Genomic DNA, 115,343 nt, shown 5'->3' with positions numbered 1-115,343 from the left:
CGGTATCGCACTATTTCTTCTGACTTCTTTAAACCTGTTTTCAATGTTGTTGGGCAGACGTTTTTTACTCGATTATGGTCGACGTTATGCGCAAAATAAAGGAAAACTGGATGGTATAGAGGCAAATGGCTTTCAAATTATCGAAACCCTGAAAGTCGCGGCGCTGGAATCCCATTTTTTTAACCGTTGGCTTGCGCACTATACCGAATACCTGACCACCGAGCAGCGTCTGCACTGGATAGGCGCATTGCTTGGCCTTATTCCCAGCCTGCTTGGTTTCTGGGCGAATATGGTGATTATTTGCTATGGCGCTTATCTGGTGATGTCAGGTGTTATTACCATTGGCTCAGTAGTAGCGATTCAGGCGCTGCTCAGCAGTTTTCTGCAACCGCTGAATAGTTTGATAGGCTTTTACCATCAGCTCAACCAGATTAAAGGAGACATTGTCAGACTGGATGATGTCGTGAATACCCCCTCGGACGCGCATTTTGACAGTGGCCAAACTCGTCAGGTAGCCCCTCCCATTCCTGAGGACAAACGAATTCTGCAGGTTACAAATCTGGGTTTCAGCTTTTCTCCGCTTGATCCCCCTGTTCTATACGACGTGTCTCTGGAGCTTAGACAAGGAGAGCGCGTTGCGGTGGTCGGTCAAAGCGGGAGTGGTAAATCGACGCTGGCTAAATTGATTACAGGAGTGTACCAGCCTACTGAAGGCAGCATCCACCTAAACGGCTGTCCTATTACTGAATTAAGCCGATTGTCAATCAGCAAACTGCTGGCCCAGGTTGATCAGAACATATTATTCCTTCCCGGCACTTTGCGTGACAATTTAAGTTTTTGGGATAAGTCGCTTAAAGATGAACAACTATATGAGGCATTGAAAGCAGTTGAAATGGATGAAATTATCCGAGCGCGAGGCGGGCTGGACATTCTTATTAATGAGTCGGGAAATAACTTTAGCGGCGGCCAGCGCCAGCGTCTGGAAATTGCAAGGGCCATTCTCAGACAGGCTCCCTTGTTGATTCTCGATGAAGCGACTTCGGCGATGGATACTGTTCTTGAACGACAGATTTATGACAATTTATGGGCAATGAATACCAGTTTACTCATTATTGCTCACCGTCTGAGTGCCATTCGCGATTGTGATCGAATTTATGTGCTGGACCAGGGGCAATTGACTCAAACCGGAACCCATGAGGAGTTAGTCGGACAGGCTGGCTTGTATCAGGAACTAATCAACCAGGAGATGTAATGAATCAGGACGAGGATCTGCCTCTTTCCAGTTTGCATTTACTGGAAGATATTTATAACGAAAAAGAAACTCCGTTCCATAGTGATAATACATTGGAAAGCTATTTCGCGGTTTGCTCTCTGATCACCAGACATTTGGGCATGGAAATCCACAAGCCGGTTCTCCAGTCGATTGAACATCCCGATCCGGTGGATTATCTGAACTCAGTGGCAACAGCCAATAGCCTGCGTATAAGAAAAATCCGCTTAAAGCGCCACTGGTGGCATAATGATCTTGGGCCAATGGCCGTGTTTTACAAAAAGAAACTCTGCGCATTAATCCCGCAGGGAACCGGGTATCAGCTGATCGATTGCCAGACAGGGAAACAATTCAGGATAACGCCATCAAATCAGCAGGACGTTAAGACCGACGCCTATATATTCTATCCAACCCTGCCCCAGGAAAGCGTACCGCTGAAAGATATTCTGAAGTTCACCTTCAAGGTGTTAAAGAAAGATCAGGCCAAGGTTATTATTTATCAGATTTTAATCAGCCTATCGCTTCTCGTGGTTCCTATTATGACCGGAGTTATTTTCGATGACATTATTCCTTTCGCCAATCTTTCGCTTTTAGGGCAAGCACTTGTTTTACTGCTTCTGACCAATGTTATCACCCAATTATTATATCTCTTACAGGTTGAATCGATTATTCGCCTGCAGATTAAATCCAAGCACCGGCTGCAAGTGGCCATTATGGACAGGCTTTTACGGTTGCCGCTTAGCTTCTTTAATCAATACACCGCAGGCGAGCTAAGCTTTAGGTCGGGAATTATTAATGAAGTCCAGGAAATTTTAAGCGCAAACATTTTGCGCAGCATGCTGGATGGTCTGATGTCACTGGTCAATTTCTTTTTAATGTTTTATATCAACTCCATGCTGTCACTGGCGGCTGTTTCCATCGTGCTGGTTATAACCATTAGCAGCTTAATCTTCAACCGGATTATTTTGCGCCAGGAACGAAAAGTGATTGAAGCGGAATCCACTCTGAGCGGTATTTTGCTTAGTATTATCAATGCGATTATCAAGCTTCGCATTGCGCACAAGGAGGATGCGGCTTTTGCCAGCTGGAACAAGTGTTACAGCGATAAAATGCGAGAGGAAAATAAAACCCATATATACCAGAACCGGCTTGATGTTTTTAATATTTTTCTCACCGGAATGAGCACATTAACCATCTATAGTCTGGTTATATGGCAAAATGCCGGCATCAGTTTCGGGCAGTTTATTGTATTTAACGCCGCATTCGTACAATTTTTCTCAGCCTTTGTTTCTTTAAGCAATGTGGTCAGTGAAAGTCTTGAAATTATCCCTTTGTTCAAGATGGCCAAACCTATTTTTGCGACTGAAACTGAAAAGGAGGAAAACAAATCGCCAGTTGATTTGGACGGGCACATTGTTTTGAAAGATGTTGTGTTCCGTTATCCCGACCATGAGGAGCCAATATTTGTCGATTTTAATCTGGAAGTACAGCCAGGCTCTTTTACAGCGATTGTCGGCCCTTCCGGCTCAGGAAAATCGACTCTGTTTCGCTTGTTGCTTGGTCTGGAAAAAATTGAATCCGGTGAGATCAAATTCAGCGGAATCGATCTGAAAAATATACATCTGCGAAACTTACGTTCACAGATGGGTGTGGTCATGCAGGTTACCCGTCTAATTCCGGGTACTATTTTTGAAAACTTTGCCGGTAATAACGATTCGCTGACTCGTCGTGAAGCCTGGGATATTGCCCGGGCAACAGGGCTTGAAGAACTGATTCAGGATTTGCCAATGGGCATGGATACCTTAATCAATGATGGCATCCAAACCTTTTCCGGCGGCGAGGTGCAGCGTATTAACCTGGCTCGCGCTATTAGTGCCAATCCTAAAATCCTGCTTCTCGATGAAGCAACCAGCGCTCTGGATAATAAGGTCCAGAAACAAATCAATGAGACCCTAGAAGCAATGAATCTGACCCGCATCGTCATTGCGCACCGTTTCAGCACCATCGTCAATGCCGATATCATTCACGTCATCCGAAATGGCCGCTGCATTGAATCAGGAAATTATGAGGAGCTCATGCGTCAGCAAGGCTTCTTTTATCAGATGGCAAAACATCAGCTCTAAACATGGCATACCTTCATTAAGCACAGAATGTCCTCTGGTTCAAAAGATGATTTATTAAGATGCTAAAATTAATAATAGGCTTAGTAAATCTGGAGGTTCATCATGAAAAAGGAAGTCAAGAGCGGTAACAAAAATACAAACGATTATTCAGCCTCCTATAATCAGTTCAAAGAATTTAAAGGCCAGGCTTATACTGGCATGAAAATTGGCCGCAGTCATAGCTGGAATTATGATCAGGGGCAATGGAAAGAGCGCAAACTAACACCTGATAAATGGGAAATACATTACGCGGTAACCAAAAGGCGAAAAGGGAAGGCGCCAGAAGGATCAGGGGTTCCGGTAGGAACCAAATACCACTGGTACATTCTCGCTGATCAAATCGTTGAAAAATTAAATGCTAATGACTATTCGACAGAAATGGTGGGAATTAAATTTAAAATTGCCCATCAGCGAGCAGATAAGGAAGCGTGGAATATTTCAGAAATTACGCAAAAAAAACATTTGGTCAATTACTTGTACGAGGTAATTTATACCCTGGAAGCAGAAATAGAAGCACTGAAGAAACGAAAAACCAAAATCAAATCCACGGGCAAAATGACCTCCTTTTCAGCTGAGCAACTCATTGCGCAAAATGAGCCGCTTAATGAAAAAAAGAAGAGCAAGGATGCTAAGCAACACTAGCCTTGACAGGCAAACTATCAAGGCCAGGTTAAGTTATTTCATTTTTTTAATACGTTGTGCTTCGATAACCAGCAATTTGAAATAATCATAAGACATATAAAAGTTGCCTTTGTCGCCAATTCTATCGCTCCATGAATTTCGTAGTTTTAATAAACCACGATGACTTACTTTTTTATCATCAACAGACACCGCATTATCATCATAACCAATGATAACCATCTCATGGCCGCCAAACTCGGGATTGTTTTTTAGATCGTCGGCAATATCCTGCGAAATAACCCAGGTATCAAATTTCTGCTTATAGGTACCGACAGCACCCATCACTCCCTTGTCGAAATCAAGTAATAAAACACCAAAGGTCACTCGGTCACCTGCGTTTAATGCCTGCTTCACCTCTGTCAGGGTACGGTTTGCATCCATATTACCTGTAAAAGCATCATATACATCGAGAACGGGAGACCAGGTTATCTTGCTGCTGTCTAATGGTTCACTCAAGGGATGGAAACTCTCAAGAGACATTGCCGTACCAATATTGGGATTGTTGGTAGGATAATCAGTTAAACCACCACAGCCATAGCGTTTTTGCTTGTCTTTATTAATAAAACCAAAACTATCTATCTGTCCTAAAAGAAAGCGTCCCCAGGTACCTTCCCAGCCGCTCGTGGCATAGCCGTTATCGGCTAAATAAGCACCTAACTCAAGCTGGCAGAGCTGGCTAATGTAATCCCCTTTGCCAAGGGCTGCATCAAGAGCTGCTGTCGTCGCAAAGGTTACACAACTTCCATGACTTCCCTGATTTAATACCGGTGTATTATTCATTCCGAGATCTACAGCTGATTGCGCAGTAGATGCTGTAAGAGCGAATTGCTTGCTGTGCGTTTGTAAATTTTGAACTTGCTGGCTTAAATAGTCCCGTCCCTGCTCTGATAGTTCAATTTTCATCAGACTGATTTCTTGCGGCGGCGCGACATTTACACTGCGGGCATTGCTGCTGGCTGGAATTTCTTTCGTAATACTTCCTACTATCGAAACATTTTGAGCAGCTAATTGACTACTCAATAATAATGAAGCGGCAGCGGCTGACGCATATTTCATATTTATTCTCCAGTGTATTCATAAAATGAACGGCGAAACGATTCTATCATGTGAATCAAATTTAATCACCATGTTCAATTTAAACATTTAAGAACGTCATCAGTTAATTCATTATCCCGGGGATTCAAACAGGAATGGATTTCCAGGAGGTAAGTTATTATCGGAATCTCTGGAAAAAACTTTAGTAGTCCGCCCTAAATTGAATCACAGTTGACGCAATATAAGGGCTTGGGGAGTAATGGAACGGCCAACCGACTTAAGGAAAGGTCTTGATGCATTTGTTTATCATTATGAGGCAGATTATTGGGTTTTCCCGCATATCCAGCCCAAACTGGCAATGACTATGCACGTGGCGTGACCGAGTAGTAGCTACGAGCTATTTGTTACAACTTTCTACATAAAAGTATGCCTTGCCCAATTGGTACCACTAAAGCATCAACTCTTTTATCTTCCAGTGCACGATCAATCATTGGTTGAAGATCCAATTGATGAGAAATCACATTATCTGCCATTAAGATGCCACCAGACACTGAGGTGGGAATAACGATATCATAACAGTCGACATAAAGTTCTTTTTCTGTATCAAGAAAGCACAAAGATAGATCCTTATAATTTGGCAAATAATCAAATACATTGCCTTGCACTAGTTCGACATATTGCTCCACCTGGGCTGAAGCGAATGTTTCCTTTGCCAATGTGATTTTTTGTTGATCTAATTCAAACGTTGTTATTTTAGTTTCTAAATGTTTGCATGCTAACGCTAACCATAAGGTTGAATATCCAGCGCTTGTACCTATCTCTATCCATTGCCCCTTAGACGAACTCGTTGCTGCAAGTAAACTAATGAATCGCCCAGTTTCAGGAGGGATTTGGCGTAATTTATCAAAATGCTTGATATCGATTTGACCAGACATTTCTTCACGATTTCTATTTTCCAAATCGTTCATTCGTTCTACGATTGCAGCTGATATATTGTGAAACATTTAAACTCCTCGCTTCGATTTATTAATAAACGCTTTTAGCGACAGATACTTACCATAACCCAAATGGGTTGCAATAATTTTACGAATGGGAACACCTAATTGATAAAGGTGTAATATTTTTTCTTTATCTTTGTCATACATGGAGGCTTGTATTACTCCTTTTGGTTTACCCAGCTTGATACCTTTTGCAACTCGAGCGCGTAACCCTTCTTTTGTACGCTCTGAAATGAAATCTCTTTCTAGCTCCGCAAGCATTGAAAAGATAGTAATAAGTACCTTATTAGCCATATTGTTTTTAGCAGTGGGATTTAAATCCAGATTTTGCTTAATCAGGATTAATCTTGCTTGTTTGTCTTGAGTGATCGTTTCTATGGTATTTAGAGTTTCTTTAATTGAACGGCCAAGCCTTGATAATTCAGAAGCAATAACCACATCATCGGCTGATAATTTATCCAGCAATTCATCGATTCGGCGCATAGCAGTTGGCTTGCGCGAGGACATTTCCAATTCAATCCATTCGTCAACCATGAGCTTTTGTTCAATGCAATAACGGCTGATACTGTTTTTCTGACTTTCGACACTCTGATCCTGAGTACTCACCCGAACATATCCATAAATCATGCTGATATCACCTATTTTTTACTGGTTTTTGTATTAAGGTATTTTTCATGCTTAACACCATTATATTATTCATCGTTTATAATGCACCTTAATGATATAATTTCTCGCTTAATAAAACGAGCATTAAAAGAATCAAATTTGATGTGTTGGAGGTGCCTTTTTGGCAAAGCTTGAAATATTGACTCCGGCAGAACAAATTATTTTTAATGCCCCGCCAAAATTTTCCCCGGATGAGCAAAATAACTATTTTTGTTTACCACCGGAGTTAGCGGTCTGGCTGAAAAGCGTGGAAAGCATCACTAATAAAGTGGATTTATTTTATTATTTGGGTTTGTCTGAGAGGCGCGCGATTCTACCAGCCAAGACAGTTTTATGAATCTGATCTCAAGGCCATATGCAAACAATATGGCTAAAAGGAGCAGGCGGCACTCTATTCCAGTGAAGGTAAATTTAAGGTATCCCTTCATAAAGTTCTTCTGTATTTTTACACGGCCGATGCTTTAAAAGCGGTTGTTATCAGTTTGAAACCAGCCTATCGCTATCTGTCACTGGAAAATTATTTTACACCCAAAAGAACATTGGCAGGCTAACAAAAACCGGCTACTGGAAGAAGCAGAGCTGCTCGATTTTGCTGACATTTCGTCTACCTTACGACTTTATTGAATTGCTTGAAAAAATTGAAATCCTTTGCCATCAAGAACACGTTGAGCAAATATTTTTGATACCATAATTACAGGCATCATACAGCAAATTAAAATAGCGGTTAGCCAATTAGCTGGCGAAAGTAAAACACAAGCGTTGGAATTATTACATCGCGCGAATTTGGCTGATTATAAAAAGCAGGATTTAGCAATCAGATCAAAGCCATTTTTGCCGAGATTCAAGCCATCCCTAATCGCTCAGCAAAACTCCATCAAAAAGCAAAAGACTTATTTAATAAAGACAAAAGCTATTCGTCATAGCCATTAAGGGCATGAGTGAAGGACAAACCGTGCCTTCGCGATGGTTGGTTGCTTGCGCCATTGATTTATTGCTTGATGAACGCAAGAGCTTGGTCGAATCAATGCTATCTAGCGATGATTTTTTCATGTTATGGGTTAAGTCCTTATTCAATCAAAACCATGGGCAGGATTGGCTTGGTGACAAAATAAAGGGAGTAAAACATCATCCAGATATAAAAACCAAACTGTTTAAAATTAGCAGCACGAATCGGTAACAACGACGCATTTCAATTTGACAAAAATGCCCCATTGGAGCATAATAAAATCATGAGAAAAAGAATAACAGTGGTGGAATTTCCAGCGTTTCTTGCTCAAATCAATGATTCGATAGTTCAGATGATCGGGACGAATTTATTGAGTATATCGCTGAAAATCCTGAAGCAGGCGCAATTATTCCTGGAACAGGTGGAGTTAGAAAAGTTCGTTGGAAAAGCAAAAACAAAGCAAAGAGTGGCGGGGTTAGGTAATTTATTATTTTTATAATGAGCACGCACCAATTTTTTTACTCACTGCGTACGGGAAAGGGGTTAAGGACAATTTAACGTCAGAGCAAAAGAAACAAATTGCAGTGCTTGCACAAATTTTGAAGGCTGAGTGCAAGCAAGCTAGGAGATAATTATGGCAAATCGAGATATCGGTAATGAAATCATTGAAGGCATGCATAACGCCATCGACTATGTTCGCGGCCATACCGGTGCAGCAAAAGTGCATAAAGTAGAAATTCCGGCAACCATTGATGTGCGGGCCATACGTGAAAAACTAAACCTGTCACGCCAGCAGTTCGCTGATAGCTATGGATTTAGCTCGCGGACATTACAGCACTGGGAACAAGGCGATCGCTCGCCCCATGGCGCTGCAAAAGTGTTGTTATTACTATTACAGCGCGAACCGGCAACTATTGCAAAAATTCTACAAGACAATAATTAGTGTAAGATAAAATGCATCTTTTATAAGGTTGAGTTAATCCATGCAGCTCTTATTTAAATAATACTTATCGCTTTGGCTTCCGATTCGAGCCTTAGAAATTTCTTCATGTCGCAATTTTCATTGGTGCAGTCAAGGGTGTTTAACGCTCATCAAGAAAAAATTGATAAATTTCCAATTTAACTGAAAATTTAGATGCCCAAATGTGTTTTAGACAGTAAAGAAGGATTTTAAATTGATATTAAAAAGTATCCTACTTTTGCCAGCAACAATTTCAGATATTCAAGATATATTGGAGTTAATGAAACGTTCTAAATCTCATTTTCATCCAGATAAAGAAGATTATGTTAATGATTTTGTTAACATTTGGGGGCCTCGGGCATACTATGTTGAAGATCATATATTAATGAAAGCACTCCTTTGTAATCGGTTTATTGGAGTCATTGGGATGAGAGGACCGACAATAAAAAGAGAACACGCAGAACTTGATCTCTTGTTTCTTGACAATCAATTTATAGGAAAGGGGTATGGGCGTTTATTATGGAATGAAGTGATAAACATTTCCAAAAATCAAGGCTGGGGTGTATTTCGTTTTATTTCTGACAATATTCCCCAAATTAGGGGGTTCTATAAATGCATGGGAGCAAAACAGGTTGGCGAAATGAGTCTCGTTACTGGAAATTTTCCAATTATGGAGTTCTGCATTTAAAGTCATTTAGTGAAAACATGTGGTATATAAATTTAACAATATGTTAACTAAATGCCTAGAGGCGGAACTATTTATTGATGATAAGACCACTTTAGGTCTTGAATTGATAGCGATATTATATGAAACGCCCATTAACAACAACTACATTCTTGAAATGGGAACTAATGTTGACCGAAAACAGGGGCTAAGTACACACTAGGCCATCAATGAAGTGAGAAGCTGCGTTTGTGTCAAGCTGACGCAGGGAGTGCCAAATTAAGACCTTGAGATAACTGAAAAAGAGTGATGGGGTGAGCAATTATGAAAGCACTTACCTTAAAATGAATATTGACGACAAATCAAGCATGATGATGAAATTATCGATCTGGGTTGAATTCAATCATATTGCGAATGGATAAAACAAAAAGAAAGAATATGGCGTAACAAGGAAATTATCAAAATGAATCTATTTAACAAATCTTTAAAAAAGATAACTATATTCAAATTTCGTAACCTAAAAACTAAAACTAAGAAGTTAAACAACTCAGCAAAGGTTTCACTTTTATTTTACTCATTTTTTAGCATAACTTGCCTTTACTATGCATTATTTGATGATCCACTTCATTCCCCTGCTCTATCTGTATAAGGCTTGTTGTAATTCCTCCTGTAGTCTAATGGTTGATGGACTGAGGCAGTAGAAAGGCCATGAATTAACAGTTCAAAACCTATTGGCAAAATTCTTATATAGAACGAATTAACCGGACTTAGGGTTTTACTGTGAGTAGATGGCTCCTCTATAAGTCTGATAAGTAGGTTAACCAGGCGTTTATAATGTACAAAGAACTAACTCTATCGCTTGTGCTCATTAAATAGAATGGTGCAAAATATACGCCCATATTATTTAAATAGAGTCAATAATGTTAAATCAGTTTCATAAGTTTATTAATTCACTTGCAGTGGCAGAGGTTAATCCTAATGTTATCCTATTTAAAACTAATTTTATTAAATTATTAAGTTTAGTTTCTCAACACGGACATCAAGCAAACGCAGCTGAAAAAGTGCCTTTATTGGCTGAAATTTTTACCACGCAAAGACAAATTTCTATGGTTTTTAATGAACACGTTGTAAAAAGCTATATACAGAGTTTTGCTGGTAATCGAGCTGATAATCCCAGGGTTCATGAATTATTAGCCACTCTCATGGTAGGTTATGAAAACATCCAAAAACCAACTATGTTTAAACTTTATATGACACGTTTACATGATTGTGTAACAGCTATAGAGGCTAATGTTGGCAATAAAGAGGCCTTAAGTGAAAAGGAAGTTTTGGATTTTTTTGAAGCCCCTTTAAGGTCAACTCCTGCTGCTCCAACTACACCGAAAGCAAATGGTTTTTTTAAACCCGCTGGTAGTGAGCAAATGAGTGTGACTGAATTAAAACATTATGCAGGACCTGCTTCAGATAATGGCAATATCTTCAATGAAAGCCTCGTTGATTCCTATCATCCTCGTATTGCTAATACGGTCCGTTCTTATCGAGATAGCTGTGCTGCACAAGTAAAGGCAGGAAAATTAGTTTCTCATTTAATCATAATGATTACAAACACTCAGGGCCTTATAAATGACATTAAATTAATTGATATTAGGAATGAAAGTGATAAAACGACCCAAGTAGCGATTACTTTGCATTATAGTGTTTATAACGCCATAAAAAACAATGAAATCAGCTCTATTACTGACATTAAAAAACAAGTTATCAAAGATTACGCTAAATTAATAGAAAGTGATAAATCATTAGAGCTCTCCACTGATAAACTACTTTCTACAATGGATGAAATAAGTGGTAAATTTAGCCATTTATTTGCTCACCAGTCACAATCAACATTTAACCGTTAATTCGAGTTATATTGCTATGCATTATAACAGCAAGCGTCTTCATTCATTCTTAGGATATGTTTCTCCCAATCAGTATGAAAAACAAGCTAAATTGCTGTTACAAAAAATAGCTTAACTGGGTTGTAACGTTTTACTTGACCACGTCACGTATATAAACAATCAATCAGTTTGATTAATTAAAAATCCTAGTCTGATTATACGATTAATCAGGCCTTATGAAAGTTGTTATATATATTTTTGTTATTCTGGTTGTTGCATAGAAGGAAAAAATGATTGTTCCTTTTGCTCAGTCATTAATGCACTTTTACGATTAGAATGGATAGGCGAACCAAGTGAGCTATTAGTTAAAATTCTAATCGGGCTCAGCATTACTGAATCGCCTTTAACCTGAGAGTTGCTATTGGTTTGATCGACTTTAAGTGCGTTAACCATTGCAGATGCCTCAATCAATTTGTTTTGATGGATAAGTGCGCCTAGTTCAATAATTGCATCCATTGATGCCTTTGGATTTTCTGTTAAATATTGCCCAATGAACGTCATCACCTCTTTTTTAGATAAACAGCTTTCGTTCCATTGATAATGCATGACTAAAAGGTTTTTAATAAAATAGGTTATTTCCTGATTAGGAAGCTTTACCTCAATGAAGTCATCACTATCAAAATCACTTGTGGCTTGGGTAGGCGTTAAAATTTGACTATACAACAGTCGATTTAACATGACTGCTTCACTTGCCTCGCTCCCCAGATAATAATTAGAAAATACATGGGCTCTTAGACGAATCGTCGCGACATTGTTTTTCAGTAAGCTGCCTAATTGGGCAACAATTGCTGGAGAAAAGGTTTTGAAAAAAGGGCTTTCACTTGATAAAAATGGCTTAAACTCTGCGTTGCCGAGCTTTAGTTGATTTAAATAGCAAGTAATCGAGTGGGGGTTATAATATTCTTTACCTGCAACATAATAGCCACCATACCACAAAGCAAGCTGCTGCCAGTCTTCTTTTGAAAGGGTTAAATTATGAAAGGTGAAAAGCGTTTTCACTTCCTCCTGACTAAAACCAAAAATACCCTGAAACTTTCTATCAAAAATACTGCATAAGCTAAAATTATTAAAGTTAGTTGGTACTTGCTTATCGCCAGGTCGCGTTTGCCCAATTAAAAATGCCTGGCATACGTAAGCGGTATTTTTTAAGCATGCAGTCAACAGTCCTTCAATAAGCGAATTAATTGCTTGGTAAAAACCACCATAGTGAGCAATTCGGGTTGGTTTATCATAGTCATCAATGATTAAAATTGGTTGTAAACCAAAGCGCTCGCGGAGTGTAACACTAAGCCGCTGAACTTCTCTTGGTAATCTGTTACTAGCCAAGTCTTTGGGCGGCTCTAGCTCAAAGTTTTGATATAAGTTTCTAACAGAAGCAATCAGGAAGTCTTTTATTTCCTTTTCAGTACTGCCATAGCCAAGTTTTGAAAAATCGAGCCAAAGCACTGGGTATTTACCTTGAAATTTGCCGTAAGGCCCTTGCTGACTAATGGCTAAGTCCTTAAATAATTTACTTTGATGCGGCTCATGATTTAATAAAAAAGAACGGAGCATTGAGAGATTTGTTGATTTTCCCCACCCTTCTCCGCAAATAAGGATGGTAATCCCAGCGCCATCTATCCAGCGAAGAAACCGTGATTTATCAATAAAAGGTTGTCCTTTTTCTAGAAGCGTTTCAAATGCGTTATCAGTCATTGCGTCCATATCATGATGTTCAACTATCATCGAAGAAAAATCCTTTTTATTTCATCTTAAGCAGCAATAATTCAGAAGTCGAAAGGTAACAAGAAAAAACAATCCTCAAGACATTTTTGGTTGACGTGTCAAGCAATTTAAGACACACCAGTTAAGCAACTTTTTTACAACCCATCCTTCATACTCCATTTCAAAGAGTTATGCTCGAATCTGGTGTATGGAAAAATAAATTAGGTGGCGTATCCTGTTGAAGAAAGTTCCGCAAGAACAAAATCAACAAAAGGAAATACGCCATGAAGGATTGTAATCTGAAAGAGGTATCTACACCAGCATATAGTCCTGAAAGAAACGGTATGGCCGCAGGCTCAGGAACGTGCGGCTAAAGAACAGGCCGAGCGCCAAGCTCAGGAACGCGCGGCTAAAGAACAGGCCGAGCGCCAAGCTCAGGAACGTGCGGCTAAAGAACAGGCCGAGCGCCAAGCTGAGGAACGCGCGGCTAAAGAACAGGCCGAGCGCCAAGCTCAGGAACGTGCGGCTAAAGAACAGGCCGAGCGCGAAGCTCAGCAACGAGCGACTGAAGAGCGTGCCAAACAGGAAGCTGAACGACGTCAACAAGCCGATCGAGCTCGACTGGCAGCCGAACGGCGTCAAATGGAAGAACGTACTCGTCGGGAAGCCGAACAACGGCAGGAGCAAGAGCGGGCTCGTCAGGAAGCTGAGGCGCAGGAGCGTGCTCGCCAGGAAAAGGAAGCTGAACGACGTCAACAGGCCGAGCGGGCGCGTCTGGCAGTTGAACGGCGTCAGGCGGAAGAAAATGCCCGACTGGAGGCTGAACGTGCTCGTGAACTGGAAGCGCAGCAAGAACGGGAAGCTGAGTCTGAAGCACAAGTTGTGACTATTCATCCATTAATGAATTCAGATGAAGAACAGCATAAAGAACAGCCAATCGATTCAGGCAAACCCTCTTCTGCATTGGACTTGCTCATAAAAGCAGCCAAAACATACCACGATGACCGTAAGGGTAAAGGAAAAACCCTGCATCGGATTTCATGGGGTCAGTATACAGAAGAAGATAAACTAGGCGCTGCAAACCATTTTATTGATGCAATATGCAATAAAGATGGCTTCATCACCGCCAAGGATCGTGGAGCGCTCAAGAATGGCCGTTTATATACAACACTTAACAAGGTATTTGAGGATAATCGCCAGGCAATAAGCCGTGAGTTAAATCAGGATCTGCAGTCTTTCGATGACTTGTTAAATACTTTGAACAAACGTGAACCGATTGAAACACTTAAGCGTATCCTGAATACCTACAAAGCAGATCGAGCTACGAAGCCAGACTACTACCATAGAACGTTTTTCTCTCAGTACAGTGGACCTCAAAAAATAGCTAGCGTTAAGAATTTTTTGGAGACCATAACACGAGGAGATAATTTATCCCCTGATGATCTTGCAATCATCAAACAAGGCAGCCTGGGTCGAAGTCTTAAGGAATTTATTAAAGAATCAGGTGGCGCACTTAGTGAGTTTTTGCAGACTAAAAAGCCAATCAATACCATAGACGATCTGGTCAGCGCTTTTTATCCTCCCCCACAACAAGAGAATGTTCTGTAGACGGACTTATTCTAACCCTCTGTGTGCGCGGCTGTTATCCCCGCGAATACGGGGGCTTAAATAGAAAAGCTATTGTCTTTGCGAACAGAGTGAAGCAATCCAGATCGAAGCTTGAACAAAGTGATGAGATTGCTTCGCTAGCGCTCGCAAAGACGGTTTTGTGCACCTATCTTCATTTATGAAACAATACAAACTACTTAACCTGAAACAATTGAACTCAACCCAAGATCTAAGTATCATCTTGAATTTTTCAGGAGCCAATCATGTCTGATCACTCAGTAAAACCTGAAGATATTCTTGCTGATGGTGTGGATTATACAGTAATCAAAGGCGTACCTGTTCGCAAGGGAACCGTTGCTGCTTTTATTGCAAATATCCAAATCATAGAAGATCCGGACAGCAGCGATTTAGCTCGGCAAAATGCTTGGAAAACCATGAAAAACCTGGCCCCAACCCTTGTTGCAACAGGCCTGACCGACCATGTGCTTTTTAAAAATCCCAATGTTGAAAGAATGCTTCAGGAAATTATTTCCTCAAAGAAATAGTCCTAAATAATTAAAGAGAAAAATAACACTTGCCTTCTCTCAATTTTTCTTATAAAAATCTCTTTCTTGTGCTATTTTTTTTAAAAAAAAGTAGACAATGTACGGCACTATTGTACAATTCGTTAATTTTTTAACATTCGAGAGACCATACAGTCAGTGACTAATGAGATTAAAAATCAAAGTGCGCCAATTAACGATGGCGGTTACAAACGCGGTTTGAAAGATCGCCATGTTCAATTGATTGCCCTCGGCGGCATTATCGGCTCTGGTTATTTTCTAGGTACTGGCGCGGTAGTCAATCAGGTAGGTCCCTCAGTATTCATCGCCTATATTTTAGGCGGTTTAATTATCTATTTAACCATGCTATGTATGGGTGAACTTGCTGTTGCCATCCCTATTTCAGGTTCATTCATCACCTACACCGCCGATTTTATTTCTCCTTCAGTCGCTTGTGGCGTCGGATGGTCCTACTGGATTAGCTGGGTAGCCTATATTCCCGCGGAATGTATAGCCGGCGGGATTATTATGCAGCACTTTACTGGTGTGAACGGCTATATTTGGGCGGTATGTTTCGGTCTTATTATTACCTATGTAAATATTGCCAAGGTTGGAACCTTTGGTGAAATTGAATTCTGGCTTGCCCTCATTAAAATACTGGCTTTAATGGGATTCGTAATTCTCGCATTGCTAATCTTTTTCGGCATCATACATGGCCCACAGCCTGCAGGTATTATAGGCGGCAGATTTATTTTTGATGAGGGAGGATTGTTTCCCAATGGAGGAATGGCCCTTCTTACCGCTATGGTACTTTTGCTGGTTAACTATCAGGGTTCTGAAATTATTGGTCTGGCCGCTGGTGAATCAGTCAATCCTGCCCGTATGATTCCACGCGCCATCCGCAATGTGACCTTTCGTATTTTATTCATTTATATTATTCCAGTGTTCTGTCTGGTATTAATTTTTCCCTGGCAGAAAGCAGGCTTGAGCAACTCGGTATTTGCCGATGCACTCAATTTCTATGGCTTACGCTGGGCAGGTGCAGCCACCAGTTTTGTTACATTAACCGCTACGCTTTCCTGCTCTAATTCTGGTGTCTATGGTATTGTACGGTCATTAAACGCCCTGGCCAGAAATGGCATGGCTCCTCATCGGCTTAGTAAACTTAACCGCAATGCCGTACCACAAAACGCAGGCATTGTAACGCTTGCGGCCATTTGGCTTTTATTAGCAGCCGGTTACTTTTTTGGTCAATCGATGCTGTATATCGCATTATTGCTGGTATCCGGATTTACAGGCGCTCTGGCATGGATTTCACTGTGCTGGGCACAAATTAACTTTAGACGCCGCTTATATCAGGCAGGTTACACCACAGCAGATTTAGGTTATAAAACGCCCGGCTCCCCTTATACAGGCATTGTAGCCATCGTGCTAATGCTTGCCTGTCTAATCTTTCTATTACTGAATCAGGATCCTACCTACAAAATTGCCTTCGCTATGGGTTTTGTCAGCTTTGTAGTGCCGATTATAATTTATAAATTGGGCGGTTTTTATAAGAAGCGGCATATCGCCATGTCAGTTAATAATCACCTGCAGTTTAAAGATATTTTTCCAGACAGGCAGTGAAGGCTTGCATTACTTTCCTGCCAGGTGCAGCCTGTCGTTCTGATCCCTCGGACAAGCCGAGGGACGTAGAAGCCAAGAACAGACTGTATTGATACCAATGAGAAGTCGCGGTACCTGGCGGTTAGGGGATATTGAGCGAAGCAAATCTCATTAAGCTACTCTTATCATTAGTGGAATAACCTCACTTAAACCTCCAGCTTTATTTTTTATTTGTACACAAGAGAGAATATCTTCGGTTAATTCTTTCGGAATATTGGCCTCAAGCTTATTGTCAATGACTCTAATCCAGGGTGGGTTGGATATACCGTAGCACTTATTGCTAAGAAATATCTCATAGGGGATTGAACTATAGTCCGGATAAATTGTTTTTTCGTCAACAAAATCAAAGTGATATTCTTGCCCAGCATAAGCTAGCGGTAAGGCAAATGCCGAGTCCTTCAGTCTTGGCTGATACACTGGATTGGCTGATATTGTCAGAGGAATGCTCATTGAGTCTGAACTGCCTCCTTCTCTGTTGGCAGCGCGAATGGTCAGGTGAAATACTTCTCCCATGGCATCAAAAGGAATCTCGCCTTCAAGTCCTGTCTGAGATCCTGAGCTGTAATGGATCCAGGGAGCCGCAGGCTCCACCTTATCAAGATAGACTTTGATGTCCGTATTTTCAGTAGCGCTTGCCAGTGCATCTTGTATGTTAAACGAGAAATAATCACCGGCTGCGGCACTAAGAGCAAGCGGTTTCAATACAGGTTTCTTTGCGGGATCAATTGCCCTTTCAATAACAAAGGATTTAGGCAATGAATCCCCTCCAGCATTAGAACTGGCTATCAAAGTGAAGCTCCATGAAGTTTCCTCATTGTCAGGAACAATCCCCTGAAGCCGTAAACCGTCCTCGGCCACCAGCAACCAATCAGGATTGGAATAACGGGAATCAAATCGAAATCTGATTTGGTTATTGGAAAAAAAACTGGAATTGGCAGTTAGCAAAGCGGATAGATTCAGTTGATACATTTGTAATGCATGTGCAGAAGGGAGGATTACTTCCGGGATAAAAACCGGTTTATCCTGAGGGTTTTCCCTGACATTGATAGTTAATACTGCCGGCGCTGTATAGCTGTAAAAATTGCTGGCACTGAATTGAAATTGATAAATCCCCGGACGCTCAGGCTTGCCAATCACACTGTGCAATGCAGGATCAAAGCGCAATCCATTCTGCTCCGCAGGCACTACGTGAATTACAGGACTTGCTCCAGACTGTACATTTTCATGGTAATAATTAATTACATTCAAAAAATTATAACTGAAACCTACATTAGCCGTCGCAGTTTGATCTGCTGCAGCTGAAATTGATAATGGATGAGGGATAACTTTAATTTCAAAAGGTGTTGACTGAGCTTGAAACTGGTTTCCACCGCAACACCTGTTTGAATTAAAAGAATAGTTATTATATGAAATATCTCCCTTGATGATCTGATTAACTGTAGTCGGGATAATCACATCAAAAAAACAGACAGAAAAGGGACTGCGGGGGTTGGGGATAGAATTATTAAGCAAAGGACAATCCCCCGAAACATAGCTTAATATGGCATTTACCGGCGTTTTCCAGTAATAAGCACAATGCCTGCCAAATTCAAAAAAATCAGCACGCATCCGAAAACGCACAGGCTCTCCTGCATACACAGTGTGGGGCGGTGGGAATACATAACTAAGTACCGCGGCGCCCTGTGGGTTTGCATTAAAGGAGAAACATAAATGCGCTTTAACAACAAGAATAAACACTAATATTTTTTTTATCATTTGAATAATCCATTAAATCAATCATTGAACACAGTGATAAATCAAGGTTTCATTCAAAGAATAAAAAACGCAGCGCCGCTGCGTGCAGGTTGGCTTTCATTGTACAACTCCAATTTCCATATATGTCCGATATTGGCTTACCTGATGGCAGCTCAATAGAAGGGGATGTTATCTAGCTTATTTTTTGAAGTCAAGCACAATGATATTTATAAAATGAGGTATCTTATTGCAGTAATTTATGCAACTTCTCTTTTAGAGAATCTACCCTGCCCAGAAGCTCATTGATCTTCTCGGCAGTTTTTCTGGCTCCTTTTTCACCCAGGAAAAAGAAGTGGTTTCCATTAACAGTCATTGTAAGCAATTGGGGCAGGCTATTTAAAAGCTCTGAAATCTTATACCATTTATGAGATGATGCGCCAGACAGTTTTCCTTTTAAATACTGACTATAAATCATTTCTGCGCGCAAAAAATTCCATGCAGCCGGATCAATCAGAGAGATTTTGGCTGTAGTCATTGAATCATCGACAATCAATGCAATCCAGGGAGTATTGGCAAAGTCAAAAACCTGACCATCTTTTAAAGTTGAGGGAATATTTTTTACCAGATGCCGGTTTTGGTACATATATCCTTCAGCAGCCAATGCAACAGGAATATGACCGATGAATTCACTCATATAGACTGTTTCAGGAATAATATTGTGCTGATTTAGCTGGTTTTGCTGCTCAATTAATTGATAAAAAATTGGAAATAACTTACTTCGGTCTGCTAAATGATTGGCTCTCATCGTGCCGGTTGAGTAAGGACCGGATTGCATGACATAGGGCAATGGGGGAACAGCAGACAAGCCGATGAATAATTGCACCTCAAGTCCGCGTTTTACCGCTGCACTGGTTGCTGTTTCTTCAATTGAACCTCCCATACTCCAGCCAAGAATGACAATCTTATTACTCAGTTTATGCCTCGCGATAATCTGCTGCGATATTTCAGCAATCTGTTCTCCCCAGTCATGGATAGAGAATCCTGGATAAACATGAGTGTACACAGGGTTTTCAAGTGGATAGGAAATCCCCAGGAAAGAGTAACCCTTCTTATTTAACCAATAGGCCAGAAAATCCTTTTCCTTACCAAGAGGAAATCCATAGGAGATCCTTGCCAGATGCGAATCACCAGGTACAAAAACTATTAATGGCTTATCAGGATCCCCCTTTTTAAAAAACACCAGGGATTCGGCTCCCCCTGCCTTCATAATAGTTTCACCAGGATATAGCCCTGCTTTGGCCTGATTACCGAAAGCGAATAACAAGAGTAGTAACACATACCTGCGTATGGAGATCATATTAGGATCAATCGAGCACTTTACTTACAGCATAGTCAATTAGTTGAGAGAAAGGAATTTATCAGGAAGCGAAACGTCTATGGAAAACGGGTAAAATAGAGTCTCAATGTGCAAATTAAGACTCTATTTGATCAGATCTAATCCTGAGATCTCATGTGCGGAAACAGAATCACATCTCGAATTGAAGGCGAATTGGTAAATAACATCACCAGACGGTCAATTCCAATTCCCTCACCTGCCGTTGGAGGCATTCCATATTCCAGGGCTTCAATATAATCATGATCGTAATGCATTGCTTCCAAATCGCCGGCATCTTTATCATCAACCTGCTTGCGGAAACGTTCGGCCTGATCTTCTGCATCATTTAACTCTGAGAATCCATTAGCTATTTCGCGGCCGCCAATAAAGAACTCAAAACGATCCGTTACCTCAGGATCGCGGTCATTCCTTCTCGCCAAAGGCGAAATCTCTGTCGGATAGCCGGTTATAAAGGTTGGTTGAATCAAAAGGTGTTCAACGGTTTCTTCAAAAATTATCATCTGCAATTTACCAAGCCCATCATTCTGGCCATAGGGCAGTGAAAGGCTGTCAAGTACCTTACGGCAAGCTTCAATGGAAGACAGATGACTTTCATTGAGATTGGGATGAAACTTCAGTATCGCTTCCCGCACAGAGAGTCTTGCAAAAGGATTGGAAAAATCAAGCATGCTGTCCTGATATTGAATTTGCCGCGAACCATTGACCACATCGCAAAGGTGATGAAGCAGGCTTTCGGTGAAATTCATCATGTCATTGTAATCGGCATAAGCCTGATAAAACTCAATCATCGTAAATTCAGGATTATGCCGTGTCGACAGCCCTTCATTACGAAAGTTTCGATTAATTTCATATACCCTTTCAAATCCACCGACAACCAGCCGCTTCAAATAAAGCTCCGGTGCAATGCGCAGAAACATCTGCATATCCAGACTATTATGATGAGTAATGAATGGCCGGGCTAAAGCACCGCCAGGAATGGGATGCATCATTGGCGTTTCTACTTCAAGAAAATCATGATGATCCATATATTGCCGTAAGGCAGTAATGAGCTTTGAGCGGATTAGGAACGTTCGGCGGCTTTCTTCATTAGCGATTAGATCCACATAACGCTTACGATAACGCATTTCCTGATCAGCCAAACCATGAAACTTATCTGGCAATGGGCGAAGTGATTTGGTTAGTAATTCTACAGAGTCGGCATGGACGGATAATTCACCAGTATTTGTTTTAAACAAAAGACCTTTGACTCCGACGATATCTCCCAGATCCCAGTGCTTAAATTGCTCGTACATCTCTGGTAGATCATTTTGTCGAATATAAACCTGTATGCGTCCGGAAACATCCTGAATATGAAAAAAGCTGGCTTTTCCCATTACTCTTCGCAACATAATACGGCCAGCGACTGAAACATGGACCGATTGTTCAGCCAGGCTTTCCTTATCCTGATTTTCATATTGCATTAGTAAATTGGCAGCCAGGTATTGGCGGCGAAATTGGTTAGGAAATTGAAAACCCTCTCCTCGCAGTCCTTCCAGCTTTTGTCTACGTATCTGATATACTGTACTTTCGTCTAAATGTTCTTCTGTCATTCTGCACCTATTCCTGCCTTTAAACTGGCTTCAATGAAACGATCGAGATCGCCATCAAGTACTGCCTGCGTATTACTTGTTTCAACACCTGTACGTAAATCCTTGATTCGAGACTGATCAAGGACATAGGAACGTATTTGCGAACCCCAGCCAATATCCGATTTGGTGGCCTCCAGCGCTTGTTGCTCGGCATTTTTCTTTTGCATTTCAAGCTCATACAATTTCGCGCGAAGTTGCTTCATGGCCTGATCTTTATTCTTATGCTGGCTTCTGTCTGTCTGGCACTGGACAACAATTCCGGTAGGCTCGTGAGTAATTCTTACTGCGGAGTCTGTTCGGTTAACGTGCTGTCCGCCGGCCCCTGAAGCACGATAGGTGTCAATACGCAGATCAGCCGGATTAATTTCAATTTCAATATTGTCATCAATTTCGGGCGACAAAAAAACAGCAGCAAAGGACGTGTGACGCCGGTTTCCCGAGTCAAAGGGGGATTTACGAACCAGGCGATGAACTCCGGTTTCTGTGCGTAACCAGCCATAGGCATATTCGCCTTTAAAATGAATGGTAGCACTTTTTATTCCAGCCACATCCCCTGCTGAGCATTCAACAAGCTCTGTATCAAACCCATGCTGCTCTCCCCATCGTAAATACATACGAAGCAGCATTTCCGCCCAATCCTGGGCTTCTGTGCCTCCGGAACCGGATTGGATATCAAGATAAGCCGGCGCCTGATCCATTTTTCCGGAAAACATACGTCTGAATTCCAGCGCAGCCACTTGCTGTTCAACATCCTGCAGTTCCTGAAAAACGTCGTTGATTGCAGACTCGTCATTTTCAGCACGAGCTAATTCAAAAAGCTCATTGAGGTCAACGATGTTCTGACCTAGCTGTTCCAGTTGGCTGACGACTGCCTCCAATTGAGCACGTTCTTTCCCTAAAGCCTGCGCTTTTTCAGGATTGTTCCATACTTCGGGCGCCTCCAGCTCTCGGATGACCTCTTCTAATTTTTCTTTCTTCGTATCAAAGTCAAAGATACCCCCTAAGCGCCTGAGTACGCTTGGAAAGGTCTTCCAGTGAAAAACTGATTTGATTTACTTCTAACATGGATTTCTCTTTCAATTCATCAATAATCTATTATATAAGCCTGAGCTTTAACCTGTTGTCATTTGCCTGGGGCAGACAGGTGGAATTAATCTCTCCAGCGATAAGTCTGTTAGTTTAACGCGAAAGCGAAATTGAAACCATAGCTGTATTTTCAGACTACAATTTTAGAATACGGTAAAAACATTGCGATTAGACAAAAAATTAACAGGAACTTAACAATTCTCCCCAGATGCTGCACTGAAAAGTATGTTATCATTCCTGGACTTACTGAAAGAATATTATACTCCTCATCAGGATTGGAGATAACGATGACCAAAGCCAAGACCCAAAAACATAAAGATCAGCTGGAAGCCCAGCGTCGCGAGAATGAAGCCATTCAGGCTCAGGAAGCTAAAAAACCAGTTCTTCCACAAGAAAATTTAACTCAGCCTGACAAAAAAAAATCCGAAGCCGATGAGCCTGCACCAGAACCAGTAAGCATTAGGAAACTCTCTATCAATGATGACGACTGGCTCAAAATTGTTGACCAATTTAAACTCAAGTATGGTCAGGAGCCGGAAGAAGACGGCAGTCTGGTTTTCCCCTCTCAGGAAAGTGCCATCGAGTTTTTTACTGATCAGGCCAGCCAAAAGCGTGAATTTCTTGCTCAGCAAATGAGAGATGGAAAACCTACAGGCTTTACCGTCTTTTCCTGTGGAGACGGCACGCTTTATCAGGGCACAGTCGAAGAGATTAAATCAGCAATAGAGCTGGCAAATAAGGCGAATCCTCAGCCTCTGTATACTAAAGCATTGAAAGCGCTCTCCGAGATCCCTTCAGTTAATCAGACCAACTCGATGCGCGATGCTCTCGGAACAATAAAAAGCCCGGAACCAGAGCCCGAAGCAAAACCTCAGCCACGTCCATGATGAAGAGAGGGGGGGGGTAAAAATCAACCCTCACCCTAGCCCTCACCATTAAGTTGAGGAGTTATTGTAGAATTCTTAACTTAAACTTAATGGCAGTGACCCTAGCCCTCTCCCAACTTGGGAGAGAGGATTTTCTCTTACGTTTACTTCCATCCCGGTGCGGGAATAACAAAATTTCCTCAGATCTTTTCCGATGTTTTTATTGCTTCGCGATAAGCATGCAAATTCATCAATAATTCTGCTTCAGCGTTCGATAAATGGCAATTATCGATAATTTCGGCCTTGTCGCCTCCCATTTGCAAAATACGCAGGGCATGTTGATAGCCGCCATCGTTGTTGCGTTTGTTTTCTATCATATTCACCTGGGAATCAATACTTCCCAACTGACGGTTCAAGTCTGTTAATTGCCTGGCAAAGACCAGATCGGCATTAACCAGTGCGGTCTGCTCGGACTGATAGCGTTCTACTGATTTGCTCAACTGACTGAGTTTTAGAGATAAGCTTTTCATTTCCTTTCGTTGCTTCATGATGAATAAAGCAAATAAGCCACAAATTATTAAACCGCAACTGATAATTAACATCATGGTGTCTCCTTGGCTAATGGTACTACCATATCAGTTTTAGGCTGTAATGAAAGAGGGGGTTCATTGTTTTTTTGGGTTTCCACTGTAAACTGATTTTTCCCTTCACCAGGATTTAGTAACCGTGGAATGGTTTTGTCCTTGGCAATGATTAAATTCACTCGCCTGTTTTTCGCTCTGCCATCGTCAGAAATATTATCAGCAACTGGAAATTGCTCGCCATACCCCGTGACTGTAATACGCCCCGGATCGACCCCATAATTGGTTAATATTCTGGCTACAGCAGCAGCCCTTGCCGCGGATAGTTCCCAGTTTGAAGGATATTGGGAGGTACTGATTGGAAGATTGTCGGTATATCCCTCCAGCGCGATGGGAAATGGAACTTTTTTAAGTATATTGGCTAATTTCATTAGTTTAATTACAGCAAGCGGGCGTAATTCTGCACTTCCACTGTCAAAAAGCGCTTCTGCTTTAATATCCAGCTCAATCCATCCGTTTTGTCTGTTTGCACTGTAGTCTGAATCTTGCAACTCGGCTAGTTTTTGCTCCAGATCATTAAAGGCATCCACATCTATGGCACCACCTGATTGTCCATCATTCCGGTTACTCATTGGGGCTTTTTGTTTGCCATTCTGGTTAAAGGCAGACTGCATTCCATCAGCGAGGGTTTTATATTTGGAAACATTCACTGAGGAAATCGCATACATCACCACAAAGAAAGCGAATAGTAATGTAATGAAATCCGCGTAGGAAACCATCCACCGATGAGTATCTTCATGTTCAATCTTTTTTGCTCTTCTTCCGCGCATTGTCTTGATGGAGTCCATAATTATTTAGCTTTAAGTTTAGCATATTTGGGCTTTCTCCACCGGCCATAGCAACCAAACCCTCTACCAGCATTTCGTCATGATGAATCTGGTTGGCAATACAGCACTTCAGTTTATTGGCGATTGGTAAAAAAACCAGATTGGCTAATCCAACCCCATAAATAGTAGCGACAAAAGCAACAGCAATGCCAACGCCCAGTTCCCCAGGATCGGCCAAGTTACGCATTACCTGAATAAGCCCTATAACAGCGCCTAAAATACCGATAGTAGGACTATATCCCCCCATACTTTCGAACACATGGGCAGCGCGCAAATCATAATCTTCGCGTCGATCAATTTCTGATTCCAGTACTTGGCGAATGGTGATCTTATCGACTCCAATGACTAACAGTTCCAATCCCTGACGCATGAGCGTATTGTTTTCACTCTCCATATGCTGTTCAAGGGTTAAAAGCCCGTGCTGTCTGGCTTTTCGAGCTAAATCAATCAATTGCTCCTTGCTTTTATCAAACGAATTTTTTGGGGGTGAAAATATCCAGGGAACAATTTTGAATGCCCTTTTAAACGTATTCCATGGAGTCTGCACCATCACAGCCCCCAGCGTTCCTCCCATAACGATGAATAAAGCCGGCATATTTAAAAGCGAGGTTATGCTCCCGCCCTCAAACATTTGGCCAATAATAATCGCTGTAAATCCGGTAATTAATCCCAGAAAAGTCAAACCATCCATAATTTATCTATTCTTCTGTTGACAGGCGTGCTCTGATTCGCAGAGTCGCTTGAGTATGTATCTGTGAAACTCGCGATTCACTGACCCCCAAGACCTCTCCGATCTCCTTCAAATTCAAATCCTGCTCATAATACAGGGATAAAACCAGCCGCTCTTTTTTGGGCAGCCCTTCAATAATATGAGCCAGTCTTGCGATCATATCGTCCTGAATCACATGGGTGTGCGGTTCGCTGGTATAGCCCTCACCTTTTAATACATCTTCGGTTACACCCAGATCATCAAACCCGAATAACTGGCTGCCCGCAGAGTCCTGCAGCATTTCATAATATTCTTCCAGTTTTAAATTCAGCTCTGCAGCAACCTCCGCGTCCTTTGCTTCTCGACCAAGGCGATTTTCTACCTGTTTGACTGCTTCAGAAATCATTCTGGCATTGCGGTATACTGATCTCGGCACCCAGTCGTTTCGACGCACTTCATCCAGCATGTGCCCGCGGATTCTGATGCCGGCATAAGTCTCAAAGGAAGCCCCCTTGCTTGAGTCATAATGTCTTACCGCTTCCAATAAGCCCAGCATCCCTGCCTGAATCAAATCATCAAGCTGCACTGTTTGCGGCAAACGAACCATCAGATGATGCGCGATTCGTTTAACCAGCATGGCATGTGCCTTGACAAGGGTTTCCTGGGTTTGCTGATTTACTTTGCCGTAAGCTGCTAACGCATCCACGACTGTCTCCTTATTTTTTCTTATTGAAAAAATTCCTTTTAGGCTAAGCCAGTTTTAATGTTCACTGGCTACCAAACGTTCCAGAAAAAAACTGGTATTGCCACCCAGCACGGGTTTAAACGGCCATTTTTCAACATTTTTTGCCAGATTTCTGAATGCCTTGGCGGCATTTGAATCGGGAAATGCGGCCAATACCGCTTTTTGTTTTTTAACCGCGTCATGCACTCTTTCATCGAAAGGAATGGCTCCCAGATAATCCAGACTAACATCGAGAAACTGCTCCGACACTCGATAAAGCTTGTTAAACAACTCACGCCCTTCGCGCATGCTTCTGACCATATTGGCCAGGATATGAAAATGGCTCCACTCATAACGTTTGCTCATCACCTTAATTAAAGCATAGGCATCGGTTAATGACGTGGGTTCATCGCAAACGACTACCACCACCTCTTGCGAAGAACGGACAAAACTCAATACAGTGTCAGAAATCCCTGCAGCGGTGTCGATAATCATATAATCGAAATCATCGGTTAACTCATTGAATGCATCAATAATGCCGGCATGCTCACTCGGACTAAGCTGAGTCATATAATCAGTTCCGGAAGCGGCGGGAACAATTCGGATATCATAGGGGCCTGTCAACATAATATCCGCCAGATGGCAGATCCCCTGAATCACATGAGACAAATTAAATTTTGTATGCAAACCCAGCATGATATCAATATTGGCCAGACCTAAATCGGCATCCAATAACAGTACTTTCTTATTCATTTGCGCGAGTGCAACTGCCAGATTTACAGAGATATTACTTTTGCCGACACCTCCTTTTCCGGCTGACACCGCGATGACTTTAACCGGTTTGGAGCGAGTTATGTTTCGTAATCCCGCTGCCTGGTCATCTAAAGGTTTTTCAATCTTCGACATAAAACCTCCTTGCAGCATTCTGAATTGTTTGCGCAGCCGTATCATACTCATTCATGCGTAATTCCTGCTGAGCAAACTGTTCAATTAACTGATAGCGCGTGGCCAGTTTGATATCTTCAGGAACCCGTTGTCCATTGGTTACGTAACTGACCCCTATTCCTGTTTCGGCAATAGCGCTTAATACCCCTCCCAAGGCCAGACATTCATCCAGTTTCGTCACCACACACTGCTCTACCCGGCTCACCTGATAGCGTTTAATCGCCTCAATAATAACCTGATAATGACTGGTTGCAGGTAAAACCAGTACCGTTGAAATCGAGTGGAGATGGGAGCTTAATATATCCATCTGCTGGCTAACCCTCTCGTCAGCAGGATTCATTCCCGCCGTATCAATCAGAATCAGCTTTTTGTTATTCAGTTGACTGATAACTCGGGAAAGAGAGAGTTCATCCTGTGCCACGCAAACAGGCACACCCAATATTTTTCCATACACGATTAACTGCTCCTGAGCAGCAATTCGATAGGTATCCATTGTGATCAAACCCAACTTGTCTGCCCCGAAGCGTAATACGAATCGGGCGGCAATCTTTGCCAGAGTAGTTGTTTTACCTACTCCGGTGGGTCCTACGAAAGCATAGATTCCCCCTTCTTCAATTCGTCGGCTGTCACAGATAGGGAGCGCTTCAGATAAACGGCCTAATACTTGCTGCCAGGCATTTTGCTGGTTAAGTCCCGGGTTGATATGCGTAATCAGAGATGTGGCTGTCAATTGGCTGACACCAAGATAAAGCAATTTTTGCATCAAAATGGTATGAAGCGGTTCCTGCCGGCCAACATTGCCGCGCAACTGTGCTTCAAGCATCCCTCTAAGTGTCTGAATTTCCTGCTTCATTTCATCCAGTGGCGAGGATACCGCCGTATTGGAAGCGGACTCTCTGCCAAGAGTTGAGACTGCCGCTTCAGGGCTTAATATGGTTTCATCGAAATCGATAGCAGCCACAATCTCCACGCCATTATCCACTTTTGAACTGGATAAAATAACAGCATCCGGCCCAAAAACGGATTTGATTTGCTGCATGGCTGTTCGTGTATCCGATGCGGTGAAACGTTTTATTTTCATAAAAATCCCTTGTTATCCCACTGTACCCACTATTCTTATCTGCTTGTTGTCAGGTATTTCCTGATAGGACATTACATGCAGATTATTGGAAATGTTACGCACAAAACGTGCCAGGATGGATCGTATTCCAGGCTGAACCACCAAAACGGCCAATTGTTGACGTGCCTGTTGCTGATCTGCAAACCGTAGTAAGGCCTGCTGAATCTTGTCTGCCATCCCCGGTTCAAAACTCATATTTTGTCCATTACTGTTTTGGAGTGAATGCTGCAATAACTGTTCCAGCTCGGGTTTGAGCGTAATGATTTGCAGCTCCTCGTTTAACCCACTCATCTTTTGTGTGATCAAACGCGATAAAGCGACACGAACCTGAGCAATCAGATAATCAATGTCCTTGGATTTGCCGGATGACTCTGCAAGGGTTTCCACGATAGTGCGAATATCGGTTAAGGGAATATGTTCAGTCAGCAAGCCTTGCAATACTTTATTTACAGCACCCAGTGTTAAATTGTCAGGAACCAGCTCTTTGACCAGTTTAGGTGAGGACAATGCCAGCTTATCAAGCAGCTGCTGGGTTTCTTCATAGCCTAATAGCTGTTGACTATTCTGCTCAAGGATCTGGCTTAAGTGGGTAGCGACTACAGTGGAGGCGTCAACTACTGTATAGCCATAAGTATGTGCCAACTCTTTTTGGCCTTCATTAATCCAGACTGCATTAAGCCCAAAAGCAGGATCCCTGGTTGCCTGCCCATCCAGCTCACCAAATACCTGTCCGGGATTTATAGCCAGCAGACGATCATTAAAAACAGGCGCCTCTCCCATAATGACACCCGCCAGACTGATTCGATAATGATTGGGTTTAAGATCCAGATTATCCCGAATATGAACAGTTGGAATTAAAAAACCTAACTCCTGTGAAATCTTTTTTCTGACGCCTTTGATTCTGGATAACAAAACCCCGCCTTGTGAGCTATCAACCAGCGGGATAAGGCGGTAACCTACTTCCAGTCCAATGACATCGACCGGGTTGACATCATCCCAGCTTAATTCAGAGATCAGTAAATTATCCTTTAAAGGCTCCTGCGACTCAGTGAGTTTTTCTTTTCTGGCTTTGTCCTGATTGCTGCGAATCATAAGATAAGCCATAGTGCCAATACCTGCTGCCAATAAAAGAAAAGCAATATGAGGCATGCCGGGAACTACACCAATCAAACCGATAATACTTGCTGCGATTATCAGTGCCTTCGGATGTCCGAATACTTGTTTTACCAATGCCTGGCTCATATTTTGCGCACTGGAAACACGAGTGACAATAATAGCAGCCGCTGTGGACAGAACCAGCGAAGGGACCTGAGCCACCAGACCATCACCAATTGTCAATAGAATATAATTGTGCAAGGCATCATCGAATGACATTCCATGCTGCAAAACGCCTATGATTAAACCGCCAATCATATTAATCAGCAAAATTAAAATACCGGCAATCGCATCTCCTCGCACAAACTTGCTGGCACCATCCATTGATCCATAAAAATCTGCTTCCTGCGATACTTCCGCCCGTCGTTTAATGGCTTGTTCCTGATTAATCAGGCCAGCGTTTAAATCAGCATCAATGGCCATTTGCTTTCCTGGCAAAGAATCCAGAGTGAATCGGGCGCTAACTTCCGAGACCCGTCCGGCTCCTTTGGTGACGACTACAAAGTTAATCACCACCAGAATGATAAAAACCACCAGGCCCACTGCATAATTGCCGCCAATAACGACTTCACCGAAGGATTGAATCACTTGTCCCGCGGCATCAGTGCCATTCTGGCCGTTCAACAAAACGATTCGTGTTGAAGCGACATTCAATGCAAGACGTAATAAGGTGGCTATCAGAATGACTGTCGGGAAAACCGCCAGATCAAGGGGGCGTTCACTGTAAATAACGGCCAGCAGCACAATTAGTGACAAGGCGATATTGAAAGTAAAGAAGATATCCAGCAGGAAAGCAGGCAGAGGTAGTATCATCATACTGAGCATGATAACCATCATCAGCGGAGTACCAAGTCCCTGATTGATCCATAATTTAATCGTTTGTAACCAGGAATTCATCAGGTTTCCTCCTCGCTGCGTCTAAGATCTTCAGGAATAGGTAAATCGTTTAGCGAAGCGGGTTGCCGCTCATAATATTGACGATTTTTTAATTGAAAAATGTAGGCCAGCACTTGCGCCACCGCCACATACAAGCCTCTGGGAATTTCTTTATTCAGAGCAGTTGAAAAGTAAATAGCCCGGGTCAATGGGGGTAAGGACAAGATCGGCACTTTGTGCGCCAATGCGATTTTATTGATCTGGAAAGCAATCAGATCTTTCCCTTTAGCCACCACAACCGGCGCGCGATTACCCTTTTGTTTGTACTGCAGTGCGACTGCGAAATGCGTTGGATTCGTCAACACCACATCGGCTTTGGGCACTTCCGCCATCATTCGCCGGCGCGAAATTTCCTGCTGCATTCTTCGGATCTGACTTTTAACCTCAGGCTTGCCTTCCGTTTCCTTGTACTCATCCTTCAGTTCCTGACGCGTCATTTTTAACTGCTTTTGAAATTCATACCATTGAAAAGGCACATCCAATGCCGCAATGAGAATCAAACAGGAACTAATCATCAGAAAAGAAAAGGAAATAATTCGCAGGCCCTCGCCAATAGCGCTTTCCAGTGAAAAATTAGCCAATGCCATTAATGAAGGCACTTGCCAATGCAATATAAGCAGGGCTGCCAAAGCGACTAACACAAATTTGATAAAGGATTTGGCCATCTCGACCACTGCCTTCAAGGAAACCATACGCTTTAATCCTTTCATGGGATTCATGCGTGAAAACTGGGGCCGCACTGCCTCAAAGGAACATACCCAGCCGCCAATTACTAAGGGCGCAATAATTGATAACAATAAAATTAACAGCAGCAATGGCCAGACAAGATTGAATCCCAAACTCATCACTTCACGCATTTTATTGAACAGGTTGGCATCCGCCCGGAATAATTCCAAATTGAAATGCAGCGATTCCTGCATCATCTTTTTGGCCTCATCAGCCAGATAATGACCCAAAATCAGGATGCTTACGCTTGAGAAAATGAGAATCAGTGTTGCGTTAAAATCTTTGGAACGCAGCACCTGCCCTTTTTCTCTCGCCTCTTTGATGCGCTTTTGCGAGGGCTGTTCCGTCTTTTCCTGGGACTGTTCTTCTTCGGCCATCAGCGTAACATCCCTTTTATGAGTAAAATACCCTGTTCAATGCTATCGCTCATTTGGTCAAAAAGGCCGGGTAAACTAAAGCGAATCACTATAAATCCCATCAACAAAGTGATAGGGAAGCCAATTGAAAATAAATTAAGCTGTGGCGCCACCCGGCTCATCACACCAAAGGCAAGGCTGACCAATAATAAGGATAGAATTGCGGGAAGAGAAACCAGAACAGACTCTTTCAGCATCCAGGCAGAAAATCCCAGTATCGAAGCCAATTCAGTCACCCCTACCTCAAATTGACCTATTGGCTTTATTTTGAAACTCTCAAGAAATAAGTCGAAAAGCGCCAGATGACCATTTAAAGTCAAAAATAAAAGACTAACCATTATTAGATAAAGCTGACTCACCAAAGGCACACTGGCTTTACTGGCCGGATCAACCATTACCGCGAAACCCAATCCAGCCTGCATGGCAATAATCTGGCCACCCACAATAAAAATCTGAAAAACCAATTGCAGCGCGAACCCCATTAGCAATCCGAGCAATATCTCATTCATCAGAAAAAATATATGCTCCAGTCTGAAGTATAAAAAAGACATGGATTCCGGGATAAAGGGCATGGCGATGAACGCCAGAGCAAATGCAAAAATAATACGAATGCTTCTGGGTAACAATACAGACGAAATTAAAGGCATTGACAGGAATAATCCGGATATGCGAGCCAGCGGCCAGACTATCTGACTTAGATACAGGATAATGGTCTGATGAGAAATGCCCATATTAGTCCAGTAAATAAGGAATATTACCGAATAAACTCTCGGTATAATTCAACATGGTCTTTAAAAGCCAGGGTCCGGCGATAACCATCACCAGAAAGGTAACCAGCAGTTTGGGGATGAAGCTTAAACTGGCTTCATTGATTTGCGTGGCGGCCTGAAACATGGCAACAATCAGGCCCACAACCAATCCAGGAACTATTAGAACAAGCAATAGTAAAATCATTAAATACACCGCTTCACTGAATAAGGATAAAACGGAATCTGCTGTCATGATTTCTCCTAGCTCACCGCAAAACTCGAGGCTAATGAACCCAGCACCAGGGTCCAGCCATCGACCATTACAAACAGCATTATTTTAAATGGTAATGAAATAATTAAAGGGGATAGCATCATCATACCCATCGCCATTAGAACTGAAGCCACCACCATGTCGATAATCAAAAAAGGGAGAAATAAAATAAATCCGATTTGAAACGCCGTTTTTAATTCGCTGGTTATGAAAGCAGGAATAACAATTTGCATAGGAATGTCGGATACATTCGCGGCCTGGCTATTGCCAAATTTTTCAAATAAGGCTAAATCGTTTTTACGGGTTTGGCGAAGCATAAACTGTTTTAAGGGCTGCTCTCCCAGATTCAGAGCCTGGGGAAAGTCAATCTGTTCCTTGATATAAGGTTGAATTGCATTTTGATTTATTTGGTTAAAAACAGGCCACATAACAAAAAAAGTGAGAAAAAGAGAGATTCCTATTAATATCTGGTTGGTCGGTGTTTGCCCAAGCCCGATTGCCTGACGCAGCATTGAAAGAACGATGATGATTCGGGTAAATGAAGTCATCGCCATTAACAACCCGGGAATTACGCTCAATAAGGTCATTAACAGTATAATCTGTAAATTGACACTATAGGTTTCACCGTTTGCTGATGGACTCACTGTTACTGCTGGAAGCGATAAATTCGCCGCCAGAACAATTGAGGGGAATAACAATAAAATCAGGACATACAACAAACTGCGTCGTTTCATTAAGACTTCGTCCTTAAAGCTTGTTTGAAAAATTCAGTGAACCGCGTCTCGGCCTGCTTCTCAAAGCCCGGAGGCAGCTCTTCGCCAAAGTCACATAATGTCGTGATGTTATGGCTGGTAACCCCTAAAAGCAGATAGCGTGTACCCGCGCGTACCAGTAGAACTCTCTCTCGTGGGCCCAGGTTAGCAGAGTAAATCACTTCCAGATTGATGTGTTTGCCGGTTCCTAATCGGCTTGTCTGCTTCATAAGCCAGAACAAACCCAAAATAAAGATAATAACAAACAATAAACCCATCAGAATTCTGAAGAAATCGCCACCGTTCAGACTTGATCCTTCAGAACTCGCTGCATAAGCCGTATTGCTTAAAAATAAATACAGATACAATCCCTTGTTTGCTAGCTTCATCTTAATCGCTTGATTCTTTCTGCCTTGCTTACTATATCCGTCAGACGGACCCCGAATTTGTCGTTCACCACAACAACTTCACCATGAGCAACCAGAGTTCCATTGACCAGTACATCAAGCGGCTCCCCTGCCATGCGATCCAGAGCGACAATGCCCCCCTGATTAAGTTGTAATAAATTTCGGATTGACATTTTAGTTCGGCCGATTTCTACGGTGACCGTCACTGGAATATCCAGAATCATTTCCATTTTTTCATTCTCAGTATTGCCTGTTGCATCCTGAGTTAACTTGGCTGTGACGACCTCTGTATTCTCACTCATAACCACCTCTAGTAACTTATTTTTTTTGTTATTTTTAAAGCTCGCTTATCATTCACTTTCCCTACAGTAGCAACAAAAGCAGGCGTCCCTTCTATATCGACTGTCACTTCCTCATTCATTTCCAGGGTTAGAAAATCTCCTGCTTTCCACTCCATTACCTTGCCTAAAGTGCTTGTGGTTTGCGCCATAACTGAACTAATAGTTAACTCCACCTCCATTAACTCTTCTTTAAGAGACATAATCCAGTTCGGATCAATATCTTCATCAGGTCTTGCAGCTCCAAGTTCTAGTTGCTGTTTGATAGGCTCCACCATTGAATAAGGTAAAATGAATGCAAAAGTTCCTTGTTCCTTACCAAAATCAAGGCTGAACTTGCTGACTAGCAATAATTCATCCGGTTCACCGATGTGCACTAATTGCGGATTGGTTTCGTCATTGACCCGGAGGGGTTCGAGGTGAATAATCGGTGCCCAGGCTTGCTCGATATTGCGTACCAGTTTACCGATCACAATATCCATCACTCGCAATTCTGCGGCTGTGAAATCTGTTTTATCGGTTTGTGCAGAAAATTGCGAACTGCCGCCAAAATAATAATCGACCAAATCATACACAAAGGTACTGTCAAACACGATCAGCGCCTTACCACGTAAGGGCTTAAATCGATAAATAGTCATTAAACTGGGATTGGGCAATGCACTTAGATATTCACGGTGTTTCACTACCGTCATCGGCTCTTGCTTAATGTGAATTTCTTTGGCCATTAAAAGATAAATATCATTGGCAAAATAACGCGCTGCCCGATCATGAATTTTATCAAGAACCGGAAGCTCACCACGAACGATACGTTCCTGGCTTGCAAAATTGAGGACTTCAATATGCTCAGTTTTAGGAGCGGTTGGCGACGTGGGGAGGTCATTCTCTGCATTGCTCTCGTCTTCTGCAGAATCCGAATTATCGCTGTCTACAGCGCCTAACAAGGCATCAATTTCTTCTTGCGATAATACATCCTTCTCAACCATGAGTAATCCTGCATCCAATCTGCTTCAATACGATAAATCATTGCCTAGCAATTTATATGCCAACTTTAATCATGGTAGCTGAGGTATCTGAACAGGGTTTAATTATTTATCAGTCAAAAAATTGACTAATCATCTGCCTCATCCTGACACTTATCTTCCGCAGCCGATTGGCATTTATCATTGCAATCCGTATCAGAAGATGTCATACAGACTGAATCCAGGCAGTCTTGAGTATAGCGCTCAATACACATTTGTTTATCGTATTTCTCAGAGCCAATAACCACTGTCGGTAAATCAGCTGCATAAACAGAAACTGGAATCATTATCCAAAGTCCCATCAACGCCGATTTCACTATTAACTTTAACAATTCCATGACTTTTCCTTTTGAAGTGCTTCCAGTATCGATGCAATATCCTTTGATTAGAAATTATAGCATCAGCAGTTCATGATGATCTGCTTGCATTCATTTCGGCTATTTAATACACCAAATTCATTTTGCCAAGGCGCTGATTTCAAAATACAATTGTCAATACCTGATAAAGATGACACACTTGAATTTTCGATTGATAAAACTAGCAATGCAGCCTAAATTAATGCCCTTTGGTAACTTTGCCCATAATCTTGAGACCCAATCGAAATGCTATCGTCCGGATAGTGAAAAACAAATAGAAAAAATCCTGATTCCTGCGAAAGAATCGATTTTGGCACGCGGCGCTGGAACCAGTTATAATGACTGCTGCCTCAATGATCAACAGTCCATTCTTGATACCAGGCGGCTTAATCACTTTCTTTCTTTTGACGCTGCAAGCGGCCTGTTAGTTTGTCAGGGCGGCGTTACTTTTGCCGATTTATTCAAGGTTGACACCCGCTTTATCCCACCAGTAATTCCCGGCACGCTTCGCGCCACTTTAGCGGGTGGCATTGCTAATGATGTTCATGGAAAAAATAATCCGAAAGAAGCGGCTTTGGGGCAGCATATCGAATGGATAGAATTACAATGTCATCAGGAGTCAATACACTGTAGCCCCAGGGACAACGCTGACTTGTTTTATGCAACCATTGCCGGCCTGGGACTGACAGGAATTATCAAACGTGTCGCGCTGAAACTTAAGAAAGCGCCGCAGTTTGTAAAATCCGAAAATGAGAAATATCAGAGCTGGGATGAACTGGTTGAAAGAATGCTGAAATTGGCAGATAGCAGTGATTATCAAGCCGCCTGGCTCGATTTTCTTAACCCGGAGCATGCCATACTTTCTCATGCCAGCTATCATGAGGGTTTAAACAGGCAGGAAGCGGCTCCTGTTAATATTCCACCGATTCCTTTTCGGCTGATTAACCGTCTGGGAATGAAAGTATTTAATCAGCTTTATTTTCGTTATACCAGCGCTGCTCCACAAGTCAGCCCTATTCAGATATTCAATAATCCGCTAGATAGAATCAGTAACTGGAATCGCCTCTATGGGAAAAAAGGCTTAATTCAATTCCAGGCCGTCGTTGGAGCTGATTTGATTAAGGAATGCCTTGAGCAATGTCTGCTGCTTGGCCGTAAACATCATGCACTGCCTGCGCTGGCAGTCTTAAAATATTTAAATCATACTGGAACGGGCTTGCTGTCATTCACTCAGCCAGGCTTTACCATTGCCATTGATTTTGTGAATCAACCGCAAGCCCGGCAAACAATTAAAAATTTGAATGAATGGATCACGCAGCATCAGGGCAAAGTGTACCTGGCAAAAGATTTGCTATTAACATCAGAGCAGTTCAGATGCCAATACCCTAATAGCGGACAATTCATCAAACTGCTTGAAACCCTGCCTAATCACCCCTGTTCTGATTTAGGTCGACGATTAGGGATTTGTATATGAATAAAACGACCTGGGTCATTAGCGGGGCCAGTTCGGCAATCGCCAGAGAATTCGGTCATTTAGCAGCGAGTAAGGGACATCCTTTAATTTTAATTGCACGTGATGCGGCCGAACTTAAAATTATGGCTGCCGATTATGCGCTGCGCTATAAAATCCCTTGCCAGACTATAGTGTTTGACTTCGCCAATGACAGCAAAACCTTGTGCCATCAGTTGTTCTCACGTCAGGAGAATTTGTCGCTATTTTTAGCTCATAGTTTAATTATTGAAAATCAGGATCTTAATGAATCAGATATTGGTTTAGTCATTAAAGTCAATATTACTAGCAGCTGTGAACTAATTCATGGGTATCTTAAAAAAGAACAAAGTGACCACCAGCTTATTTTTTTAAGCTCAGTCGCTGCCAGTCGCGGACGCAGTAAAAATAGTTTGTATGGTGCCAGCAAATCAGCTATTGAAACTTATCTGCAAGGGCTACAGCAATCTGCTTCACCGACACAAACACTGACTATCATGCGCCTCGGCTTTATTGATACGGCGCAAACGTTCGGAAAGCCCGGTATTTTTTATGCGTCCTCTCCAAAAGACTGCGCCAAAGCCTGCTTCAAAGCATTAGACAGAAAAAAAAGGCTAAGCTACCATCCATTTTTCTGGCGATATATCATGGCAATCATCTCTAATTTGCCCTTCTTTATTTACAAAAAAATGAAAATGTGAAAAGCATCAAATCGTCCCAACGTCATCCTGAGCGCAGTGAAGGATCTCAAACTGCTTAGAGCTGAGCCTGATTCAGGAGATCCTTCACTACGTTCAGGATGACGTACCAGAGGACAGGATGACGTACCGGGTGAGTTACTTCGAAATTTTATTTGAATTGCGGCCCATCCTGATTGCGATGACTCAGCAAATTAGCCAATTGCCACAAACCAGCTACCGATTCATTCTGCTTCAAACTCTCATTGAAAAAGCCGGGCTTTATATCTGCGAGTTGCTCCAGATGGTTGTCTGAACGGTGTGTTCGATATTCACAGTATGCTTGTCGAAAAAAGGGTTCCTGGATATGTAAACGAAAGTATTTTTTTGCCTCCTTGCTGCCATAACTAACAGCCAGATCAAGCCAATCAAAACCGGCATTCATATCGACTTCAAACTTTTCAGGGAGGTCCACTTTAAGATCCGGATTAATTTGCATTTCCAGCTGCTGTCTGTCACCAAAACCAATTAAAGCGATTTTAAACTGTGCCCCGCTGCATAACGGTATTCCATTGAGCGTTTCATTAACATGTTTCGCTTCAGCCAACAGCTCTGCACAAAAATGGTCATATGAAATGCTCTGACGTATCTGTTCAGATTTCACAGCAATCGCTGAATTTTTTTTCTGCGACCTAAGATTAAAGTCCCTTTTCTCGCTGGCTCTTTCTGAACTGGGCATGCTCCATCCTTGCTATTAACAGTTAATCCACTCAACTGTCAATTTACTTCAAAATACGGATGGGAGGCAATATGGTATTGATCACGCCAAAGAACTGCAGGATATAAATAATCAAAACAATTAGTACCAGAATGTTCAAAAGAGATTTAATGGCCGCAGGCATTGGAATAAAAACATTAATCAACCACATGACCAATCCAAAGACAATAATGACTGCAATTAAATTAAGAAGTTCATGCATGATGGCTACTCTCTTAGTGCTAATAATATGATTATAGTACTCTTTTATCATTCTGGAGCAATTAATCATCTATCTATTACTTCTGCCTGCTTCTACCACAATTGGATAAGCTACACTTATAAAAAGGAGCACAAAGGGTAACTAAAGGTGAGTCAATGGAGAAATCCCCAAAACGTATTGGACAGCATTCACCGGCTAAAAAATCAGCAACTTTTGCATCGAGATATGAAGCCTTGCTTCAGGTTGAAAGAAGGATTTTTGAGCTGATTCTTGGAAATACTCCTCTTTCCGCATTATTGGACACGATAGCTTTAGGCATTGAGGAAATCACTGAAGATGCAAAGGTAGCGATTCTTTTATTAGACAAAGACGGCATTCATATTCGTCAGGGTTCCGCTCCTCATTTACCTCCTGTTTACACGAAAACAGTAGACGGAATGGAAATTGGTCCCCAACAGCTTTGTTCCGGTACGGCGATGTTTTCAAAGAAACGAGTGATAGTATCGGATATAAGCAGCAGTGCTTTTTGGGAGGATTACGCTAATTTAGCCGGGGAAAATAATCTGAAAGCCTGCTGGTCGACGCCAGTGCTTGACAGTAATAATAAAGTAATTGCAGCCTTTGCCCTGTATTATGACCATTGCTATGAGCCAACAAAAAACGATTTTGAACTGATTGATCATGCCGGTTATCTGGTAAGAATCTGCATTGAGCTTCATGAAAAAACTAACGCATTACAAACAAGTGAGTCCCGATTTCGTCATGCGTTTCAGGATGCGGCAACTGGCATTGCGATTACTGATTTGAGCGGTCATTTTCTGCAGGTCAATGCGGCTTACTGTGAGATGTTGGGTTACTCAGAGCAAGAGCTCTATGAAATGACATTTATGGATGTTACCCATCCCGATGATAAAATAATTAGCTGGGAACTTACTCGCAGTCTGTTGAATAAGCAGGAAGGACATACCTTTGAAAAGCGTTATCTGACCAAAAACCATGAGGAAATCTGGGTTCGGCTAAGCATTTCAGCACCTCGCGATGAAACCGGACAACCTATTAATTTTATCGCTGTATGCGAAGACATTACGCAGAAAAAAAGAATGCTTAATGAGCTTGAGGAAAACCAATCCTTTCTTCGCATGGCGTCACAGATAAGCCGTACTGGCGCCTGGTCATTAAAACTACCGGAGCAATGCTTTACCTGGTCTGAGGAAGCACAACTTATTCATGAAATGATTGGCTCCTTCAATCCTACACTTGATAATCTAATTAGCCTATATCCCCAAAAGTGTCGCCAAAAGCTCCAGGATGCTTTCGATCAATGCAGGTATAAAGGCATTCCTTTCCAACTTGAATTACCCTTTCTCAGTCCGAAGAACAATCCGCTTTGGATAAAAATTATGGGAGAATCTGCCCGGGATAAATCAGGGCAGATCATTAAGGTCCAGGGAGCTTTTCAAGATATCACTGAGCAAAAAGAGCTCGAAGAAGTACGCCAGGAAACCGAACAGCGGTTCCGCCAGCTAACTGAGAATATTCAGGAAGTGTTTTGGCTAACCAATGCGGCTCATGATCAGATTTTATATATCAGCCCGGCCTACGAACGTATTTGGGGGCGATCTTGTCAGGGTCTTTGTGAAAACCCTCGGCAGTGGCTGGAAGCCATTTATGAAGAAGATCGAAGTAAGATGCTTTCTTTACTCGATGACTCAAGCCAGGGTTATAATCAGGAATACCGAATTATCAGGCCTGACGGTCAAATGCGCTGGATTCATGATCGTTCGTTTAATATTTACGATAGTAAAGGCCAGCTTTACAGGATTGCCGGGGTCGCAGAAGATATCACTGAGAGAAAAGAAGCCGAACAATCGCTTCGAGAAAGTGAAGAGCGCTTTCGCTTGCTATCTGATGCGACCAATGATGCCATCTGGGATCTGAATCTCTTAAATAATTCAATTTGGTGGAATGAAGGCTTTGAAATACTCTTCGGATATCAGCGTAAAGAAATTGTTCCCAATATCAACTCCTGGATGAATTATATTCATCCAGATGATTTCAATCGGGTAATTCAGGGGGTTTTCAAAGTAATTAATGAGGGAAAAACACATTGGAATGCTGAGTACCGATTCCGGCGGAAAGATGGCACTTACGCAATAGTATTTGATCGGGGCAATGTAATACGGGATGACCGCGGAAAAGCTGTACGCATGATTGGCGGCATGACCGATTTAACCGAACGTTATGAGCTCGAAGAGCAGCTTCGCCAATCGCAACGTCTTGAATCCCTGGGGCAATTAACGGGCGGCGTGGCACACGATTTCAATAACATGCTCACGATTATAATGGGTAACGCTGAATTACTGACTGAGCAATTATCCGATAACCCTAGGCTAAATGAAATGGCAGACATGATATACAGCGCAGCTCAGCGAGGAGCGGAGCTGACCAAACGCTTACTGGCGTTTGCCAGACGCCAGGCCCTGGAACCCAAAGTTATAGAATTGAATGTTCTTATGGAAAACATGATGGGTCTCCTGAAACGAACAATCGGCGACAATATCGAATTAAAATTTAAAAAAGAGCCTCAATTATGGCCAACGCTGGTTGACCCATCACAACTTGAAAATGCTATTTTAAATCTATGCTTAAATGCTCGTGATGCCATGCCTGGTGGAGGACAGCTCATTATTGAAACCAGAAACTCCGAATTGGATGAAACGTATGCCGATTCACATACTGAAATCAGGCCTGGACGCTACGCTGAAATTCTGATTTCAGATACTGGCAGCGGAATTGCCCCCGAGCATCTGAACAAAGTGTTTGAGCCTTTTTTTTCGACGAAGCCCAAGGACAAAGGAACTGGTCTTGGACTCAGTATGGTGTTTGGGTTTATCAAACAATCAGGGGGGCACATCAATATCTATTCAGAACCAGGAAAAGGTACCACTGTTGGCCTTTATTTGCCCAAAGCCGATAATGTGGCTATGCCTGAAGAGGAAGCTAAACCTAAATTCATAGCTACAGGACATGAAAAAATCCTTTTAGTAGAGGACAATGAGAAAGTACGCCTTTATGCTTCCGAGCAATTACGTGCCGCAGGCTATGAGGTCGAGGTGGCAGCTAATGGTCTTAGTGCTCTTGAAATTCTCAAGGCACGAGATGATTTTGAATTACTTTTTACGGATATAATAATGGAAGGAGGGTTAAGTGGAACAGAACTGGCCATTTTAGCTCAAAAATTAAGACCCGGTTTAAAAGTGCTATACACCTCGGGCTATCCTGAAGATATTATACGCCATCAGGGGCAATTGACACCCGGTGTTCATTTACTAAACAAGCCTTATCGGCGCGTGGATTTGTTAAACAAGATTAGGGATACATTGAATAGCGTATGAGAAGGAAGACCAGGATGAGTAATCGTTTATTAATTCTGGATGATGATGTAATGATCTGTAAAACCATTCAAAACATTGCACGGTTTACAGACATCGAAGCTCAATATACTACAAATCCAGGGATATTTCTGGATCAGGTTCAGTCCTGGGAACCAGAACTTCTCGCAATTGATTTGATCATGCCTGGAATGGACGGTATTCAGGTTATGACCGAGCTGGCCAGGCATCATTGTAAATCCAAGATACTTATTACCAGCGGAGTAGGCAGTCGGGTATTGGATGCTGCCCAGAGAACCGCCTATGAGCACGGTCTAAATGTAGTGGCAGTACTTCCCAAACCTTTCTCATTAACTGATCTGAGAAAATTATTAACTCAGCTAACCACCTCAGTTAAAAAACCTCCGTCTAACTATTTCGGTTTAATTAAAAAGAAACCGGAACTTCTATTAAAAAGCGATCTATCCAATGCTCTGGAGCAAAAAGAGATTTATGTGGTATATCAGCCCAAGATTGACTGCAAAACTCAGGAATTAAAAGGATTTGAAGTATTAAGCCGCTGGGTTAACACCCGTTTTGGCATTGTACAGCCAGATCGCTTCATACCTTTTGCTGAATCCTGTCACCTGATTGATGGCATTACCTATGAGGTGCTGGACCAGGCCTTGCACTGGTTTAGCGACATCATTTCAGGTCCAGTCTATAAACAATATCTTTCAGAAAAAACAATTAAAAACCTGAAACTTTCCGTTAATATCTCGACTTCCTCCCTGAAAAATACCGCTTTGTTTGAACAATTAAGTGAAAACATCAAAAAGCTTGGGCTCGAGCCTAATTGTTTGATTCTGGAACTGACAGAAACCGCAGCAATGGAAGATCCGGTTGCATCTCTGGAAATTTTGACACGTCTGAGAATGCAGGGTTTTGAATTATCCATCGATGATTTCGGAACAGGCTTTTCCTCCATGTTGCAGCTGGTACGCCTGCCTTTCTCGGAAATCAAAATTGATAAATCCTTTGTCATTAATGCAAAACACTCTCTGGAATCCAAAGTAGTGATCAAATCGATAGTGGATTTAGGTAAAAGTCTGGGCTTACAGACCACAGCAGAAGGACTCGAAGATAAGGATACACTCGACTATTTATGCGAGATAGGTTGCGATCAGGCCCAGGGATACTACATCTCTCATCCTCTGGTTGCCAGGGAAATACTTGAATGGATCAAGAACGGCCAATCATATTTTCGACAAAATGACCAAATTATGCAAAGTTAGCAAAAAATATTGATTTAAATTTAAAAGCTGCTATCTTATACAATACGTTTGAGCCCGAAGGATGACTCAGTGACGAAAACGCCCGATTTTTTTGACTTCTCCCTTCTCTCCAGGGATGATATCGCTCGGCTCCTGAATCAATTTAATATCCGCCTGACTGTCGACGAAGCACTTACCATACAAAACGACTTTTTAAAACGCCCCCCTACTTATGCAGAATGTATCTTGTGGTCCATCCAGGGCTCGGAACATTGCTCTTATAAAAGCAGCAGAATACACCTGAAACAATTTGTCACTGACGGCCCTCATGTCATACTCGGTCCAAAAGAAGATGCCGGTATTATTTCCGTCGCCACCGATAAGCAAGGCAAACGCTATGGCATTGTGATGAGTCATGAATCGCATAATCATCCCTCTCAACTCGTTCCCTATGAAGGTGCTGCAACCGGAGTGGGAGGTAATGTACGGGATGTATGCTGTATGGGGGCTGAAGTGATTGCCGTGGCAGACAGTCTGCGATTCGGGGCCATCGACCGGGCGAAAACCAAATGGATTCAGGAAGGTGTAGTCCGGGGAATTGCAGGCTATGCCAATCCATTGGGGATCCCGAATCTTGCTGGTGATGTCGCTTATGACGAAGGTTATAATGAAAATTGCCTGGTTACCCTGGTGACTTTAGGTGTGGTGCGCGAGGATCAGATCATTCATTCCCACGCTCCTGCTGATGCAAAAGACTACGTGTTTATTCTGGTTGGAAAGCCGACAGATAATAGTGGTTTTGGCGGCGCAGCATTTGCCTCATCGACCCTAGACAGCGAACAAGAGAATGAGAATAAAGGTGCAGTACAAGAGCCTAATGCCTTTTTGCAGCGCCATATTCTGAAAGCCAATTATGCTATGTTTGAACAGTTGAGAAACGACAATCTGATTGCTCATGTCGGATTTAAAGATCTGGGAGCCGGCGGAATTGCCTGTGCCAGTGTTGAGCTGGCTGATGCCGGTGGTTTCGGTGCTGAAATTGATCTTGAAAAAGTTCCAACGAGTATAGCTGATTTACTGCCGGCAGTTATCTTGTGCTCTGAAACACAGGAACGCTTTATGTGGGTGGTTCCCGAGTCTCTCGCTGACCGATTCCTGCAACATTACAATATCCGTTTTGCTCTGCCCGATATTTGCGACGGCGCTCAGGCGACCATCATAGGGAGACTGCGTTCAGACGATCAATATATCGTTAAATATAACAATCAAACGATAGTTCAGGCAAAGGCCGGAGACATCACCCAAGGGATCCTTTACTCAAGACCTCATGAAAAGAATCAACGCGAATTCGATAGTTCTGAAATCACCCCGCCATCTGACTTCAATACCGCGCTGATTGAGCTATTAGCGCATGAAAATATCGCATGTAGGGAGCCTGTTTATGAAACTTACGACAAACAGGTTCAGGGCCGCACCTGGCTGGAGCGCGGTGAAGCTGCCGCAGGTGTTTTGACCCCCTTTAACGAAGATAAATACCCGGTTGAAATTCGTAAAACAGGCGTTGCCCTTTCAGTGGCTCAAAACCCTGCCTATTGTAAAATTGATGCCTACTGGGGTGCGGTCAATGCTGTTGTGGAAGCCGCGCGCAACATTGTTGCAACTGGTGCCTGGCCTGTTGCTCTGACAGATTGCTTATGCTTTGGCAATCCGGAAAAACCAGAACAAATGGCAGAGCTTATTGAAGCTATACGAGGTATTGTTGATGCTTCAAAAGCAATTCCAGTTATTGATTATCCTCAGTTCAACCTGCCGATTATATCGGGGAATGTCTCGCTTTATAACGAATCTACCAAAAGCTCTATTCCACCCAGCCCCATTATTAGTTGCGCTGGAGCTATGCCGGATGCAGGCAAGGCCTTAACACATTCCTTTCAACAAGCCGGTTCGATCCTGATTCTGGTGGGTGCACGGCGTGACGAATGCGGGGGCAGTGTTTACTATCAGACACAGCACAAACTGGGTAATAGCTTACCCAAACCTGATCTGGAAAAAGTAGGACAGGAATTTATTGCAGTCTATCAGGCTATTCAGCAGAGCCTGATCCTCTCGGCATCAGTAATTTCCCGAGGAGGCATCGCGACTGCACTGGCGCAAATGAGCTTTAGACCTGGCATCGGTGCTGAGGTGCATTTAACAGATCCGCTTGCCGCCGATAAATTACTATTTGCAGAAACCGGTGGTTTTATCCTGGAAGTATCCCCTGATGATCTTGAGGCTATTCTTAATTTATTTGCTGAATATCAAGTTAATCCCCAGGTTATTGGTAAAACTACCCAGGCGTCCTGCTTAAAAATTAACTCTCTGATTAATCTGGCTGTCGAAGACGCTCGTTCGGCCTGGACTAATGGTTTACGCAAAAGGCTTTTATCATGACAAGCATCGATTATAAAACAGCAGGTGTGGATGTAGAGGCAGGTAATCAGGCCGTTAAGCGTATCAAAAATGCAGTTGAAAGTACTTTTTCCAAACAGGTTTTAACCGGTATCGGCAATTTCGCCTCCATGTATGATTTAAAATCTCTGCTGGAACATTATAGGCATCCTGTGCTGGTACAAAGCATCGATGGCGTAGGAACCAAAATGATGGTTGCCAGAATGATGCAAAAATTTGACACTATTGGTATGGATTTGGTGAGTGCTACTGCCAACGACATTATTGTTTTAGGCGCCAAACCGCTGACCTTGCTGGATTACATTGCAAATGACAAATTAAATCCTTTAATTATTGAGGATATTATCAAAGGCATGGTGAGTGCCTGCCGTGATAATGATATTTCACTGGTCGGTGGCGAGATGGCAGAAATGCCGGGAACCTATTGTCCAGGCGAGCTTGATCTTGTGGGTATTATTACTGGCGTTGTAGAAAAAGACAAAGCGATTTTAGGACAAACTATCTGTGAAGGCGATATTGTCGCCTGTTTTGCCTCAAGCGGGCTTCATACGAATGGCTATACTCTGGCCAGGAAATTATTTTTTGATGTCGCCGCTTATGATGTGAACTCTCATTTCCAGGATTTTGATCAAAGCCTTGGTGAAGAGCTGCTGACCCCGCATATCAACTATACCAAACCGATTCTGCATCTGCTTGATAATAATATGCCCATTAAGGGAATGGCGCATATTACCGGTGGCGGCTTGCTTGAGAACCTTCCACGGGTATTGCCGGCTGGCTGTGCTGCGCAAATAAACAAAAATAAGATACCCCAACTCCCTCTGTTCAATCTGCTGCGACGCCTTAGCCGTTTAGATGATCAGGAACTCTATCGTACGTTCAACATGGGTGCGGGAATGGTTTTGGTTTTTGCGCCTGAGGCCCAAACAGCCATTATCGAAACTTTAAAGGCATTTCCTGATTTCCCCCTGTATGAAATCGGGCGTATCACTAACGGCAACAGAGAGGTCACTCTACTATGATCCGCATCGGCCTGATTCAATTCCCTGGTTCAAACTGTGAACGGGAAACTGCTCTGGCAATCAAACGGGCCAAAATGGAGCCTGTAGAATTTTTGTGGAACGAACCGCTGCATAAGCTGGAAACCCTGGATGGTTATGTCCTAATAGGTGGCTTTTCCTATGAAGATCGTTCGCGGGCAGGAATTATCGCAGCACTTGATCCTGTTTTGAATGACATAAAAAAGCAAAGTTTAAAGGGAAAACCCGTTTTAGGAATTTGTAATGGCGCACAAATTCTAGTCGAATCAGGCATGATCCCTGGCTATGGGGAAATCGCGCTTACTGAGAATAAACGTATACAGGAAGGTAAGATTCTAGGCACAGGGTTCTACAACAGTTGGGTCAATATGCGTTTGGCTGATAATTATCAACGCAATGCCTTTACCCGTTTTCTCGATTCAAAAACCATCGTTCATTTACCGGTTGCACATGCTGAAGGCCGGTTTATCATGCCTGAATCCTTGTTACAGTATCTGCAGGAAAATGGCTTATGCCTTTTTCGCTACTGCGACGAACAGGGCCAAATCATCGATCATTTCCCCATTAATCCCAATGGCTCACTACACAATATTGCCGCCATTTCCAATGAAGCAGGCAATGTGATGGCGATGATGCCTCATCCCGAGAGAACAGAAAATGGCGATGCAATTTTTCATTCAATGCGTGAATATATCAGCGAAGGCAGTAAACCTAACACAAACTATAGCAAGCGATCTGTTCCTGAAATTTCTATTCAAGCTTATCAGCCTCAAAGAGGCTCTAAAGAATATCTAATTCAGCTGAATATCACAGATAATGAGGCTCTTACTGTTCAAAAAACCCTCGAAAAAATGGGGTTTCCCGTTAAAGTCAGACGTTTTGATCATTGGGAAATTCTTAGCGAATCGGCCAGTCAGCTCGAACGCGTCCAATCAAGTGGAGTTTTATTCTGCGAACGGAAAGAACAAATTTATAAACCTGCGTCCTATACTGAACAAAATAACAGTTTCTCCTGTCTGGTACGAACTAAAGAGGATTTGATAGGTCAGCAAGCCAAACAGACGCTCGATGCTCAACAGGATACAGATACAGGACTTAAGATAAGGCATGGAGTAGTCTGGCAGTTTCATAGCGATACGCTGCCTGTCAGTCAGTTTTTTAAAGATATTTTATCAACTAACATATTAGGGAACCGGTATGCTCACGAATACTTCAACTATGACTTCCCGCTATTTGGAAGAGATACGCGCTGAACAAGCTTATGTTCTGGATCAGACTAACCTGCCAGTAGGTAAGAAGTACACAGGCAAGGTCAGAGATTCCTATGATTTGGGTGAATATCTTTTGCTGATTACCACCGATCGACTGACCGCCTTCGACAGACCTCTCGCTCTTATCCCCTGCAAAGGACAAGTACTCAATCTAACCAGTGCCTGGTGGTTTGAGCAAACCAAAGACATCGTTCCCAACCATCTCGTCGCCATTCCAGATCCCAATGCAGTCATTGCAAAAAAATGCCAGGTTTTTCCTATCGAATTTGTAATGCGAGGCTATATTACTGGCACCACCGATACCTCTCTCTGGACCCAATACAATAAAGGAGTCCGAAATTATTGCGGTATTTCCTTTCCAGAAGGTCTGAAAAAGAATCAGATATTAGAGGAACCAGTTCTAACTCCAACCACCAAGGAAAAAGTTCATGATAGACCAATCTCCCCCGAAGAGATTATTTCCGAAGGCTGGATGAAAGAGGAACACTGGCAACAGGCCAGCGTTTTAGCAAAGAAATTGTATGCACGAGGTGTTGAAATTGCCCGCAAGCATGGATTAATACTGGTAGATACCAAATATGAATTTGGTCTGGACTCTTCAGGCAAAGTCATTGTGGTGGATGAAATTCATACTCCGGACTCAAGCCGTTACTGGTTGGCCAATACTTATGAGCAACGTGTTGCTGAGGGTCTTGAGCCGGAAAACATTGATAAGGAATTTTTGCGTCTGTGGTTTGCCAAAAATTGTGACCCTTATAAAGATAATGATTTGCCAAAAGCGCCCCAGGAATTAGTCGAGCAGCTGTCTCTACGATACATCCAATTGTATGAAATGATCACTGGCCGCCCATTTGAGTTCCAAAAACATCACGAAACAGCAGAAAAACGCATATTGCATAATATCGCTGATTATATAAGGTAGTCGATTATGTGTGGGATTGTCGGAATTATCAGCCAGGAACCCGTAGCCAACGAGTTATTTGACAGCCTGATTCACCTGCAGCATCGCGGCCAGGATGCGGCGGGAATTTTAACCTGTGACGAGCGTTTCTATTCACGCCAGGGCTTAGGCCTGGTTCGAGAGATTTTTAATCAGAAAAACGTCAGCAGTCTCCTTGGAAACATTGGCATTGGGCATACCCGCTATCCCACAGCGGGTGGTTATACCAATACCGACATTCAGCCTCTCTGGATTGGCAGCCCGCGCGGCATAGCTATGGCACACAATGGCAATCTCACTAATTACCAGGAATTAGCCGAGCAAATTCGGTTTAAACAAAAACGCCATCTTAATTCATCACTGGATTCAGAAGTACTTCTGCTTACATTGGCTGATCAGTTGGCAAATTCTTATTTTGACGAAGATGATGAGCGCTTTTTTGAAGTGCTTTGCAGAGCGGTGGAATTCATTTCCTATTATGTGAAAGGCGCTTATTCCATTGTTAGCGTGGTCATTGGAAAGGGGCTGGTTTGTTTCCGCGACCCTCATGGCATTAGACCCCTTGTCTGGGGTTCTCGTGAGGGCTTATTCGGCAAAACCGATTACATCTTTGCTTCTGAAACCACTCCGTTTTATGCCTTGGGTTTTAAAGAGGAAGGTGATGTATTGCCTGGAGAAGTTGTTTATGTCAGTCAATCGGGGCAGATGTTTCGCCGTGTTATCAATAAAAGAGAAACCGAATTCAGGCCCTGCGTCTTTGAATATGTCTATTTCTCCCGACCCGACGCTACAATAAATCATATTAATGTGTACCGCGCCCGTTTACGGATGGGCCAAAATTTATGTAAACAATGGAAGGCCCAATACCCTGATATTATTCCTGATGTGGTCGTGCCGGTTCCCTTTACTGCGAATACAGCCGCATTGTCTTTCGCCCGGGAGATGGGCGTTCGTTATACCGAGGCACTTTATAAAAATCCTTTTATTGGCCGCACATTCATTATGCCTAATGTGAAAGCACGCAAGCGTAATATTCGCTACAAACTAACTCCTTTACGAACCGAAATACAAAATAAATCGGTCCTCATTGTTGACGATAGTATTGTTCGCGGCGCTACCTCTCGTGAAATTGTAAAAATGATAAAAGAAATGGGGGCAAAGAAAATTTATCTGGTGTCCACCTGCCCTCCGATTAAATATCCCTGCTTTTATGGTATTGACATTCCAAGCTCTCAGGAGCTGATTGCGGCCAATAAATCTGAAGAAGAAATAGCCAATGAAATCGGTGTGGATATTTTACTGTATCAATCCTCTGAAGATTTAATAGAGGCAGTCACCCGACGCGGCGATCACAACATCAAAAAACCCTGTATGTCCTGTATGGATGGTGAATACTTTTGCAAATCAATTACACCGGAAAAAATAAAAGAGCTTGAATTACAAAGGGCTAAGGATAAGGCGAAGAAGTGAGCAGTTCTCCTTAAAATCCTCTCTCCCCTCAGGGGAGAGAGCCAGAGAGAGGGGTTAAAACCAACAACCCTCACCCTAGCCCTCTCCCAGCTTGGGAGAGGGATTTTTTCTGAGAAAAGAAACATTGTTATAAATATCAAAAATAGGAAAAAATTGCTGTGAAAATTCTGATTATCGGTTCAGGTGCCCGTGAGCACGCCATTGCTAGAGCCTTGCATCGCTCACCCCAACAACCTTTAATTTATTGCATTGGTTCTTCTGTTAATGCCGGCATCAAGCAATTGACTCAAGACTATCTGGCAGGCGATATAACTGATTGTGGCCAGGTTGCTCATCAGGCACATGAATGGGCCATTGATCTATGTATCATTGGACCAGAGGCTCCTTTGGAAATGGGACTTGCCGATGCGCTATGGCAAATAGGCATTGCAACCATTGGACCCAAGAAAAGTCTGGCCCGCATTGAAACCAGTAAAGAGTTCGCAAGAAACCTGATGCAAAAATACAATATCCCGGGTTTGCCCGTTTACAAAACATTTAACTCAATATCAGGCGTAGAGCCCTTTCTTGATTCCTTAAACAATAATTATGTGATCAAAGCCAATGGGCTGATGGGTGGTAAAGGGGTCAAGCTTTTTGGAGAGCATCTTCATTCAAAAGAAGAAGCGCTGTCTTTCTGTGAGCAAATTCTCGCAAAAAAACAGTCCATTATTATTGAAGAAAAGCTGGAAGGCCAGGAATTCTCATTTATGTGCTTTGCAGACGGTGTTCGCTTGTTTCCAATGCCGCTGGTTCAGGATCATAAGCGAGCCTTTGCAGGTGACGAAGGCCCCAATACCGGGGGAATGGGAAGCTATTCCGACGCCAATCACAGTCTGCCCTTTCTATCAAAAAATGAAGTTCAAACCGCTCTGGCTATTAATAATGCGGTATACCATGCATTAACATTAGAATGCCAGGATAAATACATTGGCTTTTTGTACGGGAGCTTTATAGCGACAGCAGAAGGGGTTTACGTGATTGAGTTCAATGCGCGCATGGGCGATCCTGAGGCTTTAAACGTTTTATCGATACTTGAAAGTGATTTTGTAACGCTTTGTGCCGCAATGGTTACAGGCCGATTGGATCTGACCGATATTCATTTTGCTAATAAAGCGACTGTTTGTAAATACGCGGTACCTGAAGGCTATCCGGATAAGCCTTTAAATAATTTTGAAATTGATATTCATTCCGTCACGAATCCCGATAATCTCTATCTTGGCGCAGTGAATCAGATCAATGATCGAACCGTCGCTACAGGCTCCCGAACAGCGGCTTATGTAGGCATTGCAAATACCATCTATCAGGCAGAATTTCTTGCTGAAGCTGAAATTTCCCGAGTAGGCGGCTCCCTTTATCATCGTAAAGATATAGGAACTGCAGCCTTGATTGAACAGCGTATCACTCACATGCAAAGGTTGAAAGCTCAATGATAAACCTGGCAGTCCTCGGTTCAACAAGAGGCAGCAATTTGCTGCCCCTTCTCGCTGCCAGTAAAGATGGCCGGATGAAGGCACAAATCAAATTGGTATTGAGCAATAAAAATGATGCCCTGATTCTTCAAAAAGCGAAGGATAATGGGATACCGAATTATTTTTTAAGCCCGGCGGGGATGAGCCGTGAAACTTATGATGAGCAAATATCTGATTTACTGCAATCCCATTCCATTGATTTAATCGTTTTAACCGGTTACATGCGAATTTTATCGGCTAAATTTGTAAGAGCATGGCCTAATCAAATTATAAACGTACATCCCTCCCTGTTACCCGATTTTCCGGGTTTAATGGATCTGGAGGTACACAAGGCAGTTCTTGCCGCAGGCAAGCGTGTTTCTGGCTGCACTGTCCACTATGTCAGCGAAGAAGTGGATGAGGGACCTATTATTTGTCAGCTCAAATGTCCCGTGCTTCCTTATGATACGCCTGAATTATTGAAAACCAGGCTGCAGGCATTGGAAGCAAAGGCATTGATACGAGCAGTAAATGCGCATACATTAAATATGCAAGCAAAGTGTTTATAGAACATGTCCTCCCGCGCGGGAAGGCATTGTTGCGCAAATAGAACCAGGCAACTAAGTTGTCGTCTTTGCGAACGAAGTGAAGCAATCCAGATCAAACCCTTGAGCTGGGTTATGAGCTGCTTCGCTAACGCTCGCAAAGACAGCTTTTTCAGATTTATTTTCCTTTACGCAACAATGCGGCGCGGGAATGACACAGTTTAATAAGCTCTCTGCTAAAATTGAGTTTTAACAATTAAAAAAAGGATCGATATGTCAACTCCACTAGTTGCTGTTCTTATGGGCTCCAAATCGGACTGGACAATTATGGAAGAAGCAAGCAAAACACTTGAAGGCTTGCTTATACCGCATGAAGTCCGGGCTCTCTCCGCGCATCGCACTCCTGATGCCTTATTCAGTTATCTTAAAGAAGCCGAGGAAAGCGGTGTTGAGGTATTTATAGCTGCGGCCGGTGGAGCTGCACATTTACCAGGGGTGGTTGCTTCCAAAACATTATTACCGGTTTTAGGTGTGCCTATGCCCTCTTCCACCTTCACCGACGGTCTTGACGCCCTGCTTTCTATTGTACAAATGCCAGCAGGTATCCCAGTAGGAACTTTAGCAGTGGGTAAAGCCGGTGCAGTCAATGCGGCCATCCTGGCGGCATCAATTCTGGGTAATAAATATCCGGAATATCGAAAAGCTGTTCAGAAGCACAGAGATGAACAAGCTCGAAAAGTATTGGATAACTCAATCATACGTTGAGCGGGCAGAGCCCGGTTGCAAATAACCGGGCTTATGATTATCCATTCGTTGTTTCATCATCAGAATAAGGCAAGATTGTTACCCCGGTTCCAATCGTCATGAATTGCTCGTTCAGCCATTTGGCTGCACTTGGAAATACTCGTACACAGCCATGACTTGAGTTGCCATAAGGCACTTCATATCCCGCATGAATTGTAAACCCGCGATAGAAGTACATACAATAAGGCATTTTTGCCCCGCCGGTTGTTTCTACTGGATACTCACCAGAAAGACAATTAATGCCTCGCTTATTATAAACGCGGAATGTACCGGTGACTGTACGGCAAGGCTGGCCGACATCCTCACAGAAGTCTTTACCTCCAGAAGCAGCCCCAGTCATAACCCGATTGCCCTCTTCATCATAAGCGGCCCATGCATAGGCTTTCGGGTCGAAAATAAATTGCTTTCTGCCTGTAGCCGTCGCTTTAACGGGAAAATGATCACGTCCTCGTTTGTCTTTTGTATAGTGAATCGTATGGTGAACCTTTCCGGCATCATCCGTAATATAGGTTGACTCATCAAATTCAACGCAGCCGGTCAACCCTACGGAGCAGGCTAGCCCCAGCCAAAACAACTTATTCATATTTAGAAATCTCCACACAGGATTCAATTATCAATGTTTCAAACGACGGTATTTGATTCTCGAAGGACGATTGGCCTCATCACCGAGACGCCGCTTTCTGTCAGCCTCGTAATCACTGTAATTTCCTTCTACAAAGACTACCTGAGAATCCCCCTCAAAAGCCATTAAATGCGTACAAATGCGGTCCAGGAACCAGCGATCATGGGAAATAACAATGGCACAACCCGGGAAGTTAAGGATAGCTTCCTCCAGCGAGCGCAGGGTTTCAACATCCAGGTCGTTACTGGGTTCGTCAAGAAGCAGGACGTTGCCGCCGCTTTTCAATAGTTTGGCCAGATGAACCCGATTTCGTTCTCCACCAGAAAGCTGCGATAAGCGCTTTTGCTGATCAGTACCTTTGAAATTAAAGCGCCCCACATAGGCACGGGAAGGCATTTGGAAAGATCCGACCTGCATGATATCCAAACCGTCTGAAATTTCTTCCCATACAGTCTTGCTGTCATCCAAATGATCACGGAACTGATCCACATGCGCAAGATTAACCGTCTCGCCAATACGTATCTCACCGCTGTCCGGCTGCTCTTGTCCTGTAACCATTTTAAGAAATGTGGATTTACCTGCGCCATTAGGACCAATAATACCGAGAATACCGCCTTTTGGTAGTTGGAAACTCAAATTATCAATCAATAAACGATCGCTGTAAGCTTTTGAAATGTTATTGGCTTCAATCACCAGATCGCCCAAGCGATCGCCGGGCGGAATATAAAGTTCGTTGGTTTCATTACGTTTTTGAAATTCTCTGGAGCGCATTTCTTCATAACGGGCAAGTCTTGCCTTACTTTTGGCATGTCTTCCCTTGGGTGAGGTTCTGACCCATTCCAGCTCGGCTTTCAATGCACGCTCATGGCCAGCCTGCTGTTTTTCTTCCATAGCCAGTCGAGCTTCTTTCTGCTCGAGCCAGGCGCTGTAATTTCCTTTATAAGGGATACCCTCTCCTCTATCAAGCTCAAGAATCCATTCAGCTGCATTGTCGAGAAAATAACGATCATGGGTAACAGCGACTACTGTTCCCGGGAATTCTTCCAGATAGCGCTCAAGCCAGGCGACACTTTCAGCATCCAGATGGTTGGTAGGCTCATCCAGTAATAACATATCGGGACTGGAAAGCAATAATCTGCAGAGCGCGACACGTCGACGCTCACCTCCCGAAAGATTCTGGATTTTGGCATCCCAATCAGGCAAACGCAGGGCATCGGCTGCTATTTCCAGCTTTCTATCCAGATCCCAACCGCCGCAGGCTTCAATTTCGTCTTGCAGCGCACCTTGCTTTTCGAGAAGACTATTCATCTCGTCATCACTCATTGGCTCGGCGAAACGCATACTGATCTCGTCAAACTGAGTCAGTTTATCTTTAATAGAGGCTACCCCTTCCTCAACAACCGCCTTGACGGTTTTTTCAGGATCCAGTTCGGGTTCCTGAGCCAGATAGCCGATACGGATCCCTGGTTGCGGCCTTGCTTCTCCATCAAAATTCTGATCCACACCAGCCATGATTTTTAGTAAGGTTGATTTTCCCGAACCATTTAAGCCCAAAACACCAATTTTGGCGCCGGGATAAAAGCTAAGGGAAATATCTTTGAGAATGGCTCGTTGATTATCTACAATCTTACTGACCCGATTCATTGTGAAAATATATTGCGACATTGTGCTCTCGTTATTATCAATTCAACTTATGACCAATCCAGAATAACCTTGCCTGATTGCCCGGAAGCCATTATCTGGAAAGCATCCTGATAGGCATCTACAGGGAAATGATGGGTTATTACCGGAGAAATATTCAGGCCGCTTTGCAACATGGCAATCATTTTATACCAGGTTTCAAACATTTCACGCCCATAGATTCCCTTGATCACCAGACCTTTAAAAATCACCTGATTCCAGTCAATCGCTGTTTCCTGAGGAGGAATTCCCAGCATGGCCACATGACCGCCATGATTCATCACTTTCATCATGTCATTTAAAGCCATGGGATTACCTGACATTTCAAGCCCCACATCAAAACCTTCCTGCATGCCTAACTCTTCCATTACATCCTTAATGGAACGGTATTTTACGTTAACCGCAGCGGTAGCACCCATTTTACGAGCCAGTTCAAGACGGTGATCATTGACGTCAGTAATCACTACATGCCTTGCACCGATATGACGCACAATAGCCACAGCCATAATTCCGATAGGACCGGCACCGGTAATCAGCACGTCCTCCCCAACGACATCAAAGGCAAGGGCACAATGCGTCGCATTCCCGAAAGGATCGAGAATAGAAGCCTGATCAGCGCTTATATCATCCGGTAAAACCAGCACATTGCTGGCAGGCATTGACAGATACTCAGCAAAACAACCCGGACGATTTACACCAACGCCCAGAGTGTTACGACAGAGGTGACGCTTACCAGCACGACAATTACGGCACATCCCGCAGGTAATATGTCCTTCCCCGGATACTCTTTGTCCTGGTTTTAAACCTTGAACTTCCCGCCCTACTTCGACAATTTCGCCATAAAACTCGTGACCTATTGTCATTGGAACAGGAATAGTCGCCTGCGCCCAATCGTCCCAGGAATAAATATGAATATCAGTTCCGCAAATCGCAGTTTTATGGATTTTAATTAAAACGTCATTTACACCGTATTCTGGAACAGGAACATCCTGCATCCATATGCCAGGTTCACGCTTGGCTTTTACCAGTGATTTCATAGTTCTCCCATCGATTTGTCTTTATTTAAAATCCTCTCTCCCCTCAGGGAAAGTTAGAGATACTGCTATTAAGTTAAGCTCAATTGTATATTAAGCTGTCCTCCCCGCGAAGGCGGGGATCCATCTCTGAACTCGCTGTAATGCCAATTGAGGAATGGATTCCCGCCTGCGCGGGAATGACATAATTCCCGTAACTTAATGGCAGTGCCCTACTCCTCTCCAACTTGGGGAGAGGGAGTTTTCTCTTTATTGGATGACTCCAAGCTGCTTTCCAACCTTGGCAAAGGCTTCTACGGCTCGATCCAAATGATGAGTCTCATGAGCTGCTGACATTTGCGTTCTGATTCGGGCCTTGCCTTTTGGTACAACCGGAAAAGAGAAACCAATGACATAGATTCCTTCAGCCAATAATAAATCCGCCATTTTTCCAGCGAGCGCGGCATCCCCAAGCATTACGGGAATGATTGGATGTTCGCCAGGAACCAGATCAAAACCAAGCGCCGTCATTGCCTTGCGAAAATATTGGCCATTTTGTTTTACCTTATTCGCCAATTCATTACTTCGCTCTAATTGCTCAAGAACCGCAATAGAAGAATGAGCGATTACCGGAGCAAGAGTATTTGAGAATAAATAAGGTCTTGAACGCTGTCTTAACCAGTCTATGATTACAGCATTGGCAGAAGTATACCCGCCTGAAGCACCTCCAAGCGCTTTCCCAAGCGTGCCGGTAATGATGTCAATGCGATCAGCTACGCCGCAATACTCAGGAGTACCTCGTCCGGTTTCCCCCATGAATCCCACCGCATGAGAGTCATCCACCATGACCATGGCATCGTATTTTTCGGCAAGATCGCAAATAGCAGGAAGATTAGCAATGATACCATCCATAGAGAAAACGCCATCTGTCGCAATTAACCGGAAACGGGCATTTTTGGCAGCAATCAGCTGTTGCTCCAAATCCTTCATATCATTGTTGGCATAGCGATAACGACTCGCCTTGCATAAACGCACGCCGTCGATAATGCTGGCATGATTTAAAGCATCGCTGATAATTGCGTCGTCTTCTCCGAGCAGCGTTTCAAATAAGCCTGTATTCGCATCAAAACAGGATGAGTAAAGAATGGTATCTTCCATTCCGAGAAACTCACTGATTTTAGCTTCCAGCATCTTATGCGGCGTTTGCGTTCCGCAAATGAAACGAACAGAGGCCATTCCGTATCCATAGGTTTGCAGGGCTTTTTGCCCCTCTGCAATCAGTTCGGGGCTGTTTGCCAGACCTAGATAGTTATTTGCGCAAAGATTAATGACCTCTTTGCCATTCACTTCGATCGCTGCTTGCTGTTGACTGCTAATGATTCGCTCGGACTTATATAAACCTTCTTTTTTCAGGTTATTTATTTCGGAATGCAAATGATCCAAAAATCGCTCAAGCACGCTGTTCTCCCAGATTTAAAAAACTGATGCAATCATATCAAATTCTCTCTTTGTTCACTAGAAGTGAAGAAAATCGATGCAGCGCTCGGGGATTTTGCAAAAAAAGAATGAATTATTATGCGGATAATAATCGCGCCCGCTGGTAAATCTTGCTAAAATGCCAGTAACGTTTTAACCTAGGAGCTTCTGAAATTTCAGGCGCGGCATTGTATCACGCCAAATCTCAGCAAGGCCTAAGTCACTTAAGTAGATGGTAAGATTCAATGATTAGTCAAAACGCTCGAATAAATATGGTCAAACAGCAATTAAGAACAGGTGATGTTTTAAATGAAAACATCCTGGCTCTGTATGACAAATTTCCTCGTCATGAATTTGTACCTAAAAATATGCAGGAATTTGCCTACTCCGATATGCAAATCCCGCTACCTCATGGTCAGCGCATGCTCACGCCGCTCGAAGAGGGCAAAATTTTACAGACTTTAAAGCTGAGCGGAAATGAAACTGTTCTTGAAGTCGGAACAGGCACTGGTTTCTTCAGCGCCTTGCTAAGCCAGCTCTGTAAGAAAGTAATTTCAATTGATTATTATGCTGAATTTACCAGTATGGCCAAAAAGAATCTGCAAACGCATCATGTGAGTAATGTCGAGCTAATCACTGGCGATGCGAGCCGCGGCTGGCTTGATAAAGCGCCCTATGAAGTGATCGTGTTTACAGGCGCTATTGAAAAAATCACTGAAACATTACGTCTTCAGCTTCTGCCGGGTGGAAAATTAATTACTATCGTGGGCAGAGAGCCGGTAATGCAATGCCAGTTGCATACTCTTGATCATAATAATCAATGGCATGAAACCTTCCTGTTTGATACTAATATTCCCCCATTGGTCGACAGATTAAAACCCAAAGAATTTGTTTTCTAGGACTTGCTCAATGAAAAAAACGCTTCTAAGCTGTCTTTTGAGTGTGGGTTTATGCACAATTTCCTATTCAGCTGATTTGATGGATATTTACCATCAGGCATTGGAAAATGATCCGATTTTTAAAGAAGCCTACAGCACTTACATGTCCAGTAACGAAGCGCTTCCTCAGGCACGTGCAGCACTCTACCCTCAGTTGACAACGACAGCTCAGGTTGCGAGGAATGTGGAAGATGTAAGAAGCCAAAGCGCGAGCGTCGAGCAGACCTACAACAGTAATCAATGGCAGGTCACTGCGTCTCAGGCGGTATTCAATTATCAGGCCTGGGCCAAAGTTCAGCAGGCAAAAGCATCCGTTAAAGCGGCACAGGCAACTTTTAATAATTCAGCACAGGATTTGATCCTGCGCACTGCGAAAGCTTATTTTGATGTCCTGTTAGCCAAAGATACGCTTAACTTTGCTGAAGCTAAAAAACGGGCCAACAAAAGGCAGCTTGATCAGGCTGAGCAGCGGTTCAAGGTAGGTCTGGACGCGATCACTTCGGTCTATGAGGCCAAGGCAGCTTATGATCAGTCAGTGGCAGAAGTAATCAGTGCGCGAAATAATCAGATTAACCAAAATGAAAATTTACGCAAGCTGACTAACCATGTTTATGAATACCTGGCTCCCTTACGTGACAGCCGCATCCCACTGATTAAACCCGAACCGGATAATGTGAACGAATGGATAGATCTGGGTTTGAACCAGAATTATAATCTCTTTGCAGCCAAGTATAATCTGCTATCGGCACGAGAAAATATCAAGGCTCAGGCTGCGGGCAATTGGCCAACGCTTACCATTCAGGGTAACAGCAGTCAAACGCATAATGCAGCAGGGAATGGATCTTTCTTCATTCCATCACGACAAAGCAATTCAAATGTTGCACTGGCATTGAATTTTCCTGCCTTCCAGGGTGGTCTGGTTCAGTCACAAACCCGCCAGGCACAGTTTGACTTTCAATCAGCCAGTGAACAACTGGAAAGAACGTATCGCGACGTAGAAGTGAATAGCCGTATTGCCTTTAATACAATTATTGACGGAATCAGTAAGGTTAAGGCCGACCGACAAACGGTGATTTCAACCCAGAACTCTCTGGAAAGTACTGAAGCACAGTTTCAGGTGGGAACCCGTACAATGGTTGACGTGGTGAATGCACAGCAACGTCTGTTTGAAGCGCAGCGACAGCTTGCCAGTGATCAGTATGATTTGATCAACGCCTTACTGAATTTAAAGTATCTTGCTGGTACTTTGAACGCCAACGACATTGAGGAAGTTAATGCCTGGCTGGCCACAACACGAATAAGCACATTTCCCCCTAACCCGGGGCCAGTTCGACGCCATCCTTAGTTTGGAAGCATTAAGCTTTATTTAATTACTACTTCGACAGGCTATGATGCGCTTAGCCTTCAACAAAACTTGAATTTAGGTTGTATATTATTATGTCATCGACACCCACATTTATCGAAAAAAAACTCTTACATTACACTGGTAAGGCAATTGCAGACTTCAACATGATTCAGCGTGGCGATCGAGTTATGGTATGTTTATCAGGTGGTAAAGATTCTTTCACCTTATTAACTTTACTGCACAGTTTAAAACGCCGTTCAAATCATAAATTTGATCTTTTCGCCTTTACACTTGACCAGGCACAGCCGGGCTGGGATGATCGGGCGCTGCATGCCTGGCTTCAAGAAAAAGAGATCCCCTATGAAATTTTAACCCGTGATACTTACAGCATCGTCAAAGAGAAAATACCTGAAGGCAAAACTTACTGTTCTCTTTGTTCAAGACTGAGACGGGGTATTATTTATCGCTATGCCGAAGAGAATGGCTTTACTAAAATCGCTCTGGGCCATCACCGCGATGATTTGATTCGCACCTTAATGATGTCCATATTGTACAACGGCGACATACGTTCCATGCCGCCAAAGCTTTTAAGTGATAATAAGAAACATATTGTCATAAGACCCTTAGCCTATGTTCAGGAAAAAGATATCATTACTTTTGCCAATGAGCAGGCTTTCCCAATTATCCCCTGCACGCTTTGTGGCTCCCAGGAAAACCTGGCCCGCAAGAAAATAGGGAAATTGATTGATCAGCTTGCTGAAGAAAACCCGAAAATTCCCAGTAACATTTTGCATGCCCTGCAAAGCGTTAAACCCAGCCAACTGATGGATCAGGATTTATGGCAATTCAAGAATCTTGAATCGGAACTGCTAACAGCTCATTCAACAGGGGAAACGGTAATTGATGAGGAAGCGATTGCTGAGTTGGAGGGTGTTGAGTAAGGAGTTCTGTCATACCCGCCTTCGCGGGCCGAGGGATCCCCTCATTTTTTATATAGTCAGCGGATGACTTAACAATTACTCAAACAGGTCTATTATCGTGTCGTTCCCGCGTAGGCGGGAATCTATTTCTCAAGGTAATTCCTAACTTTGTTTGCAAGATGGATTTCCGCCTACGCGGAAACGACACTATTTAAAGTCATTTTGACCTGATAAGGTACGTACTTTTTGAATGAAAAATGAGGGGATTCCTCAGTTCGCGGGGATGGCAGTGTAATATACCATTGAGTCTAACTTAATACAGGTCCACCCTCTTCAAGCCCCTGCTCTAAAAACTTATTCGCTGAGTCCCATACTGAATAGAAAAAACCAAAGATACAATCGGAAACTGACCAGAGCTTTGCCCGCATGGCAAAATTATTGAGAAGCGCCTGATCCTTTTCTAATAACTCCAATATTGGCAACTGATATAAGCCAGCCATAAAAGCCTCAATATTGAATACCACTCCACTCGCGAGAGAATCATTATACAATCCAAGCATCGTCGAATCTAAATTGACTATTTGCTTATTCTCATGTGTTTGCAACTGTCTCGCACAGCTGCGAATTATTTGCTGGTAAAACGGGCAATTCTGCTCCTCACGTAATAACCATAACATAAGACGATAGAAAGCAATTTTTACATCCGGCTCCGAGATGCTGCATTGCAAATTCCAAAAGCCCTCAATAATCTCAAATCTGGTATCAGACGGTAAATCACTGGCTTTTAGTTGGGAGAACAGTGTGGCCATTTTCAAAATATCTCTATTTCCTATGGCATTCCCAACTTAAGGCCAGAGCTGTCTGATACGCTGGTCACGTTTGAGGTGTACAGCCATTGTTCTGTAGAATTCTAAAGTATCCTCATCCTCATTAATCAGAAGTTGATGCAAATTCTCAGAGGCCAGCGACACGCCATTAATTTCAATATCGATTAAGCTATTACTTTGAGTTACCACCCTGGTCAACATGGAGAGACACATCTTATCCATTCGGCAGTTATACAAAGAGAGATTTTGAATTCCTGAGCGTTCAGACAACATCTCTGCAAGTTTTTCTCCAGACTGCATGTGAAAATTTGTATGCCTGAATTCAAGATCCGTAATGGTATCTGAGCTTTTGAAAAAAGCAGTCAAAACAATAATACTTTGTTCACTCAGAGAACCCAGAATTACTTTTTTCAGATTCCGAGAGTTTTTAATGACTCGAATTATGGCTAAGGCTGTATCGTGTCCGATATCGGGTTGACCTTGTAAAATCAGCGTCGTGAGCTGGGGAGATCTTTTTTCAAGGCATCGGAGACTATTAGCATTAACGATGTCACCGATCAAATGCAGCTCCGTATTTTTTCTGGTGAAGAACTCAGCCAGCTCAGCAAATAAATCATCATTAATAGAACATTTCTCAATAAAAAGTGAATTGATGTTGCGATTTTTGTTTAAATAATTTGCAAGTAGTCTGATATGATTTTTCGTTAGATAAAGTTGAGATAATTTGATCTGAGTGCCAGACTGAATTAGCAACTCCTGAAAATTGCTTAGAGATAACAACTGCATGAGGGAACCAGGTATGTTTAGCAGTGCCTAAGCTCTCAAACGTCTAAATTTATGTCAAGTTAAGAAATATTTCTTTTTTGTAAAGAAAAGGGTTAACAAAATGTGCAAACTGCGCTAACATTGGGGAAAATCACTAAATCTGTGTAGCATTATGACTGAAAACATTATCAACAACATGAGAAAACTACGGGTTTATCGATCTCGAAGTTTTAAATTTGATGTGGTTGCCGCCATCGTAGTGTTCCTGGTAGCAATTCCACTTTGCCTAGGAATTGCCCTTGCATCAGGGGCCCCTCTTTTTGCGGGACTGTTAAGCGGAATAATCGGGGGAGTTGTAGTTGGCAGCCTGAGTGGTTCTCAGGTGAGCGTGAGCGGTCCGGCGGCTGGTATGGCGGCGGTGGTGCTGGCAGCCATCACACAGCTGGGTGATTATAATATTTTCCTGTTAGCACTGGTTCTTGCCGGCATGTTACAAGTGTTAGTAGGGACTTTTAAAGCTGGATTTGTTGCAGATTATGTGCCGTCCAATGTGGTTCAAGGCCTGCTTTGTGCAATTGGTATCTTGCTCATTGTCAAGCAAATCCCTTTTACATTTACTTTATCTACTGAGTCAAAGGAGTTACAGGCCCATCTACTGGAAACGACAGAAAGCTTTTCATTTAGTCCCCTGTCAGACTTAAGTTACCATATCAATACCGGCGCCATCATCATCTCTGTGATTTCTCTGGCTATAATGTTCTATTTTGAAAAAACTAAAACCCAATGGCTTAAGGGAATTCCAGCTCCGATTGTTGTCGTTCTCGCTGGTATTTTATTCAATGAACTGTTCATTACGCTTGGCTCTACCCTTGCTCAAAATAATCCTCATCTGGTCAACATTCCCAAACATGATGGCTTCGCAGATTTCTTCAATCAATTGCAATTTCCTGATTGGTCTGCATGGAAGAATCCAAAGGTTTACCTTTATGCTTTTATTATCGCAACTGTTGCCTCCCTGGAAAGTCTTCTTAATGTCAAGGCAGGTGAAAAGCTTGATACCAAGCATCGCTATTGCTCAAAAGATCAGGAATTAATCGCCCAGGGCGTTGGTAATTTTACCGCAGGCCTGGTCGGAGCAATCCCAATTACTTCCGTTATCGTTCGCACCTCGGTTAATGTGCAGGCCGGTTCAAAAACCAAAATGTCAGCTATTCTCCACGGTGTGTTCCTGTTGCTGGCCGTGATGCTTATTCCAGGATGGTTAAACAAGATTCCTCTATCCTCTTTAGCAGTTATATTGATTTATACTGGTTACAAACTCACTAAACCCGCTATTTATAAATCGATCTATGAGCAAGGAATGGATCGCTTTATTCCTTTCATAGCGACAGTAATCAGTATCGTCGCATTTAACTTACTGGCAGGAATAAGCATTGGTCTTGCAATAAGCTTATTCTATATTCTTAAAACTAACAGCCAGGCCAGACTGGACATCGTGAAGGAAAACTATCCTAACGGCGTAGTCAACCGTTTGGTACTTCCTCAGCAGATTTCTTTCCTGAATAAGGCCTCGCTGATAAGTGAGCTCAATTCTATTCCGCGAAACTCTCAATTGATTATCGATGCTCGCTATACCAATTATATCGATAAAGAAATTATTGAGCAGATTAAAGAGTTTAAGGATGAGCAAGCGCCTCTGAAACAGATATCGCTCAATCTCATGGGGTTCAAGGAGCATTATGATATTCACAATTACATCGATTTCATCAATGTAACTACCTATGACGTGCTGGCCACACTTGAACCAGTCGAAGTCTTGAACCTGCTGCGTGAAGGAAACCAGCGCTTTCTTAAGGACACGCGTATACACCGTAATCCTAAAATAGATATCAAACAAACGGCCAAAACGCAGCATCCAATGGCCGTTGTTCTCGGCTGTATTGATTCACGTGTTCCGGTTGAAACAATCTTTGATATGAGTTTTGGAGATCTCTTCTGCGTTCGTGTCGCAGGCAATGTGGTTAATGATGACGTGCTGGCAAGTATTGAGTACGCTTGTCACGTAGTAGGCGCTAAACTGATTGTTGTTCTTGGCCACACACGCTGCGGAGCGATTGGTGCTGCCTGTGATAATGTCGAAAAAGGACATATTACCGAATTGCTCGCAAAAATTAAACCAGCGGTAAATGCTGAAACTGAAACGACAGAAAATCGTACGAGTCAGAATGAACAATTTGTAAGCCATGTCACATCGCTTAATATTGCGAACACCCTGCAGCAAATTTATCAGGATAGCGAAATTTTAAGAATTATGCTGGATCAAAATGAAATTGGCATTGTGGGTGCTCTTTACGATGTTGAAAGCGGTCGAGCAAGTTTCGGAGATTATACACATGAATTATCGAAAGTATGCCGCAATACAGCCAATGCTCTCGGCGATAAGATGAAAAACCTGGTAAACAGTAAGTAATTAAATCAGCAGCCCGCTTCGATAATCGGGCTGCTAGTCACACACAGCTCAGATACATCCGGTTTCAACCGGGTTTATTTTAGATGCTGCCAAGCCATTTCAGGCCAATATAGGGCCCATTAAACGCGACATTGGTTTCATCGGCAATATCAACAGAATGCTGGGCGTTAAAATAATTCACCCACATGTAACCTGCATCGGCAGTCAATACACCGCTTCCGCATAAATGATTGTATTTGATACCCGTTTTGGCTTCCAGTTCTGGAACTGTGGTCCATTTACTGGACGAAATATACAGGCTTGTTGCTGCTGAGTATCCGTTGGCGTCACTATCACCGACTAATAAAGCAGCTGCACCATTGGCGTAAATGGCAAACGCATCATTGAAGTTGTAGGCCATGTCCATACCGATCCGTGGACCAAATCCTTTAAACTCCAGATTGAATGGATGAACTGCTCCTCCGGTCACGCCATTCTGTATATCATGCTCAAGACGCAAGTACTGAAAACCAGCATGAAAACGAATATCTTTATATTCTCCAAAATCAACATGTTGGCCAAATTCAAAGTTTACTGCATCCCACTTAGGCTCAATCCAGGTGGAGTAAGGGACATTGGCTTCAAACGTTGAACTATACACGGTGAAAGAACGGCGAGTGCTTTGATTATAATGATACCAGTTCACATTGATATCATTGCCGGTGTTGAAATGGTAAGAGCCTTCAACTTTAAAACCCCAATCCCATTCCGGTTCAAATTCATTCCGAACTTGACGATCGCCGTTTAGTGAATAGCCTACATAAACAGCATTGGCGCTATAACTTGGTTTTAAATATAAAGCCTGAACCCCAAAATCCCAGGCGCTGGATGGGCAGGGAACAGTCACATTACCTGGTTGGCAGACAGGCCCCATTGTTCCCGCAAAACCTGCACTGCTTACTGACACTAAAACCGCTAAAGCAGTTTTTTTTAAATCTAACATGCATTTCTCCATATGACATTTTTATCAACTCGTTCTGATTTCTTTAAAAAAATCGGAAGCATGTTAGCATATTTTTCAAAAAATTAATGGTGAATTAGCGAACACCGAAAAACTACGGTTATTTTTTGATCAATTGACTAGTATAATTGCGATATCTTAATAAGCAGAGTCACCATGGAATATATTATCAATGAATCAAAGCATGCTATCAGTCTCAATGAAATTAATCATCTGACTGAGCTGGTAGGCTGGGGCAAGGATTTCTTTTCCTCACCTCACAAATGGCAGACTGTACTCAGTGCTTCCAGCCATATCGCTTATATCAAAGAGCAGAACGAGTTGATCGCTTTTGGACGAATTTTGGAAGATGGACAAATGTGTATGTTTTATGACATATGCGTTCATCCCCAGTATCAAAGACAGAAAATTGGCAGTCTAATTATGAACCATCTGATTAATAAAATTAAAGGACGCGATTTTGTCTCTGTCGGTTTATTTGTTTGGCAAGGCAATGCTAGCGCTAAGGATTTTTATCGGACCTTTGGATTTGAATTATCAACGGCTATGGAACTTAAAAGCGAGATGAAGCCGGTATGATTAAGAGAGTAAAACCATGAATAGCATGATAAAACAGCTCAAAAAACACCCTCTTGTTTCGCATTCTGAAAAAATACAGACTTTATGCAGCCCATTGCAGCACCTCAATATCAGTACTTTTTCACACATCAGAAGTTACAATGAAAATGATTTTTCTTTACTCTGTAATCATCCTGATTTTGTAGAGAACTATGCAAAAAAAGAGTATTACAAAGGAGATCCCTGCGTGCAGATCAAGTCTGAATCCATTGATTTTGGGCAGTATATCGTCTGGGATATGCTTGATTGTCGCGGCCTAACTGCCGCCATGCTGCAGGATTCAGCTCATTACAATTTCAGACATGTCTTTACCCTGGTCAAACAATCTACTGAGTATTTCGATTATTATCATTTTGGCACTTATCTGAGCAATATCGGTATTCATCAAATCTATATCAATAATCTGGATCTGCTTGAGCGTTTTACTCAGTATTTTGAGGCAAAAGTTCGTGAGGATGAAGATTTGTGTAGTGCCTATAACCAGCGTTTTTCTTTTGAAAAAAACAATACAGAAGTTGGCAGGATTCCTGACTGCCATAGAGCATTTTTTCTCGACTCCCTCTCCGGTGTTGATAACATGCCTTTGAGTTTAAAAGAAATCGAATGCGCTCAATTGCTGATTAACGGAAAAACTACAAAAGAAATTGCCTTTGCCATGAACCTTTCACCAAGAACCATAGAAGACAAGATTGAATCATTAAAATCCAAATACAGAGTAAGAAATAAAACCGAGTTGATTATAAAGCTGCTGGACAATCGAAGTTACTAAGGTTTTCCGAGAGTCTTTCATGCCCTGTCATCTCGAACGCAGTGAGAGATCTCCGAATGCTGGCACAAACCAAGATTGAGGAGATCTCTCACTGCGTTCGAGATGACGGCGTGCTGTGAGTAAGGACACCAGTTTAATGAACACTCTCGGTTTTCCCAACTATTTCGGGAAAACCTTGGCTATGAGAGTAACAAACTAACGCAGTGCAATTCTGATTTGACCCAATCTTGAATTTTCATCCGCATTATCAATAGCTTCCTGCGCTTGGTCAGAATTCAATTGAGCTCCATTCTTGGTTCGGCTGAAAAATCCGCTACGATCGAGAGAGTATTGATGTAGCTCTCGAACCAATTTGATGTTGTTGATGTCATCCTTGTATGTTTCAGCCAACTCTGCCGCTTTTTTAGATCGACAATTAGGTTTTGCTCTGATGTGCTGCTCAATCAACTCACGGGTCAATGTCTCGTGCTGCTCAAGAAAGCTTGCAGATTTAAGCTATGAAGACTGGCCTTTATATAAAGCCTGATAAATCTTTTTAAACGCTTCAACAAAACGTGCATCTTCTTCCTGTTTGCCTTGGCTGCTATCGGCAGATTTTTCACCTAATGGATTATCTTTCTTTTCAGGCTCAGGAGCTAACTTTTTTGGTACTTTTGCTGCCTCACGCAGAACTTCCAGATCGTCTGGTTTTAATCGATTGGCCTCTTTTGCAGCTTCATAAGCCGCCACATAACCGCAGGCCTCGGGATTGGCTGGCTTAATTTTGGCAAATAAAGGCAATAAATCCCATCGATCACAATGGATGGCCAGTTCAATGGGGGTACGACCCTGGTATTTGTGTCGTAATGCCCAGGTATCGTCCGCCCTTCTATTAATTTGATTTGCAATTAGCGCTGTGAGAAAGTCATCCTGATTTTTTAGAATGGCAATATGAAATGAGTTAAGCTTATCTTCTTTTGGTCCAAAATGCCAAGCGAGCTGTGCTCCTTTTTGTGCTAAATCGATAGCTAGTTGCCACTTTTCATTATCTGCAGCATAAAGCATTGCTGTACCATATTGAAAGCTGTCTTCTGGATCAGTGCTATGCTGTGTCAGTAATTCTACAGTACTCCAATCTTTACAATGAACGGCAAGCTGTAACGCAGTCATTCCGTCATCATCCTGTCTGGCTGTTCTAACTCGCAAGTTGGCTTCTTGCGCCAGCTTAGCGATTTCTTCTTGTCTATTTCTAAGAATTGCCAAATGTAAAAGACTTATATCTCTGCTGCCGTCTTCATTGCTTATTAACCATTGAGTCTTTGGGTGTACTGTATTGAGTATTTTGTGTGCCAGTTCAACCTGACCCGCAGTGCGAGCACGAATAATGACTTCTGCCAATTGCTGAGGATCATCAGGAGTATTGAACTCATTCAGTAAGGCATCCACCAAATACCATTTTTGACTCATTGCAGCGAGGAGAATAGGACTGCTTTCACGAAGTGTAGCCTGATTACAATTTTGTTTTACAACACCCAACTCATGAAGTGTTTGAATTTGCTGTATTGCTTCTGCCTGCGCTTCCAGATCGTCGCTATCAGTTGCATCGGCAACGGCACAATGCAGAATAGTCCACCCCCTCTCCTGCTCTGAGCGTGATACATTGTCAATTTTTAAAAGATTAATCGCCAATTCCATATTCCCGGTTCGGGCTGCAAGAATTGCCTCACGTCCCAAAAACTTCGCGTCATCCTCGCTAATTGGGGCAACGTTTAACAAAGCTCGGACTTTATCCATTCCATTCTTGAAGCGAAATAAACAATAGGCGTTTGATTTTCTGAATTTTTCTGGCTGAGTTCTGTTTTATCAACCAGACCGTGCAGCATAATCTGCAACTCTTCAATTGTTTGTGCGTCAAATAAACTCATTAATTTCTCCGCTAAATAGAAACGCTTGTTTATCTCTCAAGGAATGGGCAAGAGACTATTTTGTGCCTCATTTTTACACACAGCCAATATTTAATCAACACAGAGTCAATTTATTAGAACCCTTAATCCGCTACGCGCCTTGTCCTAGGCATCCACAAGCTTCTCAATCAAGAGCTAATATCTTTAATAATTTGGCTGGACTCCATGGTTAAATAGATGCGATAGCCCTCTGATCCGACTCTAGTTCAAGCATTTCCTGGATGCCTCGGACAAGCCGAGGCACGTAGGGGAGAGAGGGTATGAATTAATTGCTAGGAAGACTCAGATCTATCTATACCCAAATCTCAAAGAGTGTTATGGTTTTAGCATGTAGTTTATGGATGAAGTTTTCACAAGGAGTGAATGTGTTTTCTCAAGCTGCAAGGAGTGACTCCGACATTTCAGATACACGCCAGCAACAGACTAACAACATCGTGCTCATTACCTTCTGGAGCCAGTTTGCTGTCTATGCTTTAAACACAATTCTGATTTTATTTCTTACCCGCCCCTTCCTGGAACATGGCCTGGGATACAGCCACGCCCAGGCTTATGCCTTTATCGGAGTATCACAGGCTACGGGTTATCTGATGCCTATATTAGGCGGCTTTATGGCGGATCAGGTATTAGGGATCAGGCGCTCTATTTTATTAGGTGGTTTTTTACTTGCCTTAGCCTATTTATTTGTAATGCTTAGCGGATACTCACTTAACGAACATGGTGATAAGCTCTTTATCATGGCTTATGCCCTAATACCAGTGACCAACTCCTTATTGATGGGCACTGCTTCAAGCATGGTTTCTCATATTTACAGCGATAATGCCATTAAGGCCAAATCGGCAATGACCTATTACTATATGGCAATCAATGTCGGCGCCTTGCTGGCAACCATGATTGCGCCTGCACTGCTGGATAGCCGCTATGGGCCCTTGTCGGTACTCACACTCGCCTTCGCTGGAAAATCGATTGCTGCATTGAATTTTGCTAAAAAGTACAGGCTCTATGATAACGTGATTTATGGTCAGGACGCCAAACCCTTCAGCCGAAAAATGGCGGGACGATTAGCAGCCTATATCGCGGGTATCTATTTATTCACCCTCTTTGCTTATTCGCATGTTCAATTATCAATAATTCTGATAAGTATCGGCTGCGGCTTAGGCATTCTGTGGTTTTTAATCAAGACCTTGAAATTGTCTTCTACTGCGCGCATAAAACAAATGGTCGCCGTTTTGCTGATTATAGAAGCAATCATATTTTTTGTAATTTACAATCAGATGAACAGCACGCTGGTACTTTTCGCCAAGAGTAATTCTGATCTTCAGCTGCTGGGCCTTAAAATATCGCCTGCTCATTATCAAATACTTAATCCCCTGCTGATCATTTTACTGGGCACTCAGCTCCCGCGTTTTTACCGCCGCATTCCGCGATTTACAATCCCCTATCAATTTGCCAGCGGAACCATACTTGCTGGAATCGCGCTGTTAATTATGGCATTGGCAGGTAGCGTGTCCTCTAATGGGCTTGTAAATGGTAATTTTATTGGTTTGACTTATGTTCTTATCACATTAGCAGAGCTTTGGGTAAGCGCTATTGGACTTAGTATGATCGGACTCTATTGTGACAGCAAGGATCTGGCATTTGCGATGGGCGTCTGGTATCTGGCCAGTTCGCTGTCAAATACCATTGCAGGAAAACTGGCAGGTTTTGTTGCAGTGCCTAAGGATATCCTGGCAATCGACTCACTGCCCATTTATCAAAACTACTATCTCGGCTTTGGAATATCCGCCATTATTTTTGGATTAGTCATGTGGTTCCTGGCGCATCTGATCCAGGGAAATTTAAAGCGGCGTAATATTGAATTGCTGTGATTTTTGTTTTTAATCAAAATCTCAAAGACAGGCAACTCAAACCACCATCCAGCTTGCGGAATTCACTGCAGTCGATTTCCACAAGCTTGTAACCAAGACTTTTTAAGCGGAGATTAATCATTGAAAATCCGCTGGGTATTAGTACATAGTCGTTCACTACAATGCAATTAGCGGCATAGGCCTCGGAGGGGTCAATAATAATTTGCTTTAAAGACTCCCACTCCGGGTGATTTATTAACTCCCCACTGACTAATAAATTGCCCTTGCCCAGATAGGATACCCCGGTTTTCAGATGTAAAAACTCGGTTAAGGGAATGACTGAAGCAGTGTAGCCATGATTGTGTAAGAGGCTAATTAATTGCCTGGCCCCTTCCATATTGGTCCGCTTCGATAATCCAATATAGAAATGATCTTCAACTCTAAGCACATCACCGGCATCCAATGTTCCCGGAGCCTGAATTTTAACAATATTGGCAGCGTAAAAGCGGCGGATACTCTCTTCGAGAAGACTAACCTCCCCTTGCCGACTCTCGGCTCCGGGCCTCGCCAACACAGCGATACGTTCGGTTAATAACGCAGGATCTTCCACAAAGCAGGAATCAGGAAATCCCTCTTCAGGAGGTAAAACCAGCACTTCAACACCGCAGTTTTCGAGTGCATTGATATATTGCTGATGCTGAAGAAGTGCCAGATGGTAATCAGGAAGGCCTAAATCTGCGCTTGAAATACCTTGAACCATCGATTTGGCAGGAGTGCGAACAATTGCTCGTCTGAACATGGAAGTCCCTTTCTTGTGATAAATCTATAATCCCAGGTTATCTTTTTTAAACACGCGATCTGCGCGATAACTGGAGCGAACCATAGGACCCGAGGCGACTTCAAAAAACCCTTTAGCCAGCCCAATTTCTCGAAACTCTAAAAATTTTTCAGGAGTAACGTATCGAATAACAGGCAAATGGTTTTTGGTGGGTTGCAGATATTGCCCCAAAGTCAGGATATCGACATTTTGTGCCCGTAAATCATCCATCGCTTGAATGATTTCCTCATCGGTTTCCCCTAAACCCAGCATGAGACTGGTTTTGGTCAGCACATCGGGTCGATAGCGCTTTGCAAAAGCAAGCACATCCAGAGTCTGCCAGTAGCCCGCACGAATATCACGTACCGGATGAGTTAAGCGCTCTACCGTTTCAACATTCTGCGCGAACACATCCACACCACTGTCCAGCAGTATGGCGACATGCTCTTCGACCCCCTGAAAATCAGGGGTAAGTGCTTCTACCTTCGTTCTGGGGCAACGCTGTTTAATGGCGCGGATAGTGTCCGCGTAATGTCTGGCTCCGCCATCAGGAAGATCGTCACGATCTACAGAGGTCAAAACAACATAATCCAGATTCATCAGTGCGACGGTATTGGCTGAATTTTCAGGCTCCTGAGCATCAAGCCAGCCACGCGGGTTCCCCGTATCCACAGAACAAAAACGACAGGCGCGGGTACAAACAGCTCCCATGAGCATGATAGTAGCCGTTCCATGAGACCAGCATTCCGCAATATTAGGACACTTGGCTTCTTCGCAGACAGTTGCTAAACGGTGTTTTTCAACCTGTTGTTTTACCTGATGGTAGGCAGGACTGGTATTATTAACAATTCGAAGCCATTTGGGTTTAGGTAACCGGGGCGCTTCCTCTCCAGCCGATTTGATGCCGTCTTTAATTGCGACGATACCTTGAGAGGTTTTGTATTTTTTGCCGCTCTCTATAACAACAGGAATATCCTTCAGTTTACTCATACCACCGCTACCTGAAAATTAAATCTTCTGATAATCCCAAATCACCAGGCGCAGATCAAGTGAATTTTTGCTTTCCAGCAAATATCAAACGCTTTATAAAAACTGCCGGCTATTCCTGGCTATTTCTTTTCTTTATAAATTCACGTAATAATCTGGCGTGAGAACCATCACAAAATGGAGGATCTTTTGTTTCTTTACAATGACAAAAGTACACTGTATCCGTAAGCGGCGCCTGGTAGAGCACTCTTTCCTTACAATCCCCTTTATCACAAAATGGTGGCGTCTTTGTTTCCTTGCAACCACACCATTCATATGTCTGCCCCTCTTCTACATCCCAGGCAATGGGGAAATAAGGAGGAGGCCCTGCATCTTCAGCATCCATTTAGCGCACTCTATAGTATTTTAAGATTTGGGCCACAATAACTGCCAATACTACTACAGCCAGCATATAAACTGCACTCGCTATGATATAAGGATAGACAATCAGGGTAATACCGACCAGCGATAAGAAGGAATAAGCAAAATATTTAATAAATTGCTCATAACGTAAAGCACGCTTCATGCGGGTTACTCCATACATAAAAATTGTGGAAAGCCCCAGGAAAAACAGATAAAGGAAGTTATAAAGAACAAGCAGTAACTGTTGCTTAATGCTATCGTATCCTTGTGCTCCGAGCCATTGTTTAAAAATCAAACCGATATTGGGAGAACATCCCAGTTGATAGACTTGCGCCACTAAAGCGGTGAAAAACACCACCCCGAACAAAGCAAGGGCTTCAATTGATTTATTCGTATATTTATAATACGCAAACCCGATTAACGCTCCACCCACTAATATCACGGGAATCCTTAACCAGGGTAACAGGCTATAAAAATGGAGGATATGGCTCTGCTGAATAAAATGCACCACTCCGGCAGTCAATAAAAATAATCCGGCAATTGTTAATCTCTGATAGGTATCTTTACTTGCTACCATGAATGCAAACAATAGCATCACCAGAATGGAGGCACAGGGATTTAAGGCATCAATTGCAGCCATTAAGGGAATCAATGTGCGGGGTGAAGACGATGCACCCTGCTCGATACTGGCTTCCATCATACTGGTGGTCGCCATAGTCCCCAGAATTGAAGAGGTGTTTTTAGTCAGCTGGCCCCGCTTTTCAATCTGTTGTCGGCAAAGCTCCAAACCCTGCATAATCGCTTTTCCGCTGTTAGCCGCTTCGTTAAATCCAACCCATTTTGAATTACAGAAGAAAACCGCTGGTACGGAAAAGTCAGTTGAATCCTGCTGATTGAGGTATTGATTGAAAAGCTCAAGAGATGCTTTGTCTCGATCAATATAATGTCGCTCCACCTTCAACCATTTGTTTTGGGGCTCAATTGATTTGAAGTAGGCATCTTCTTTCTGACAATGAGGACAGGTGGAAGACAAAAAGAGGTCGACCTTGATTGTCACCTTATTATTCGCATCCAGTTCGTACCACTGGCTATCGCTATCTTTGGCCCATGCAAGTGTAATAAAAAAGGAGAAGATGAAGCTGAGTATCCACTGACAGTGCTTAGGCATTGGCTCTTCCATTATCAATTAAAGGTTACTGTATTAACAGTGCCTTAAAAGTGTAATGGAGAGAAGTTTGAGTTTCAATTAATACGTATGAATATAATTTTCCAGGTGCTCAATAGTTCTTGCTTTATCTTCGAGCAAGTGAAATAGCAAATCACCAATTGACAAAATAGCGGTCAGTTCACCATTTTCGGTGATTAACACATGCCTTCGCTTGGTTTCTGTGATCACTTCCATCGCTTTTTCGATCGGATCATTAACAGTAAGGATACTCACGTTTTTCCAGGCGACATCAATCGCAGGCGTTTTATCAGGAGGCAAATTTCTAAACAGACATTCGCGGATAATATCGCGCTCACTCACCAGACCCAGCAGACTTTGATCATCGCGAACCACCAAAGCACCAATATCCCCTGTGGTCATCATGTCCACACACTGTGTCACCGTTAAATCCGGTTTAATAAATATAATTTCTCGTCTCGGATGCGGCAAAGCCGAGTATATAAGATGAGCCATAGCAAACTCCCTGCAGAACCTTATTAAGGGGGCATATGTTCAAATATAGCACAGGAAATTATGGTTTTTTTTAAATTAGTGAAACTTTAGATTAGGGCAGCCTGATTGGCTTGCAATAAAGCTACCCTTAAACAGGAGCAATTTTGGATTAGCTAACCACTCGCCATGAACCATCGGCTTGACGGCATGCTCTGCCGTAAATTTCCTGTGTTTTGCCGCCAATTAAAGCGCGGGTTGTATATTCACGACAAGGTTGGGAGTTTGTGTAATAGGTTTTCTGCGGGGTAACGGTGTAAGTGTTACCGCTGTCAGGATTACGCCATACCACTGCTTTTCCGCTCGGAGAACTTTCCAGAGCACGTTGCATTTCAAGACGATCAAGCCTATCCATAGTACGGCCAATATTCCCGCCCAAATAAGCACCTAACAAAGCACCGCCTGCAGCTGCTGCGACCTTACCTGAACCACCGCCAAACTGGCTGCCGATCAGTCCGCCCACTACACCGCCGGTCACTGTGCCTACACCTTCATTTGTGACTTGAGCACAGCCTGAAAGCAGGACAGATAAAGATAATGAGGCTAACATAATTTTTTTCATGTATTCACCTTTGATAGGTTGTAAAAACGATGGCCATTTTACCCTAGATTCGTCCATAGGTCTATTTGTTTCCGATTTGTTACAGCTTATCCCTTCGCACCCGCGGCGAAAGCTGGCAAATTAGCTCATAGGGAATAGTTCCGGCTGCATCGGCAATGGTTTCAACCGGAATATGGATCCCCCATAATTCCACAGCGTCACCAACGGCCGCCTCTGGTACATGGGTTAAATCAACCGTCAACATATCCATCGATACACGTCCAACGATCGGTGCCTGATAACCATTGATCCAAACCGGAGTGTTAGCGGCAATGTGGCGAGGATATCCATCCCCGTAACCGACGGCCACCACACCGATCACAGAAGGCTTTGCAGTTTCCCACTCCCCGCCATAGCCTACCCGCACGCCTGCTGGGTAATGCTGGACGGCGGTGAGGGAAGACAGAAAACGCATCACCGGTATCAGCCCCAACTCCTGCCCCGAGGAATGTTTGAACGGAGAAATACCGTAAAGCATGATGCCTGGCCGCACGACCTCTGCGTGACTATCAGGTAAAGAGAGAATCGCTGCTGAATTGCCAATGCTTTTTACCAGTGGAAATTCAGGCAAACGCAAATCAAAAAATCGCCCTAATTGCTCCTGGTTCGCTGGATTATTTAACTCATCGGCACAGGCAAGATGGGTTATAAGACCAATTTCTCGATCAATCCAGGGGCAGGCGTGCAAAGCATTTAATACGCCATACACATCGCCCATTGCAAAACCCAGACGATGCATTCCGGTATTGACTTTTACCCATACACGCACTGGTTTGGGCAGCGCCTGAGCCAGCAACCATTCCAACTGATAAGGCTGGTGTATAACCACCTGCAAATTATGCTCAACCACCAGCGCCAGCTCATCCTGATTAAAAAAACCCTGAAATAAAATACAATCGGTACAGGCACCTAACGCCTTAATCGCTAAAGCTTCTTCAATGCAAGCCACTCCAAAACCATCCACATGGCCCTCAAGCACAGGAATGACCGATGGCAGCCCGCAACCATAGGCATTCGCTTTCACCATTGCGATAATTTGTCTGCCCGGAGCATGACGTTTGACTTGCTGTACATTATGCAGCAGGGCTGTCGCATCAATTTGAACTTTTGTCGGCCTTGTCACTAGTCCATCCCCTGATAACCGGTATACGCCAGATCTTCAAAGCGAGTGTATTTACCAAGAAAGGCTACTCTCACCTTACCAATTGGACCGTTTCTCTGCTTGGCGATAATAATTTCGGCCGTTCCTTTATCCGGACTGTCTTCGTTGTAAACCTCATCCCGATAAATGAAACAGATTAAATCCGCATCCTGCTCAATCGCACCCGACTCCCGCAAGTCAGACATAACCGGACGTTTATCCTGACGCTGCTCAAGGCTTCGGTTTAACTGGGATAATGCAATAACCGGCACATTCAATTCTTTTGCCAGGGCTTTTAAGCTTCGCGAAATTTCTGAAATTTCTGCTGTTCTGTTTTCCGCCTTGAATCCAGGCACTTTCATCAACTGAAGATAATCCACAACAATTAATCCAAGCTGGCCATGCTCTTTCGCCAGGCGTCTTGCTCTCGCTCTCATTTCGGAAGGGCTAAGCGCCGCCGTATCATCGATAAACAAGGGGGCTTCAGATAGTAAGTGAACTGCGGAGGTCACTCGCGGCCAATCATCCTCCTCCAGTTTTCCGGTCCGGATTCGATGCTGATCAATTCGGCCAAGCGAGGACATCATCCTCATAGCCAGTGAATCCGAGGGCATTTCCATTGAAAACACCAGAACATTTTTCTTTCCCTGGATTGCGATATTTTCAGCCATATTCATAACCAGAGTGGTTTTACCCATGGAAGGTCGTCCCGCAACAATGATCAGATCAGAAGGCTGAAGACCGGATGTCATTTCATCCAGATCGCTCAAACCAGTTGCCATCCCGGTGATTGCATCGCCGTTGTGATAAAGCGCATCAATTTTTTCAATCGCTTTGGTAATGATCGTTTTAATGCTCTCTGGTCCGCCATTGCCCCCTGTCTGCTCAGCAATAGCGAACACCCTGGTCTCAGCCAGATCCAGAAGTTCACTGACTTCACGACCAACGGGATTGTAAGCAGAGTCCGCTATTTCACCGGCGATATTAATCAATTGTCTTTGAACTGACTTCTCTCTGACAATATCAGCATAGGCGGAGATATTGGCCACGCTGGGCGTATTATTGGCTAATTCAAAAAGATAGGTTTCACCGCCTGCATTATCCAGTTCATTTCGGGATTTTAAATTATCGAGCAAGGTAACTACATCAAAAGGCTGTTCGCGTTTGGAGAGATCAACAATGCTGCGAAATAAAATTCGATGTTCGGAACGGTAGAAATCTTCTTCACATAATTTGGTACTGACCTTATCCCAGGCCTGATTATCGAGCATCAGTCCACCAATAATAGACTGCTCAGCCTCTGCTGAGTGCGGCGGCCTCTTCAAGGTATCGACAGGAGGAGTATTTTTGCGAGATTTTGCCTCAAGCATATCAAAACCTGATAATAAAAACCCCTATTGTAATCCCCAAAATAAAAAAAGGCACACAATTGTGTGCCTTTTATGCAAAAAAGTTCAGGGTTATCTGACCCAAACCTGAGTGCGTCCCAAAGCAGAAACCCCTACATAACCACGAACATAGAGTTTATTGCCTTGTAATGTCATTTTGGCACGATATACTTTTCCAGATTTGGGATCAAGAATCGAACCACCACTCCACTCACCATTACCCTGATCTTTTAAGCCCCATACAAAGGTCAAACCTTTAATGGGTTTTCCTTTAAATCCACCTGGGCATTTTGAGCAAATACCAGTATCACCTGCTTGTGGATACACTTTAATGATGGTGCCGCTTAATGTTCCACCAGAAACATTAATCCGCACAACTGCTCTCTTTTGGCCTGTCGCATCATCAATAGTTGTCCAGGTTCCTGCGGGTGATGCACCGGCAAAGGCAAGAGGAGCGAGCAGGGTTAATAAGGCAGATGTAAGCAACACTTTCCATTGTTTCATTTGGGATTTCTCCTTAGGTTCTGACATAAAAAGCATAGGCCATGATTTGTCAGTTTTCAATTATTGTTTGAAAAATCAATTTTCAAACGATTCACTCTTCTGCCAAAGGGGCAAAAAATTGCTCAATATCGTTTACGGTAAGATGCTGTAGAGAACCTGTCTGCTCTCCCAAAACCCCTTCAATCAGCTGTTTTTTCTTTTCCTGCATGGCCAAAATCACTTCCTCAACTGTGCCGGCGGAAATCAGCTTGTAAACAAAAACCGGATTTTTCTGACCTATACGATGACTTCGATCGGTAGCCTGCTCCTCAGCTGCCGGATTCCACCAGGGATCATAGTGGATAACCGTATCCGCGCGCGTCAGATTTAAACCGGTTCCTCCCGCCTTCAAACTAATGAGAAACAAGGGAATGTTACCTTCCTGAAACGTGTTGACCAACTGATGACGATTGACCGTTTGTCCGGTTAATTTCAAATACTGAAGTTGATTGGCTTTGAGCCTTTCCTCAATTAACTCAAGCATTGATGTGAATTGGGAAAAAATTAAAATACGTCGCCCTTCCTCGATTAGATTGACCACCAAATTCATCAGAACATCCAGTTTGGCGGAAGTTCCATGCGCAATTTTTGCCTCAGGAATCGATAACAAACGCGGATCACAGCAAACCTGACGCAGTTTCAATAAAGCATCCAGCAATACGATATGGCTTTTTCCCATTCCCTGACGAGCAATGGCTTCCCTGACTTTCTGCTCCATCGTAATACGAATGGCCTCATATAAATCCCGCTGAGCATCTGCCAGTTCAATTAACTGCACTACTTCAGTTTTGTCAGGTAATTCACGAGCAACCTGATTTTTACTGCGGCGCAGCATGAAGGGCTGTACACGATTAGCCAGCAAGATTCTGCGCTCCTGGTCCGCATTCTTTTCAATAGGAATTTTAAAAAATCGACGAAACTGACGAGCATCCCCCAATAATCCTGGCATCAGAAAATGAAACAGCGACCATAATTCACCCAAATGATTCTCCAGTGGAGTACCGGATAAACAAAGTCTATGCCGGGCTTGAATTTGCTGAATAATCTGAGTCGTCTTGGTTTTAGCGTTCTTGATAAATTGAGCTTCATCAAGAATCAGATAATAAAAAGGATAATTGACGAAACGTGCTTTATCCCGTTGAATTAAACCGTAAGTGGAAACGATGACATCGTATTGATCAAATTCGTCCTGATGTCGGTTGGACCCATGAAACACCAGAACTTTAAGTTCCGGGGTAAACCGTTTGGCTTCTGCTTCCCAGTTGCCCATCAGACTGGTTGGCGCCACGATCAGACTGGCGTGCTGCAACCGTCCCTGCTCTTTCTCCAGCTGCAAATGAGCCAGAGTCTGCACTGTTTTACCAAGCCCCATATCATCAGCCAAAATCCCGCCAAATCGGGATTCCCGCAAAAACTGCAGCCAGCTTAAGCCTTCTGCCTGATAATCCCGAAGCTGGGCATTCAAGCCTTCAGGAGGTGATATTTCAGGAATCGACTGCGGACCCAGTAACTGAGTCAGCTGGGAACGAAGCTGCTCTCCCCCCTTCCAGCGCAAAGCTGTGGCGGCCAGCGCCAGCTCTGTTTCCTGCATCAGGATTAGCTGGTAGCGTTTTATCTGCAACTGATTCTGGTTGTCTATAAATCGGGAACCATATTGCATAATAAAGCGAATAAGCGGCTTAATTCTTCCCATTGGCAACTGAAGTTTCTTTCCTTGGGCCAGAGGGAGTCTTATCAGACGCTCATCCGGGATGTTCTCAAGTTCACTGAGATTTAAGCCGGAAATTAATTCGACAACCAGGGGCACAATATTAACTGACTTGCCTTCAACCAGAATACCCAACTGGTAGGAAAAAAAATCTTCTCCTGATTCCTGTAATTCAGAATACCACTCGACATCATCAGCTGAAACCAGTTCTTCATAAACAAAATGCCTGAACTCTACTGTCCAGCCTTTTGACTTTAACAGGGGAATCACCTGGGTGAACAAACGTCCTAAATCCTGCTCTGACTGGAAATGAACTAAAATATTGCTGATTTCAAGCGCCTGCTCGCAATTTAATTTTTCCCAAACGCTCGCATGACGAGTGGGCAATATCTGACTGATTTCCTGAGTATATTGTTTTTCCTGCAACAGATTTCTTGAAAGGTCTATCAGTTTGCCGGAATCCTCATAGATTAAACTGGTATTGGTCGCGCTGCCATGAACCCTGAGCGCATTGTCGTATTCAAAGAAGATTTCCCTGATAAACAGAAAATGGGAACCCTCCTCTGATAAACTCGTTGAGTCCGTGCTTCGCGGCATATCTAATGGAAGCGCATCAAACTGGATGACAGGTTTTGGGGTACCCTTTCTCTGAATGCGTTCAGCAAAAGCAAGGGGGGCTGGCAGCATGGGAGTAAACTGATGTCTTATTTCATCTATCCTGTTGACTTCATCCATGGCAAGCGGCCCAATCTCGAGAATAGTTTTTAGCTGGCTTGGTTGATAGGGAGTATGTAAGACACCCAGCTCGGCTTCTGCATTCAAAAAATACCAGGGCTTGTCGAGCAGCAACGGGGATAACAAATGAGCGTTTTTGTCCTCCATTACCAGATGCTGCTGTCCCTGTTGATTTAAATGCCAACGCAAAAGCAGCTCCCGCGGCTCACCCAGGCTTAACGATTGAGTGAGAGTCTCCTGAAACAGATAGGCGCGGTTAGTCCGCAGGATCTGCTCAAGGAGTTCGCTATTTCGCAGCGAAAGTTTGTCAAATGAGCCTGCAATGGTGGATTTCGACAGCAAAGTATTGATGATATTTTCATCCTCTGCCCTGCAATATTGTTTTTTGCTTTGGGTAAAACTGTTAAATACAGTGAATTTACCATAGGTTCCATGTCGTTTCAGGCGTTTGGCTAAAGCCAGATGGATTAAAACACGATGATCCCATTGCTTTTTTTGTATCTCAAGAAGATACAAAATGTCATGGGTGTATGAGCGAGGCTTACTATCAACCTCCTGGGCTCTGATAGTTTGAAGCCAACTGGAAAGTGATTGTTCTTTCTGTCCATTGACCGGGGGGGCCGAAATTTTCAGATTTTCTTTAATTTGCAAGGCAAAAAAGCTGGCAGCAGCATGTTTGCAATTATTGGCTTGTGCACAATTGCAACGAGCAGGCTTATTGGGCCAGGCCTTTAAATCAGCATACACATCATATATCTGACCGCTTTTTCCTTTAACCCGGGCTTTTAGCAAACCATCGCTGAGCCGAATATTCAGAACATAATTTTTTTGCTGATATTCTTCGCCTTGCATTAGCACGGCAGGAGAAAAAATTTCAGCCATCCGTGATAAAGCATCTTTCAGCATAATTGGGTATACTTAGGAGTAAACGTTAAATTATAGCAAATAGATTCACAGCTGAATATCTATCCCATTAACTTATTTAATATGTACATCAATGAACAATTCCATAACAATACTGATGGCGCAAATTAATCCAACGGTGGGTTCTATCGCCGCTAACGCCAAAAAAATAATAGCTATTCTTGAGAAGCATCAGGACAGTCATGATCTGATTCTTTTTCCTGAATTGTGCCTGACAGGCTATCCCCCGGAAGATTTACTCTTGAGACCCGCCTTTCTCGAGGAAATTAATCAGGCGGTCAGTGAAATTTCAAAACAGGTAACTGACTGCCATGTGATTTTTGGTTTTCCCAGTCTAATCGATAACTATTGCTACAATTCCGCAGGGGTTTTTTATCAGGGTAAACAAAAAGCGCTTTATCATAAACAAATATTGCCTAATTACGGCGTATTCGATGAAAAGCGCTATTTCAAAGCAGGCCCATCTCAACGCTGTCTTATTGAAATCAGAGATTACCGGTTCGGTTTATGTATTTGTGAAGATTTATGGCAGCCAGGCCCGGTTGAGCAATTAGTTGATAGCGAAATTGATGCGCTTCTGTGCATTAATGCCTCCCCTTTTGATTATAGCAAGCAGGAAAAGCGTGAAAAGTTACTGAGCAGCCATGTTCAGCATGGCTTTCCCATTTTCTATGTGAATCTGGTCGGCGGCCAGGATGAACTTGTTTTTGATGGTCAATCCCTTGTGATGGGTACGGATGGCTCTACCTGCGTGCGTCTTCCCGCCTTTCTCGAAACAGTAAGTACCGTTGAGTTTTCAAAGCAACAAATTAAAGGTGAACTTAACCCGCTGCAAGCGAAAGAAGAGCAAATTTATAATGCTTTAAAACTGGGCACAAAGGACTATATTGAAAAAAATGGTTTCCCTGGTGTTTTGCTTGGTCTTTCTGGCGGAATCGATTCCGCACTGACGCTGGCTATTGCTGTAGACGCATTGGGCGCTGACCGGGTCACTGCACTTCTGATGCCTTCTCGTTACACGGCAGACATGAGTAATCAGGATGCCTTAATTCAATTGCAGGCTATGAAGGTCAAAGGTGAAACACTTTCCATTGAACCTGTATTTAACAGCTTCCTGCAAACGCTAGACCCCTTGTTTGCTAATAAGCCGAAAGACACGACAGAAGAAAACATTCAGGCCAGAATTCGGGGCGTTCTGTTAATGGCTTTGTCTAACAAAACCGGCAATATGGTATTAACCACCAGCAATAAAAGTGAAAGCGCCGTGGGTTACGCCACACTTTATGGCGACATGGCAGGTGGATTTTCAGTTTTGAAAGATGTATTAAAAACTCAGGTCTATGATTTGGCACGTTACCGCAACAGTATTTCTCCGGTAATACCTCAGCGTGTTCTGGAAAGAGCGCCATCAGCGGAGCTAGCGCCTAATCAGACCGATCAGGACAGCTTGCCTGATTATCCCACCCTGGATGGAATCATTCAGGGCTATATGGAGAATAATTTGTCGGCTGCCGATCTGATACAACAAGGTTATCCAGAAGCGGATGTACGCAGAGTGATTCGTCTTATCAAAAGAAATGAGTACAAAAGACGACAGGCAGCACCAGGAGTCAAAGTGAGCATTCGCTCCTTTGGCCGAGACTGGCGCTATCCGATTACCTCAGGATATTAAATATACATGGCTTTGCCAGCAATCTAGTGCCCCGGACATAAGCCCGAGGCACGCAGAGGGATAAATGAGGCTAACAGGTTCTTTCTATTTTCGAATTATTGTCAGCATTTTCGTCCTCTGAACCAGGAGCTTTCTCGCCTTTAGATAATAGAAAATTAAACTGGGATACTCTTGCCGGCTTCAGCTTTTCTGAAGGTGGCGGTGGCGGAGGTGGCGGTGGAGCTAATTTTATTGCTTCATCTGGTTTAGAGGATTCTATAGAAACGGTTATAACCTCATTGGACTCAAGAGATTGCTCAGATACATCTGAACTTGCAGCCTGTTCTTTTTTAAACAAGCCGAAGTTAATCTTGGAAACTCTTGCCGGATCCAGCTTTTTTGGAAGGGATGGCGGTCGAGTCATTGTTGCTGCCTCATCGTACTGAGAAACCTCATCAGGAACTGCGGCTTCCTGCTTGATTTCAGCGGAAGTTCCAGCTTGTTTTGACTTGTTTAAAAACCATTTTTCAACCTCCAGATAGTCTTCCCGCTTTAAAGCCTTTTTGACAGATACTTTCGCTAGAAGCAGTTCAAAATTATCCTGCTCTTCCTTTGTAACCACATGATCACTTGTTTGCCAGGATTCAAGAGTCTCTTTGATATCGGGATAAGTCGACCAGTCCACAGGAAAACAACGGTTGAAAGTATCGAAGTAAAATAACTTCCAATCTGCTTTCGATAAAACGAAAGAACAAATTGGAAACTCCGTGTAAATGCTATTTTCTTCTCCGATAAATTGATCCATTAATTTACAAGAACTGGTTTTAGCGGCATTGGCAACTTTGCGTGACTTGTCTGCCTTGCTATCGACAACCGTGGATTCATTCGTTGAACTTACTACACCCTTCAATGCTTCAGGCGAATGTCTTAGATTGCGAATTTGATTTTCCAGTATCGATTGCACAGTTTTGCTTTTACTCGCCTCAACTAAACGACGAATCTTGACTGCTTGCAAAAACACTTTAATTTTCTGAGGATCGGAGGCGCTTGAATCACTCTCTTTTTTTAAACAATCTTCCAGGAGAGGATGTTGTGCCAAAGGAACACTATGCGGTTCTAATGCCAATGTATCGTACCAGTCAATTGCAGCCTCAGAAGTCAGTTTTTTACCAATAATACTCCCAATGGTTTGCAGTTGATTGCTGGATAACTTAGCGATTAGCAAGCCTTTTTTAAAGGTGCTTGAATCACCGGGATTTAATGCTTCAATCAGGGTTGAAGCCGCAGGATACTCTTGTAAAGACTCACCCCGACGATGATACAGCAGTTTTCCTGAGCCCGTAATGATGCAGGCGGTATGAAGTCTTTGTAAAAATTGCTCCGTTACCGAGGCCTCATCCGGAAAAAAGTACAATGGGATACCATTATGAAAAACATAGGTGGTCGATAAATTTTTTGTATCGGTAAGATCTGGATTAGTCTGTAAATTAATTTTCTCCAGTTGTTCCTGAACCAACCGGTTCACTGCCATTTTCAAATGATAAAATTTGGAAGTATTCATTGGAGGAATTTCGGCCACTCTGGGTCCTGTAATTTCTCTCAGCATTTCATTAGTCAATGCCCGATAGCTGGCGTGTCCCTGGTTATCATAAGAGCTGAGCTGCCACTTGGCAGGAATCAGCACCGTATGTCTTTTCTTAATAGCCGTAAATTCCAGCAAATTATTTAAAATTTCCTTCTGTGGATCTTCAGGTAAATTGTCTTGCTCCAGTGCCGTGCATAATAATTCCCAGTTGCTGTCTGAATTAAAATCTTTCCTGGTAATAACCGCTTTCATCATAGGCACTTCAGGAATAAAATTGGTCACTGATTCTAGGATATCTTTCTCCGATCGATGCAGCTCATCGAGAAGTACCCGGCTTTTTTCTTTAGGCTCCAGGTTAATTCGCTCAAGAGCGTTCCCTTTTATTACAAGTTCACTCTTTAATCTTTCCAGTCCATTTTTTATAAATTCCAATCGTTTTATTTCAAGCCTGCCGTCCGGTTGGCGCTGCAAATAGAACAACCGGTTATCCGCTGTCAAAATGTAGGCGAAGTTTAAGTTTTCATACGCTGAATCTTCAGGAGTCGGTCTTGAGGATTGCAGAATCAGACAGCATTCACTGTTTTTTCTACTGACCGTATAGTGAATCGTGTCATTTTCAGCTTTCTTCAGATAAAGACAACGATACTCAGGCTTCAAATCAGCAGATTGAATACCCAGGGTATAGTTTTTAGCAGGTGTTGACTGTGCCAGACGTTTTAAACAGAAACTATGTTTATCAGGATGCTTACTGGCAAACTCCTTTGCCTCACCCTGCTCTTTAAACAGGTAAATGTTAATACTGTCATCCAGGCTTTGTTTGCAACACATGTTTATTTTATTATAAGCATCTCCGCGCTCAGGCACTTTTCCTTTTAGACTATTTAAAATATCGGAAAAATCTTTGGTGATTGGTAAGAAATTCAGAGAACCCTGCAGGTCCATCCAGAATAGTTGCCAGGTAGGGTCCGGTTTAATTACAAAGATATGATGTCCAGGATTTTTTAATTGATATTCCCGCGCTTTAATCAGAACCTCATCAGTGTTCTTAGCTGTATCCCAAAATACCATCACATCGGGTACTTGCGAAGAAGTGATCTCTTTCTTTTTCTCGAGTTCTTTTCGTGCTGCAGACGCTTTTTGCTCGGCCGCTTTTTTTATCTCCGTTGCACTTTCAATATACTCCTTTAAGCCCTTCCTTAAGGGAACGAGAACATGGTCTCGCAAATCATCATTACTTACATCCTGGTACTCATCATTTTTTGCCATGTAACAGCGAATGGCAGCAATAAGCAAACGGGTATTTGCAGAGTTTTTCTCCCAGGATCCTGTGCCAATGAATTTATAAAAATTTTCAAGATAAGAACTCATATCATTGAAAACTGCTGCCTCAGCTACCGCATTATCAAAATCCTTTTCTCTATCCTTTAATTTTCCCTTTGCCAGATATTCCTTTTTAGCTTCAAGCAAAATGCTGTCTAAGTTATGCGAAATGAAGGGTATTAATTTTTTTGCAAGCCTGTCAGGGTTCCTTTGTATGTCCTTTTTTTCCATTTTTGTTTTCATTTCTTTCCCTAAAATTTTCGATCATCCATCTAGCATCTTAACGCAATATATAATGATTACAAGGAGAACTTTCGTTCAGTTTGGTCTCTATTTTGAACAATCTGCCATTGAATTTAACCCGCTCAAGATTCAACTGATAAAGTTAATTGCTTACTACTTGCAAAATAAAAGTAAAGCGCTAACATGTGGTTGCTTCAAAACAATAATAACAAGGGAAGCCATGAGAACTGTATTATTTTCGGCCGCATTAATGGCCTCCGGCGCAGCCTGCGCAGCTGTTCCTATTGATGGCTGGTATGCAAGTGTATTTGGCGGTTTTACCAGTGTTCAGGACAACATCAGCGTCAGCAGTCAAGGCTGGCACCGCTCCAAAGCGGGCTATGACAATAATTATAATGTGGGAGGCCGCCTTGGCTATAAATGTACGCCTTTACGATACGAAGGCGAGCTCACATATCTGACCGCCGACCTCGATCATTTCTATATTGATGACATCCGCCAGACCGGTATTACCGGTGATACCAATGCGATTCTCGCTATGGCCAATGTGTATTATGACTTCCCAGACATGGTTCCCGGCATACAACCTTTCCTTGGAGTGGGCATTGGCTATGCCTATGTTAATGTCGATTTAAACAGCACAGGTCCCTTGGGCGTTACTCGTTATAGCGGCTCAAATAGTGTATTTGCCTATCAGGGAACTGGCGGTTTTACCTATAATTTCAGTGAGATCTACTCTGTTGACATCGCTTACCGCTACATTGGCACCCAAAGACCGGATGAACTTGGCAAAGTCTATCAGGCCCATCTTGGTACAGTCGGTGTGACTTACCGCTTTGACGGCTCCAGATATAAATAGTAAGGATTTCTCATGAATCATTTTTGTCGATTAAGTCTGGCTGGATTATTACTGTCTGGCAGTGCAGGATTTGCGGCCGTCAACCCTTTACCGGGTTGGTATGTAGGTTTGTTTGGCGGCGGCGGGTATACTCAGCCAATTAAATTCACTGTGGCACCCAATTTATTGCTAACTGGAACTTATCCCTATTATATCAGTCCGACTAATCTCGATCTTAGCTATAAAGGAATGGGGAACGCAGGTGGTCAGATAGGATACCGCTGCAGCAAATTTCGATTTGAAGGTGAGGTGGTATACAACTATAGCGGCTATAAAAAATTGCAGGTACAAAATGCTACTTTTGGAACCTATACAGTTCCCAGCTTCAGCAACAGCTATGTCTTTCATCTGAATGGTGAAACGTCGATGGTTTCCGGCCTGGTGAATGTTTACTATGACTTTTTTACACCTGATGGCGATGTCACCTGGATGCCTTACGTTGGATTAGGTATTGGCTATTCCTATATTGAAAATAACATCAAGTTTTATTATAACAATCAGCAGGTGTTTCCTGTCACTGGCTCAGAACTGGGCAAAGAGAATGGCTCTTCCTCTATTGCACAGGCCATTCTTGGGGTAAGTTATCTGCTGGATGACTTTACGTCTGTAGGTACTGATCTTCGTTTTATGCGAACCGGAAATGTCACACTGATTCCCAAAGGCCGTTTTGGCGTTGCCAATGCCGTCGAAGAGCGTATGACAATGGTCGCCTGGAATGTTAACTTCAATTTTACTTTTGACCAACCATCTAGCTGATATTGGGACAGGATTCATTATGCGCTATCTGATTGCTCCCTCCATTCTCTCCGCTGATATGACACGCCTCGGCGATGAAGTATCGGCTGTGCTTGATGCGGGAGCTGATCTCATACATTTTGATGTGATGGACAACCACTATGTTCCCAATTTGACGATTGGTCCTTTCATTTGCAAAAGTCTGAGCAAGCGTTTTCCGCAAGCCATTATTGATGTGCACCTGATGACCAATCCAGTCGATGAACTGATTAAACAGTTTGCAGATGCCGGAGCAAAACGCATCAGTATCCACCCTGATGGCACTATTCATCTGGATAGAAGTCTGCAACTGATCAAGGCATCAGGATGCGAGGCAGGCCTGGTATTAAATCCCGCCTGCTCGCCCGAAATCATTCAATGGTGCTTACATTACCTCGATTTCGTATTGGTTATGACGGTCAATCCCGGGTTTGCAGGTCAAAAATTAATTCATCCGGTTATTGAAAAAATCAGATGGATTAAATCCAACTATCCACTACTGCCTGTCTGTGTTGATGGCGGCGTGCAGGCAGAAAATATTGCTCTATTAGCCGAGGCCGGTGCTACCCAGTTTGTAGCAGGTTCTGCTATATTCTGTAGTAACGATTACAGAAGCACTATTGCCGCTATGCGACAACAATTGGCTACCGTCCAGTGACCTCCAGTTTATTGCATTAGCTTATCACACCCTTAACCTGTGGAAGACTATGAAAAAGTTTCTTTTTCTGATCATTAGCCTGTGCCTGCCTTTTGCGCTGCAAGCAGCCAGTGCTGGCGAAATCTATGTTCAACGCTTTATGAATTACATGGAATGGAGCCAGAATTTACCGCAGGAAGCAAGTCCTGAATTTCTGGTATTTATTGGAGATGATACCCCGCTGGCCAATCGTTTAAGAGAGAAGTGGTTATACCAGTTGGCCAGACAAAGGAACTGGACTGATTATACCAGCTATTACCGCCCCTCTTCTGATGTCAGTCTGCAATGTTTTGCTCGACTTGCTGACTATTTCCAGGGAAGAACCGAACTGGCTATGGAGGGCGCAAAACCTTTATGGTTAAAAGGAGATTCTCAACCGGGCGCCTGCAACCAGCTCTTTGATTTTCTTTTAAAAAGTGGTCAGTTTGATGAGCAATTGATTACGGAGCGTATTCGCCTGGCATTGGATAAACGAAATCTTGGTCTGGCGCGTTACTTATTAAAGCTTTATCAAAAACCCCGTCTTGAAGACGAACAATTACTTCTTGGTATTTCACAAAATCCATTACGTATTTCACAGCTGCAGCCGAAGGAATTGCATGACGCCTTCTATCTTTTCGGCTTGAAGCGTCTTGTATCCACCAACATGGAACAAGCCATTAAGATCTGGCAGCAACCTAAAACGCGAAAGATGTTATCAGACGCTCAGCAGCAATCCTTTCTTGTACAGCTGGTTATTTACAAGGCGATGCGAAATCATGAAGACACTGAGCAATGGTTTGCAAGAATCAAGCCTCCTTATTATAACGACGCCTTGCTTGACTGGGAAATCAGAGCCGCTTTGAAACAGCAAAATTGGCCTAAAGTGGAAAAATATATCCTTTTCTCCACTAATAAAGACAGCCCTTGCTGGCAATATTGGCTAGGCCGTGCGAAAGAAGGTCAAGGCAAAAAGACCGAAGCACAAAGCATTTTTCAAACCCTGGCTGAAACCAGAAACTATTATGGATTTTTAGCGAGCCTTCGCCTGAATAAAAAGCCAAGTTTTGTAAATGAAAAGATAGTGAGTGATCCGAATGTTTTAAAACCCTATCGAACAGTGATAATGGCAATTAAAAACCTGTATGCCAACAAACAGGTTTTGCAGGCCTCCAGAATGCTCAACGATTTTGTACTGGAGCTGCCCAGGGAGGACAAGATCGCATTGATTCACTGGGTCGCAACGGAATTACAATGGCATGGAAAGTCCGTCTATCTCAGCAATACCGATGAACTGAGCAATCAGCTTTCCCTGCGCTTTCCATTAGCCCATGAACCAGCTGTAACAGCCTATTCCAAAAACTATAACATTTCCAAGGAATTTATCTATGCCATTATCCGCCAGGAAAGCAGTTTTCGGGAGGATGTCGTGTCAATGGCGGGCGCACGCGGCTTAATGCAACTGATGCCGGAAACAGCCAAAATGGTGGCCAAGCAGGAAAAAATTTCTTATGGAGATAAAAACCAGCTATTCTCAAGTCAAAAAAATATCAATATTGGCGTTGCCTATCTAAAACAGTTGGCCAAGCGCTATCATGCCCATCCTGTTCTGATGGCTGCCGCCTATAATGCCGGCCCGCGGCAGGTCAATTACTGGATTAAAACACATCCTCCAAAGCAAATTGACATCTGGATAGAAACACTTCCCTGGCATGAGACCAGAAATTATCTGAAAAATGTCATAGCCTTTTATGCTGTTTATCAATTCAGAATGCAGCATAAACCAGATTTGAGTGATTTCATGCAGCCGATTAACTAAGCTAGGGGGTTGCTTTAAACCCCTCTCTCTAACTCTCTCCCTGAGGGAGAGAGGACATTAAGGAAACTTCCTTTAAAAGAAAATCCCCTCTCCCAAGCTGGGAGAGGGGTGTAGGGTGAGGGTTGATTCTAAAGTGGATTTAAAAAAGCACTCATCAATTATGCAAGGCCTTTTTCAACGCATGCGCTGAAGCAGAATATGCGAGCAAAGCGGCCTCATAATGAGATGGAAGAGCACAGAAATCATGCAAAATCCCTCCGAACTCAATAAATTGCGCTTCATTCCCCCCTTCGACCAGCTTTTCATAATAGCGCTTGGCATCATCATGAATAGGATCGCATTCAGCAGCAATCACTAAAGCGGGCGGCAGGTTTTTGAAATCAGTTTGAAACTGCGGATTCGCTTCAGGGTTCTTCTCATCTTCCGTTTTACCAAGGTACTGTTTTCTCATCCAGTGCAAGGTGGCAGTTTCTAAAAAATACCCCGTTTCAAAGGTTTTATCTGAGGGCATGGTATTATTTAAATCCACCCAGGGATAATAAAGAAGCTGGAAGGCGATGGCTACATCTTTATTCTTTTTTGCCTGATGACAAATACTTGCAGCAATATTACCGCCGGCACTGTCCCCAGCGATCGCAACTTTTCCGTTACCACCAAACTCAGCAGCATGCTTTTGAACATAACGAATTACATCATAGCAATCATTGTGAGCAGCAGGATACTTATGCTCAGGAGCACGTCGGTAATCTACAGCGACAACCAGGCAATTAGCCGCTTCCGATAAAAAACGACAGGTATAATCAAGAAAATCGAGATCCCCAAATACAAAACCTCCCCCATGACAGTAAATCAGGGCAGGCAGTTTAGTTGAGTCTTTACTGGGCTTATATAAGCGAACTTTAATTTTGTGACCATCAATATCAAGTTCGCGGTCCTCAGTATAAACTTCAATTGTTTTTAGCTTTCCCGCAACCGGAGCGATGAGTTTATTAAATGCTTCGCGAGCTTTTCCAGGCTCCATCTCGAGAAGATTTTGTCCATCCAGTGCGCTTGAGGCTCTCTCGCCCAGGCGTTTGATAAAATTACTGGAGTCAGTGTTAATCGGTTTCATTTTGTACCTTCCTTAGTTTACACAAGATTAAAGCTAAATCATGATTTATAAAACCTGTTTAGATAGGATTACCAGTCATCAGCGTCTATCTAAAAATAGCAGAAAAACAGCATACCAATGAGTATTCCTTCCATTTACACATCAAACAAACCCAAAGCTTCAACTGGTTGTTCATCCTTTTCGATCTTTATTTTTCGATAATCAGGATAAAACCTCAGCTCATACCCTGCAATAGTTATTAACTCCGATGGGCTCTTAACCAGCTCATAAAGCGCCTGCATGCTAATAATCTCACAATCATTTACATCAAACAGCCCCGGGTTGGCTAGCTCAGAATTTATTTCCTGCTCTGTTCGTTTGATAATATCATCCAGCATATCAGCAATTGCTTCTTTGTCTACAGGGCTCTTAATGGAGTCGTTTTTATAATGCCCTAATAATAACTCCTGAATAAACTTCACCAGTGTTCCAGAAGTCATAATTGATAAATGGCCATGATGTTCAAATTTCTTAACAGAATTAGGCTGCTGGTAACCCGGAACTATTGCGCAGCCCGCCAGAACGATCCAGTCCTGACCAGCCTCAATAAAGTAATAACGATTAGTGGATTTCTCGACTACTTTTTCCAATTGGATCAGAAACTCGCTGTTTACCTGCATTTGCGCTACCGACCTGGAGAAATATCCCAAGGCTTTGAGAGCCAGGTAGGAGCCGCCAAAAGGGGCGCATATAGGAATAATCATTTCAACTTTAATCCCATTTTTTTCTGCAAGATATTCCGCGAAGGCGCTGGCGATAATTCCGCCGCGAGAATGCCCCATCAAAATAACCCGCTTATCATTATTAGCAATAATCTGCTTTAAAAGCTGCGCCTCAAAGTCCTCCATGCCAGCGCCTGTAGCGCGATCCTCAAAGTTGACCAGAACTATATGCTTAATCAATTCCGGCAAACCCAATTCAATTAATTGATTAGCCAGAGTTAAAAAAGATAATTCGCGATCAGCAGTACCGTGGATGCAATAAATTGCAATAGGCTCAACATCTGCATCAGGTTTGAATTTGGGATTAGGGATTATCAACTGGGATGAGTTGGCCTGCAACCAGCGCATGGTATGGAATAATATCCCAGTCCAACTGACCGGATGATTCTTTTTAATCAATGCAGAGAGATAGTTAGGAATTTTTGCAACCATCGATAACATACTTTTTGATGAGCTTGCCATTTGATTAACTCCCTGTGTCCAACCCCTGAAAAGTTCCTGTACATGAGGATACCGCCACCCCCACATAAAGACCAGACTGGTTTAGCCTGCATTGCGTTGATGTCTTAGCAATAGATAATTCGCTCTGTTGACCGCATCACCCAGTGCTTTTTCCGGGGTTTTTAAACCAGCGAAGATACTCTCCAGGGCTTCATCATTGGCCGTACGGATTTGGTTTTGCGGCCCCTGATAGTGCTTCATATACTCACTATGAGGTTTAGCCAGTTCTTCTTCTGCAAGGGCAAGAATCGGGTGATGGCTTTCTCGAGCAATACCCGCATAAACACCACTAAGCCCCAATGGGATATACCCAGTATTCAGATGCCATTGCTTCTGTCTTTCCGGTTTGGCAATGAATGCAAAAAAAAGAGCGGTTCCCCGATATACCTCAGGAGATTGACCAGCCACCGCCCATAAGGCAGCTCCGCCGGCGACATTCGTGTGCCTTTCCGTGGAAACTTTTGAATCAATCGGAAGCCTTGCCACGCCCAGGGAGAATGTAAGCATATTCGCTAAACTATTATAAGCACCGGATGACTGGCTGAATAGAGCACATCGACCACTGGTAAATAAGGCAGTGGCGTCGCTGGCTCTTCCTCCATACTCAAAATAATGCAGTTTTTGCCAGCGTTGCAAGCGTTTCAAATGGTTCAGCACTGCCGAGTTATTATAGATTGCATTTCCTTTTGCCCCATCAGTTAACGCCAGACCATGCAGGGCAGAAAAGGATTCAATACTTACCCAGGCAGGGTATGCACTGGTGTAACCGCAAATTTGTCCTTTCTGTTTGAGCTGCTCTAACATGTTCTCTAGCTCTTCCCAGGTTTTTGGAAAATTCGCTTGTGAAATCCCAATAGTTGCCAGCAAATCACTGTTGTAATAAAGAACTGGAATTGAGGTATTAAACGGCATAGCCTGCAATTCTCCCTTTTCACTATAAAAGGTCCGAACGGAGGGTAGAAAATCCTGCAGGGGAAAATCGATTTGCTGTTCACGCATTAGCTCTTCCAGTGGCTTATGAATGCCTGCGGGCGACAGCATGGTGGCAGTACCTACTTCAAATACCTGAACAATCGCGGGTGGCTTATGAGCACGAAAGGCAGCAGCGAAACTGGTTAAAGAATCCGTATACTCTCCTTTATAAACCGGTTTGATTCGATAATCAGACTGACTCTGATTAAAAGCCTGCACCAGACTTTCAACTTCTTCGCCCAAGTGACCGGCCATCGAATGCCAGAAAATAATTTCCACCGGCTCAGCCCAGACACTGCCGCCTATCAAATAGAATAATGCCAGGAATAGCAGTGTTTTCATGAGAGCAAATCAGGATAATCACTGAATACGGCATCGACCCCCCAGTCAAGAAGTTTTCTTGCCTGCCACTTCCAGTTGACGGTATAAACGAACAATCGATAACCATTGTCCTTAATTTCTTTGACCCGTTCTGCAGTTAATATTTTCTTATTCACATGAACAGAATAACAATGCAATTCCCTGGCCTTTTTCAACCATTCATCATCCCAATGATGAAGTAATAAACCTAACGGAAGCTCCGGGGACAGACTATGACATAAGGAAAGCACATTGAAATCAAAGCTGGATACCAGGGGCATTTCTTTTGATTGAGGCCAATGACGATTGATATAGGAAAGTACAGTGATTGCCGTCTGCTCTGCAGTGCCGGGATAAGGTTTTATTTCAATGTTTGCGGTGACATTCGAGAATATCAGCCATTTAATCAAATCGCGAAAATGCAGAACTTTTTCTGATTTAAACTGCTTTGAAAACCAGCTTCCGGCATCCAGTGTTTTTACATAATCAGCATTAACCAGCCCCAACTCCCCTCGCCCATTGGTGGTTCTTTTGAGATTTTCATCATGAAAAACAAAAGGCTCACCATCAGCTGTAAGCATGATGTCAAATTCAACGGCAGTACAGCCTAAGCTTAATGCTCTGTCAAAAGAGGCCAGAGTATTTTCGGGGGCATATCCAGCCGCCCCCCGATGCCCAATGACACGATTAGGGATTTGCAGGGGCATTGCACACCTTTACTGCTCTGTTTGATCCAGCTTCAACCATTGCACTCATAACCAGCTCATTACTCACGGTTAAGGCTGGCGCCGCTGTGGCTCCCATCACCATCGTATTCAATTCCTTGGCCTGATACGCTCTGGGTTGTACAGGCATGGGATTGTCGCCTTCAATCACATAAAGATTGTTTACGCTATACTGTTGCGAAGTATACACTTTATTCATCCTGGCAAGCTCTTCATTAACCAGTTGATAAAGCTTTTCTCTTAATTGAGATTTTACGGTCTGAACTTCGTCAAGGCTGGGTGTGAAATCAACCCCGTTAATAGTGTAAGTGGCGCCCGGCTTGCTGACATCCTTGGCCAATTGGTAGATATCTGTCAGACTGGCTTGAGGCACTCTGACCTGAGCTGATACAAATAACTTTTCAAGTCCCGAGCTATCTTGTGAGCGATCAAACTGAGTCAGATGCCAATCTCCCGATGCAATTTTACCCAGATTAGTCATAATATCAGCACGAGCTTTGACCAAATCGGCGTTGTTTAATGTAGCATTCACATTGGCAGTCAATAATGCGGACTGAGTAGTCACCCATTGCTTGGCCGAAACCTGGAAAACGATTTTGTCAAGCGGGGCCTGGTTGGAGCAATCGCAGGCCAGAACTCCCTGACTCAATAATGAAAAAGCCAGCATCCCAACAATTTTCTTCATATTTCTCTCCAGTGTATGGAAAAATCAATTTAAACAGTTCAGCGCAAATTGTCCTAGTGTATAACAAGTCTCTTAATTAAGTGAATGAAATTTGTTTCCGTGTCTTAAGCCCTCCCCCAAATGTGTTCAAGTAAGGGGCAACATAGTAACTGATTCATAGTTTTCATTGATTTAGTTCCCGAATGGGTCTATAACATGTGCACATGAATTTTCTTGGAGCCCTTTGATGATGTCTGTAGAAACAATAAGAAAAAATGATGCTGTCTCCCCTATTCATGACGATTTTCTGGAATATGCTCTAGGACACGGCTTTGGAGAAGTTCATTTCAAAGTAGACTCTGCAACCGGCATGAAAGCAATGGTTGCCATTCACAATACAAAATTAGGCCCTGCTTTAGGCGGCTGCCGATTTATCGAATATCCGAACACACAAAGCGCCATCTATGACGCCATGCGTCTCGCTCGAGGCATGAGCTATAAAGCCGCCTCGGTTAATTTACCACTCGGAGGCGGTAAAGCGGTTATTATTAAACCTGCCGGAAATTATGATCGCGAGGCCTATCTTCACGCCTTTGGCGAATTTGTAAATGATCTGGGCGGCAGATACATTACTGCACTCGATAGCGGAACCGAATTACGGGATATGGATATCATCGCTCAACATACACCCTATGTCGCCAGTTTATCAAGCCACAATGGCGATCCCTCTCCATCGACTGCGAAAGGAGTGCTTAGAGGGATTCAGGCCGCTGTTGAATTCAAATTAGGCAAAAGTAGTCTTTCTGGCTTACATGTTGCTATCCAGGGCCTGGGGCATGTTGGATTTTTACTTGCCCGTCATTTGCATGAGCAAGGCGCAATCCTTAGTGTCTCTGATGTCAATCCGGAAGTGGTCGAACGTGCGGTAAAAGAATTTGGCGCTACTGCCGTTTCTACTGATGTCATTCACAAACTTCCTTGTGATGTCTTTGCTCCCTGTGCTCTTGGTGCGATTATTAATGATATGAGTATTGGGCAACTCCAGACGACAATCATTGCCGGTGCCGCCAACAACCAGCTTGCGCATAGTTATCATGGTCAATTACTGCATGAAAAAGGCATCCTTTACGCAGCCGATTATGTGATTAATGCCGGGGGGCTTATCTTTGCAGCGAGCAAATACTTACATACACCGGAAGATTTAGTGAATCAGCAAATCGACAGCATCCGCACTCACTTGCTGGAAATTTTCTCTCGCTCACAAAGAGAAAACCAGCCAACCAGCGTGATTGCCGATACCATCGCTCAGGAAAAATTGGCATAATGTCCTTTTTGCAGAGTTTGTGCCAGGGATAATTAATGAAACAATTACAACTCACGCCGGAATTGTATGACTACATGTTGTCAATTTCGCTGCGCGAACATCCGGCGCTTAAAGCATTACGGGAAGAAACGTCGACGATGATGCTGGCCGCCATGCAGGTGGCACCGGAGCAAGCGCAGTTTATGCAGTTTTTACTGAAAATGCTCGGAGCCAGGAGGGTACTGGAAATCGGTACCTTCACAGGTTATAGTGCTTTAGCAATGGCTTTGGCTCTTCCTGACGATGGCCGGTTAATCACCTGTGATATCAGCAAAGAGTGGACTTCAAAGGCACATCCCTTCTGGGAAGTATCTGGTCAGGCTCATAAAATTCAATTACGCCTGGGCCCTGCAGTAGATACATTGCAGGAGCTGCTTAGTGAAGGCCAGCGTCAATTTGACTTTATTTTCATTGATGCGGATAAAACGAATTATATCAACTATTACGAACTTGCTTTAAAACTTATACAACCAAATGGTGTTATTGCTATAGACAATATCTTTTGGGATGGCAAAGTCATTGATCAGTCTGAAACCGGTGGACAGACCCGGGAAATAAGACGTCTTAATGAATTACTAAAAAATGACGAGCGAGTGGATACCAGCTTGCTGGCCATTGCCGATGGCTTGTTCCTGATTAAACTCAAACCGGAATAGTCATAAAATGTAGATTTATCGTATTGCGCAGCCAATTTAACAAGGAGTTACTATGCATCACAAGCATTTAGATCACAATCCCTGCGGTTTGGATGGTTTCGCGTTCCTGGAGTTTTCCGCAGAAAATCCCGAGTTATTATACAAGCAATTTGAAGAAATGGGATTCACTGCAATTGCAACTCATAAAACCGAGGATATTGTCCTTTATCAGCAGGGCCAGATTCAATTTATCGTGAATGCCGCAAAAAACACCCAGGCCGAGGAGCATGCCAAAACACATGGCGCAGGTGCATGTGCTATGGGATTTCGCGTCAAGGATGCCAAACAAGCCTATGCTTATGCGCTGCAGCATGGAGCCACTGCTTTCCAGGACTGCAAACATGCAGATCACGGCTTATTAGGCATTCAGGCTATTGGTGGCAGCGTCATTTATTTTGTAGACGACAACCACAAACCGTTTACTGATCACTGGAATATCAATAAAGTCGATAATGTGGATGGCACCGGCCTGACATTTATCGATCACCTGACTCATAATGTGTATCGCGGTAACATGGATAAATGGGCGCAATTCTATGCGGAAATTTTCAATTTTTCACAGATTCGTTTTTTCAATATCAAAGGTAAAATGACTGGTTTAATCAGCCGGGCGCTGGGTAGTCCTTGCGGAAAAATCAAAATTCCTCTGAATGAATCAAAAGATGACCAATCACAGATTGAAGAGTTTTTGCATGAATACCGCGGCGAAGGCATCCAGCACATTGCTTTAAACTCCAATGACATTTGCCACACAGTACAGGCATTACGACAAAATACAGTCAAGTTTTTAGATGTTCCTGACACCTATTATGAAATGATTGACTCAAGAATTCCCTGGCATCGGGAACCTATTGCTAAATTAAAAGAACAGAAAATTCTGATCGATGGTGAAAGGGAAGAGTGCGGCGGCCTGTTGCTGCAGATATTTACCGAGAATGTTTTTGGTCCTGTCTTTTTCGAAATCATTCAGCGTAAAGGCAATCAAGGTTTCGGAGAAGGAAACTTTCAGGCCTTATTTGAAGCGATTGAACGCGATCAGATACGCCGAGGAACTTTGTCAGCCTCTTAATCATATGGCTCATTTTCCTGAATCCCGCGTGTCCCTACATCCCGCGACTCGTTCGGCGTTGTTGCGTAGATGAAGATAGGTGCACAAAAACTGTCTTTGCGAGCGTTAGCGAAGCAATCCAGTTCCTTGCTTGTTCAAGTTTCGCTGGATTGCTTCACTTTGTTCGCAATGACGAGAGGCTTGGTTCTATTTACGCAACAATGCCGACTTGTTCGCGGGATCCAAAAACCCAGCAAGAATACAGGACTTTCACTTAAATCCCATTTAACACTCGATAAAAGGAACGCTTTATGAAGTTAGCCAGCCTCAAATCAGAATCCAGAGACGGTGTTCTCTGCATGGTTAATCAATCAGGAACCAAAGCTGTCCGCGTAAGTAATATTGCACAAACATTGCAAAATGCCCTGGAGCGATGGTCTGAAGTAGAAAAACCGCTTGGAGCAGTCTATCAGCTTCTCAATGAAGACAAGCTGAGCGAGGCCTTCCCTGTCGATACTCAGGAAATGAACTCCCCCCTGCCCCGTGCTTTTCAGTGGGCTGACGGCAGCGCTTATGTGAACCACGTAGAGCTGGTTAGAAAAGCGCGCGGCGCTGAACTTCCTGCTAATTTCTGGACCGATCCGCTAATGTATCAGGGAGGATCGGATGCATTTCTTGGACCTCGAGATCCTATTCTTGTCCGTGACGAAGCCTATGGCATTGATTTTGAGGCTGAGGTTGCCGTAATTACCGATGATGTTCCGATGGGTGTTACGCCGGAGGAGGCTGCAAGGCACATTAAATTACTTATGCTGGTTAATGATGTTTCTTTAAGAAATTTAATACCTGATGAGCTCGCCAAAAGTTTCGGCTTTTTTCAATCCAAACCTGCTAGCAGTTTTTCACCTTTTGCAGTAACTCCTGGTGAATTAGGCAAGCACTGGGATGGTAATCGCCTGCATCTCCCGCTGATAAGTCACTTAAATGGAACCCTTTTTGGGCAGCCCAATGCAGGCGTGGATATGACCTTCTCTTTTCCACAACTCATTGCTCATGCCGCTAAAACAAGAAATCTCGCAGCAGGGACCATTATTGGGTCAGGAACTGTCTCGAATACCGATAGAACAAAAGGTTCTTCCTGTATCGCAGAACGACGCATGCTTGAGATTCTGGAACAGGGAAAACCCAGGACCCCATTTATGCAGTTTGGAGATCGAATCCATATTGACATGCTTGATGAGAATAAACAGTCAGTTTTTGGCGCGATTGACCAGATTGTCAAACCGTATACTGGAAAAGGTGAATAGTGAAACTTTATGATTACTATCGCTCCACAGCGAGTTATCGAGTGCGGATCGCTTTAAATATAAAGAACATAAGCTATGAAAAAATAGCTGTTCATCTGGTTAATAACGGAGGCGAACAACACCATCCGGACTATTTGAACCTCAATCCACAAGGTCTGGTTCCTACCTTGGATGAACACGGTCATATTGTAACCCAGTCATTAGCGATTATTGAATATCTGGATGAAATATCTCCCAGTCCTCCCCTTCTGCCGGCCACACCTTTCGGCCGGGCTCAAGTGAGAAGCCTGGCTTTGCTAGTAGCCTGCGATATGCACCCTCTGAATAATCTGCGTGTGTTGAACCAGCTTCGCAGTCAGTTTAAAGCCTCTGATGAGGAGATTAACGATTGGTACCATCACTGGCTGAAGGAGGGTTTTGATGCCTTTGAAAGGCGTTTATCGACTATACCTCATAAACATCAGCTTTGCTATGGCAATGAAGTCAGTCTTGCCGATATTTGTCTCATACCGCAGGTTTTCAACGCCAGACGCTTTGGTTTTGCGATGGATGAGTATCCGCTAATCAACGAAATAGAAGCCTATTGTCTTAGCTTGCCTGCATTTAAAAATGCAGCCCCCTAACAGACTGCTAATGAAAAAACCCTCTGCTTTCGCAGAGGGTCTATTAAGATGGTTCTATGAACTTTTTCCTGTGTTACCAGTTCATCACATGGAAATTACCATTGAATGCCTGAAACCCGTGAGCAAGCATGAAGACACCTAAAAGGCCCACCAGAACCATAATCAAATAGTATGAACTACCGGAATAGACTCTTTGTGCAATGCCCAGCATATTCTCTGGAAACGCCAACCAAAGGATAGATTTAATAACGATTAGCCATGCAATCAGGGTAACCAGGATTTCATAATCCCACTCCCAGATATTATGAATTACTAACATTATTAATCCGAAAATCAGCGAAAATGATGCCCCAACCAGTATCCATCCGCTATTCGTTCCAACCCGTTTGATCAAATCCTGATAATACGCTCCCCTGGCAATCATAATTAGTGAAACAATTACCAGATAAAGCCCTAAAATCTGTTCGATTAGCAAAGTGTGAAATGGTACAGTAATCATGGTTAGCTCCCTTAGCCTATTATTACTAAGTGTAGTATAGATTAGCGAGCCGTTGAAAAATAACTTAAATTGAAGGAAAACCCCTCGCTGTGCCAAGCCAGTCAGGGCTGCAATTAAAACCAGGCTTTACTAATCAAAACGGTATCTACCTGTCCGTTAGGCTCACGCTTTAACATGCTCCATTCCGCTTTACAGCGTTGTAAATGCCCCATCAGAATACTTTGATTCTCACAGCGGTAATGAATGGGCAACCCATCAAACATCTCTCCCTCATCGACCGCTTTGCATTTTTCACCAGTCGACAGCTCAACCACCCAGGGATAGGTCCGCGAAAGATCAAGATTTGCCTGCGCTATATCCATTGTGGCATGCCTTAATTTAATTTCAACCGATTGTGTACTCCAGGGACTCTCCGGACAGAATGCCTGCGTTTTTTTGCCATAGGGTTTAATAAAGCAGGGATCATAGGTTTGGCCGCCTGCCACACAACGCCAGGCATCCTCGCGCTTAATACGTTGCGACTGCTGGACACATTCACCTGTGTAACTTGATGCAATGGAGGTCACCGGTAAGCCTTCAACGCCTTCAAACGGGTGATAAAACTCAAGTTCAGTATCCATTGCAAGGGCATTAATTGCATTCATGAGCATAAAAATCGTCATTACGAAGCGCAACATGGATTCCCCCATCTGTTATATTTGGTATATTATTCTGTTTTTGCCACAAACCAATTACGATACTGTAATTCATATATGGCTATCATTTGTTTTTGGAGTACATCATGACAGAGGTTTATACGATAAAACAATGCCTTGAAGGTGAAATTAGTGTGGACGAAACCGTTTGCGTTCGAGGCTGGGTTAAAACGCGAAGGGATTCAAAAGCTGGAGTCTCTTTTGTCAGCCTCCATGATGGCTCCTGTTTTGCACCCATTCAGCTGGTCGCTTCCGAGCAATTGTCTAATTATCAAAGTGAAGTCCTGAAATTAACTGCCGGTTGCGCCCTTATAGCAAAAGGGAAACTGGTGACCTCCCAAGGCAAGGGACAATCTTTTGAAATTCAGGTTGAGCACCTTGAAGTCGTTGGATGGGTAGAAAATCCTGAAAGTTATCCTATTCAGGCCAAACGGCACACCCTGGAATTTCTGCGCGATGTTGCACATCTTCGCCCCCGTACCAATACTATCAGCGCAGTAACCCGTATTCGGCATTGCCTTGCCCAGGCAATTCATCGATTTTTTCATGAGCGTGGCTATTTCTGGGTTCATACTCCAATAATCACAGCAAGTGATTGTGAAGGTGCCGGGGAAATGTTCAGGGTCAGCACGCTTGATTTGATGAATTTACCGCACAGTGCAAACGGCAAGATTGATTTTTCCAAAGACTTTTTCGGACGAGAAGCATTTCTGACCGTATCCGGACAGCTCAACGTGGAAGCTTATTGCCTGGCGTTATCGAAAGTGTACACCTTTGGGCCCACTTTCCGAGCTGAAAACTCAAACACCAGCAGACACCTGGCAGAGTTCTGGATGGTTGAGCCTGAAATCGCCTTTGCCGATTTAAGCGACATTGCCAGATTAAGCCAGGAAATGCTGCGCTATTTGTGTAAGGTGGTTCTCGATGAACGTTCAGATGATATGGCATTCTTCAATCAATTTGTAGCGCCTGGCTGCATTGAACGCCTGGAAAATATCATTGAATCTGAATTTGAAGTAATGTCTTATACCGACGCCATCAGCGCCTTACAAAAAGCTGACAAAACCTTTGACTACCCAGTTTCCTGGGGATTGGATTTACAATCAGAGCATGAGCGTTATATTGCGGAAGAGCTTTGTAAAAAACCGGTGATTATCACTGATTATCCCAAAGAAATTAAAGGATTTTATATGCGCCTTAATGAGGATGGCCGCACGGTTGCCGCAATGGACGTTCTTGCACCAGGTATCGGCGAAATTATTGGCGGTAGCCAGCGCGAAGAACGCCTGGATGTCCTGGATCAACGTATGGATGAGTGCAAACTCAGCAAACAGGATTATAACTGGTATCGCGACTTGCGCCGCTATGGCACCGTACCTCATGCCGGTTATGGGTTAGGATTCGAGCGGTTAATAAGCTACGTGACCGGTGTTGGCAACGTAAGAGACGTAATCCCCTTCCCGCGTACACCAGGTAACGCGAATTACTAAATTTTTGTAGGTTTGGCCTTTGACCCATAGCCGTCAGGCTAAGAATATCTGATCCCCTCTCCACCGCGCGCAGCGGGGGAGAGGGTTAGGGAGAGGGGGCTATAAACAAGGTCGCGTAGCGATTCATTAATCATATTTCTGTAATTATGGTTTATTGCCACAAACAAAATGGAATCACTAACGTGATAAATTTTTTAACCCCCTCACCCTACCCTCTCCCCCACGCTGCGCGCGGTGGAGAGGGGATAACATTACTTCTTAGCCTGACGGCTATGGGCCAAGGGCCCAACCTGCAAAAATTACTTAACTTAATGGTTGGGAAATCACTTAAGCACGATTGATAATCCTAAGCTAAAACCCCATCCTGAATTGTGTTTACCTTACTCATTCTGGAAGCTAGCTGCTGATCATGGGTGACAATAACCAGCGCCGTATTAAGTGACTGATTCAGTTCCAGCATAAGTTCAAACACGCGCTGAGCGGTTCCCTGATCCAGATTCCCTGTAGGCTCATCCGCTAATACAAAATGAGGTTTGTGCACTAATGCCCTGGCTATCGCAACACGCTGCCGCTCTCCGCCCGAAAGTTGAGAGGGCTTATGAGTGACTCTATTCTTCAAACCTACTTTTTCAAGCATTGAATAGGCTTCAGATTCCGCCTCTTGCACGGATTTATCGCCGAGCAACAAGGTCATTGCGACATTTTCAAGTGCAGTGAACTCGGGTAGAAGATGATGGAATTGATAAACAAAACCCAGATGCTGGTTACGCAAATGACAGCGCTGCTTTTCCGAAAGGCTTTGCCAGTTTTTGTTGTCAATTGACACCTCTCCACCACTGGGCTTGTCCAATCCCCCCAGCAAATGCAGCAAGGTGCTTTTTCCCGAGCCGGAGGGGCCAATAATCGCCAGACTTTCACCCTGATTTACTGACAGATTAACCCCTTTCAATACGTCAACTGTGGCCGTTCCATCATGATAGGATTTGCTTAGATTACTGCAGGATAAATTAATCTTACTCATAATGAAGCGCCTCCGCAATCACGGTTTTTGATGCCCGCCAGGCTGGATAGATCGTAGCCAGAAAACTCATTGTCAACGCTGCGGCGCAAATTTTAACTAAATCGCTGATCATAATTTTTGAAGGCAGATAATCTACGAAGTAAATGCTTGAAGATAGAATCCTTGTATCAAAAAAGGCTTGCAGCCAATTGACTATCGCCGTGGCGTTACTGGCTAAAATAATACCGCCCACAAGCCCTATCAGGGTTCCAATGACCCCCACCAACATTCCCTGAACAATGAATGTCCATAAGATAACACTTGGGGTCGCGCCAATAGTTCTCAATATGGCAATTTCTGATTGCTTGTCATTGACCACCATTACCAGCGAAGAGACCAGATTGAATGCAGCCACACCAATGATTAGTAAAAGGATGAGGAACATCATCGTTTTTTCCATTTTGACTGCGTCAAAAAAAGCTCCAAACTGATCTGTCCAATTACCTACCTGATATTCATCCCCCAGTTTCTCCGCAATAGTTTCGGAAAGTTTGGGCGCATTATAAATATTATTGATCTTCAGTTTAAGCCCGGTTACATCATTGCCAAGTTGCATCAGTTTTTGTGCATCATTCAGGTTGATAAAGGCCAGTTTCGTATCAAAATTAAAGCCATTTCCAGCTGAAAATACCCCCTCGACGGTAAATCGCTTAAAACGCGGGATCATCCCCGCAGGAGTAACCGTAGCCTGAGGTATCATGATAGTGACTTTGTCACCAATCATCACTCCCAGATTGTCCGCCAGACCTCGTCCAAGAATAATACCGAAATTTTTCAGATTACGGAGATCGCCAATTAACATCTTTTCCTTGATGTGGCTCACTTTTTCTTCAAGCTCTGGATCAACTCCGGTCAATATAATAGGTAATACCTGCCCCTCATTAGTCAACAATCCCTGACCGCCCACAAAAGGCACAATGGCTTTAATACCAGGAACATTGCTTAATTTTTTTTCAAGAGCAGGCCAGTCACTAATCTTTCCATCGCGGCCAGTCACAGTAATTTCAGGGGCCATACCAAAAAAACGCCGGTGAATCTCGACATCAAAGCCATTCATCACCGAAAGTACCGTAATTAAAACCATAACGCCCAAGCCAATCCCCAACATGGAGCTCAGGGATATAAATGAGACGAAATGATTTTTTTTCCTGGCACGTGTATAGCGTAAACCAATATAAAGCGGGAGCGGTTTGAACATAGGCATTTTTTCTTTATTAAAAGAACATTGTAGTGAAAATTTGCCTCCTAAGATAGACTCAGCCTCTTCTTGGACTGGAAATCTGGTTCTGGAGTGATTCCTTGAGTGCTTTCGCATGGTCACTGGAGCCGCCCAAACTGAATGGAGGCGCTTTTAATCGCACAATCTTAAGTTGCTTATTGTAAAGATTTAAAGCCTCATTTTCGGCATAGGTCACCTGGCTTGGAGTAAGAAGCGCCTTCACCTCGACTCCAAGTTCATTTTTCATAGTACTGATATCGGAAAGATTAAAGGGATTAGATAAAGCCAGACCTTTTCCGAAATACACATTGTTAATCGCCGCCTGAGAATCTTCCTCACATAACTCAGCCATTCGTAGATATTGCCAGGTGAGTTGATAAGCCGCAATGATCATGTCGCTATTGCATGCCCCCTTCAGCTCCCTGGCTAAAAATAGATTAGTGTTCGCCAGCAACAAAAGACCGGGGGTTCGATGTTTCATCAGCATCGAACTCCAGGTCTTTAATATTTCGCTTAATTTCACCGTGGTGTTTTGCACCTCAGAGCGGCTAACCTGATGGGCTTCAATCTCTAAATCATTAACCGCTGTTTGAAATGCCTGACAGGAACCGTAGCTCATTGCCAGATTTAAATATTTAAGAAAGGCTTTTTCCTGATTTTGTGCCTTCAAACTTACTGCCGAATAGTAAAGCCCTAACCCGAGAACCAGTTCGCGGTCTGAAAAATCAGTCTGCTTTTGCAGCTTGAATTCAGGAATATCCCACAAACTCAATTTCTCGCGATGCAGCTGCCAAAGGCTTTCAAATGCCCGTCCATCAAGCACTGCTCTGGGAGTCCTGTCATTAACGTAAAAAAGGGAAAGCTCATAAAACGTACAATTAGATAACTCAGAAATAATCTCATTGACAGGAACTTCCGGTAAATTTAACTGCTTTAAAATCCTTTTTTTGTCGATTGGCATGACTGCTCGCATTTGTAACTATTTGTATACAGTGTAGAACTTTTTTATCTTTATGGCACACGTATTTTATTTCACCGACTATAGTTATAGAAAGAATCTTATGGGAATACGTGTTATATGGACGCTACACAAAAAAATCGCATAATGACCCGCTTCTTGAAAGAGATCAGTGTCAACAAAGGAGTTGTTATTCTACCTGAGCACTTGACCCAATACGGAGATCTGGATGCCGCGCTTGAATCAATTGAAGCCAATGGAGTGGGGGTCATTGATTATCATACGGTTGAAAATAACCCCGGAGAATGGAATCGACTGAAAGATATCCTGATGAGAAACGTCAAATTTGCTGAGGGAAGCCCTCCAAGACCCACAGGCTACGATGCCCCGGGTCTTCTTAGCCGAATCGCGTTCTGGCGCAGAGACGATCAATTAAGCGCCCTGCCACAGAATGATTACTATAATCGCAGAACAGTCACAAGCCCAGACAGCGTGGAATTAACCCAATTGAAGGCCGCTGCCCGCGCCAAAATGGAACCCATTATTAAGCAGTTCCTTCACAGAGACTACCCGTTCAGCGCAGCTAGTGATGCAAATGTGAAATCAGTTATTGGCCTATTGGAGAAGCATTTAAAAACACTGACCAAAGGCACTGAGGATTATGATAAATATAAACAGCGTTTAGATATGATGAATGATCTGGATAAGATTAATAATCTGAAGCTGATTGCAGTACCAGACGAGATGGGCGGTTCTACCGCTTATTGCGAACTCGCTGAAAGCGCCGGAGGAGTTACTGAAAAGGCGTCTTTAGTCAGTCTTGCTACAGTCAGGCAACAGTTAGGGAATCTGCGAGATGGAAATCCAACCAATCGCGCCACCTATACCGCCGCCAGAGGAAACTTCAAACTGGGTACCGAGGCGATTATCAAGCTTCCCAAGCATGGTGAAATCGTCGAAGTACAGCGCGAAGCGATGGCTTTGAACGTATCCAGAATGCTGGGACTGGATACTACCCGGGCAACAACAATGACTCATAATGGCCAACCTGCACTGTTTGTTCCCTTCGATAATATAAGGCTAATGAAAGATTTTGCGCGAGGAAAAACATTCACACCGCTTACCTCCAGCAAAACCTACGAGCATTACTCTACATTGAACCCAGTGGGGGCGGGCCTTCACTCTAATGAATATATTGACGATTTTGGCCCTTCACTCGGCCTGTTTTATCTGTGCAGCGATACGGATGCGATGGGTGGATATAACCAGAATAAGGCATTGCGCGATGCCCGCAGTCTCTTCGTGTTCGATCAGGTGATTATGGGAAAAGACAAGCTGGGTCTGGACTCCAGGTTGAGCATGCAGCCAATTGAAACCATCGTCAAACATACTCGTCATGGACAGGGAAGAAATCGCACGCTGATTGAAGATTCATCCTTTAATGCCAAATTTGACAGCCTTGAGCAATTACGCAGACGGGGAACTTTACTTGCTCAGTATGCGGATCGTGTATCCTATCAGCACGGCCAGCGGGAACAGCAGTTGAATCGGCTATTACAGCGCAGGGATTTAACAACTACACAACGAAATGCTGCAGAGAAAGAACTAAAAGAAGTAAAAACGCTAAAGAAGGACGCCACTGATTTACGAGCTGTAATCATTGAGCGTATTAAAAAAATTGACAGTGTATTCCCCAAACACAAGCCGGCAGAAATCAGCCGTGTGGAACTCAGACAAAGTCTTGTTCTTGAAAAACTGCTTCATAACCCGGTGTTGTTTACCTCTCAGGGAAGACCCTATAAACATCCGTGGACCAACCGACAAGCCAATCCGGTTAAATCGGTTGATGCTATTGACGGCGGTCGAGTTATGCTTACTTTTGGTAAAGACGTGTCACCAGAGATGATCGATTATCTAAAACGTCAGGGCGCAGGCGCATCTTTGAATTTACGAGGGAATCGTCAACTCATTATCAGTCGAGCTGATCTGGCCAACCTGAATGAAAAAATGCTTCATCCTGAGGCACAATCGGCTTATGCCCATGATAAGCACTACCTTGATCTTCGCGACTTGCGAACCATGAGCTCTGCCTACGAAGCGGGTAATAAAGAAACGATATTGTCCAGTGTTGAGAGTTATCATCGGATTATGGCCAGCCATATTCCGGCATCTCAAAAAATCAAGGCCATGCAAACCACCCAAAAGGAGATTCAGGACGCTATCAACGGCACAGAAAAAAAAGGGTTCGGCGCACATGTCATGAAAAAACTACAGTTTGATATGCAGCAAAAATTGCAGGCAATGATTTCTCCACTCGAAATGCCGGCTAACCTGACTGCTGCTTTCAACGCAGCGGTTAAACTGGATAGAGTCGCTGAGTTTAACAAAGTGGTGCAAGAGGCGATTAGTAAGAATCGAGTAACCTCACCTGCGTTTACCAGTTTCCTGACTGACTGCGTTCAACGCGCTGCTGCGGCCACCAATCACTTTGAAGCCGTTGCAAGAAGCCAGGAATTAAGTGATCAGTCTGCTGCTGTTTTGATACAGCTAAATCAGCCAGCCCCTTCATTAGTAATTGATGATGTGAGTGACGACGAGGAAGAAATACAAGTAATGCCGGTTAGTCTGGTGGAAATAAGGAGTGGCGAACAACAAGTACAAAGAGAGCTTTTGAGTGATGCAAGAGGACCAACTACGATCGTAACACCAACCGATGGTACAGTAAATGAGAAACCTGAAGATCCCAGAGTTGATGTTTCTGTTTAATTATGTCTGTGCTTAACCTAAATGGATTTGGAGTGATTATGCCTGTACATGAACGAAGACAACATTTTAGAATTGATGATCAAGTCTATTTTGATTATAAAATCCTTCAACCGGGAAGCCTTTGCTCTGACAAGTCTCTTACCGAGGAGTTACTGGGTCAAAGCGGCCAACGTTTTCTGGAGACAACTCAATATTTCCAGACAATTGATTATGAATTAGCTGAACTGACTCAGGCATTGGCCTTAAAAGAGCCTGCGCTAACCCATTATCTTAATCTCATAAACGCTAAAATTGACTATCTCGCCCGCCATTTACTCATGGGCGATAAAATTCACTTGCGTAAAGTGAATATCAGTCTTGGCGGTATGGCTTTTAAGACTAAGGAACGTATTAAAGAAAAAACACTTCTCAAACTGGTGATCTATACTAAACCGAAAATGGTTCCTATTGTAGTGGATGCCATCTGCGTTTACAGCCAGTATTTAAGTGAGGATTTGTATCGCACTGCAGTGCAGTTTGATGCGCTTTTACCGGAGCAGGAACAACTTCTCTCACAGCATATTATGCTGGCGCAAGTAAAATGCCGTGCTGATTGAGGTTGATATTTGATACACTGACAGGGTTTGTTGGCAAGAAAGCTTATGCAAAAGGACGCGTAGTTCTTTTGTTTTTTTCAAAAACTGCTTGCCAGCAATCATAGCTGTCAATAATTAGAATTTGGAATCTGGAATTTGCTTATGACTTATCAGGTATTTTGTTTAAAACTAAAAAACGAGGCCGAAGGCCTTGAGAAACAACCATTTCCCGGCGCCTTAGGAGAAAAAATACGGAATAATATTTCCAAACAGGCCTGGAACATGTGGCTCTCCCATCAAACGATGTTAATTAATGAATACCGTTTAAGCCTTATTGATCCCAAAGCCCGGGAATTCTTAACCCAGGAAATGGAAAAGTTTTTATTTGGCGAAGGATCAGAACGGCCTGCCGGCTATACTCCAAGAGAATAAATAATATGTTTCACAAGCTGTTACAGATCGATCCGGAAGTGGCAGATGCCATTATTAATAACGAACCAGTCGTGGTGCTGGAATCAACATTAATCTCTCATGGGATGCCTTATCCCGAAAATCTGGAAACAGCTCGTATCATTGAGGATACCATCCGAACGCTTGGAGCAATCCCCGCAACCATTGCATTACACCGTGGACGAATCCATATTGGAACCAGTGATACGCTCATGGAAGAGCTTGCCCAATCTCCTCACACAATAAAAGCGTCCCGCAGTGATATTGCCTTTGTGCTCAGTAGAAAGCTCACTGCCAGCACTACAGTGGCGGCAACCATGTTTTGCGCCCATCTGGCAGGCTTGCCGATATTTGTTACTGGGGGTATTGGAGGCGTCCATCAGCAGGTCATCGAAAATTTTGATATTTCTGCGGATCTTATTGAATTATCTACGACACCCGTCACTGTCGTGTGCTCAGGGGCGAAGTCAATACTCGATTTACCCAAAACACTCGAAAAACTTGAGAGCTACGGGGTACCTATTGTGGGTTATCGCACCAACGAATTTCCCGCTTTTTATAGCCATTCCAGTGGCTTACCCCTGGTTCATCGCCTGGACAAGCCCCAGGAAATCGCCGAGTTACTGTATTACCAACATCAGCTGGGAATGAGAAATGGAATTGTAGTTGCCAATCCCATTCCAAGAGGGGATGAAATTCCAGAAGCTCAAATTAATCCGGTTATCCAACAGGCTAGGGCCGAGGCAAAAGGCCTGCAGGGAAAATCAATCACCCCCTTTCTTTTAAAACGCATTAATGAATTGACTGCTGGCGAAAGCTTGCGCGCGAATATCGAACTTATCAAAAACAATGCTTCCCTGGGAGCACAGATAGCCACTTGCTATTATCAACAGTTAAAACATTTAAACGTCTAGAAAATCAATTTAAACTCAATTAGAATTAAATTAAATCAATTTAATGATTGTTTTTTCAACAGCTTAATTAATTTAATAAATTTCTCAATTATTCTATTGACTTCAAACCCAACTCAGAGTTTAATAGCAACCTCTTGATGGCCAGATAGCTCAGTCGGTAGAGCAGAGGACTGAAAATCCTCGTGTCGGCAGTTCGATTCTGCCTCTGGCCACCATTAAAATCAATGAGTTACGTTAGATTACAAAAATTTCAAAATCTTCATGTAGACACAATGTAGACAAGTTATACTCTTTCCGGGTCTTTCCCAATTACGGGGGCAGCTTTAATCATCCGCAGAGCTCTACTACGTAGCCCTATAGTTTTCAAAATTCCTAAATTCGTATGCCCTACGCTGAATGAGTTTCATTTTTCGATGAAGCCTTGATGCCACTAACCGCCACATTCTGGCGATTATAACCAGTCTAATTAATCCTTCCAACCACAAAGATCAACGTTTATATGCTATTTTTATAATAATTAATATTTCATTCATGGATGATTATATGAATATTGCAGTTATTTACTGGCTTCCAAATAACAATGATCCGCTAATATGGATGATGCTCGTTGACAACAACTACACCACTATTATTGAACCGAAATACCTAAGAGCTTTAAATATAGAAGAAACTGTAAATGCAGTATTTGAAGAATTTGAAAATTATTCGAGCAAGCAAGAATATATTTTGAAATATAAATCGGTATTCGAGCAATTCAAAAGACACAAAAAAGATTCGTTTAAATTCCACAATGAAATTAATAAACAAATAGCAAAAAGACATGTCAAAGCTGATAGGAAACAAGCAACATTAAAAAAAGAAGCTAGAAAAATTTTCAAAAAAGCCTTATCAAAATTTGAAATTAGCACAACCCCGAAAGAGCATATTGATTTATGGTCTATCTGCCTTAAAGCTGGTCAAAAACAGAGCAGCCTAAGAAAGGCTATTGAAAGCTTATGGAAAAAATATCATAAGATTGATCGTTTTAATCAAGATAATAGAAATAAATTTCAAGAATTTTATAGACAAATAGGGGAGTAGAAAAATGACCTCCACTCTAATTGTTGGCAACGGAATTGGAATGGCTTTAGATGCTCAATATTTCTGCCTGCAAGCAGGCCTACAGGAGTCATGGGATAGTTTTGATGTAGATAAGAAAAAACTAATAAGTTTGGGTTCTGATAATATGCCTTGTACTGAGACGGAGCTCGAAGAAAATCATAAAATTATGACCTCATGTCAAAAAATTCTGGAATTCCAGGATCTTCAATTATTAAATTCAAAAGGAGAAGCATACCCAAATATATATAGAGACTTTATATATAAAACCGCATTTCATTTTTTTAATTATAACGGAGCTCTCCCAGAGAAGTTTGTAGACAATCTTATAGAACTAATAAAATCAGGATGCCATCTAGTTACTTTAAACTATGACAAACTTCTATATTCACCCCTCATAGAGAGGAACATTTTATGTGGCTACAGTGGATATTTAGTAGATGGAGTTTGTAATTCTGGCTATAGATATGAAAATATGTTAAGGACTTTCTCAACTTTTAATTGGTACTTGCACTTACATGGATCCCCAATTTTTTATACACATGATTCTGAAATAAAAAAATGTAAAATTTATGAAACTCCTATTGCAGCTGAAAATAATCATAAATTACATGAGCATATTGTCCTTGCTAAAACTGATTTGAAACCTGAAATTATTTCAAATAGTCCTATCTTAGGAAGCTATTTGGATTTTTTTTCAAAAGCCCTATTTGAAAGTAATAAACTATATCTCTTCGGATACAGTGGCGAAGATACCCATATTAATAATGAAATAAGAAATTGGAGTATTGAAAAATCAAGAAAATGCGATAAATTGACAATATACATTATAGAGTGGAATGGCTCAGACAGAAGTTGTCAATCCTGGAAAAATCTACTTATTCCAGATATGCCTCCTGAAAACCGTGATAAAATACAAGTTCACTTTGAAAAAATGAATAATATTTTAGAATATAAGTTCCAAAATTCTGCCTAGCGTCACTGTAATACAGTGACGCAGCAATTCTAACTCTGCTTAAGCCTACTGATCCTGCCCTGATTTGTCGGACACCCTGCTAAGAGAGTAAACTCTCAATCAGAGGTGTAAGCATGAACAAGAAAGAACAAAAAACCACTAGGAAAAAATATAGCGCTCAGTTTAAAGATCAGGCCTTGGAACGAGTAGCTCAAGAAGGAGTTCCCCAAGTTGCCAAAGATCTTGGATTGGCAGAATCGCAGCTCTATTCCTGGCGCGCCCAACGTAAACAATGTGGTAGTTCATTGGAGAACCAAAAGCTTCAGCAGGCTGAATTAGCCCGTTTAAAACGGGAAAATGCAAGACTAGCCGAGGAGAATGCTTTCTTAAAAAAAGCGGCTGCGTACTTCGCCAAGGAGTCCAAGTGAGGTACGCCATGATAAAGGAAGAATCTAATCGGTTTTCGCTAAGGATGATGTGTCGAATGCTATCCGTTTCAGTGAGTGGCTATTATGCATGGCTTGACCGCACGCCTTCTGTTCGTAAACAAAAAGACTATGCTCTCTCGCAGAAGATAAAAGCAATTTTTGATGATGAGAAAGGCCGTGCAGGTGTTCCACGTATTACTAAACGATTAAATAGTGAGGGAGAATCTATTGGTAGACAGCGGGTTGCTCGAATTATGAGGGAACATGGTTGGCGGGCAAAAGCAGCCAGGAAGTTTAAAGCAACAACCAATAGTAACCATCAACTACCAGTTGCCCCTAATTTGTTGCGGCAGAATTTTGTAGCCTGCAAGCCGAATGATAAGTGGGTCAGTGACATTACGTATTGCTGGACAGAGGAAGGCTGGCTCTATCTCGCTGTGGTGATGGATTTATATTCTCGCAAGATTGTTGGATGGGGGATGTCAGAGCGTATGACAAAGAAATT

Annotated in this window: 108 protein-coding genes, 1 tRNA gene and 1 pseudogene (1 of these 110 running past the window's edge); 53 read left to right on the top strand and 57 right to left on the bottom strand. The window is 43.1% G+C overall.

Annotation, left to right across the window (positions count from 1 at the left end):
* From LXA66_RS00555 to LXA66_RS00545, 3 genes are all read left to right on the top strand, one after another.
* On the top strand, positions 1 to 1,252 hold the 3' portion of the coding sequence (locus tag LXA66_RS00555) for a cysteine peptidase family C39 domain-containing protein (protein WP_233011485.1). 920 nt of this gene lie to the left of the window's left edge; the window shows 1,252 of its 2,172 coding nt (coding positions 921-2,172); its start codon lies beyond the left edge, outside the window; its stop codon occupies positions 1,250 to 1,252.
* Positions 1,252 to 3,393, top strand: coding sequence for an ATP-binding cassette domain-containing protein (locus LXA66_RS00550; RefSeq protein ID WP_233011484.1), 2,142 nt, complete (start codon positions 1,252 to 1,254; stop codon positions 3,391 to 3,393). The genes LXA66_RS00555 and LXA66_RS00550 overlap by 1 nt, the downstream gene beginning before the upstream one ends.
* A gap of 102 nt (positions 3,394 to 3,495) precedes the next feature.
* Positions 3,496 to 4,074 carry a hypothetical protein gene (locus LXA66_RS00545; protein ID WP_233011483.1) on the top strand — a complete coding sequence of 193 codons (579 nt, stop codon included), beginning with the start codon at positions 3,496 to 3,498 and terminating at the stop codon, positions 4,072 to 4,074.
* A 33-nt stretch (positions 4,075 to 4,107) separates the two neighbouring features.
* Here the strand turns inward: LXA66_RS00545 and LXA66_RS00540 are convergent, their stop codons facing one another.
* From LXA66_RS00540 to LXA66_RS00530, 3 genes are all read right to left on the bottom strand, one after another.
* On the bottom strand, positions 4,108 to 5,169 hold the full coding sequence (locus tag LXA66_RS00540) for a C1 family peptidase (protein WP_233011482.1): 1,062 nt from the start codon (positions 5,167 to 5,169) through the stop codon (positions 4,108 to 4,110).
* 383 nt (positions 5,170 to 5,552) lie between these two features.
* Complete coding sequence (locus tag LXA66_RS00535) at positions 5,553 to 6,152, bottom strand: O-methyltransferase (protein ID WP_233011481.1); 600 nt, start codon at positions 6,150 to 6,152, stop codon at positions 5,553 to 5,555.
* Positions 6,153 to 6,773, bottom strand: coding sequence for a recombinase family protein (locus tag LXA66_RS00530; protein ID WP_233011480.1), 621 nt, complete (start codon positions 6,771 to 6,773; stop codon positions 6,153 to 6,155). It lies immediately after the preceding gene.
* Positions 6,774 to 6,933: 160 nt separating this feature from the next.
* On the opposite strand from LXA66_RS00530, the gene LXA66_RS00525 reads away from it, so the two are divergent.
* From LXA66_RS00525 to LXA66_RS00495, 7 genes and pseudogenes are all read left to right on the top strand, one after another.
* Positions 6,934 to 7,149 (top strand): hypothetical protein, encoded by a 216-nt coding sequence (locus LXA66_RS00525; protein ID WP_233011479.1) that lies wholly within the window; start codon positions 6,934 to 6,936, stop codon positions 7,147 to 7,149.
* Positions 7,150 to 7,764: 615 nt separating this feature from the next.
* Positions 7,765 to 7,989 (top strand): hypothetical protein, encoded by a 225-nt coding sequence (locus tag LXA66_RS00520; protein ID WP_233011478.1) that lies wholly within the window; start codon positions 7,765 to 7,767, stop codon positions 7,987 to 7,989.
* Positions 7,990 to 8,041: 52 nt separating this feature from the next.
* Positions 8,042 to 8,257: a hypothetical protein gene (locus LXA66_RS00515; protein WP_233011477.1), complete on the top strand. Its 216-nt coding sequence runs from the start codon at positions 8,042 to 8,044 to the stop codon at positions 8,255 to 8,257.
* A gap of 135 nt (positions 8,258 to 8,392) precedes the next feature.
* Complete coding sequence (locus LXA66_RS00510; RefSeq protein ID WP_233011476.1) at positions 8,393 to 8,701, top strand: DNA-binding transcriptional regulator; 309 nt, start codon at positions 8,393 to 8,395, stop codon at positions 8,699 to 8,701.
* 232 nt (positions 8,702 to 8,933) lie between these two features.
* On the top strand, positions 8,934 to 9,407 hold the full coding sequence (locus LXA66_RS00505; protein ID WP_233011475.1) for a GNAT family N-acetyltransferase: 474 nt from the start codon (positions 8,934 to 8,936) through the stop codon (positions 9,405 to 9,407).
* Between the two features lie 896 nt (positions 9,408 to 10,303).
* Entirely contained in the window at positions 10,304 to 11,281 is a 978-nt protein-coding gene (locus tag LXA66_RS00500) for a hypothetical protein (RefSeq protein ID WP_233011474.1), read from the top strand.
* A 4-nt stretch (positions 11,282 to 11,285) separates the two neighbouring features.
* Positions 11,286 to 11,396, top strand: a pseudogene (locus LXA66_RS00495) (IS3 family transposase); the annotation flags it as partial.
* A gap of 125 nt (positions 11,397 to 11,521) precedes the next feature.
* Here the strand turns inward: LXA66_RS00495 and LXA66_RS00490 are convergent.
* Both LXA66_RS00490 and LXA66_RS00485 read right to left on the bottom strand, forming a co-directional pair.
* On the bottom strand, positions 11,522 to 13,045 hold the full coding sequence (locus tag LXA66_RS00490; RefSeq protein ID WP_233011473.1) for an AAA family ATPase: 1,524 nt from the start codon (positions 13,043 to 13,045) through the stop codon (positions 11,522 to 11,524).
* Between the two features lie 291 nt (positions 13,046 to 13,336).
* Complete coding sequence (locus LXA66_RS00485; protein ID WP_233011472.1) at positions 13,337 to 13,666, bottom strand: hypothetical protein; 330 nt, start codon at positions 13,664 to 13,666, stop codon at positions 13,337 to 13,339.
* On the opposite strand from LXA66_RS00485, the gene LXA66_RS00480 reads away from it, so the two are divergent.
* The 3 genes from LXA66_RS00480 (at position 13,667) to LXA66_RS00470 (ending at position 16,800) form a co-directional block, all read left to right on the top strand.
* Positions 13,667 to 14,632, top strand: coding sequence for a hypothetical protein (locus LXA66_RS00480; RefSeq protein ID WP_233011471.1), 966 nt, complete (start codon positions 13,667 to 13,669; stop codon positions 14,630 to 14,632).
* Between the two features lie 263 nt (positions 14,633 to 14,895).
* A complete protein-coding gene (locus tag LXA66_RS00475) occupies positions 14,896 to 15,177 on the top strand; it encodes a hypothetical protein (RefSeq protein WP_233011470.1) in 282 nt (93 codons plus the stop codon).
* Positions 15,178 to 15,333: 156 nt separating this feature from the next.
* Positions 15,334 to 16,800, top strand: coding sequence for an amino acid permease (locus LXA66_RS00470; RefSeq protein ID WP_112219994.1), 1,467 nt, complete (start codon positions 15,334 to 15,336; stop codon positions 16,798 to 16,800).
* 150 nt (positions 16,801 to 16,950) lie between these two features.
* On the opposite strand, the gene LXA66_RS00465 is transcribed toward LXA66_RS00470, so the two are convergent.
* The 4 genes from LXA66_RS00465 to prfB form a co-directional block, all read right to left on the bottom strand.
* Positions 16,951 to 18,594, bottom strand: coding sequence for a hypothetical protein (locus tag LXA66_RS00465; protein ID WP_233011469.1), 1,644 nt, complete (start codon positions 18,592 to 18,594; stop codon positions 16,951 to 16,953).
* A gap of 223 nt (positions 18,595 to 18,817) precedes the next feature.
* On the bottom strand, positions 18,818 to 19,930 hold the full coding sequence (locus tag LXA66_RS00460; RefSeq protein ID WP_233011468.1) for a hypothetical protein: 1,113 nt from the start codon (positions 19,928 to 19,930) through the stop codon (positions 18,818 to 18,820).
* A gap of 137 nt (positions 19,931 to 20,067) precedes the next feature.
* The gene (lysS, locus tag LXA66_RS00455; protein WP_233011467.1) at positions 20,068 to 21,558 is read right to left on the bottom strand and encodes a lysine--tRNA ligase; all 1,491 of its coding nucleotides are present in this window, start codon (positions 21,556 to 21,558) and stop codon (positions 20,068 to 20,070) included.
* Positions 21,555 to 22,662, bottom strand: a protein-coding gene (prfB, locus tag LXA66_RS00450) for a peptide chain release factor 2 (RefSeq protein WP_233011466.1) whose coding sequence is annotated in 2 segments (ribosomal slippage) — positions 21,555 to 22,586 and positions 22,588 to 22,662 — 1,107 coding nt in all. Because the reading frame shifts where the segments join, the coding sequence is not laid out codon by codon here. Before prfB ends, lysS begins: the two co-directional genes overlap by 4 nt.
* A gap of 308 nt (positions 22,663 to 22,970) precedes the next feature.
* Here prfB and LXA66_RS00445 point away from each other — a divergent pair.
* Positions 22,971 to 23,570: a hypothetical protein gene (locus tag LXA66_RS00445; RefSeq protein ID WP_233011465.1), complete on the top strand. Its 600-nt coding sequence runs from the start codon at positions 22,971 to 22,973 to the stop codon at positions 23,568 to 23,570.
* Between the two features lie 179 nt (positions 23,571 to 23,749).
* On the opposite strand, the gene LXA66_RS00440 is transcribed toward LXA66_RS00445, so the two are convergent.
* The 15 genes from LXA66_RS00440 to LXA66_RS00370 all read right to left on the bottom strand — a co-directional run bounded on the left by LXA66_RS00440 (position 23,750) and on the right by LXA66_RS00370 (position 35,622).
* The gene (locus LXA66_RS00440; protein WP_233011464.1) at positions 23,750 to 24,154 is read right to left on the bottom strand and encodes a DUF2802 domain-containing protein; all 405 of its coding nucleotides are present in this window, start codon (positions 24,152 to 24,154) and stop codon (positions 23,750 to 23,752) included.
* On the bottom strand, positions 24,151 to 24,978 hold the full coding sequence (locus tag LXA66_RS00435; protein WP_233011463.1) for a flagellar motor protein MotB: 828 nt from the start codon (positions 24,976 to 24,978) through the stop codon (positions 24,151 to 24,153). The genes LXA66_RS00440 and LXA66_RS00435 overlap by 4 nt, the downstream gene beginning before the upstream one ends.
* Positions 24,932 to 25,708, bottom strand: a complete 777-nt coding sequence (locus tag LXA66_RS00430) for a flagellar motor protein (protein WP_233011462.1) — start codon at positions 25,706 to 25,708, stop codon at positions 24,932 to 24,934. The genes LXA66_RS00435 and LXA66_RS00430 overlap by 47 nt, the downstream gene beginning before the upstream one ends.
* A 7-nt stretch (positions 25,709 to 25,715) precedes the next feature.
* Entirely contained in the window at positions 25,716 to 26,432 is a 717-nt protein-coding gene (locus LXA66_RS00425; protein ID WP_058508713.1) for an RNA polymerase sigma factor FliA, read from the bottom strand.
* A gap of 54 nt (positions 26,433 to 26,486) precedes the next feature.
* Positions 26,487 to 27,356: a MinD/ParA family protein gene (locus LXA66_RS00420; protein ID WP_233011461.1), complete on the bottom strand. Its 870-nt coding sequence runs from the start codon at positions 27,354 to 27,356 to the stop codon at positions 26,487 to 26,489.
* Positions 27,343 to 28,476, bottom strand: coding sequence for a flagellar biosynthesis protein FlhF (gene flhF, locus LXA66_RS00415; RefSeq protein ID WP_233011460.1), 1,134 nt, complete (start codon positions 28,474 to 28,476; stop codon positions 27,343 to 27,345). The genes LXA66_RS00420 and flhF overlap by 14 nt, the downstream gene beginning before the upstream one ends.
* 12 nt (positions 28,477 to 28,488) lie before the next feature.
* Entirely contained in the window at positions 28,489 to 30,567 is a 2,079-nt protein-coding gene (gene flhA / locus LXA66_RS00410) for a flagellar biosynthesis protein FlhA (RefSeq protein WP_233011459.1), read from the bottom strand.
* A complete protein-coding gene (flhB, locus tag LXA66_RS00405; RefSeq protein ID WP_233011458.1) occupies positions 30,567 to 31,709 on the bottom strand; it encodes a flagellar biosynthesis protein FlhB in 1,143 nt (380 codons plus the stop codon). The genes flhA and flhB overlap by 1 nt, the downstream gene beginning before the upstream one ends.
* The gene (gene fliR, locus LXA66_RS00400; RefSeq protein WP_233011457.1) at positions 31,709 to 32,479 is read right to left on the bottom strand and encodes a flagellar biosynthetic protein FliR; all 771 of its coding nucleotides are present in this window, start codon (positions 32,477 to 32,479) and stop codon (positions 31,709 to 31,711) included. The genes flhB and fliR overlap by 1 nt, the downstream gene beginning before the upstream one ends.
* 1 nt (position 32,480) lies before the next feature.
* Complete coding sequence (gene fliQ / locus LXA66_RS00395) at positions 32,481 to 32,750, bottom strand: flagellar biosynthesis protein FliQ (RefSeq protein ID WP_112219981.1); 270 nt, start codon at positions 32,748 to 32,750, stop codon at positions 32,481 to 32,483.
* Positions 32,751 to 32,758: 8 nt separating this feature from the next.
* Entirely contained in the window at positions 32,759 to 33,502 is a 744-nt protein-coding gene (fliP, locus tag LXA66_RS00390) for a flagellar type III secretion system pore protein FliP (protein ID WP_233011456.1), read from the bottom strand.
* On the bottom strand, positions 33,502 to 33,909 hold the full coding sequence (gene fliO, locus LXA66_RS00385; protein WP_233011455.1) for a flagellar biosynthetic protein FliO: 408 nt from the start codon (positions 33,907 to 33,909) through the stop codon (positions 33,502 to 33,504). The genes fliP and fliO overlap by 1 nt, the downstream gene beginning before the upstream one ends.
* A complete protein-coding gene (gene fliN, locus LXA66_RS00380) occupies positions 33,906 to 34,157 on the bottom strand; it encodes a flagellar motor switch protein FliN (protein WP_367379938.1) in 252 nt (83 codons plus the stop codon). Before fliN ends, fliO begins: the two co-directional genes overlap by 4 nt.
* Before the next feature lie 80 nt (positions 34,158 to 34,237).
* Positions 34,238 to 35,248, bottom strand: coding sequence for a flagellar motor switch protein FliM (gene fliM / locus LXA66_RS00375; RefSeq protein ID WP_233011454.1), 1,011 nt, complete (start codon positions 35,246 to 35,248; stop codon positions 34,238 to 34,240).
* Between the two features lie 125 nt (positions 35,249 to 35,373).
* Positions 35,374 to 35,622: a hypothetical protein gene (locus LXA66_RS00370; RefSeq protein ID WP_233011453.1), complete on the bottom strand. Its 249-nt coding sequence runs from the start codon at positions 35,620 to 35,622 to the stop codon at positions 35,374 to 35,376.
* Positions 35,623 to 35,827: 205 nt separating this feature from the next.
* Here LXA66_RS00370 and LXA66_RS00365 point away from each other — a divergent pair, with 205 nt between their 5' ends.
* Together LXA66_RS00365 and LXA66_RS00360 are read left to right on the top strand one after the other, a co-directional pair.
* Positions 35,828 to 37,114: an FAD-binding oxidoreductase gene (locus LXA66_RS00365; protein ID WP_233011452.1), complete on the top strand. Its 1,287-nt coding sequence runs from the start codon at positions 35,828 to 35,830 to the stop codon at positions 37,112 to 37,114.
* Entirely contained in the window at positions 37,111 to 37,830 is a 720-nt protein-coding gene (locus tag LXA66_RS00360; RefSeq protein ID WP_233011451.1) for an SDR family NAD(P)-dependent oxidoreductase, read from the top strand. Before LXA66_RS00365 ends, LXA66_RS00360 begins: the two co-directional genes overlap by 4 nt.
* Positions 37,831 to 37,978: 148 nt before the next feature.
* On the opposite strand, the gene LXA66_RS00355 is transcribed toward LXA66_RS00360, so the two are convergent.
* Both LXA66_RS00355 and LXA66_RS00350 read right to left on the bottom strand, forming a co-directional pair.
* A complete protein-coding gene (locus LXA66_RS00355) occupies positions 37,979 to 38,545 on the bottom strand; it encodes a hypothetical protein (protein ID WP_233011450.1) in 567 nt (188 codons plus the stop codon).
* Between the two features lie 43 nt (positions 38,546 to 38,588).
* Complete coding sequence (locus LXA66_RS00350) at positions 38,589 to 38,786, bottom strand: Thivi_2564 family membrane protein (protein WP_058508722.1); 198 nt, start codon at positions 38,784 to 38,786, stop codon at positions 38,589 to 38,591.
* A gap of 155 nt (positions 38,787 to 38,941) precedes the next feature.
* On the opposite strand from LXA66_RS00350, the gene LXA66_RS00345 reads away from it, so the two are divergent.
* The 10 genes from LXA66_RS00345 (at position 38,942) to purE (ending at position 53,403) form a co-directional block, all read left to right on the top strand.
* Positions 38,942 to 42,181 carry a PAS domain-containing protein gene (locus LXA66_RS00345; RefSeq protein WP_233011449.1) on the top strand — a complete coding sequence of 1,080 codons (3,240 nt, stop codon included), beginning with the start codon at positions 38,942 to 38,944 and terminating at the stop codon, positions 42,179 to 42,181.
* 14 nt (positions 42,182 to 42,195) lie between these two features.
* Complete coding sequence (locus LXA66_RS00340) at positions 42,196 to 43,452, top strand: EAL domain-containing protein (RefSeq protein WP_233011448.1); 1,257 nt, start codon at positions 42,196 to 42,198, stop codon at positions 43,450 to 43,452.
* 69 nt (positions 43,453 to 43,521) lie between these two features.
* Positions 43,522 to 45,864, top strand: coding sequence for a phosphoribosylformylglycinamidine synthase subunit PurL (gene purL / locus LXA66_RS00335; RefSeq protein WP_233011447.1), 2,343 nt, complete (start codon positions 43,522 to 43,524; stop codon positions 45,862 to 45,864).
* A complete protein-coding gene (purM, locus tag LXA66_RS00330) occupies positions 45,861 to 46,904 on the top strand; it encodes a phosphoribosylformylglycinamidine cyclo-ligase (RefSeq protein WP_233011446.1) in 1,044 nt (347 codons plus the stop codon). Before purL ends, purM begins: the two co-directional genes overlap by 4 nt.
* Positions 46,901 to 48,175 (top strand): phosphoribosylformylglycinamidine synthase I, encoded by a 1,275-nt coding sequence (gene purQ, locus LXA66_RS00325; protein ID WP_233011445.1) that lies wholly within the window; start codon positions 46,901 to 46,903, stop codon positions 48,173 to 48,175. Before purM ends, purQ begins: the two co-directional genes overlap by 4 nt.
* Positions 48,120 to 49,115, top strand: a complete 996-nt coding sequence (locus LXA66_RS00320) for a phosphoribosylaminoimidazolesuccinocarboxamide synthase (RefSeq protein WP_370637105.1) — start codon at positions 48,120 to 48,122, stop codon at positions 49,113 to 49,115. Before purQ ends, LXA66_RS00320 begins: the two co-directional genes overlap by 56 nt.
* 6 nt (positions 49,116 to 49,121) lie before the next feature.
* On the top strand, positions 49,122 to 50,603 hold the full coding sequence (gene purF / locus LXA66_RS00315; protein WP_233011444.1) for an amidophosphoribosyltransferase: 1,482 nt from the start codon (positions 49,122 to 49,124) through the stop codon (positions 50,601 to 50,603).
* Between the two features lie 158 nt (positions 50,604 to 50,761).
* The gene (purD, locus tag LXA66_RS00310) at positions 50,762 to 52,075 is read left to right on the top strand and encodes a phosphoribosylamine--glycine ligase (protein WP_233011443.1); all 1,314 of its coding nucleotides are present in this window, start codon (positions 50,762 to 50,764) and stop codon (positions 52,073 to 52,075) included.
* Entirely contained in the window at positions 52,072 to 52,662 is a 591-nt protein-coding gene (gene purN, locus LXA66_RS00305) for a phosphoribosylglycinamide formyltransferase (RefSeq protein WP_233011442.1), read from the top strand. The genes purD and purN overlap by 4 nt, the downstream gene beginning before the upstream one ends.
* A 249-nt stretch (positions 52,663 to 52,911) precedes the next feature.
* Positions 52,912 to 53,403, top strand: a complete 492-nt coding sequence (gene purE, locus LXA66_RS00300) for a 5-(carboxyamino)imidazole ribonucleotide mutase (RefSeq protein ID WP_112219964.1) — start codon at positions 52,912 to 52,914, stop codon at positions 53,401 to 53,403.
* 37 nt (positions 53,404 to 53,440) lie between these two features.
* Here the strand turns inward: purE and LXA66_RS00295 are convergent, their stop codons facing one another.
* The 4 genes from LXA66_RS00295 to LXA66_RS00280 all read right to left on the bottom strand — a co-directional run bounded on the left by LXA66_RS00295 (position 53,441) and on the right by LXA66_RS00280 (position 58,215).
* On the bottom strand, positions 53,441 to 54,025 hold the full coding sequence (locus LXA66_RS00295; protein WP_112219963.1) for a L,D-transpeptidase: 585 nt from the start codon (positions 54,023 to 54,025) through the stop codon (positions 53,441 to 53,443).
* A gap of 30 nt (positions 54,026 to 54,055) precedes the next feature.
* Positions 54,056 to 55,729, bottom strand: coding sequence for an energy-dependent translational throttle protein EttA (gene ettA / locus LXA66_RS00290; RefSeq protein ID WP_233011441.1), 1,674 nt, complete (start codon positions 55,727 to 55,729; stop codon positions 54,056 to 54,058).
* Positions 55,730 to 55,755: 26 nt separating this feature from the next.
* On the bottom strand, positions 55,756 to 56,781 hold the full coding sequence (tdh, locus tag LXA66_RS00285; protein WP_058508686.1) for an L-threonine 3-dehydrogenase: 1,026 nt from the start codon (positions 56,779 to 56,781) through the stop codon (positions 55,756 to 55,758).
* Between the two features lie 246 nt (positions 56,782 to 57,027).
* A complete protein-coding gene (locus tag LXA66_RS00280; protein ID WP_233011440.1) occupies positions 57,028 to 58,215 on the bottom strand; it encodes a glycine C-acetyltransferase in 1,188 nt (395 codons plus the stop codon).
* 263 nt (positions 58,216 to 58,478) lie between these two features.
* On the opposite strand from LXA66_RS00280, the gene LXA66_RS00275 reads away from it, so the two are divergent.
* The 3 genes from LXA66_RS00275 (at position 58,479) to ttcA (ending at position 61,457) form a co-directional block, all read left to right on the top strand.
* Positions 58,479 to 59,132 carry a protein-L-isoaspartate O-methyltransferase gene (locus LXA66_RS00275; protein WP_233011439.1) on the top strand — a complete coding sequence of 218 codons (654 nt, stop codon included), beginning with the start codon at positions 58,479 to 58,481 and terminating at the stop codon, positions 59,130 to 59,132.
* 10 nt (positions 59,133 to 59,142) lie between these two features.
* Positions 59,143 to 60,516: a TolC family outer membrane protein gene (locus LXA66_RS00270; protein WP_133138588.1), complete on the top strand. Its 1,374-nt coding sequence runs from the start codon at positions 59,143 to 59,145 to the stop codon at positions 60,514 to 60,516.
* Between the two features lie 92 nt (positions 60,517 to 60,608).
* Positions 60,609 to 61,457 carry a tRNA 2-thiocytidine(32) synthetase TtcA gene (ttcA, locus tag LXA66_RS00265; protein ID WP_233011438.1) on the top strand — a complete coding sequence of 283 codons (849 nt, stop codon included), beginning with the start codon at positions 60,609 to 60,611 and terminating at the stop codon, positions 61,455 to 61,457.
* A gap of 287 nt (positions 61,458 to 61,744) precedes the next feature.
* On the opposite strand, the gene LXA66_RS00260 is transcribed toward ttcA, so the two are convergent.
* Both LXA66_RS00260 and LXA66_RS00255 read right to left on the bottom strand, forming a co-directional pair.
* Positions 61,745 to 62,245: a hypothetical protein gene (locus LXA66_RS00260; RefSeq protein ID WP_233011437.1), complete on the bottom strand. Its 501-nt coding sequence runs from the start codon at positions 62,243 to 62,245 to the stop codon at positions 61,745 to 61,747.
* Between the two features lie 36 nt (positions 62,246 to 62,281).
* Positions 62,282 to 63,049: a hypothetical protein gene (locus tag LXA66_RS00255; RefSeq protein WP_233011436.1), complete on the bottom strand. Its 768-nt coding sequence runs from the start codon at positions 63,047 to 63,049 to the stop codon at positions 62,282 to 62,284.
* A 151-nt stretch (positions 63,050 to 63,200) separates the two neighbouring features.
* Here LXA66_RS00255 and LXA66_RS00250 point away from each other — a divergent pair, with 151 nt between their 5' ends.
* Complete coding sequence (locus LXA66_RS00250; protein WP_233011435.1) at positions 63,201 to 65,498, top strand: bifunctional SulP family inorganic anion transporter/carbonic anhydrase; 2,298 nt, start codon at positions 63,201 to 63,203, stop codon at positions 65,496 to 65,498.
* 79 nt (positions 65,499 to 65,577) lie between these two features.
* On the opposite strand, the gene LXA66_RS00245 is transcribed toward LXA66_RS00250, so the two are convergent.
* Positions 65,578 to 66,480, bottom strand: a complete 903-nt coding sequence (locus LXA66_RS00245) for an Lpg1974 family pore-forming outer membrane protein (RefSeq protein WP_233011434.1) — start codon at positions 66,478 to 66,480, stop codon at positions 65,578 to 65,580.
* Positions 66,481 to 66,654: 174 nt separating this feature from the next.
* Here LXA66_RS00245 and LXA66_RS00240 point away from each other — a divergent pair, with 174 nt between their 5' ends.
* Together LXA66_RS00240 and LXA66_RS00235 are read left to right on the top strand one after the other, a co-directional pair.
* On the top strand, positions 66,655 to 67,077 hold the full coding sequence (locus tag LXA66_RS00240; RefSeq protein ID WP_233011433.1) for an N-acetyltransferase: 423 nt from the start codon (positions 66,655 to 66,657) through the stop codon (positions 67,075 to 67,077).
* A gap of 16 nt (positions 67,078 to 67,093) precedes the next feature.
* Positions 67,094 to 67,885: a LuxR C-terminal-related transcriptional regulator gene (locus LXA66_RS00235; protein WP_233011432.1), complete on the top strand. Its 792-nt coding sequence runs from the start codon at positions 67,094 to 67,096 to the stop codon at positions 67,883 to 67,885.
* Between the two features lie 195 nt (positions 67,886 to 68,080).
* Here the strand turns inward: LXA66_RS00235 and LXA66_RS00230 are convergent, their stop codons facing one another.
* The 3 genes from LXA66_RS00230 to LXA66_RS00220 are packed head-to-tail and all read right to left on the bottom strand — an operon-like array spanning position 68,081 to position 69,789.
* Positions 68,081 to 68,344, bottom strand: a complete 264-nt coding sequence (locus LXA66_RS00230) for a hypothetical protein (RefSeq protein ID WP_233011431.1) — start codon at positions 68,342 to 68,344, stop codon at positions 68,081 to 68,083.
* A gap of 36 nt (positions 68,345 to 68,380) precedes the next feature.
* Positions 68,381 to 69,658: an ankyrin repeat domain-containing protein gene (locus tag LXA66_RS00225; RefSeq protein ID WP_233011430.1), complete on the bottom strand. Its 1,278-nt coding sequence runs from the start codon at positions 69,656 to 69,658 to the stop codon at positions 68,381 to 68,383.
* The gene (locus LXA66_RS00220) at positions 69,634 to 69,789 is read right to left on the bottom strand and encodes a hypothetical protein (RefSeq protein ID WP_233011429.1); all 156 of its coding nucleotides are present in this window, start codon (positions 69,787 to 69,789) and stop codon (positions 69,634 to 69,636) included. The genes LXA66_RS00225 and LXA66_RS00220 overlap by 25 nt, the downstream gene beginning before the upstream one ends.
* Before the next feature lie 380 nt (positions 69,790 to 70,169).
* Between LXA66_RS00220 and LXA66_RS00215 the strand changes: the two genes are divergently transcribed.
* Entirely contained in the window at positions 70,170 to 71,693 is a 1,524-nt protein-coding gene (locus LXA66_RS00215; RefSeq protein ID WP_233011428.1) for a peptide MFS transporter, read from the top strand.
* 13 nt (positions 71,694 to 71,706) lie between these two features.
* Here the strand turns inward: LXA66_RS00215 and LXA66_RS00210 are convergent, their stop codons facing one another.
* The 10 genes from LXA66_RS00210 to LXA66_RS00165 all read right to left on the bottom strand — a co-directional run bounded on the left by LXA66_RS00210 (position 71,707) and on the right by LXA66_RS00165 (position 82,617).
* On the bottom strand, positions 71,707 to 72,471 hold the full coding sequence (locus LXA66_RS00210) for a dimethylarginine dimethylaminohydrolase family protein (protein WP_233011427.1): 765 nt from the start codon (positions 72,469 to 72,471) through the stop codon (positions 71,707 to 71,709).
* A 24-nt stretch (positions 72,472 to 72,495) separates the two neighbouring features.
* Positions 72,496 to 73,479, bottom strand: coding sequence for a lipoyl synthase (lipA, locus tag LXA66_RS00205; RefSeq protein WP_233011426.1), 984 nt, complete (start codon positions 73,477 to 73,479; stop codon positions 72,496 to 72,498).
* 109 nt (positions 73,480 to 73,588) lie between these two features.
* Positions 73,589 to 73,861, bottom strand: coding sequence for a CDGSH iron-sulfur domain-containing protein (locus LXA66_RS00200; protein WP_133138577.1), 273 nt, complete (start codon positions 73,859 to 73,861; stop codon positions 73,589 to 73,591).
* Complete coding sequence (locus LXA66_RS00195; RefSeq protein WP_233011425.1) at positions 73,862 to 75,046, bottom strand: hypothetical protein; 1,185 nt, start codon at positions 75,044 to 75,046, stop codon at positions 73,862 to 73,864. It lies immediately after the preceding gene.
* A gap of 78 nt (positions 75,047 to 75,124) precedes the next feature.
* The gene (locus LXA66_RS00190; protein WP_112219944.1) at positions 75,125 to 75,559 is read right to left on the bottom strand and encodes a cyclic nucleotide-binding/CBS domain-containing protein; all 435 of its coding nucleotides are present in this window, start codon (positions 75,557 to 75,559) and stop codon (positions 75,125 to 75,127) included.
* A gap of 148 nt (positions 75,560 to 75,707) precedes the next feature.
* On the bottom strand, positions 75,708 to 76,157 hold the full coding sequence (locus tag LXA66_RS00185; RefSeq protein ID WP_112219943.1) for an RT0821/Lpp0805 family surface protein: 450 nt from the start codon (positions 76,155 to 76,157) through the stop codon (positions 75,708 to 75,710).
* A gap of 79 nt (positions 76,158 to 76,236) precedes the next feature.
* The gene (alr, locus tag LXA66_RS00180; RefSeq protein ID WP_233011424.1) at positions 76,237 to 77,319 is read right to left on the bottom strand and encodes an alanine racemase; all 1,083 of its coding nucleotides are present in this window, start codon (positions 77,317 to 77,319) and stop codon (positions 76,237 to 76,239) included.
* A complete protein-coding gene (gene dnaB, locus LXA66_RS00175; protein ID WP_058508720.1) occupies positions 77,319 to 78,707 on the bottom strand; it encodes a replicative DNA helicase in 1,389 nt (462 codons plus the stop codon). Before dnaB ends, alr begins: the two co-directional genes overlap by 1 nt.
* A 90-nt stretch (positions 78,708 to 78,797) precedes the next feature.
* The gene (locus LXA66_RS00170) at positions 78,798 to 79,229 is read right to left on the bottom strand and encodes a DUF2147 domain-containing protein (RefSeq protein ID WP_133138574.1); all 432 of its coding nucleotides are present in this window, start codon (positions 79,227 to 79,229) and stop codon (positions 78,798 to 78,800) included.
* Between the two features lie 91 nt (positions 79,230 to 79,320).
* Positions 79,321 to 82,617, bottom strand: coding sequence for a DEAD/DEAH box helicase (locus tag LXA66_RS00165; RefSeq protein ID WP_233011423.1), 3,297 nt, complete (start codon positions 82,615 to 82,617; stop codon positions 79,321 to 79,323).
* A 91-nt stretch (positions 82,618 to 82,708) separates the two neighbouring features.
* Between LXA66_RS00165 and LXA66_RS00160 the strand changes: the two genes are divergently transcribed.
* Positions 82,709 to 84,307, top strand: coding sequence for an NAD+ synthase (locus LXA66_RS00160; RefSeq protein ID WP_233011422.1), 1,599 nt, complete (start codon positions 82,709 to 82,711; stop codon positions 84,305 to 84,307).
* A 70-nt stretch (positions 84,308 to 84,377) separates the two neighbouring features.
* On the opposite strand, the gene LXA66_RS00155 is transcribed toward LXA66_RS00160, so the two are convergent.
* Entirely contained in the window at positions 84,378 to 87,434 is a 3,057-nt protein-coding gene (locus LXA66_RS00155) for a hypothetical protein (RefSeq protein ID WP_233011421.1), read from the bottom strand.
* 220 nt (positions 87,435 to 87,654) lie between these two features.
* On the opposite strand from LXA66_RS00155, the gene LXA66_RS00150 reads away from it, so the two are divergent.
* The 4 genes from LXA66_RS00150 to LXA66_RS00135 are packed head-to-tail and all read left to right on the top strand — an operon-like array spanning position 87,655 to position 91,601.
* Positions 87,655 to 88,293: an outer membrane protein gene (locus LXA66_RS00150; protein ID WP_233011420.1), complete on the top strand. Its 639-nt coding sequence runs from the start codon at positions 87,655 to 87,657 to the stop codon at positions 88,291 to 88,293.
* A 12-nt stretch (positions 88,294 to 88,305) separates the two neighbouring features.
* Positions 88,306 to 89,088 carry an outer membrane protein gene (locus LXA66_RS00145; protein WP_233011419.1) on the top strand — a complete coding sequence of 261 codons (783 nt, stop codon included), beginning with the start codon at positions 88,306 to 88,308 and terminating at the stop codon, positions 89,086 to 89,088.
* Positions 89,089 to 89,107: 19 nt separating this feature from the next.
* Positions 89,108 to 89,764 (top strand): ribulose-phosphate 3-epimerase, encoded by a 657-nt coding sequence (gene rpe, locus LXA66_RS00140; RefSeq protein ID WP_112219936.1) that lies wholly within the window; start codon positions 89,108 to 89,110, stop codon positions 89,762 to 89,764.
* Between the two features lie 49 nt (positions 89,765 to 89,813).
* A complete protein-coding gene (locus LXA66_RS00135) occupies positions 89,814 to 91,601 on the top strand; it encodes a transglycosylase SLT domain-containing protein (protein ID WP_233011418.1) in 1,788 nt (595 codons plus the stop codon).
* Between the two features lie 154 nt (positions 91,602 to 91,755).
* Here LXA66_RS00135 and LXA66_RS00130 read toward each other — a convergent pair whose 3' ends face one another.
* The 5 genes from LXA66_RS00130 to LXA66_RS00110 form a co-directional block, all read right to left on the bottom strand.
* The gene (locus tag LXA66_RS00130; protein WP_233011417.1) at positions 91,756 to 92,712 is read right to left on the bottom strand and encodes an alpha/beta hydrolase; all 957 of its coding nucleotides are present in this window, start codon (positions 92,710 to 92,712) and stop codon (positions 91,756 to 91,758) included.
* A gap of 134 nt (positions 92,713 to 92,846) precedes the next feature.
* A complete protein-coding gene (locus LXA66_RS00125; protein ID WP_233011416.1) occupies positions 92,847 to 93,935 on the bottom strand; it encodes a triacylglycerol lipase in 1,089 nt (362 codons plus the stop codon).
* A gap of 81 nt (positions 93,936 to 94,016) precedes the next feature.
* On the bottom strand, positions 94,017 to 95,288 hold the full coding sequence (locus LXA66_RS00120; protein WP_233011415.1) for an extracellular solute-binding protein: 1,272 nt from the start codon (positions 95,286 to 95,288) through the stop codon (positions 94,017 to 94,019).
* Entirely contained in the window at positions 95,285 to 96,013 is a 729-nt protein-coding gene (locus tag LXA66_RS00115) for a glycerophosphoryl diester phosphodiesterase (RefSeq protein ID WP_233011414.1), read from the bottom strand. The genes LXA66_RS00120 and LXA66_RS00115 overlap by 4 nt, the downstream gene beginning before the upstream one ends.
* Positions 95,994 to 96,716, bottom strand: coding sequence for a hypothetical protein (locus tag LXA66_RS00110; protein ID WP_112219930.1), 723 nt, complete (start codon positions 96,714 to 96,716; stop codon positions 95,994 to 95,996). Before LXA66_RS00110 ends, LXA66_RS00115 begins: the two co-directional genes overlap by 20 nt.
* A gap of 226 nt (positions 96,717 to 96,942) precedes the next feature.
* On the opposite strand from LXA66_RS00110, the gene LXA66_RS00105 reads away from it, so the two are divergent.
* From LXA66_RS00105 to maiA, 5 genes are all read left to right on the top strand, one after another.
* Positions 96,943 to 98,019 (top strand): amino acid dehydrogenase, encoded by a 1,077-nt coding sequence (locus LXA66_RS00105; RefSeq protein ID WP_058508656.1) that lies wholly within the window; start codon positions 96,943 to 96,945, stop codon positions 98,017 to 98,019.
* A gap of 35 nt (positions 98,020 to 98,054) precedes the next feature.
* The gene (locus LXA66_RS00100) at positions 98,055 to 98,714 is read left to right on the top strand and encodes an O-methyltransferase (RefSeq protein ID WP_233011413.1); all 660 of its coding nucleotides are present in this window, start codon (positions 98,055 to 98,057) and stop codon (positions 98,712 to 98,714) included.
* A 52-nt stretch (positions 98,715 to 98,766) separates the two neighbouring features.
* On the top strand, positions 98,767 to 99,822 hold the full coding sequence (hppD, locus tag LXA66_RS00095; RefSeq protein ID WP_133138560.1) for a 4-hydroxyphenylpyruvate dioxygenase: 1,056 nt from the start codon (positions 98,767 to 98,769) through the stop codon (positions 99,820 to 99,822).
* 290 nt (positions 99,823 to 100,112) lie between these two features.
* Positions 100,113 to 101,108 carry a fumarylacetoacetate hydrolase family protein gene (locus LXA66_RS00090; protein ID WP_233011412.1) on the top strand — a complete coding sequence of 332 codons (996 nt, stop codon included), beginning with the start codon at positions 100,113 to 100,115 and terminating at the stop codon, positions 101,106 to 101,108.
* Complete coding sequence (gene maiA / locus LXA66_RS00085) at positions 101,108 to 101,731, top strand: maleylacetoacetate isomerase (protein ID WP_233011411.1); 624 nt, start codon at positions 101,108 to 101,110, stop codon at positions 101,729 to 101,731. The genes LXA66_RS00090 and maiA overlap by 1 nt, the downstream gene beginning before the upstream one ends.
* A gap of 73 nt (positions 101,732 to 101,804) precedes the next feature.
* On the opposite strand, the gene LXA66_RS00080 is transcribed toward maiA, so the two are convergent.
* The gene (locus tag LXA66_RS00080; protein WP_058508651.1) at positions 101,805 to 102,230 is read right to left on the bottom strand and encodes a hypothetical protein; all 426 of its coding nucleotides are present in this window, start codon (positions 102,228 to 102,230) and stop codon (positions 101,805 to 101,807) included.
* Positions 102,231 to 102,343: 113 nt separating this feature from the next.
* Complete coding sequence (locus tag LXA66_RS00075) at positions 102,344 to 102,907, bottom strand: hypothetical protein (RefSeq protein ID WP_233011410.1); 564 nt, start codon at positions 102,905 to 102,907, stop codon at positions 102,344 to 102,346.
* Positions 102,908 to 103,011: 104 nt separating this feature from the next.
* On the opposite strand from LXA66_RS00075, the gene asnS reads away from it, so the two are divergent.
* A complete protein-coding gene (gene asnS, locus LXA66_RS00070) occupies positions 103,012 to 104,415 on the top strand; it encodes an asparagine--tRNA ligase (RefSeq protein WP_233011409.1) in 1,404 nt (467 codons plus the stop codon).
* A gap of 346 nt (positions 104,416 to 104,761) precedes the next feature.
* Here the strand turns inward: asnS and lolD are convergent, their stop codons facing one another.
* From lolD to LXA66_RS00055, 3 genes are read right to left on the bottom strand one after another with little or no spacing between them, the layout of a single operon-like run.
* Positions 104,762 to 105,436, bottom strand: coding sequence for a lipoprotein-releasing ABC transporter ATP-binding protein LolD (gene lolD / locus LXA66_RS00065; RefSeq protein WP_112219923.1), 675 nt, complete (start codon positions 105,434 to 105,436; stop codon positions 104,762 to 104,764).
* The gene (locus LXA66_RS00060) at positions 105,429 to 106,673 is read right to left on the bottom strand and encodes a lipoprotein-releasing ABC transporter permease subunit (RefSeq protein WP_233011408.1); all 1,245 of its coding nucleotides are present in this window, start codon (positions 106,671 to 106,673) and stop codon (positions 105,429 to 105,431) included. Before LXA66_RS00060 ends, lolD begins: the two co-directional genes overlap by 8 nt.
* A 58-nt stretch (positions 106,674 to 106,731) precedes the next feature.
* Entirely contained in the window at positions 106,732 to 107,655 is a 924-nt protein-coding gene (locus LXA66_RS00055) for a DUF5630 domain-containing protein (RefSeq protein WP_233011407.1), read from the bottom strand.
* A gap of 117 nt (positions 107,656 to 107,772) precedes the next feature.
* Here LXA66_RS00055 and LXA66_RS00050 point away from each other — a divergent pair, with 117 nt between their 5' ends.
* From LXA66_RS00050 to LXA66_RS00005, 9 genes are all read left to right on the top strand, one after another.
* Positions 107,773 to 110,418: a hypothetical protein gene (locus tag LXA66_RS00050; protein WP_233011406.1), complete on the top strand. Its 2,646-nt coding sequence runs from the start codon at positions 107,773 to 107,775 to the stop codon at positions 110,416 to 110,418.
* 38 nt (positions 110,419 to 110,456) lie between these two features.
* The gene (locus tag LXA66_RS00045) at positions 110,457 to 111,014 is read left to right on the top strand and encodes a PilZ domain-containing protein (RefSeq protein WP_112219919.1); all 558 of its coding nucleotides are present in this window, start codon (positions 110,457 to 110,459) and stop codon (positions 111,012 to 111,014) included.
* 141 nt (positions 111,015 to 111,155) lie between these two features.
* On the top strand, positions 111,156 to 111,425 hold the full coding sequence (locus LXA66_RS00040) for an oxidative damage protection protein (RefSeq protein ID WP_112219918.1): 270 nt from the start codon (positions 111,156 to 111,158) through the stop codon (positions 111,423 to 111,425).
* Between the two features lie 5 nt (positions 111,426 to 111,430).
* Complete coding sequence (locus LXA66_RS00035) at positions 111,431 to 112,357, top strand: pseudouridine-5'-phosphate glycosidase (protein WP_233011405.1); 927 nt, start codon at positions 111,431 to 111,433, stop codon at positions 112,355 to 112,357.
* 139 nt (positions 112,358 to 112,496) lie between these two features.
* A tRNA-Phe gene (locus LXA66_RS00030) sits at positions 112,497 to 112,572 on the top strand.
* Between the two features lie 328 nt (positions 112,573 to 112,900).
* Positions 112,901 to 113,437, top strand: a complete 537-nt coding sequence (locus LXA66_RS00020) for a hypothetical protein (protein WP_233011404.1) — start codon at positions 112,901 to 112,903, stop codon at positions 113,435 to 113,437.
* A 4-nt stretch (positions 113,438 to 113,441) separates the two neighbouring features.
* The gene (locus tag LXA66_RS00015; RefSeq protein ID WP_233011403.1) at positions 113,442 to 114,431 is read left to right on the top strand and encodes an SIR2 family protein; all 990 of its coding nucleotides are present in this window, start codon (positions 113,442 to 113,444) and stop codon (positions 114,429 to 114,431) included.
* Between the two features lie 113 nt (positions 114,432 to 114,544).
* Positions 114,545 to 114,838 (top strand): transposase, encoded by a 294-nt coding sequence (locus LXA66_RS00010; protein ID WP_233011402.1) that lies wholly within the window; start codon positions 114,545 to 114,547, stop codon positions 114,836 to 114,838.
* An 8-nt stretch (positions 114,839 to 114,846) separates the two neighbouring features.
* Positions 114,847 to 115,343, top strand: a 497-nt coding sequence (locus tag LXA66_RS00005) for an IS3 family transposase (protein ID WP_233011401.1), incomplete at its 3' end; no start/stop codon positions are given.

Origin of the sequence: Legionella sp. 16cNR16C (assembly GCF_021297775.1) — a bacterium.
GTDB classification, from domain to species: domain Bacteria; phylum Pseudomonadota; class Gammaproteobacteria; order Legionellales; family Legionellaceae; genus Legionella_C; species Legionella_C quinlivanii_A.
This window is presented reverse-complemented; position numbering and strand designations above follow the sequence as displayed.

Excerpts from the sequence above, each read along its gene's own strand:
- LXA66_RS00550 (WP_233011484.1), top strand. The coding sequence starts at position 1,252 with ATGAATCAGGACGAGGATCTGCCTCTTTCCAGTTTGCATTTACTGGAA.
- LXA66_RS00545 (WP_233011483.1), top strand. The coding sequence starts at position 3,496 with ATGAAAAAGGAAGTCAAGAGCGGTAACAAAAATACAAACGATTATTCA.
- LXA66_RS00540 (WP_233011482.1), bottom strand. The coding sequence starts at position 5,169 with ATGAAATATGCGTCAGCCGCTGCCGCTTCATTATTATTGAGTAGTCAA.
- LXA66_RS00535 (WP_233011481.1), bottom strand. The coding sequence starts at position 6,152 with ATGTTTCACAATATATCAGCTGCAATCGTAGAACGAATGAACGATTTG.
- LXA66_RS00530 (WP_233011480.1), bottom strand. The coding sequence starts at position 6,773 with ATGATTTATGGATATGTTCGGGTGAGTACTCAGGATCAGAGTGTCGAA.
- LXA66_RS00515 (WP_233011477.1), top strand. The coding sequence starts at position 8,042 with ATGAGAAAAAGAATAACAGTGGTGGAATTTCCAGCGTTTCTTGCTCAA.
- LXA66_RS00510 (WP_233011476.1), top strand. The coding sequence starts at position 8,393 with ATGGCAAATCGAGATATCGGTAATGAAATCATTGAAGGCATGCATAAC.
- LXA66_RS00500 (WP_233011474.1), top strand. The coding sequence starts at position 10,304 with ATGTTAAATCAGTTTCATAAGTTTATTAATTCACTTGCAGTGGCAGAG.
- LXA66_RS00490 (WP_233011473.1), bottom strand. The coding sequence starts at position 13,045 with ATGATAGTTGAACATCATGATATGGACGCAATGACTGATAACGCATTT.
- LXA66_RS00480 (WP_233011471.1), top strand. The coding sequence starts at position 13,667 with ATGGAAGAACGTACTCGTCGGGAAGCCGAACAACGGCAGGAGCAAGAG.
- LXA66_RS00475 (WP_233011470.1), top strand. The coding sequence starts at position 14,896 with ATGTCTGATCACTCAGTAAAACCTGAAGATATTCTTGCTGATGGTGTG.
- LXA66_RS00465 (WP_233011469.1), bottom strand. The coding sequence starts at position 18,594 with ATGATAAAAAAAATATTAGTGTTTATTCTTGTTGTTAAAGCGCATTTA.
- LXA66_RS00460 (WP_233011468.1), bottom strand. The coding sequence starts at position 19,930 with ATGATCTCCATACGCAGGTATGTGTTACTACTCTTGTTATTCGCTTTC.
- lysS (WP_233011467.1), bottom strand. The coding sequence starts at position 21,558 with ATGACAGAAGAACATTTAGACGAAAGTACAGTATATCAGATACGTAGA.
- LXA66_RS00445 (WP_233011465.1), top strand. The coding sequence starts at position 22,971 with ATGACCAAAGCCAAGACCCAAAAACATAAAGATCAGCTGGAAGCCCAG.
- LXA66_RS00440 (WP_233011464.1), bottom strand. The coding sequence starts at position 24,154 with ATGATGTTAATTATCAGTTGCGGTTTAATAATTTGTGGCTTATTTGCT.
- LXA66_RS00435 (WP_233011463.1), bottom strand. The coding sequence starts at position 24,978 with ATGGACTCCATCAAGACAATGCGCGGAAGAAGAGCAAAAAAGATTGAA.
- LXA66_RS00430 (WP_233011462.1), bottom strand. The coding sequence starts at position 25,708 with ATGGATGGTTTGACTTTTCTGGGATTAATTACCGGATTTACAGCGATT.
- LXA66_RS00420 (WP_233011461.1), bottom strand. The coding sequence starts at position 27,356 with ATGTCGAAGATTGAAAAACCTTTAGATGACCAGGCAGCGGGATTACGA.
- flhF (WP_233011460.1), bottom strand. The coding sequence starts at position 28,476 with ATGAAAATAAAACGTTTCACCGCATCGGATACACGAACAGCCATGCAG.
- flhA (WP_233011459.1), bottom strand. The coding sequence starts at position 30,567 with ATGAATTCCTGGTTACAAACGATTAAATTATGGATCAATCAGGGACTT.
- flhB (WP_233011458.1), bottom strand. The coding sequence starts at position 31,709 with ATGGCCGAAGAAGAACAGTCCCAGGAAAAGACGGAACAGCCCTCGCAA.
- fliR (WP_233011457.1), bottom strand. The coding sequence starts at position 32,479 with ATGGGCATTTCTCATCAGACCATTATCCTGTATCTAAGTCAGATAGTC.
- fliQ (WP_112219981.1), bottom strand. The coding sequence starts at position 32,750 with ATGACAGCAGATTCCGTTTTATCCTTATTCAGTGAAGCGGTGTATTTA.
- fliP (WP_233011456.1), bottom strand. The coding sequence starts at position 33,502 with ATGAAACGACGCAGTTTGTTGTATGTCCTGATTTTATTGTTATTCCCC.
- fliO (WP_233011455.1), bottom strand. The coding sequence starts at position 33,909 with ATGAAGCTAGCAAACAAGGGATTGTATCTGTATTTATTTTTAAGCAAT.
- fliN (WP_367379938.1), bottom strand. The coding sequence starts at position 34,157 with ATGGAAATGATTCTGGATATTCCAGTGACGGTCACCGTAGAAATCGGC.
- fliM (WP_233011454.1), bottom strand. The coding sequence starts at position 35,248 with ATGGTTGAGAAGGATGTATTATCGCAAGAAGAAATTGATGCCTTGTTA.
- LXA66_RS00370 (WP_233011453.1), bottom strand. The coding sequence starts at position 35,622 with ATGGAATTGTTAAAGTTAATAGTGAAATCGGCGTTGATGGGACTTTGG.
- LXA66_RS00365 (WP_233011452.1), top strand. The coding sequence starts at position 35,828 with ATGCAGCCTAAATTAATGCCCTTTGGTAACTTTGCCCATAATCTTGAG.
- LXA66_RS00360 (WP_233011451.1), top strand. The coding sequence starts at position 37,111 with ATGAATAAAACGACCTGGGTCATTAGCGGGGCCAGTTCGGCAATCGCC.
- LXA66_RS00355 (WP_233011450.1), bottom strand. The coding sequence starts at position 38,545 with ATGCCCAGTTCAGAAAGAGCCAGCGAGAAAAGGGACTTTAATCTTAGG.
- LXA66_RS00350 (WP_058508722.1), bottom strand. The coding sequence starts at position 38,786 with ATGCATGAACTTCTTAATTTAATTGCAGTCATTATTGTCTTTGGATTG.
- LXA66_RS00345 (WP_233011449.1), top strand. The coding sequence starts at position 38,942 with ATGGAGAAATCCCCAAAACGTATTGGACAGCATTCACCGGCTAAAAAA.
- LXA66_RS00340 (WP_233011448.1), top strand. The coding sequence starts at position 42,196 with ATGAGTAATCGTTTATTAATTCTGGATGATGATGTAATGATCTGTAAA.
- purM (WP_233011446.1), top strand. The coding sequence starts at position 45,861 with ATGACAAGCATCGATTATAAAACAGCAGGTGTGGATGTAGAGGCAGGT.
- purQ (WP_233011445.1), top strand. The coding sequence starts at position 46,901 with ATGATCCGCATCGGCCTGATTCAATTCCCTGGTTCAAACTGTGAACGG.
- LXA66_RS00320 (WP_370637105.1), top strand. The coding sequence starts at position 48,120 with ATGCTCACGAATACTTCAACTATGACTTCCCGCTATTTGGAAGAGATA.
- purF (WP_233011444.1), top strand. The coding sequence starts at position 49,122 with ATGTGTGGGATTGTCGGAATTATCAGCCAGGAACCCGTAGCCAACGAG.
- purN (WP_233011442.1), top strand. The coding sequence starts at position 52,072 with ATGATAAACCTGGCAGTCCTCGGTTCAACAAGAGGCAGCAATTTGCTG.
- purE (WP_112219964.1), top strand. The coding sequence starts at position 52,912 with ATGTCAACTCCACTAGTTGCTGTTCTTATGGGCTCCAAATCGGACTGG.
- LXA66_RS00295 (WP_112219963.1), bottom strand. The coding sequence starts at position 54,025 with ATGAATAAGTTGTTTTGGCTGGGGCTAGCCTGCTCCGTAGGGTTGACC.
- ettA (WP_233011441.1), bottom strand. The coding sequence starts at position 55,729 with ATGTCGCAATATATTTTCACAATGAATCGGGTCAGTAAGATTGTAGAT.
- tdh (WP_058508686.1), bottom strand. The coding sequence starts at position 56,781 with ATGAAATCACTGGTAAAAGCCAAGCGTGAACCTGGCATATGGATGCAG.
- LXA66_RS00275 (WP_233011439.1), top strand. The coding sequence starts at position 58,479 with ATGATTAGTCAAAACGCTCGAATAAATATGGTCAAACAGCAATTAAGA.
- LXA66_RS00270 (WP_133138588.1), top strand. The coding sequence starts at position 59,143 with ATGAAAAAAACGCTTCTAAGCTGTCTTTTGAGTGTGGGTTTATGCACA.
- ttcA (WP_233011438.1), top strand. The coding sequence starts at position 60,609 with ATGTCATCGACACCCACATTTATCGAAAAAAAACTCTTACATTACACT.
- LXA66_RS00260 (WP_233011437.1), bottom strand. The coding sequence starts at position 62,245 with ATGGCCACACTGTTCTCCCAACTAAAAGCCAGTGATTTACCGTCTGAT.
- LXA66_RS00255 (WP_233011436.1), bottom strand. The coding sequence starts at position 63,049 with ATGCAGTTGTTATCTCTAAGCAATTTTCAGGAGTTGCTAATTCAGTCT.
- LXA66_RS00250 (WP_233011435.1), top strand. The coding sequence starts at position 63,201 with ATGACTGAAAACATTATCAACAACATGAGAAAACTACGGGTTTATCGA.
- LXA66_RS00245 (WP_233011434.1), bottom strand. The coding sequence starts at position 66,480 with ATGTTAGATTTAAAAAAAACTGCTTTAGCGGTTTTAGTGTCAGTAAGC.
- LXA66_RS00240 (WP_233011433.1), top strand. The coding sequence starts at position 66,655 with ATGGAATATATTATCAATGAATCAAAGCATGCTATCAGTCTCAATGAA.
- LXA66_RS00235 (WP_233011432.1), top strand. The coding sequence starts at position 67,094 with ATGAATAGCATGATAAAACAGCTCAAAAAACACCCTCTTGTTTCGCAT.
- LXA66_RS00225 (WP_233011430.1), bottom strand. The coding sequence starts at position 69,658 with ATGGATAAAGTCCGAGCTTTGTTAAACGTTGCCCCAATTAGCGAGGAT.
- LXA66_RS00220 (WP_233011429.1), bottom strand. The coding sequence starts at position 69,789 with ATGAGTTTATTTGACGCACAAACAATTGAAGAGTTGCAGATTATGCTG.
- LXA66_RS00215 (WP_233011428.1), top strand. The coding sequence starts at position 70,170 with ATGAAGTTTTCACAAGGAGTGAATGTGTTTTCTCAAGCTGCAAGGAGT.
- LXA66_RS00210 (WP_233011427.1), bottom strand. The coding sequence starts at position 72,471 with ATGTTCAGACGAGCAATTGTTCGCACTCCTGCCAAATCGATGGTTCAA.
- lipA (WP_233011426.1), bottom strand. The coding sequence starts at position 73,479 with ATGAGTAAACTGAAGGATATTCCTGTTGTTATAGAGAGCGGCAAAAAA.
- LXA66_RS00200 (WP_133138577.1), bottom strand. The coding sequence starts at position 73,861 with ATGGATGCTGAAGATGCAGGGCCTCCTCCTTATTTCCCCATTGCCTGG.
- LXA66_RS00195 (WP_233011425.1), bottom strand. The coding sequence starts at position 75,046 with ATGCCTAAGCACTGTCAGTGGATACTCAGCTTCATCTTCTCCTTTTTT.
- LXA66_RS00190 (WP_112219944.1), bottom strand. The coding sequence starts at position 75,559 with ATGGCTCATCTTATATACTCGGCTTTGCCGCATCCGAGACGAGAAATT.
- LXA66_RS00185 (WP_112219943.1), bottom strand. The coding sequence starts at position 76,157 with ATGAAAAAAATTATGTTAGCCTCATTATCTTTATCTGTCCTGCTTTCA.
- dnaB (WP_058508720.1), bottom strand. The coding sequence starts at position 78,707 with ATGCTTGAGGCAAAATCTCGCAAAAATACTCCTCCTGTCGATACCTTG.
- LXA66_RS00170 (WP_133138574.1), bottom strand. The coding sequence starts at position 79,229 with ATGAAACAATGGAAAGTGTTGCTTACATCTGCCTTATTAACCCTGCTC.
- LXA66_RS00165 (WP_233011423.1), bottom strand. The coding sequence starts at position 82,617 with ATGCTGAAAGATGCTTTATCACGGATGGCTGAAATTTTTTCTCCTGCC.
- LXA66_RS00160 (WP_233011422.1), top strand. The coding sequence starts at position 82,709 with ATGAACAATTCCATAACAATACTGATGGCGCAAATTAATCCAACGGTG.
- LXA66_RS00155 (WP_233011421.1), bottom strand. The coding sequence starts at position 87,434 with ATGAAAACAAAAATGGAAAAAAAGGACATACAAAGGAACCCTGACAGG.
- LXA66_RS00150 (WP_233011420.1), top strand. The coding sequence starts at position 87,655 with ATGAGAACTGTATTATTTTCGGCCGCATTAATGGCCTCCGGCGCAGCC.
- LXA66_RS00145 (WP_233011419.1), top strand. The coding sequence starts at position 88,306 with ATGAATCATTTTTGTCGATTAAGTCTGGCTGGATTATTACTGTCTGGC.
- rpe (WP_112219936.1), top strand. The coding sequence starts at position 89,108 with ATGCGCTATCTGATTGCTCCCTCCATTCTCTCCGCTGATATGACACGC.
- LXA66_RS00135 (WP_233011418.1), top strand. The coding sequence starts at position 89,814 with ATGAAAAAGTTTCTTTTTCTGATCATTAGCCTGTGCCTGCCTTTTGCG.
- LXA66_RS00130 (WP_233011417.1), bottom strand. The coding sequence starts at position 92,712 with ATGAAACCGATTAACACTGACTCCAGTAATTTTATCAAACGCCTGGGC.
- LXA66_RS00125 (WP_233011416.1), bottom strand. The coding sequence starts at position 93,935 with ATGGCAAGCTCATCAAAAAGTATGTTATCGATGGTTGCAAAAATTCCT.
- LXA66_RS00120 (WP_233011415.1), bottom strand. The coding sequence starts at position 95,288 with ATGAAAACACTGCTATTCCTGGCATTATTCTATTTGATAGGCGGCAGT.
- LXA66_RS00115 (WP_233011414.1), bottom strand. The coding sequence starts at position 96,013 with ATGCCCCTGCAAATCCCTAATCGTGTCATTGGGCATCGGGGGGCGGCT.
- LXA66_RS00110 (WP_112219930.1), bottom strand. The coding sequence starts at position 96,716 with ATGAAGAAAATTGTTGGGATGCTGGCTTTTTCATTATTGAGTCAGGGA.
- LXA66_RS00105 (WP_058508656.1), top strand. The coding sequence starts at position 96,943 with ATGATGTCTGTAGAAACAATAAGAAAAAATGATGCTGTCTCCCCTATT.
- LXA66_RS00100 (WP_233011413.1), top strand. The coding sequence starts at position 98,055 with ATGAAACAATTACAACTCACGCCGGAATTGTATGACTACATGTTGTCA.
- hppD (WP_133138560.1), top strand. The coding sequence starts at position 98,767 with ATGCATCACAAGCATTTAGATCACAATCCCTGCGGTTTGGATGGTTTC.
- LXA66_RS00090 (WP_233011412.1), top strand. The coding sequence starts at position 100,113 with ATGAAGTTAGCCAGCCTCAAATCAGAATCCAGAGACGGTGTTCTCTGC.
- LXA66_RS00080 (WP_058508651.1), bottom strand. The coding sequence starts at position 102,230 with ATGATTACTGTACCATTTCACACTTTGCTAATCGAACAGATTTTAGGG.
- LXA66_RS00075 (WP_233011410.1), bottom strand. The coding sequence starts at position 102,907 with ATGTTGCGCTTCGTAATGACGATTTTTATGCTCATGAATGCAATTAAT.
- asnS (WP_233011409.1), top strand. The coding sequence starts at position 103,012 with ATGACAGAGGTTTATACGATAAAACAATGCCTTGAAGGTGAAATTAGT.
- lolD (WP_112219923.1), bottom strand. The coding sequence starts at position 105,436 with ATGAGTAAGATTAATTTATCCTGCAGTAATCTAAGCAAATCCTATCAT.
- LXA66_RS00060 (WP_233011408.1), bottom strand. The coding sequence starts at position 106,673 with ATGTTCAAACCGCTCCCGCTTTATATTGGTTTACGCTATACACGTGCC.
- LXA66_RS00055 (WP_233011407.1), bottom strand. The coding sequence starts at position 107,655 with ATGCCAATCGACAAAAAAAGGATTTTAAAGCAGTTAAATTTACCGGAA.
- LXA66_RS00050 (WP_233011406.1), top strand. The coding sequence starts at position 107,773 with ATGGACGCTACACAAAAAAATCGCATAATGACCCGCTTCTTGAAAGAG.
- LXA66_RS00045 (WP_112219919.1), top strand. The coding sequence starts at position 110,457 with ATGCCTGTACATGAACGAAGACAACATTTTAGAATTGATGATCAAGTC.
- LXA66_RS00040 (WP_112219918.1), top strand. The coding sequence starts at position 111,156 with ATGACTTATCAGGTATTTTGTTTAAAACTAAAAAACGAGGCCGAAGGC.
- LXA66_RS00035 (WP_233011405.1), top strand. The coding sequence starts at position 111,431 with ATGTTTCACAAGCTGTTACAGATCGATCCGGAAGTGGCAGATGCCATT.
- LXA66_RS00020 (WP_233011404.1), top strand. The coding sequence starts at position 112,901 with ATGAATATTGCAGTTATTTACTGGCTTCCAAATAACAATGATCCGCTA.
- LXA66_RS00015 (WP_233011403.1), top strand. The coding sequence starts at position 113,442 with ATGACCTCCACTCTAATTGTTGGCAACGGAATTGGAATGGCTTTAGAT.
- LXA66_RS00010 (WP_233011402.1), top strand. The coding sequence starts at position 114,545 with ATGAACAAGAAAGAACAAAAAACCACTAGGAAAAAATATAGCGCTCAG.